Genomic DNA, 115,343 nt, shown 5'->3' on the forward strand with positions numbered 1-115,343 from the left:
ATAGAGTCAGAGGCGGCTCAACAAAAAAAGACCACGAGAATCTAATCTCATGATCTTTTCTTACTGCCCATTTTTTTACGGACTTTTGGTCTGTTTTAATTCGGACGTCAACATTTATTATGAGATTTGAGTAAGACGATAAGCCGGGTTATGTCGTTGAATGGCCATCTATCTAGGCCTGCCGTCGCCAGCAGGCTCAAGCGACCTACCCGGAAGCAGACGGGCCGCCTTATGCTTCCTGTTCGGTCTTGCTTCGAATGGGGTTTACATGGACCCCTCCTGTTACCAGGAGAGCGGTGGTCTCTTACACCACCTTTCCACCCTTACCGCAGATGCGGCGGTTTATTTCTGTTGCACTATCCCTGGAGTCGCCTCCGCCAGACGTTATCTGGCATCCTGCCCTGTGAAGCCCGGACTTTCCTCACCTGCAGCCTTTCGGCTTTGCAGCTGCGGCCATTTGTCTTACTCAAAACCATATAATCATATCATAATTCCAGACATTTGTAAAGCTGCCTTTTCTTTTACCTGTTTTTATACCTTAAAACAACTTCCCCCGATAAATTCTCTTACAATGGAGTTGCGGGGAATATTTTCACTGTTAAGTCCCAGAAAATAATCCAGGAATTTCAAAAGACGTTTTGCTTCCATATATTCAGGTGATTCTCTTGGTATTCCAAATAAAAGCGGTTCCGCATACTGCTTTAAGACAGCTAATTCATATACAGTAGCCGAGTTAAACATCATATCTGCAGACTCCTGAAATGGGAAAATATAAGCTTCCTCACCCGCTCTTACAGTCGGCCACATGCGGATGGTATCCTGGGCTGATGCCCCTCTCGTTCTGGCATCCCGCACCATACGCCTGATCAGACGGCAGTCTGTAGTGGGAATCCGGTTGTGTTCATCAATATTCAACTGAGTCAGCGCACTGACATAAACCCGGAATTTGCTTTCTATTGGAAGAGAATAGGACAGCTTATCATTTAAACAGTGAATCCCTTCAATCACCAGAATATCATCTTTCCCAAGTTTTAAATAATCTCCCCGATACTCCCGTTCTCCTGTTTTAAACTGATACCTGGGCATCTCTACCGTCTCACCAGCAAGAAGAGCTGTCATGTCCTTGTTAAACTGTTCAATATCCAGACACTCCAGGACCTCATAATTATAGCTCCCATCGGGATTCTTCGGGCTGTTTACCCGGTTAACAAAATAATCATCCACTGCGATCGGATGAGGTATCATACCCTGTGCTTTCAGCTGTACGGATAATCTGTGGGAAAATGTTGTTTTACCAGATGAGGAAGGACCTGCAATCATAACGAATTTTTTGCTTCGGTCAGCGCCGATCCTTGCTGCCATTTCCGCAATCTTTTTCTCCTGCAGTGCTTCCTGTATCAGAATCAATTCGTTAATATCGCCGGCTGATATGACTTCATTTAATGCCCCTACATTTGATACATTGAGACGTTCTCCCCATTTTACGCTTTCTTTTAAGACCTGGTACAGCTTCTGCTTTTTTTCTGCTTCAAAAGGAGGCACCTCCTGGGGATTATCCTTCTGGGGCAGCATAAGCATAAATCCATCATCATATGGAATGATATCAAAATATCTGATATATCCGGTATTCTGAACCATATAACCATAGAAGTAATCTTCAAAACCGCCGATGCTGTATAAGTTTACACGTGAAACCCTGCGATAACGGAAAAGCCTCTCTTTGTCATACATCCGGTGCTTATGGAATAATTCAATGGCATCGTCCGTATTCACACTTCGCTTCATAATGGGAATTTTCTGTTCCACATATTCCTTCATTCGGATCTTTACCCTGTTAAGGAGCTCCTCTGTCAGTTCAACGGTTCCGTGGGGATGAATGTAATAGCCTTTTCCCAGGGAAAAATCCACTGTTACTTTTTCTATATTTTCAATACCTGCCACATCATAAAACGCTTTCATCATAAGAAAAATCGCACTTCTGTGATAAGTCTGAATCCCAGGCTGATCCTTTCCTGTAAAAAACTGAAGGCTGCAGTCAAACTGAACCGTCTTATGAAGTTCTCTTAATTTACCGTTGATGCCAACCAGCAAAATCTCATCCTGATACTGGGGCTGGTATTCCTTTGCAATCTCCTGGTACGTGGTGCCTATGGGGTATTCTTTCTTTGTTCCATCTATCGTTACAATCGCCATTCTTTTCCTCCTTATAAAAATGTCTCAGGAAATCTCACGTCTGTCTTGTAAACCACCAGTTCCTCTCCTGTTTTTTTCTTCAGAAAATCTTCCATAAATTCAAGGAACAGATACTCCAGACCATAATGACCTGCGTCAATGACAGCCATATGGTTTGCTGCTGCATCCGTGCCGCTGTGATATCCGATATCTCCGGTTATCAGTACCTGGACACCCGCTTTCAATGCTGGTTTTATCATTCCAGAGCCTGCTCCGGGACTGATTCCCACAAAAGATACCGGTTCTTTTATATCCTGCTCTCCATATATGGTAACAAAAGGCAGCCCGAACTGTTCCTTTACCAGTCCGGCCAGTTCCCTCACAGTCATGGGCTGCTTTAAATAACCGGTCTTGCCAATTCCAAAGGCAACCTCTGTAATGCCTTCGGATCTTTCTATCGTAACAGACCCTTCTTTTTCCAATATATCTGTATTCAGCAATTTTAGTTTCCCTGCTGCCGCATCTGCCATACAGCCGGGAGCCGCATCAAAATTCGTATGCATGGCATAACAGCAGATATCATTTCTGATCAGTTTCATCAGCCTCTCTGCAATAAAATCACTGTCATTAATCCTCTTTAACGGTTTAAAAATCAGGGGATGATGAGTCAGAAGAAGATCTGCCCCAAGCCGCACCGCTTCATCTATGGCTCTTTCATCCCCGTCAAGGGCAATCAATACCTTTCTTATCTCTTTTTTGCTGCTTCCTGCAAGAAGCCCTACATTATCCCAGTCACAGGCACAGGCTGCAGGTGCCAGCTTTTCCAGTAATTCAATCAATTTACTGCATTGCATCTTGCGCCTCCTTATTCCACTTCAGTTCCAGTTCCAGTTCTAAAGTTCTGCTTTCTGCATTATCAGTGCCACTTGCCTTCAGCCCCTTTAGAATCTGACCAAGCTGCATCTGCTCTTTCTTTAAGTATTCCTTTAACACCGGATCTTTTGAATCCAATAAGTGTCTGCCGTATCTGAAACCGGATTCACTATCCCATTCCTCCAGATCCCCATTCTCTCTGTTAATGCCCATAACGGTATAATACTTACCGTCCTCTTTTATCATAGTCTCTTTTTGAATAGAAAATTCATGCTCTTTCAGGAATTTACGTACTCTATATAGTTCTGAATGAGGAGACAGGACCCAGTATGCGATACTATCCCATAAATGACGTGCCTCTTCCAATATATGTATAATCAGTTCTCCGCCCATACCGGCAATCACAACACAGTCTGCCTGATTTTTCTCTAACTTTAAAAGTCCGTCGCTTAAACGGACTTCAATCAGATCTTCTAAGCCTGCCTCTTTTATGTGAGTCCGGGCCCTTAAAAGAGGCCCTTCTCTCACATCCATGGCAATGGCAGATTTTGCAATTCCTTCCTGTACTAAGTGTATCGGGATATAGCCATGATCGGTTCCCACATCAGCCACCAGGCTGCCTTCCGGCACAAATGAGGCGATCACGCCCAAACGTTTTGATAATTTCATCGTCAGCTCCGTCTTATTACTTAATCGTCCAGATAGTCCTTCAGCTTTTTGCTTCTGCTGGGATGGCGCAGTTTTCGCAATGCTTTCGCTTCAATCTGTCTGATCCGTTCTCTTGTAACATTAAATTCTTTTCCTACTTCCTCCAGGGTCCTGGGGCGGCCGTCACTCAGACCAAACCGCAGCTTCAGCACTTTCTGTTCCCGTTCCGTTAAGGTATCAAGTACTTCCATCAGCTGTTCATGAAGCATGGTAAATGTCGCAGCATCTGCAGGCACCGCCACCTGGTCATCCTGAATAAAGTCCCCTAAATGGCTGTCCTCTTCCTCACCGATTGGCGTTTCCAGAGAAACCGGTTCCTGGGAGACCTTCATGATTTCCCGAACCCGTTCTACCTGCATATCAGCCCTTGCCGCAATCTCTTCCGGCACCGGTTCTCTTCCCAGCTCCTGTAAAAGCTGTCTGGATACCCGGACCAGGCGGTTAATGGTTTCCACCATATGGACAGGAATCCGGATTGTCCGCGCCTGATCTGCAATTGCACGGGTAATCGCCTGTCTGATCCACCAGGTTGCATAGGTGCTGAATTTATAACCTTTGCGGTAATCAAACTTTTCTACCGCTTTAATCAGTCCTAAATTTCCTTCCTGGATCAAATCCAGGAACTGCATTCCCCGTCCCACATAACGTTTGGCTATGCTGACTACAAGCCGGAGATTTGCTTCTGTTAACCTCTGCTTAGAGTCATCATCCCCAAGCTCTATCTTTTTCGCAAGCTCAATTTCATCTTCACTGGACAACAGAGGAACTTTCCCAATCTCTTTTAAATACATGCGGACCGGATCTTCAACGCTGACACCTTCCGGAACGGACAAATCGATACTTTCCATATCGATTTCTTCCTCTTCCTCAATATCCTCTTCCAGAAAAAGATCTTCATCCAGATCCAGTTCTTCTCCGTTAATGGAAAGCACATCTACCTTATTGTTTTCCAGGAAATCATAAATATGATCCAGGCGGTCGGAATCCAAATTCTCTCCGATAAAGAAATCCAGTATTTCCTGATTTTCCAAAACATTTTTTTTCTTTTTTGCCAATAATAAAAGCTGGTTTAATTTCTCTCCAAATACCGGTGATGTCTCTTCCTGCCTGCTGCCAATAACCTGCTCCTCTTCTGTCTTTCCTGAACCCACCGTCTTATCTGCTGTCTTCTTAACATTCTCGTCCATGTTCTTCCATCCTTCCACAGCCTGCCTATAGTGTACACCCTAATCCAGCGAAATATTCAGATCTCTCAACGCAGCCTGTTCCTTTATAATTCTTTGCAGTTCTTCTATTCCTGCAGCATTGCGGCTGGAATAGTCCAGACTGTTTTTTTTCACTTTTAATATTGTCTCCGAAAATGCTTTTTTCTGTTCTTCATTATCAAGAGACTCTTTTAAGCTCGCATGGAAAAGACCTGCGACAGTCCGATATTGATCCTCATCATCGATGAAATGATTTAAAATCTCAGCCGGATTCAGTGTTCCGGCAGTGTGTCCGTCAAAAACCATCTGTGCCACCTTATGATACAGTTCTTCTATAAAATCATCAGGAGTAATGACCCCCTCAATCTTATCAAATAGTACAGGATTTTCAATCAGCCAGGTAAGGAGCAGTCTTTGAGACTGCATAACGCCGTCCTCCTTCTCTTTTTTCCGCTGATTTTTTCCGCCTTCTTCCACTGCTTCTCTTGAGCCCGGACGAACTGGTCCCAGTGCAGCTCCCAGCCGGTTAACCAGATTCTTTAAATCCTGGTAAGGAATAAAAAATTCTCTTGATACTGCCTCTAAATAGTTCTCCCGTTCCAGAGCCTCAGGAAACTCCAGAAGCTTTCTGGCAGTCTGGTTATAAAATGCCGTTTTCTGCTCCGGATCATCCATTTTAAAATTCTTTCTTAAAACATCAATTTCAAACAGAAAGCTGTTACGGGCCTGTTCTATTCTCAGTTTGAATTCATCTGGTCCAAGATTCTTTATAAATTCATCCGGGTCCTTATAAGGTTCCATATTAAGAACACGAATGGAAATTCCAACTTCCCTTAAAATAGGGATTGCCCTTAATGCTGCTTTCTGTCCGGCACCGTCACTGTCATAGGTAAGAATCACTTTTTCCGTATACCGTTTTAAAAGCTGGGCATGCTGGGTGGTAAAAGCCGTTCCTAATGAGGCTACCGCATTGGTAAAACCCGCCTGGTGCATGGCAATCACATCCATATACCCTTCACAAATCAATATGTATTTTTCCCTTGAAAGTCTGGCATAATTAAGTCCGTATAAATTTCTGCTTTTATCAAAAAGCTTTGTCTCGGGCGAATTTAAATACTTCGGCTCTCCGGACCCCATAACTCTTCCGCCAAAACCAATCACCCGGTTATTCACATCCATAATGGGGAACATCACTCGGTTCCAAAACTTATCATGACTTCCCTTTTCCTCAACAGTCACAAGACCTGACTGTTTTAATATTGAATCGTCATAGCCTTTACCTCTTAGGTAGCGGTATAAATCATCACTGGTTTTATTGGAATACCCCAGCCCGAAGTGTACTATGGTTTCATCACTCAGCTGCCTGTCCCTTAAATAACGGTAACCGCTTTCCCCCTGTGGTTTCTTAAGCTGATAGTAAAAATAACTGGCCGCCTGCTTATTGATTTCCAGCAGAGCCGCCTTTAAATCTTCCTGCTCCCTTGCCTCTTTGCTGTATTCCTCAACCGGAAGTTTTACTCCTGCCCGGTCTGCCAGCATCTTAAAAGCTTCAGAAAAGGAATAATTTTCATATTCCATAACAAAAGTAATGACATTGCCGCCTGCACCACACCCAAAACAGTAATACATCTGTTTGGCCGGTGAGACGGAGAAGGAAGGAGACTTTTCATTATGAAACGGACATAATCCAAAATAATTACTGCCCTTTTTCTGCAGCTTCACGTATCCCGATACGATATCCACAATGTCATTCCTCACCCGGACTTCTTCAATAATATCCTCCGAATACCGCATAAAGCCTTCTACCTCCTTTCATAAAGATTCATCTCACAAAACTTATTTGTCAAATTGCTTTCCATGCTTTCGGTACAAACAGTTGTTCAAACCGTACAATCGCATAGCTGTCACTCATTCCTGCAATATAATCACAGACTGCACGTTCCTGGCTTGCCTCCCCTTTTTCCATGAGAAGACGGTACTCCTGCGGCAGCTTGTCCGGCTGCTCCATATAATACGTAAAAAGCATGGCTATCATATTCTGTGCTTTTCCTTCTTCCGCCTTTGGAATCTCATTCTTATAAACATGCCGGAACATCCAGGTGCGCAGCCCCTGCATGGCTGCCTCCATATCCGGGGACATGATAATTTCATTCTTCCCATAGCTATTGTTAATGATATCGTGAATCAGATTATTCAGTCTTTCCCTGACACTATGTCCCAATATACCGGTATAGCACTCAGGAAGATCCTCCTCTACAAACATCTTTGCACGAATCGCATCATCAATGTCATGGTTTATATAGGCAATTTTATCTGACAGCCTGACAATTGCCCCCTCCAAAGTAGCAGGGTGTCCGCTGGTCCGGTGATTTAAAATTCCATCTCTCACTTCCCATGTAAGATTTAAACCCTGCCCGCCTTTTTCCAGAATTTCAACAACCCGCACACTCTGTCTGTAATGGGCAAACCCCTGGGAACAGATCTTATTAAGAACGGCTTCTCCGGAGTGGCCAAAAGGTGTGTGTCCCAGATCATGTCCCAAAGCAATGGCCTCCGTTAAATCTTCATTCATACGTAGTGATTTGGCAATGGTTCTTGCAATCTGGGATACTTCCAGCGTGTGAGTAAGTCTTGTCCGGTAATGATCCCCTTCCGGAGCGAGAAATACCTGCGTTTTATGCTTCAGCCTTCGAAATGCTTTACAGTGAATGATTCTGTCACGGTCCCGCTGATAAGCAGTACGGATATCACAGGGTTCTTCGTCCCGTTCTCTGCCTTTGCTATTCTTGCTCAGGGCAGCATAGGGATTTAAATAAGCTTCCTCCCACTGTTCTGTAGATTCTCTGATATTCATTCGATCACATCCTTCGCAAAGTTATGGTACATTATATCATATTTTCAGTAATTTTAACACCCTATAATAAATTATTTGCTATCCCCCTTACCTTGTGCTGTTATATGCTTCCTGTATTCACTGGGCAGGCATCCAAACCTTTTTCTGAATGCCTTTGCAAACGCTCTGCTGTCAGGGAACCCGTGATTCATGGCGATCTCTCCAATCTCATGATCGGTTCCCATCAGTTCACGGACTGCATACTTGACACGCAGGTCAATTAAAAATGTCCGGTAATTGACCTGCGCATATTTTAAAAAGATCCTGGATAAGTAGGTAGGACTAAATCCAAATTTTAAAGCGACTAAATCCAGCTTTAAATCCTGGTCATAGTTCTCTCTCATATAATTGGTTACATCTGAAAGCTTATCAAGCTGCTTCTTCTGACGGATCACCTCTTTATCCATATTTTCGGATTTAAACTCCGTAACCAGCAGATATAAAAGCTGGTAAAACTGGCTTTTCACCTGAAAGGTATACCCATATTCCTGTTTTTCATATACGTAAAAAAGGGAAGTCACAAGATCCTTCAGCTTTCGATTTGATTCTTCCCCCTTTTTTTCAAAATTAACATAAGAATCCTCTCCCATATAATCTTCAAAGGTTTCTCCGGGAATCTGTAAAACAATGGTAATATTGGGGTTTGGGCAATCTATGGAATGCACCTCATTGGAATTTACCAGTACAAATTCATCTCTGGTAAGCGTTTGGTGTGCGTTATTGATAAAAAAGTCGATTTCACCTTCCAGTACCAGAAAAATCTCTACCGAATGATGCCAGTGCTTTGTCACTTTATAGTTACCGTCTCTGCCTTCAAAGATAAACAGCCGGAAAGGAAGATCATTATTGGGAATGACCAGTTCATGTCTGATTTTCATTTCATACCTCCGAAAAGTACTGTACCCATTATAAAACATTTCAGCCTGTTTTCCAATGGATTTTCTTTTGTTTTAAACCGGAAGACTGGCACTTACACATAAAACACCATATCCCAGTTCAGGGTTTGGATACTGGGAAATTCCCGGAAGCTTTCTTGTTCCCCGAATTAAGTAGGCTTTTATTTTTTCCCCGAAGAGAAATGGATCTCTTCCGTCTACAATACCCCATTGCATGAGAAGAGCCGCACTACCTGTTACAAACGGAGTCGCAAAGGAGGTTCCCGTTACTGTATCATAACCGCCTCCCGCATGAGCCGCGATAATCCCCACTCCCGGTGCAGCCAGATCCGGTTTCACCTGATTCGTCCTTCTTGTGTATCCTCTCCCCGAAAAATCGGCATAGGACTGATACGTATCATCATACGCACCCACAGAAATCACCTTAGTGGCTGTGGAAGGAATGGTCAGCGTTGTTTCCGGAGTCGCCCGTAAAAAGCGGGTGGACTCGTTTAGCACGCCGGAAGACGGAAGCCACAAATCATAGTTTCCCTCTACAATTTCTCTGGGCGTCAGTCGGAATTTCCAGATCCCGCCGTCAACATACGTATCAGTTGGGAGGAAATCCAAATAAATCTCCTGGGCTACACTGTATGGCCCCGGTTTTCCATAATACAATAGAATCTGGGTGTTTGCGAATTTTATCGTCTGAGGCCCCAGTCTGCTGCTGATCGGACCGATTACTTCACCGGAAGGTGTTATAATGCTGATATCAAACAAATCCGCAAAAGATTTCCAGAGCTGAACACTGAAGCTCTGCTGAAAATCTCCCACACTGAGTTCGATATCCTGCGGATTTGATATGGTTAATTTTCCGGATATGTGACCGCCGCCAACTCCTTCGTTTCCTGTGCCAACTACAATTGCAGTTTTTCCATAATTGGAGATGTCATCAAGAAATGTTTCCAGCAGGCTGGTGCCGTCATGGGAGCCATAGGTATTACCAAAGCTTAAGTTGATGGCCACCGGCATTTTTAAATCCACAGCTTCCTTCACTGCAAAATTAACAGCCCGCATAAGTTCAGTCGTTCTTGGAAATCCACCTTCCTGGGGCACTCCCAGCTTCACCACTAAAAGAGGACTCTCATAGGCAACTCCCCGGTACTGTCCCCTGTTTTCACTTCCGTTTCCTGCCGCAATCGAGGCTACTGCAGTACCGTGACCGCTGATATCAACAGAAGGGACCAGCTTTAATGCTTCTTCTCTGCTTCCTGTTGCCAGAGCTGCATCAATTTCTTCTTTTGTAAAGACACGGTCAAGCGTCTGGTCCCAAAGCTTCAAAATCCGGGTCGTTCCATCTGCATTACGAAAGTCATCATGATAATAATCAATTCCCGAATCAATAACAGCTACAAGGACTCCTCTCCCTGACAGATTGTTGGTCCCCTGCTGGACCAAATTGACACAAGAGGCCGCCTTTGCCTGATTTATGGCAAAAAACAGCCTCTTTGGTTTCTCCACATACTCGATCTGCGGGAGTTCACTTAACTGATCAATGAGTGATTCCGGCACATTTAGTATCGCATACTCATTTACCATCTGTTCTACCTTGATTCCCAACTGGGTCAGACCGCTGATATCTCCGGAATGCTTTACAATCACATCCCACGATTTTTCTTCTGGATTATATCCTACATTTAAATTACCTGACTTCGCCCTCTCTTCCGGTGTGGAACTGAGTGCGAGATTCAGCAGATTCTCCAACTTCTGATCCTGCATAATGCATCCTGCGTTTTTTTATATTCTACGCAGGATCAGCCGTTCTCATTCCTTTACCTGTTTCGCTTCACATACCTGGACACCATGGTAAAAGAATTTCAGAATATCCTCATAGGATTTCCCTTCTTTGGCCATCGCCTGGGCACCATTCTGGCTCATTCCTACGCCATGTCCGAAGCCGCCGCCATAAATATGAAATGTGGTGATATTTTTATCGTCAACCCCCTGATTGTCTATGGCAAGATACGCGCTGGGAAGAGAATCAAAATTTTTCATCACTGATCCGTCTTTCTTGGTTATTGTCATATATTTATTGCCAAGTTTAGCCCGCACCTGTCCCTCACCGTTAATGGTCATTACGCCATCTGAGCCTTCGACCCTCAATTTTTTTACAATACCTCCTACGCCCCGTTCCACCACTGTAACATTTAGAATGGAGCCAACCTCAGTTATCTCTTCCTCCAGCTGTCTGTTTGTCACAGTCGTCTCCCACCGATACATTGGATATGAAGAATCATAAGCCGGATAATCTTTATTCTTTATAAATTCCTCAAAATCAGAATTGGTGGACAGATTTAATACTGCGCCTCCATCCTGAAGCAGGCTTCCCTCCAGGTAAGGGAACTGGACCGGATCTCCCCCCCATACACTTCCATCGGTGGTATGTCCGCAGGATGTGGAAAAATAAAAAGCTGCAATCGGTGTATCCCCATAAAACAGCAGTTTTCCGTAAGTTTCCCTGACCGCATCCTCAGTTTTAGCTGCAGTTGGAAGATTATTATATACCTGAAAGCGGGTACTGTCATCCACATGAGCTCCATATTTGCTGTAGGTATTACTCTGAATCTGACGGTAAGCATAGGTTCTTGCACACACCGCCTGTGCTTTCAGCGCTTCCTTTTCATAACTGTCCGGCATCTCACTGGGCACCACCTTTGTCAGATAATCCTCCAGATACAGCTCGTTAATTAAAAGTAATCCTTCCGGATTCTTTCTGATTTCAATTGTTCCGTCATAGGAAGGTGTTCCATAGGAACGGCTGATGGAATTCACCTCTATGGAGCCGCCTTTTTCCAGGGGAGACGCTACAATTCTGCCGTTTTTTAAACGTTCATCAGAAGGCTCAATAATCACTTCAGCTTTCGGCGGTACCTGAACCGTTGCTCCGTCATAGGTTAAAATCAAACCGGTCTGGGAGGACAGTGTCACGGCAGGGTGGAAAATCGACTGAAAATTCGTATTCATCAGCAGAACCCGAATGGTCTTGGCATCAAATTCCCGTACAAGCAGTGCTGCACAGATCTTTCCATGGGCCACCACAAAATCCTGTATATCGTATCCTACAAGTATATCTGAAACCGACCGTTCTTCAAATTGTCCATAAAGACGGTAAACCTTAAAATCCTTATCAAATTTCAATGTTCCGTAATTCTCTATTTCTATGGTTGAATCCGTAATTGCAAGCACTTTTCCTGATATTTTCTTTTTCTTCATGGTAACCTTCGAAAGCTTCCCGCGTTTCAGACTGATATCTGCTACCTGATTGGTAAAGTCCTCCGTCTGGCCTAAGGATGCTTCCATAGGAAACGTTCTGACCACAGAACCTAAATGCACCTCAAATGTCTGACTGCCGTCAGAAGTCAGCCAGGCATTCCTATATGTAACAGAATCACTTACAGCTTCTTTTAATGCAATGATTTCGCTTCCTTTTACCAGAACTTTTACTTCCCAGTCTATGTAAGAATCCAGACTGATTCCTTCAAAACCAAATGCTCCTTCACTGGTATAGGCAGTCCATGAGGAAGAAGGTCTTATATTAGAAGGTGTACCATAAAGAAGCACATCCAAGGATTTAATCTGATTCTCCTTATCCAGCACCTTTTTTAAATCTTCAAATAAAAACCACCATTCATCAGCGGTGATACGTTTATTTCTGTTTTTTCTTCCTACATGAATATTCGTTCCAGAACCAGGTGCCAATGCTTCTGCCAGGCGTTCTGCTTCCTGATAGGTCAAAAAACCTTGCGCAGTCTCCTGATCTGCAGGCATAAGTGCCGGATCAAGGTAGCCATTGGCATATAAATAATCCATATATTTCGTATACCAGACGCTCTGATCCTGTTTGGAGAAATAACTCTGATTCTCCGGCATTTTTTCTAAGCTTTCTCTGTCTGTAAGAAGGAGAGCTGCCGACTTACATGCCAGCCCCCTTGAGATCCCCTCCGGCTCCGGCTCATTCAATACTATAATAAGAATAAGAACGATAACCAGAAGAGGAATACCGACGACAAACCCGATCAATGACTTTTTGTTCATGCGCTCCTCTTATCTCATATATGTTTTTTTCTCTTCTTCAATCCGCTCTAAATTCAGATAATCTTTCGTTTCTAAAGAAAGGCTCTTCTTTGACAGCGACCGGTTTACCAGTCTTGTAATAACACTGTAAATTACTGCAAATGTGGGCACTGCTATTATCATTCCCACGAATCCGAACAGGCCCCCAAATAAAAGGATGGAAAACAGAACCCAGAAGCTTGGCAGCCCCGTAGATTCACCTAGTATTTTAGGTCCCAGAATATTCCCGTCAAACTGCTGGAGCAGCAAAATGAAGATCAGGAAGTAAAGACACTTTACAGGACTGATGAGCAGTATTAAAAATGCACTTGGAATCGCCCCGATGAAAGGTCCGAAGAATGGCACCACATTGGTAACACCAATGATAACGCTTATCAGCAGCACATACGGCATCTTCATTGCATTAAGCAGCACAAAGCACATAATACCGATAATCAGGGAATCCAGAAGTTTACCTGTAATGAATCCGCCAAAAACCCGGTGTACAAACCTCACCTCATCAATGATCTGATTCGCTGTTTTCAAGGAAAAAATACTGTAGATAATCTTTTTCCCCTGGGCAGAAAATGTCTCCTTGATATTAAGAAGATATACCATAACAATCACGCCGATTAATATATTTTTAAGAACCAGAACAACACTTAACAGACCGCTGGATAAGCTGCCGATCAATGTAGACATATTAGGGACAAGATCCGTTGTCATCCAGTCCTGAAGCTGATTGGCCACTTTATCATAGATGGGGATCACTGCTTTTTCAATCGAGGGATTATCGTGAAACAGTTTTTGAAGCCACAGGGCAACATTGTTAATATTCTCTCCTAAATTTTCCTGTATTCCCATAATGCTTGTATAAATTTGAGGTATAATCATTGAGCAAAGTCCTACGACAATTACAAATAAAAAAATCAGGCTGACCAACGTAGCCAGTACCCGCGAAAAGGAACGAACCGTTTTTGGGCTGCGGGTCATCTTACTTAGTATACGGGCTGAAAAATCCCTGGACCTGTTATAAACCGGCAATAAAAGATATGCCAGCACTGCGCCATAAATGACAGGCATTAAAATTTCTACAATCAAATGGATTGTACCTTTTACCGATTCGAATCTGGAAAGGAAAAAGGCAAATGCAATACTGAGCGCGATTACCGCAAGAGCGGTTACTCCCCAACAAACGTAGGTGCGGAATTTAAAATCCTTCATGTTTATCTCCTATGTGGCTGCTTAATATATCACTAACCATACTTTAACATATTTTTCCATAAAGTTAAAGCAGCGATTTCTCGCTGCTTTTTTCTTTTGTAACCCCAAAATGCCGGTTCTTACTTATTGACGCCTAGCTGTGCTAGGTGGGCGACCTCACTCAGGCATCTGCCTTCCACTGCAATGGAGGCCTGACATCCGCCTGAAAATATTGGAATCCCTTATGTCATAATGTAGGTTCAAAAAAGGTAAGATTATCGCACATTTCAGGAATTACATACTCTATTTTCTATGGTTTCAGTATACAACACTTAATAGAAATTTTCAAGTTCCTTTTCCTGTCAGTTTTAAATCAGCAAATCAGAAAACAATATTCTTACCACCAAGAAGCCTTCCATGCTCCACGTACAAATCCAGCCGGTCTAAAACAGAATCGCAGGATTCGTCCTGAATAATCAGTTCAACCGCTTCAGCAGTTACAAGGGATAGAACCGATAGAAGTGATTTAGCATTTACAATGCAGTCTCCATTCACTAACTCCATCTGTTCCTTATATTTACCGGCTATAGTCACAAATTCCAATACGGAGTCCATGCCCCAAAAACCGATCCTGACCTTTTTCATCTGCTGTAATCCTCCTGATTCTTCTGTGTCTAATACAGTCCGTTCTCTAAATTCCCCAGTCTGTATACCTGATATTCTTTTTCAAAAATATAACCAAGTTTTTCCGCCAGACCTGCGGCAGGAATGTTGTCCGCATCCCAGGTTGGGAAAATGTCCTGTTGCAGGCAGGATAAAATCAACCCGGCGCTGCATGCCAGAGCCAGGCCCCGGCGCTTGTACTCCTTGTGTGTTGCAACCTTTACCACAATTTTTTCTTCATTAATTTCATATGCAGAACAGCCGGAAACCAGTCTGTCCCCATCGAGTGCAGCAAATCCAAATCCATATTGGCAAAACTCTTCCTTTGTTTCAAAATTAGAACAAATCTCTCTGCTCCATTCTGAATTCATCGCTTTTTCATAAAGACCTGCATCAATTTTTTTAATCTGGATCCCATCAGGAATGGAATTTAAATAATCTGCCAGTATCTCTTCGGAAAAATAAGTTTCATCTGATCTCATGGCATATCGGGACATAATCCGGCAGCTGCCGCCAAAAGTCTCCTCCAGCCACTCAGCCCAGCGTTCATCCGATGGTGTAATAAAATCCTGGCTGAAATTTTTAATCAGCAGCTCCCGAAGTTCCAGAGCCAGTTCTCCCTTAGGACAAATACCCACCAGATATACAAAATTACCCGAATGAATCAAACAAAAGGAGGGATTATCCCGTTGGGGGACCCAGACTTTTTCCATTCGCCCTTCCGCAGTGACAGAAGGTATGGTATCTTCATTCATACTGCAAAGTTCTCTGACAATCTGTCTCTCATCTTTTTCCAATTCAATCACAATAATTCTCCTTCCGCTCGTGCTTCGTCTGCCAAATTCCGATATCAAAAGGACTGTTTCCTGTTAAAGCCCTAGTATAGCACACTAGAAAAGATTCTGCAAATCAAAAATTGATTCTGCCAGAAAATCTGCTCCTGCCTCTAAAAGTTCCTGTCTGCTGCCATAACCATACAATACCCCCACTGAATCTATTCCGCACTCTTTCGCCCCCAGAATATCGTGTTTTCTGTCACCGATCATTACAGTCCCCGCCAAATCACAGATACCGCAGGTATCCAGCACATAGCGGATTACATCAGCCTTTTTGACACGAACCTCCTCAAAGTCAGCTCCACCCATAAATTCAAAATATGAATCCAGTTCAAAATGCTTTAGTATCTTTCTTACAAAAACTTCCGGCTTAGAAGATGCAACATAAAGCTTTTTCCCCGATTCACAGAGATCTTTTAAAACTTCTGCCGTCCCCTCGTATACTTTGTTCTCAAAAATTCCCTTTACGGAAAAATATTCCCGGAATATCCCAACCGCTTTTTGTGCATCAGCTTCTGAAAAACCATAGAATTCCATGAAGCTGTCCTTTAACGGAGGGCCAATAAAACAACATAGTTGGTCAAGGCTTTCTACTTCTATTCCAAAGGCTTTCAGTGCATGACGGACCGACTTTGTAATTCCCTCTTTGGGGTCAGTCAGCGTCCCATCTAAATCAAACAATACATTTTCTTTTTTCATAACATCTCCTCTGCGACTTTAAAAACAGAGACGAAAAGGTTTCCCTCCCCGTCTCTGTAATGATTACTTCAATTGATCAACAACTTTCTGAATAGCTGCCAAAGCATCATCAGGAAGCTTGTCGTATCCTTCTTTTAAAACTGCCGTATTGGCAACATATTTCACACGATCTTCCATACGTGCCTTTAACTGCGTCCTATATTCCGCATCGTTAAGATCCGGAACAAATCCTTCCCATTCAAAGATATCAATATCTGTAAATGGTCCCCATGGTTTGAATTCCGCTCTCTTTTCCACAATTGCTTCCAGAATCCCCAGGGTGTCCTTCGGCTGAACCTTCTTACCCATGAAATCGCCTGTATTAATAATATAACAGTCTACATTCTTTTCTTCCACTAATTTTTTGAATTTTTTATAATCATTAGCAAGAGGATATGTTCTGAATGGGTTTGCATAAGGAACCACTACCAGCGCGTTGGGATCTGCACCTGGAGCAAGTCTTTCTGCTGAGGATCTCTTTGTTGCAAGCGTTGCACCCATAACAGAAGCGAGGGAAGCTCCTTTTAATTTTACTACCGGTGGAATGGTAGGATCCTTCATAATCCAGAAAATTGCATTTACCGGAGAATCAATCTTATCCACCCGGTTCGGTGACCATAATTTTGATTTAATTGCCCGTCCGTTGCCGTTCCTGATATCTTCTGTTACCAGCTGAAGTTTTCCGTCTTCATCTAAGGTACAGGAGCAGTTCTGAGCGGTCAGTAAGTATTTGTTATCGTCACAGCCGGTAGGATAATCCTGTGTCTTATCAAAGTATGTAGGTTCAATTGCTATAGATGAGCAGGTATCTGTATTGATAATAAAGGCATCATCATGAAGTACGGTAACACCGTATTTGCCTCCGTGCTTTGCATGTGTAATGGTGGATTTGCCTGATCCGGATAAACCGAATACGGATGCAACATATTTTGAGCCGTCCTGCAGTGTATATTCTTTCTGTCCGCCGTGGCAGGGTGCATAGCCGTTGCGGTTGGCAAGTGCCCAAACCATGGTAAGTGTACCTTTCTTATGCTCTCCAAAATATCTCATGCCGAGAATTGCAGCGCAGTTTTGTTCTGTATTAAAATAGCATAAACATTTAGGATCGCTTAAACAGGACAGATCTACACCTGGACGGTCAGAGCCGTTCCACTGTGGATCAGAGAAAATATAGATATCAGGCTCTTTTCCATCCCCAACCGGTTTGGAAGCCTTATACATTTTGATATACTGATCAGACATATACTGGAAGTTCAGCATCCAGTTATATAAGATGTTTTCTTCCCCTTCCGGTATGAGAAGATGCGCCTTTACCATATATTCCGGATCAAGACCTGCAAATACTTCTGCATGATACATGGTCTTCCACCGTGTTTCATAAACTGCATCCATTACAACTTTATCAAGAGCCGCGCAGTTTACTCCAGGTTCACCAGCAATTCTTCTGGCTGTGGCATACCGTCCGGTAATCGCACCATCATTAAACAGCAATACTTTGGCGTCCTTATCAAGACCAAATTCTTCTCCTCTATAAACGGGCATATCCGTAACTATGGTACCTGGTGAGTTTTTTGCTAATTCATATGCCTCACGAAGCGTATTAACTTTAATAACGTTATTCCCATAGAATGGTGCCTCAATAATTGAACGTGTCGTTGCAAAGCCGGGTTTGCCTTTTCCAATTTCATTAATCGGGTAATAAGCTTTTGTTGACATATAAAATCCTCCTTATAAAATTCAAATTTGAACCTATTATCTCATTCTGTTAAGAAAAAGTCAATATTTTCTATTGCATTTTTCACAAAAATTGTTTATATTTAATATGCATTATGCATCATGTATACAATAACTAGAAAGAAGGTCAAATATGATACACATTTCCAAAGATGGTTCCGGAGATTTCGAAAGCATACAAAAAGCGCTGGATTCACTGCCAAAGGATAACAAAACAGAACAGATTCTTTACATACACAAAGGAATCTATCAGGAGCAGATTACAATTACAATTCCGCACGTTACCTTTCTCGGAGAGGATAAAGATAATACCATACTTACTTACAATTTATATGCCCGTATGGCAATGGACGACGGCATGAAACGCGGAACCTTCCGCACGTATTCCTGTTTCATCGATGCAAACGATTTTACTGCAAGAAATATTACGTTTGAAAACAGTGCAGGAAAAGGCATTGATGTGGGTCAGGCTCTGGCCGTTTATGCAGACGGAGACCGCCTCTTATTTGATAACTGCCGTTTTCTGGGCAACCAGGATACCCTCTTTACAGGACCTCTGCCTCCCAAGGAAGTGGAGCCCAACGGATTCATCGGACCGAAACAGAACGCTCCCCGGATCAACGGAAGACATTATTATAAAGACTGCTATCTGGAAGGGGATGTAGATTTTATATTCGGCAGCGCAACTGCTTATTTTGAAACCTGCACGTTCTTTTCCAAATATACAGGAAAGGAAATCAGCAGCTATGTAACAGCAGCCTCTACTCCCGAAGGCCAGGAATACGGCTACGTAATGAATCATTGCCGTTTTGAAGGCAACTGCCCTGCTGATAATGCGTATCTGGGAAGACCCTGGAGAGAATACGCCAAAACAGTTCTGATCAATTGCTTCATCGGTGACCACATCTGCAAAGAAGGCTGGCATGACTGGAATAAAGAAGCCGCTCATACCAATGCCTTTTATGCAGAGTACGGCAGCTTTGGACCTAAGGGAGATATGAAACACCGGCCTGAATGGATATTCAGACTAACGGAAACTGATCTGTCTAAATACACAAAAAAAGCTGTGCTATCCGGCACGGACGGATGGATGGCATAAAATATGGGATTCTGTTCTTTGTAAGGAACAGAATCCCGTTTTTTAATTCTCTTTGATTTTAACAATTACTTTCTTGATGGGAGCAGATTCTCCGGCAGCAGCCTTCGGTTTATGACCATCCCAAGGATTAAATATCATATATTCTCCAGCCTTTACTACTGCTTTTAAGCCTGGATTTTCATTGTCGTAAAATACAACATCTTTTTCATCGTTATATGGTACTTTTTCATTCAGTTCATCGATTCTTGCATAGGTCATGATCTCAGAACCTGAAATTACATACTGAATATCTGTATAATTATGGTGAGCTTCAAATTTCGCTTCTTCCCATGGAATTGTTGTATATTCTACTACATTGGCAAATACATTCTTGCCATCAATCTCATATTTACCTGGTTTTAGTTTCTCCAGATCTGTATTCTTAAGAAAATCCACTGCCTTGGCATATCGTCCTTCCACACCAAGGTTTCTGTAAAAATCAAGGTTTTTTGCTGTGTCAAAAATCATATGAATACTCTCCTTTTATGTATCAATATAGTCTTAACAGAATAAAAATCCTCCTGTCCACACCCTATAGTATACACCTAAAGCAGAATATTAAACAATGTTTTTATTTAAAAAATTCATGGTTTCCGTGCTGGAACAAATAAGTCAAATGGGAATCGAACCAGCTTACCGCTCCACTCCTGGAGCCTCTTCGGTACATAAAATATAAAGCTCCGTCTGAATAGTCTTCACCTGCCAGTGCCCGGTTCACACATTCTATGGTATTGCTTGTTACCTTTACAGAATTTATGCTGCCATTGGATACCGGTGAAAACTGGGAAGGCGAATAAACAACTCCTTTCACTGTACTTGGAAACTGACCGCTTTTTACACGGTTTAAAATCACATTTGCTACAAGAATCTTTCCTTCATCATCACAGATTCCAGCTTCTGCCTGCACAATCTTTAACAGGACATTATAGTCATCATCAGATAGTGATGTGGCATGAACTGCTTTTTCCTCTTCTGCTTTTCTGGCTGCCTCTTCTTCCGCTTTTTTTGCTTCCTCTGCGGCTATCTGAGCCTGCCTTTTTGCTTCCTCCTCCAGTGCAATCTGCTCATTCATGCGCTGAACTCTGGTAAAAGATTCTTTTTCCAGTTCCTGCTTTTGTATGATTTCTTTTTCCAACAGATTTCCAGCCAGCTGCTGTGCCTGCATCTTGGGATCGGTAAGGTTAATTTGTACTTTTGCTTGTAAGGCTGTTTCCTCTTCTTCAACGTTCTCATCATCTGTAGCGTCTTCCAATGCTCTGGTTTCTGCAAAAGCCGTCAGCGCATTCTTTCCACTGCTTCCAAAACCTGTGGAAGTAAAAGCGATAACGGTAATAACTGCAGCACCTGCCATAAAAACTGCCGAGGAACGATACATTCTCTTTGTAACCTTTACGGTTATTCCTCTTAAGAACTGACTAATCTGCTGAAGGATAGAGCGTAGTGTAAGCATAAATACTCCTCTTTCTCTAATCTCATTTGCCTGGGCTGCGGATGAATCCGTACCCCGTTACTTTGTGTCGTCCGTAATTATAGAAGAATCCCGTTAAAAAAGTCAATGGCAGTTTAACATTTTTGTGATAATTTAACTTCTTAATTTTTTTACTTTTTTATTTATTTGTTAGTTATACACTATTTTCCCCCTTACTTATACGCTTTTTTTGTATTAAACATGTGTTAACATTTTACAATAGTATTACATTTCTGTTAATAATTTACCTGACAGCGTCGGGCCCGTCCTAAAGTTTTATTGTTTTATGTAAACTAAATAGCCATAAATGAAGCAAATTGGCCATCTATAAAGGCAGCCAGCTTCTCCGCCGGCAGAACAATCTGCTGTCCTCTTACACCGGCACTGACAACAATTTCAGAATACTGTTTTGCTGATTCCTCAATCCACGTGGGATAATGCTTTTTCATCCCAACAGGAGAACACCCTCCCCTGATGTATCCGGTGACAGACTGTAATTCTTTTACAGAAATCATTTCTACTTTTTTATCTCCTGTAAGTTTCGCTGTTTTTTTTAGATCCAGCTCCCCATCTACTGGAATGCAACAGACAAAATACCCGGTTTTATCCCCTTTTAATACAAGAGTCTTAAAAACACTCCCATGATCGACTCCCATCATATCCGCGGCATGGCTGCCCGACAAATCCTGCTCATCTACAGTATATTCCCTTGTTTCATAGGCAATCCCTGCTTTATCAAGCATTCTCATAACATTTGTTTTTACCATATTAAGTCACTCCCGTCTTTTTTTGGCAATATACAATATTTCTTCCATCTCAGACAAAAAACATCAGGGGCAGATTTTATTCTACCCCTTTTGTCTTCATATATATATTTATTTCTATAATAATAAGAAAAATACCTTTTGTCCAGCGTTAGTTTTAATACAATTATTATTAAACAGTTTTCACAAATAATATTATCTGAAATTGATGGAGGCCATATGGTGATTTTAATTCTTTACAATACAATATGATTACTGATATAATATAAATATATAATATTTTATTATATCATAACAAAAAGTTATAAAATGAAAGGATTTTTAACATGGATCAGAATCTTTCCCAATATAAGATTTTTTATGAGGTGGCAAAAGCAGGTAATATTTCCAAAGCGGCAAAAGAGCTCTTTATCAGCCAGCCGGCAATCAGTAAATCCATCAGTAAGCTGGAAGACAATTTAGATGTGGCATTATTTACCCGTAATTCCAGAGGTGTCCAGCTTACGGAAGAGGGAAAGCTCTTGTTTCATCATACGAAAACTGCCTTTGATGCGTTAAACAGAGGGGAACTGGAACTGAAAAGGGTGAAGGACTTTAATATCGGACATATAAGAATCGGTGTCAGCAATACACTGTGCAAATACATCCTCCTTCCTTATTTAAAGGGATTTATTGAAAAATATCCTCATATTAAGATCACCATTGAAAGCCAGTCAACTTCCCATACGGTTGAGATGCTGGAACAGCAGCAGATCGACCTGGGATTGATTGCCGAACCTTCCAACCGCCGCCCTCTTTTATTTAATCCAATCATGGAGATCCAGGACATTTTTGTAACTACATCTTCCTACCTGGACAATTTATATCTGAGAGAAGGTAAGAATGCGGATTTATTTCAGACAGGCAACATCCTTTTGTTGGATAAGAATAATATGACAAGGAAGTATATTGACGAATATTTAAATGAAAATCAAATCATCCCTAATCAGCTTCTGGAAGTTACCACCATGGATTTACTGATAGAATTTGCTAAAATCGGACTCGGCATTGGCTGTGTGATTAAAGAATTTGTTCAGGAAGAGCTGGATAAAAAAGAGCTGATAGAAATTCCAATGATCTCCGGCATAAAGAAACGCACCGTAGGATTTGCCTATAATCCAAATATGGTATCCACAGCAATGGAAATCTTCTTTGAGGCAATGCAAAAGGCCGGTATACAGGGGGAATAATACTACAAAAAGGCTGATGAATAAGAGAAACAGTTTTCTCTTATTCATCAGCCCATTCTATTCATATCTGGAAAAATCCGATTTAGTTATCGATCAGTTTTCCGCCGTTATTCCAGCTGTATAACTTACGAAGATCTGATCCCACTTTCTCTAATTCATGAGAAGCTTCTGAATTTCTCATAGCTCTGAAATGTGCACCGCCAACCTGATTCTCAAGCAGCCAGTCCTTTGCAAAGGTGCCATCCTGAATATCAGACAGTACTTTCTTCATCGCTTTCTTTGTTTCATCGGTAATGATCTTTGGTCCTGTGATATAATCTCCATACTCAGCTGTATTGGAGATAGAATATCTCATTCCTGCAAAACCGCTTTCAAAGATCAGGTCGACAATCAGCTTCATCTCATGTACACACTCAAAGTAAGCGTTCTCCGGTGCATAGCCTGCTTCAACCAATGTTTCAAAACCAGCTTTCATCAGTGCACATACACCGCCGCAAAGTACAGCCTGCTCACCGAAAAGATCAGTTTCTGTCTCAACCTTAAAGGTTGTCTCCAAAACGCCTGCCCTTGCGCCGCCTAAAGCAAGTGCATAGGCCAGAGCCTTGTCCTTCGCCTTACCGGTATAATCCTGATGAACTGCCACCAGACAGGGCGTTCCTCTTCCAACCAGATACTCATTACGAACTGTATGTCCAGGTGCTTTAGGAGCAATCATAGTAACGTCAACATTCTTTGGAGGAACAATCTGTCCGAAGTGAATCGCAAAACCATGAGCGAACATCAGCATATCGCCTTCCTTTAAGTTAGGCTCTACTGATTCCTTATACATAGCAGCCTGTTTCTCATCATTGATCAGAATCATGATGATATCTGCTTTTTTTGCTGCTTCAGCTGCAGTATAAACGGATAAACCCTGAGCCTCTGCTTTTGCCCAGGAACTGCTTCCTTCATAAAGTCCAACGATGACATCACATCCGGACTCCTTTAAATTAAGCGCGTGGGCATGACCCTGGCTTCCGTATCCAATCACTGCAATGGTCTTACCTTCTAATAAAGATAAGTTGCAGTCTTCCTGGTAGTAAATCTTTGCCATCTTTCTTTCCTCCTCATATACTGACTCATAATATATTTTGTTAAAGGAACTCTGCCGACGACTCACTGTCCGCCTTTGGCAACACCTCTAGCTAACAAACTCAGACTGCTTATGGCAGGTAGCGGATATCATCCGATCCTCTGGAAAGTCCGGTGAGACCGGTCCTTGCCAACTCTAAAATCTCGTAATCTCCAAGGAGATTAATCAGCGCATCCAGTTTAGACTGGTCGCCTGTCAGCATAACAGTCAGTGAATCTCTTCCAACATCGACAATGGTAGCTCTGAAAATTTCAGCAATGGCACTGATTGCCTGACGCTCACTGGCATTGGCACTTACCTTGACCAGAATAAGCTCGCGGTAAACAGAATGCCCTGGTTTTAATTCCTTAATATCCCTGACATCTTCCAGCTTTCTCAGCTGCTTTTCTATCTGATCCAGAATCTCCTGTTCGCCGACAGAAACCACTGTCATCCTCGAATATCTCTCATCCGCAGTTACTCCTACCGTAAGGCTCTCAATGTTATAGCCACGGCGGCTGAACAGTCCGGCTATACGGCTTAAAACGCCGGCAGTGTTATCAACCAACAATGATAATACGATTCTTTCCATTCCCATCCCTGCCTTTTTGTATAATATTTAAATGATAACAATGGAACTGTTATTTGTCAACTAAATAATAGGAATGTGTATTATAATCTTAGGTTATACCTATAAGCTGATTTGTTCATTTTCTTCCATATCAATCACAGGATTCACGTGAACCATACAATGCTTTACATCAGGAAAGTGTTCCTCTATGCACAGATGTACCTTTTCTGCGATTTCATGAGATCTCACCAGTTCCAAACTTCCTTCCGCCGCAATTTCTATGTCCACATAAACCTTTGCCCCAAACATCCTGGTTCTGATTTCATCAATCCGTTTCACTCCCATAACAGTCATAGTAGATTCCCTCATTTTCTGTATCGTCTCATCGTCGCAGGATTTATCCACCATTTTATCCATAGCATCCCAGAATATATCAATAGCCGCCTTTCCGATAAAAAAGCAGATTACCATACTGGCAACAGGATCCAGAACCGGTGCACCCATCCTGGCTCCTGCAATCCCCACCAAAGCTCCCACGGATGACAGTGCGTCAGAACGGTGGTGCCATGCATCCGCCATAACTGCCCCTGAATTTATCTTTTTTGCTGCTGCTCTCGTATACCAGAACATCCATTCTTTAACACCAATGGATAAAACTGCGGCAAAGAGAGCCAGAACACCAGGTATTGCCATTGGCTCCCCATTTCTTCCAAAAATATTCTTAACTCCCGTCATGCCGATTGCAACGCCGGTTGCCATAAGCAGAGCCGAAAGTATAATGGAGGCCACACATTCCATTCGATCGTGTCCGTAAGGATGCTCCTTATCCGATTTCTGATCTGCCAGATGTACTCCAACCATAACAACCAATGTGCTGAAAACATCAGAAGCGGAATGAACGGCATCAGAAATCATTGCGCTTGAATGGGCAAAAATCCCAGCTGCCAGCTTAAAAACAGACAGCAGCAAATTCATCATAATACTGACTGCTGATACATGCATGGCAAGACTTTTTCCTTCTTTTTCTTTCTTTTTTGTGATCATACATCTCATAACAGTTACCTCCAATTAATTAAGATAGCCCTATATCATCTGCAATCACTCCCTTACGTCCACACCGGTCTAATAATAGAAAAAGCACCTGTGGAACAATTAGAGTAAACTACTGTCCCACAGATGCTTGTTAGTCATCCGTTGTCGCTCTAGGCAACCCGGCTTCCAGCGATAAGCTGATGCCTGCTCAGTTTGTACTGTAGATTCATGTGCAGTGCAAAGAGTGTATTTATAAATCCGGTTTAAAGGCTTCTGCAATATAATATGAAGGATCTGCTTTGAAAGTGACTGGTTACGTATAATCAATAATGCAATATTCATAAGCATTAATTACGATTGTACTGCCATAATGATCTTCCCGCTTAAATGCATTGCCATAGTTGGCATGGATATGACCATGAAAAAAATATCTGGGAGCATATTTGTCCATCAGTGCCTTAAAGCAGGAAAAACCACGATGAGGAAGATCCGGCTGGTCATTGAGTTCAAATGCCGGCGCATGGGTTACCAGTATATCAAACCCCTTATTTTTCTTTAACTTCCACCACATGCGCCTGATTCTCTGCTCCATTTTCTTTTCTGTAAACTGATCGGGTGAACCCGGAATATATTCCATGGAACCACCCAGTCCCAAAATTCTGACTCCATTGAAGGTAACAATCTCATCTTCAATGCAGATACACCCCTCCGGAGGACAGGTGTGATACTGACAATCATGGTTTCCCCTGACATAAAAGACCGGTGCATGGGAACAGGTAGCAAAAAATGTCAGATAATTAGCCCTTAAATCCCCGCAGGAAATAATCAGATCAATATCCTTTAGCTTCTCAGGTGTATAGTATTCATAGAGTGACTTGGACTCATGATCCGACAGTACCAGAATCTTCACGCAGCAGTTCCTCCATATCCATGTTCTCGTATATTGTCTGACCCTGAAGGCGGACCAATGACCGGGCCTCCTCTGTTAATTCCTCAAAATCAGGAATCTGCCCCACCACATTTTCCGTCAGCCAGTTCATTGTGGTAATCTCTTCCGGCGTAAGACTTAAGCCTTCTTCACACTCGATCTTCCCAGACTGAGAATAGATGGTTCCTACAAAAGGCTGGAAACTGCCTGCCCGAATAGAATTTTTCAAAAATGTAATCAGACGGTTGGTACCGTGTGGCAGGTTCTGGGAACAAATCACATCAATCACATCTGCTGACATTCCCCACCAGTAATTAATTGCCTGCTTTCCCTTCAGTTCCTTGCGTTCAACCGAACCGTGACAAGTGAGATTTACGATTCTCTCATAGAACTTTCCCCAGTGCCAGATGGGGGTGGCCAGATTTTTCAGGCTTCCATTTGGCGTTATCTGATATAGTCCATATGCTCTTGTAGGCGCCTGAGGAGTGATCATATCGTCTCCGGAAATAAAACGGATGCCTTCCTTCTTCAGTTGTGCCTGGGCATCCCGCCCATTGATCTTTGACCACTCCAGATGAACTTTTGCATAAGGATTAATCATCTTGGCTCCCAATGCAAAGGCATTGATATTGGCAATGGTTCCGTATATGGGGTAATCTGCAATGTAGCCCAGCTTATCATCCCGCGACATGGAAGCCGCCAGTGCACCCATTAAAAATTTGGACTCGTACATTCTCCCGTAATAAGTGCAGACAGAAGAATACGACATATTGACCGAGCAGTTAAATACCTTGATTTCCGGGTGGTCGATTGCAGCCTTCACGCTTAAGTTAATCATCTGGGAGGCTGTGGTAAATATCATATTACACCCTTTAGCAATCGCCGTATCTATGGCTTTTCCTGTCTCTTCCTCCGTATCGGCGTGGAAAAAGACAATCGTCTCCGTCTTTCCCTCAAAAGCCTGTTCCAGATACATCCTGCCCAGCTCATGGCCGTAGGTCCAGCTGGAGGTTTCTGCTGTCTTTGCATGTATAAATGCTATTTTTAACATGGAAGGATCAATCATTGAATTGGGAAGCAGCCAGTTAATCAGCTTCATGGGAGTGTTTTCAGCCCCTTCACTTGCCTCCTCCGGCTGCTCTACCAACGCAATCTTATTGCCTCTGGAAGCAAGAAGAAGCTCATCCTTTATCTTAACCAGATCCTTCCTGATCTGCTTTTCTATCCGGTCTTTCACCAATTTGTAGCCAAATAGTTCTATATAAACTAAAAAGGCATCGGAACAGGTCATGTCATAATCATCACCGCCGAATGCATGAAACGCTTTGGAAAAACGGTCATAAGCAGACTTAAAAACCAGCCGGTCATCTTCGCTCCACTGTTCATCCGGATTTTTATTCATGGCTTTTAAAAGCTTATCATAGCTGCCTTCCTTGCTGAACCAGATATCACAGTTAAAGGAAACCTGATAGAAATCAAGGAATTCATAGTATAGTCTGTTGTTTAAATCATCCGTACGTCTGGGAATCATACGGATCACTGAGGCAGCGATACTGAAAGCTCCTACATATTTTAATACACTGACCCTTTTATTCCCTTCCTGTACATAATACTGATTCATGAATTCATAGACAACAATCGGGTCATGAATCCCTTCCTGTATCTGATGATCGTAAAGATATGCCCATTTCGCTCCAAATTCAGACTTTTCCGACAAAAGCGGCATAAAATTGTTGGCAAAGGCATTCGTCCGCCCTTCTGTCTTGGTACCAACCACCTTTTCAAGAGGAATGTCCATAATCCCCAGATTAACTTCTGATACGATATCTGAATACGATAAGATATCATCAAGCACCGGCAGATACGGATATTCTCCTCTTGATACGGATGCCTGGTACTGCCTTCGCCCCTTTCTTAACGCCCCTACATAATCATATAGTGCCATCCGCAGTTTCCTCCCATTATTTGATACCCTTATTTTACCATCCAATCAGCTGTCTGTACAGACAACGATTTCTTCTTACACTTTTAGGTTACGCACTTTGAAATCCCGTTCCAATTCTCGTTTCTGGTCTTTCTTAGCAATATCATCCCTTTTGTCATAAAGCTTTTTACCTCTTGCCAGACCGATCTCAACCTTAACCAGACTTCCTTTAAAATATACCGAAAGGGGGACCAGAGTATACCCTTTCTGGGCAATCTTATCATCCAGTTTCAGAATTTCCGACTTATGAAGGAGGAGCTTTCTCACACGAAGGGGATCTTTGTTAAATATATTTCCTTTTTCATACGGGCTGATGTTCATGCCAAAAACATAAACCTCACCCTTGTCAATTTTTACAAAAGACTCCTTCACACTGCACTTGCCCATACGCATGGACTTTACTTCTGTACCAAAAAGCTCGATACCGGCTTCATATTTTTCATCTATAAAATAATCATGATACGCTTTTTTGTTATTGGCGATCATTTTAAAATTTTCTCCCAAATTTGTAATCCTCCCTTAATTAAACTTTACACAATCATACTACATTATTATTATCTCGTAAAGGTGTTAGAAAATGCTTTTTAATTTTCTGCTAAGAATTATCAAAAAGCAGAAATAGAGGTAGGTCATGCATTCATAATAAAGGTATTAAAAAAGAGGTTGGAACTTTAACACCAGGTCAATTGTAAGCCAAAATTGACGTCTGGTTTTTGTGCGCCAAAATCATACACGCTTATGCTAATTTTGGCACTCAACATGTATAATTTTTGCATTTTAATCAATTTTTATTTTTTATATGTTATAATTTTACCAATCACATAACGGAGTTGGTTCCCATGATAATTTAATGGGTTATTAATTTAGCATTGTTTTAATTTTATTTTTTAATGAACATCTATTAAATTATAACAGGGAGATTCTGTTTATATAATTAAGATAATATATTTCTACATAAAAACTTGGTTGGAGTTAATATAGAGAGGGCTATGATGAATAAAACAGATAAATTGATAAGCATCACATTTTCAATCTTGAGTATCTTGTATATTGTTTCTTATAAAAGTCAGGGATATATTAACGGAGTTTCCATATGGAATTTACAGAGTTTCATATTAGCTCCAGTATTAATTATTTTAGGTTATAGTGATATAAAGAAAAAAAATATGTGGGGACTTATTAATATTATAATGGGCATAATTCAAATCATTCTAATCATAAAAAATTTTATGCTATAATGCAAATCTCTTAAAATTATCGTTTTTCACGAGCTTTACTTATTGCATAATAAGTAAAGCTCGTTTTAAATTTACGGTTTAAGCAAAGAGGTATCCAAACTTTAAAAATTGAGTATAATGTTATACCTCTTCAAAATCTCTTGCCAGTATAAAGTCGATGGTACGAAGCAGTTTATCCGTACCCGATACGATTACCTTAATGGGCTGACCAAGTTTAAAGGTTCTTCTTGTCATCTCTCCCACCAGTTCATAATGTTCCTCATCAAAATGATAATAATCATCCTGAAGATCGTTGACGTGTATCAGACCTTCCACGGTATTGGGAAGTTCCACATAAAGTCCCCAGTTAGTCACACCTGAGATGACTCCGTCAAATTCCTGACCGATATAGCGGGACATATATTCACACTTTTTAAGCTTAATGGTCTCCCGCTCCGCTTCATCCGCCCTTCTCTCAAGTGAGGAAGACTGAACCGCTACCTGCATCAGAAGCTTGTCATAATGACTAACCCGTTTCTCGCTGAGCCCGGATCTTAAATTCTCTTTTATGATACGATGGATCTGTAAATCCGGATATCTTCTGATCGGGGAAGTAAAGTGCGTATAATATTTCGCAGCCAGACCAAAATGTCCGGTATTTCCTACTGTATACTTTGCCTGTTTCATAGAGCGGAGGGCAAGGCGGCTGATTAACGCTTCTTCCGGAGTGTCCTCGGCATTGGCAAGCAGCTTCTGGACCTCCTTCGGGTATACCTCTCCGTTGTGGAAGCGGATGGAATATCCGAAATTGTTGATCAGTGTTGCAAGGCTTTTCATCTTCTCCGGATCCGGATTATCATGGGTCCGGTAAAGGAATGGGATCTCCTGCCAGAAATAATCCTCTGCAACGGTTTCATTTGCCATAAGCATAAAATCTTCAATGATTTTAGTAGCAGAGTTCCGGTCATAAGGCTTTATTTCCAAAGGCTTGCCCCGTTCATCCAGAATCACCTTCGTTTCCGGGAAATCAAAGTCGATGGAACCTCTTTTTTTCCTTTTTTCTCGTAAAATATCAGCCAGTTCCTTCATCTGTTCAAACATGGGAATAAAAGCTTCATACTCTTTCATCACTGCTTCATCATGGTTGGTGATAATTGCATTGACTGCCGTATAGGTCATTCTGCGATCCACATTGATTACCGTTTCCGCAATCCTGTGACCGGTTACTGTACCATTTTCATCAATCTCCATGATACAGCTCAGCGCCAGTCGGTCCTCTCCCTGGTTTAAAGAGCAGATACCGTTTGACAGCTTATGAGGAAGCATGGGAATCACCCGGTCCACCAGATAGACACTGGTTCCTCTTTTTAACGCTTCTTCATCAAGAGGGCTGTGTTCCGTCACATAATTGGTTACGTCTGCAATGTGCACACCCAGCGTATAGATACCGTCTTTCTTAGATAAGGTAATGGCATCATCAAGATCCTTTGCGTCTTCTCCATCTATTGTGACAGTCTGCAACTGCCTTAAATCCAGACGCCCCTGCATATCTTTTCCAGTGATGGAATCCTGCACAGACTCCACCTGTTTCATCACGTTGTCCGGGAATTCCTCCGGAAGTCCGTATGCACGGACGATGGAAAGTATATCGGTTCCAGGATCATTGACATGTCCAAGAATCTCTTTAATAACGCCCTCCGGTTTTTTCCCTTCTCCCCCGAAATCAGTGATCTTAACAACAACTTTGTGTCCGTTTACAGCCCCCATATCCTTGCCCTGGGGAATAAATACATCCTTTGATATCTTTTGATTATCCGGTATTACAAACCCAAAATTTTTATTTTTCTGATAAAAACCAATAATTTCTTCATTGGCATGCTGAAGTACTTTGATAACCCGGCCTTCTGCTCTCTTTGTGCCGGTTCCTTCCGTCTCCGCAGATATCAGAACGGTATCTCCATGAAGTGCACCGCCCGTCTTATCCTCTGGTATAAAGATATCCTTCTCAAAACCTTCTACAGATACGAAACCAAAGCCCTTCTGGTGACCAAAAAATACTCCTGCAATGGATCCCACATCTGGCTTTCCATATTTGCCTTTCTGTGATACTCCGATTTTTCCTTCTGCCAGCAGCGCATCAAGTACCTGTTTTAATTCATCTCTCTGATGTTTGGGAACCCCGAATAGTATGGCAAGTTCCTTTAATTTCATCGGTTTATATGTGGGATCCGAAAACAGTTCCATAAACATGGCTTTCCGCTGCATTAACTGTTCTTCTGTCATTATTTTCCTCTCTTTTCACGTTTTTACGATTTTATTTATGTTCCTATTATCTGCACTTCCACCTGTGGTATAACAGATATTTTCCTTAATTCGAAAAAAACACCCTTGCTGCTATACCACAAGAGTGTTTAATCGCTACAGTATATTCAGATTCAGTACCAATGACAGAATAAAAAACAAGATTGCTCCATACTTTGTAAACTTCTCCAGTTTTCCTTCCATAGAACGACCTTTGTTCCTGCCCCAGTAAGTATCCGCCATACCACCGATAGAACCAAGACCCTGACTCTTTCCTTCCTGTAACAGGATGATCGCTGATAAAGCAATGCATATAATAACAAACACGATTGATAATATAATCCGGATCATTTTTCCACCTCCTTAAGTCAAACACCGATTATCATACCATATTTTTTCAGTAAATTCAATGATTTTTTCTATTTTAGTGGGACTGTCCATAGAATTCCTCAATCCTGAGAAGCTCATTATACTTGGCTGTATACTCTCCTCTGCAGGGCCCTCCGCATTTTATATAGTCCGCTCCTAATGCCACAGCCATATCTCCCAGAAATACTTCTTCCGTTTCCTTATCGCTGTTTGAGAATATCACTTTACTTCCCATTTTCTTTGCCTCACTTACCATATTAAGAGCTCCAGTCACTGTACCAGCCTTTTTTAATTGTATCTCAACACCATTTGATGCAAAGAAATCATCAGAAACCATCAGCAGGCGGTGTTTTAACATTTGATACATCCGGTTTCTGTCAGCCGGATCATTTTTATAAAGTCCGTTCATCACAATGCCCAGCGGAAATCCATCTGCCAGCCTCAGATAGTAGGATATCATATCTTTTTGATCTCTGTGAACCGGGATACCATTTTTCAGACTCTCTTTGTCAAAACGGTAAATTCCATCCTCTTTTATATAAAGATTGTCCGCATTGCCATAGATTGCTGCAGAAACATCGCAATTTGGATCATATCCAGATAGCCTGACGGCATCCATTATATAATGAAGAGATTCCTCAGAACTTTTCATGTCAGCTGCAAAGCCCCCGCTCTCCCCAACAGACGTATCAAATCCATTTATGGATAAAAGCCGTTTTAATGTCTGGTATATTTCTGCTCCCATCCGGAGTCCTTCTGCGAAAGAACTTCGTTTCATCGGGACAATCATAATCTCCTTAAAATCGATTCCTTTTACACAGTCTCCCCCATCAATCATGCTCATAACAGGAATAGGCATTGCCGGAGCCGATGTTCCGCCTAAATAGCGGTAGAGCGGAAGTCCAAGTCCTGCACCTGCTGCCCTCGCTGCGGCCATGGAAAGAGCCAGGACTCCCGCCCTGCCTCTGCCATTTTTTTCAAGCTGCTGTATTAAAAGGCGGTCAATGTTCTCCTGGTCAGAAGCATCCTCAAATAAAATGGCTTCTGATAACCATTCATTTATGACATCTGCCTCTTCCTCTCCGTCTATTTCACCAAAAACAGAGACCGCTGCTTTTCCATGCGCACCATTTTCAAGGATCACTTCTGCTTCCACTGCCGGGTTACCGCCGGAATCATAAAGCATTCTCCCTCTTATCTGTTTTATATCAAGATCTTCAAGCATCTGTTTTGCCTCCCTTTGTTCCATCATTCCTCTACCGTAAGGATTGACGGGATTTTTCAGTTCCATGCAAGCAAATAAAAAAAGATGCCAGAAGCGGACCACGCTTTTTTTCTGACATCTTCATTCTATATTTATGCTCTCAGTTCAATACCAAGGGCCTGTAAACCATTGAGTATCTTTTTCATAACGCCTGAAACTTCCTGCTCCTCCAGAGTATGATCGGCAGCCCGGAATGTGATGGAATAGGCCACTGATTTAAAACCAGCCAGAATCTGTGCACCCTCATAGATGTCAAACAGCTCATAGCTTTCCAGAATTTTTCCTCCGCGCTGTGCAATCACTTCCTCGATCTGACCAACAAGGACATTTTTAGGCACAACCATGCTGATATCTCTTGTTACTGCCGGATACTTGGCAATTCCGGTATATTTACGGTCAAAACTTGTAAATGGTATCATGGATGGCATATCAATGACTGCCACATAAGCCCGGTCACCGATCTTATAGTTATCTGCAACCTCCGGATGAACCTCTCCCAGATAACCGATATTTACTCCATCGTAAATAATATCTGCCTGTCTCCCCGGATGAAGGAATGTTTTGCCTGCATTCGGATCATAATGGGGTTTTAATTTCATGCCGGTTTTCTCAAAGAATTCCTCGATAACCCCCTTCATATCAAAGAAATCACCATCTCCATAAAAGCCCAGGGTAAACTGCATTCTTTCATCAGGAAGCTCGGTTAACGGCAGGCTCTTAGGCAGATAGATGTTAGCCAGTTCATATAAACGTACATTTTTATTACGTCTGTTAAAGTTAGTAGACAGTGAATTTAACATTCCATGGAGAGGAGTTGTTCTCATAACACTGTAATCTTCACCCAGAGGATTTAAGATGTTAACAGTTGCGCGAAGCGTACTGTCCTCTGGAAGAAGCAGACGGTCAAAAACTTTGGGACTCTCAAAAGAATACGTCATGCCCTGTGAAAATCCGCTGAATTCCGCAACCTCTCTTGCAACTTCCTCCACTCTTAATTTGTAGGAAAGTTTACCAGTCGTCGCTTCTCCGGTTGGCAGGGATACCGGAATCTTGTCATAACCATAGAATCTGGCTGTTTCCTCTGCCATGTCTGCCATGCATTCCAGATCCTGACGGAACGTGGGAATTATGATCTCCCCTGTTTTTTCGTCATATTCAAGCTCCAGACGTTTATAATATTCAAGCATTGTCTCCGGCGCAATATCTGTGCCAAGAAGTCGGTTCATCCGCTCTGGTTCAAAAGCAATCAGCTTGCATTCTCTCTTTTCCGGATAGACATCGATCATGCCGCCCACTACTTCTCCTGCACCCAGTTCTTCAATCAGCTGGCATGCTCGGTCAATTGCAGCCTGTGCATTATTAGGATCAAGACCCTTTTCAAATTTACCGGAGGCATCCGTTCTTAATCCTACCTTTTTAGAGGAAAGACGGATATTGGTTCCGTCAAAGCAGGCACTTTCAAATACCATGGTATGAATCTCGTCGGTAATTTTAGAATTCTCTCCTCCCATAATACCGGCGATACCAACAGCCTTCTCTCCGTCACGAATCATGAGTACGGTACTGTCCAGTTTTCTCTCCTGACCATCTAAGGTCTGGAACAGTTCTCCATCTTCTGCACATCTGACAACGATTTCATGACCTGCAAGCTGCTCATAATCAAAGGCATGCATTGGCTGACCGAATTCTTCCATTACATAATTGGTAATATCAACAATATTATTAATTGGTCTGATTCCGCAGGCAGCAAGTCTTCTCTGCATCCAGACCGGTGAAGGAGCCAGCTTAATATTTTTTACCATTCTTGCACAATAGCGGGAGCAAAGACGGCTGTCTTCAACAGTCACTTTTAAATAATCGTGAACATCCTCACTGTTGCCTGTAGCGGTTACTGCCGGAGGAATAAATGGTTTGTTAAATGTAGCTGCTGCCTCTCTGGCAATTCCTATTACACTGTAACAGTCCACCCGGTTTGAGGTTACTTCATATTCAAATACGGAGTCATGAAGACCCAGAAGCTCTACTGCATCAGACCCTGGCACAGAATCTTCCGGAAGAATATAGATTCCGCTTTCAGGGGCATCCGGATACAGCTCATTTGTAAATCCCAGTTCTTCAATGGAGCACATCATTCCGCAGGACTCAATTCCTCTTAATTTGCCCTTTTTGATTTTTATTCCATTTTCCGGAAGCGGACCGCCGTCATGTCCTCCGGCAACCTTCCCTCCGTCTAAAACAACCGGTACCTTATCGCCTGTTTTCACGTTTGAAGCGCCTGTTACGATCTGTACGGTTTCATTGCCTACGTTAACCTGGCAGACAATCAGTTTATCCGCATCGGGATGGCGTTCAATCGATTGGATGTGGCCTACTACAATCTTCTCTAAATTTTTATCCAGGCATTCATAGCCCTCAACCTTCGTTCCTGTCAGTGTCATGGCATCCGTGTATTCCTGTGGAGTCACATCCAAATCCGGTACATATGCTTTAACCCATGATAATGGTGTATTCATCAATCTATCTCCCTTCCTGTTTTTAGAACTGCTTTAAGAATCTGATATCATTTTCATATAATAATCTCATGTCATCGATTTCGTATTTCAACAAAGCAATTCTCTCCAAACCTACTCCGAAAGCAAAGCCGGAATATTCGTTGGAATCAATTCCGCTCATAGCAAGTACATTGGGGTGTACCATTCCGCAGCCTAAGATCTCGATCCAGCCAGACCCCTTGCAGAAACGGCAGCCCTTTCCTCCACACTTAAAGCAGGTAACATCCATTTCCGCACTTGGTTCAGTGAACGGGAAATGATGGGGGCGGAACTTTACCTTTGTCTCAGGACCGAATAACTCTCTGGCAAACTCAGCCAGTGTCCCTTTTAAGTCTGCAAATGTTATATTCTTATCGATTACCAGTCCTTCAATCTGATGGAAGGAAGGGGAATGAGTTGCATCCACTTCATCGGAACGGAATACTCTGCCTGGTGCCAGCATACGAATGGGAAGTTTTCCCTTCTCCATGGTCCGGACCTGGACAGGAGAGGTCTGGCTTCTCAAAACGATATTGTCACTGATATAAAATGTATCCTGCTCATCTCTTGCCGGGTGATTCTTCGGAATGTTCAGTTTTTCAAAGTTATAGTGATCATACTCCACTTCCGGTCCCTCAATTACCTCATATCCCATGCCAACAAAGATTCTCTCCACCTCTTCCAAAGCGATGGTATTGGGATGGGTATGGCCTACTCTGCTTCTTTTTGCAGGCAGAGTAACATCAATCACTTCTTTTTTTAACTGCTCTTCCCTTGCCTTTTTCGACAGCGCTGCCATGGCAGCCTCTAATTTCCCCTCAATTGCTTCACGGGCTTCATTGACCATCTGCCCGATCTTAGGTCTGTCTTCCGGAGCAACGTCCTTCATGCTCTTTAATACACTGGTCAGTTCTCCCTTTTTTCCAAGATAAGCGACTTTAATGTCACCCAGTTTTTCCAGCGCATCCGAAGCTTCGATCTGCTTTAATGCTTCTTGTTTGATTTTCTCTAATTGATCTTTCATCATGCTCTCCTTCTTTGATTCATTCCCTGATACATCAAAAAAGCTCCATCCCTGAAAAGGGACGAAGCTGTGTTCGCGGTACCACCCTGATTCCTGCTTCTTAAGCAGGCACTCGGCATACGTAACGTGTACAGACGTCATGACCTACACGCCTGGCAGACAAATAAAACCGCCGGTTTCAGCCATGCTGCTTCAGTGGGAAATTCGATTTCTTAATTGAACTTAAAAGGGCTTTCAGCCGGTGACCCCTTCTCTCTGATAGAAACTAAGAATCTACTAGCACTTTCATCGCATTTGATTTTAATGTAATATTGCAATAATTATAATAAAGCAATATTAAAATGTCAAGTGATTTATTTTAATTTAAAGCCGGACACTACAGTCTTTAATTCCTCCGCGATTCGTTCCTGCTTCTCTGACATCTTAGACATATCCTGTACAACTACATATGCTTTTTCGATTGTGCCAAGGACCATACTGCTGTTTCCTGCAGTCGTCTGAACGGATTCGGAGACATTCTGGATTGCATCACGTACTTCCTGCATCACCTGGCTGATGTTAGCAGCCATCTCCTCCACCTCATTGGAGATTTCTTCTATGGTAACTGCATCCTTGCCGTATTGCTGTCCTACATTAACAAAACTGTCATAATCCGGAGTCACCGTATCTCTTAAAAAAACAAGCATGGACTGAGATCCGTCTAACATCATGGTGAATGCATTCTGAACATCTGCAATGGTTCCCTCAATTTCCTTCACAATCTCAGAAGTGTCTTTTGCAAGCTTTCCGATCTCTCTTGCAACAACAGCAAAGCCTCTGCCCTGTTCTCCGGCTCTCACCGCTTCAATTGAGGCATTGAGTGACAGTAAATTGATCTGGGAAGCCGTATTGGAAATAAGACGTGCCATATCGCCGATCCGCTCCACTACCTTTGCGTGCTGGACGGCCATCTGGAGGTCCTGCTCTCTTTCCTGGGATATCACAATGGCATTATCATAAGCTTCCCTGCTTTTTTTCTCAATATCTTTTGCCCGTTCCATGATCTCTCCGGCCATCCTGCTGCTTTTTTCCGTCTCGTCTGCAAGTATTCCTACTGATGAGTTAACCTCTGCAAGAGACGCATTCAGCTCCTCCGTCGCTGCACTGGAAGACATCATTGCCTTATCCACATCTCCCATATAGGTTTTCACTTCGCTGAATTGAAGAAGCAGATCGTTTGATACTCTATTTAAGTGGATGCTGGCATCTGTAATATCCCCTGCCTGACCGGAAATCTGTTCAATCACCCCTTTGTTGCTCTGGAACATATTATTCAACGAGCTGCTCATCTGTCCCAGTTCATCTTTTCGTCTGGATTTAAGAGGCGAAACTGTAAAGTCACCGGCAGCAAGAGAACCCGCAAACTTACGAACCTTCTTAAGAGCCGATGTAATGCTTCCCACCTGCAGTAAAACAGCTAACATACATAGAATCAATGCAGCAGCACTCAGTTTCATCAGTTTCTCGTTTAATACAACAATCGGTTCTTCAAGCTCAGACTGCGGCATCTTAATCATAATAATCCAGCCGACTCCCGGGACCGTATCATAATAGAGGTTATAAGTCTCTGTTCCCTCTGTGTAAAACGTCTTTCCACTGTCATTTGCAACCATCTTAGCTGCTGCTGCGGATAGAGAGGCATTCTCGTCCTGCTTCATATTCACCGCTTTGCTGATCTTTTCCATATCTGCACCGCTAAGATAAACGCCTTCTGCAGAAATCAGCATGGCAGTTCCGTTCTTCCCCACTTTTATGGACTTAATCAGTTCATCAATATCACTAAGCTGCATATCAACCGTCACAACTCCGATAAAACGGCTGTTACTGTCATAAATAGGAGCTGCACAGGTGGCCATCATCTTATCGAGAGTCGGGTCATAATAGGGATCTGTAATAACTGGAGTTTTCACTCCTCCTGATACCGATTGATAGTATGCCTGATTGAAATAATCGTAAGTGGCATTGCTGTAATCATTGGTCAGGGTAACCTTATCACCATCTTTGTACCAGTAAGGACCTACATACTTCTGGCTGGCGTCATATACATTCGGCTCAAACCAGATACCACTGCCAAGTATTAAGTCGTTGGTGGATATTATATCTGAAATTGCTCTGCCGTATGTATCAAGATCTGTAGTCTGATAGGACGCACTCACTATATGTGAAATATTCATGGCCGTGGTTTGGACTGCATTTAAATCATTATTAATGCCGTTAACGTTGGCTTTCAATTCCGACTCCATCGTGGAATTGCTCTGCTGCTCAATTAACTGACTGCTTGTAGTTTCACTTAATTTGGCCAGAAAGGCCAGGGCAAGCACCAGAACAGGTAAAATTCCCAACAGCATCTTAACCCCTATGCTTTTGATTCCGATTCTTCTATTCATACTTTACTCTCCTGTAATTCAACTTCGACCTTATAATACATATATCGACATTTTAGTTAAAAACATCATATCATACCAAGGTAAATTTTACTAATAAGTTTTGCTAATATTCTGTAAGCTTGATTCCGTTTTCCTATTGCAATTCCACTTCTGTACATATAAACTGGATATCAGAACTTTTATACCTGTTAAGCTCCCTTCCTCCCCGCATCTTTTACTAATATCAGCAGTTTCTAATTATACTATTGATACTCTGATTATGCAATATATGTATTTTACATATTTTAATCGTGTATTAAGGTAATTTTATTATCATAAAATAAGTACGAGAGGTGACAACAATGGATCAAGACTATATCAACAAAAGAATTACAGAATTACGTTTAAAAAAGGGAGTGGCAGAACATAAGATGAGCCTGGAGCTGGGACACAGCAGAAGTTACGTGCAAAGTATTTCCAGCGGCAGAAGCCTGCCCTCAATGGCGGAGTTTCTGGCAATCTGTGAATACTTAAATGTAACACCGAAAGACTTTTTTGATAATGATAATCCCAACCCGCCCTTAGTCAGAGACACCATAGACAAGCTTAAAGCATTACCGGAAAGTGATCTGCTGCTGATATTGACTATGATCAACCGGCTTCAGTCTAAATAGATGGGATTCAGGAAAAAAGCAGAATAAATCATTGTCCCCGTGCATATGTACGGGGATTTTGAGGTATAACCGAAAACTTATGGATTCGCACTTCCGACAGAAGCGGTTGTCTTTAATTTATTGATATCCTCAAGAGAAACAATGGCAGGAATTGCTTCCAGTGCCCTTGCATATAATTCGTCAAGATCCCCCCGATTAATCATACCAAAAAAATAACCATATAAATCCTGAAAAGACTGTTCGTTTATCATGAAATCACATTCCTTCCCCTGGCCGAATCAGAGCCAATACTTTTAATGATCTACTTCATTCACGTTATTGTAGACTGTGATGCTTTTGCGTATTTTACACAGGCAGCTGCCCCAGTCCAGCCTTTTTTCAAATGGGCAGTTAAACATCACCATCAGCAGTTTTTTACCTATTGGATAAATAATCAGCATGTTATAAAGGTTATCATCAAGAGCAGTGCTGATAAATTCCATCCAGGCAAAGGGAACTTTATTATCCAGCTCTGTTCCATCATCCAGACATACGCTCATCGGCTGAAAACGCTTTAAAACAAGATAAAACTCCTTTATTACAGTCCTGAGCTGTTCTGGCTTAATCTCCCTTTCCACCATACTGAAAGAAAAATTAACAGTTCCATCTTCATTGGTTTTTATAATTTCAGGGCGCTGTTCAGAAAAATATTTTCTTTTTGCATCTTCCGCTTTCATATCCTTAAATACCGTAGGAAGAAATAGCCCCACCTTATTATCAAACATCCTCACTTCACAGAATTGCAGCAGTTCCCCTTCCACATAGATCCCCGTTTCTATGCTGGTAAACCGGTTAATCCGCTCAAGGTGTCTGTCATCAATCAGTTTTTCATCCTCACACATGATACATCCTCTCTATTTTGTTCAGTCTTTATCCGCGATACAATGGCTGAAATTATCCACTCCAATTTCAACAATATCAGTCATCTTCTGATCATTTGCGTATATTTCCACCTTTTTTTCTTCCACAACAGTTGCCCACATCATATTTAAAAGCAAAAGTACAATTACTTCTATGACAAGCAGCAGTCTTTTAAACAGTGATCCTTTTTTACCGGCTGTTTTATGGGATTTATAGGTAAAACGTGGTATCAGGACCAGTCTCTCCTGTAAAATTCTGCATTTTACAATTCCTGGTTCACGGGATGCAAAGTCAAATAACATATTCTGACTTTTTTTGAGATAGTATAACCGATTCCAAAAATGAAGATCTCCGTATAATATATCTGTTTCCAGTTCATAATTTTTTATCTCTTCTGTCCCGTCTTCTTTACGAATGGAACAGCTTGCCCTGTATTGATAATAACTTTCATTGTTTCTTTTATTCTGCACCACCAGCCCTCCTTTCGTTCTAAGAACTACATTACTTATATTTTCCATTCTACATGGAACAGAAATAAATTCAACCGAAGTGCCAAAATTGTACACTTTGAGTTCCAAAATTTGCACACCTGACCAATTGATCCAGTACAACTCACCCACTGATTATCAAAACAGGAAAACGAGACTGGCGTAAACGCACAGTCTCGTCTTCAAATAGATTGTTATAGCTCTTTCATACCCCTCTTACTATTTTTCAGCACTCCATATACAAGCATCATGGATAGCAGAAGGTGGCTTATGGCTAGTACAACACAAATGCGGATGTTGGCAAACCAGAAGATTCCGCCTGCAATAACTTCTGCAAGCCATAGCTGTCTGCTCTTTAATCGGTAACGTCTTGTCTCCTCTTCGTCCAGAAGTTTATTCTTATCAGGAACTGGCGCAAAGATAAAGATTAAAATTCCTGATATAAGAAACCCCGCTATCGGTAAATAAAGAGCAGCCGTTCCAACTATGTACATTTCAAGCAAACAGGTGATTATAATAAGGATTGCTGATACTACGGTACAGACTCCGTTGGTTTTCGCATGATACCCTCCGCAATAGGACCGCAAGGGTATATAGCTGACAAGGAATACCAACACAGGCATAGGTGCGCGTAAAATTACTGCTATGACAACAGCCACGACTATGTTAATAATCTGGTTGAGTAAAACTTCATAAGCGTAAAGATACAATGAGCGCTGATTATCTTTTAAAAGATTCTTTTTAATCTGCCAGCTGACTATGCCATTGGAAATCCGTTGTAACATTAAAACTTCCTGAGACTCTTCGCCTCTTCAGGTACCTCTGGCTGATGATGAGCCCAGAAACAGGTTACATTCATTGTATAAGCTGCAACCAGTAATGCACATGTGTTCATTGCGTTCACCATTGACATTTTTCCCTTTAAAACATTTAACATTTTTTTCATTTTAAATCTCTCCTTTTTTTCTTTAATTTTATATCAGTAATTCCCATTTTTCAAGTCAAGTGCCAAAATTATACACGTTGAGTGCCAAAATTTGCACATCTCTCTTCTGTAAAAGCAGAAATCGTTAAAGTCGTGATAAACAAAGTCTCTTTCTGAACAAGATTTAATGATCCTCCATACTTCTCAGCAAGGGAGGTAACTATCCCTACACCCAGGCCATGATGTTTTGAATCTTCTTTTGTAGACAGGAGTTTATCTCCTTCTTTTATTGCTTTGACTTTAAAACTATTTTCAATACGGAATATAAGGAAATAGTTAGTTCCCATAAATAGTTTGATACGTACTATACGCTTTTGGGGCTCACATTTAGAAGCAGCTTCCAATGCATTGTCGAGCAGGTTGCCAAACATAGAAATCAGGTCTGAGTCAGATATAAAATCCAGATTAATATTCTTTTCTATAAAAATAGAAAACTCAACTCCAAGTTCCTTAGCTTTTGAAACACGTTCCGACAATATGGCATTAAATACAGGATTACCACTATAAATAACATTATTGATCTCATCTTGTATTTTCCCTTTCAGTTCATCTATTATTTCAACAATTTTCTGATTTTCCCCGTTTAAAGCCAGCAGTCGAAAACTATTAAAGTACGAATGAACATCATGCATAAAGCAACGGTAATGGTCATTTATTTTTAATATGTTTTGAAAGTGATCATTTTCCATCTCTCTTTTCACTGAATAAAGCTCTGCATATTTTATTTTGTTCATCATGTCAGTATATTTCTCAAGTATAATAAATATTGCAGCATTGGAAAGATATAATAAAACAGCTCCACCGCACATAAAAATTTGTAAAACTATAGATTTTGGAAAATCCATATATAAAAAGCTGCTGGAAATAGCCAGGGATAACACAGGAACAATCAGTAAATACCATGAAAACACATTATTATTCCTGATATTTATCTTTTTAATATATTTCTCAATATAAAGCAAAAATAAAAAGCCTACAATATATTCTAATATTAAAAAATATATTCCACCTGACGTAAACCACGGAGGTATGTAAATGGGAAGATTATAAGAAAGGAAGCGATATAATAGTTCAAAAAGAACTTCCTTACCTCCCACAAAAGCAAAATAAATAATTGTATAAGCAATACCATTTGAAAAAGAAATCTTAAATAAAAGCAGAGCATATACATAACAAAATAGTGGAACAGTTATAAAATTTAAGCTGACACTGCCAATTGCATTTTCAAAAAAGATCAGTAAAGTTATTACAATACTAATTATTTGACGCTTTCTTCCAAATGTTTTAAATGGATAAATGGCAGCAAAAAAACGAAACATCATATATACATCTGCGCCGCAAAACAAAAGCCTGCTTACTGAAAACAAATCATTTCCCATCTTAATTGCCATCCTTGTATTTTGATAACATAAATTCTTCCTTCAGCATATGAAATTCCTGCGCCTTGCTCCGGGTTATCTGAAACATGGTATCAACATCTTTCAGGCGCAGAATCTTACTGGTACAGTAGATCAAATATTTAAAATTAATAATATAGCTGTCATGAGGATACCCGAAACCATACTTTTTAAGGCGTTCGTAAATCGTCTCCAGTTTATCCGGAACCCGGATATCTGGGATTTCACTGCTGTCAATTTCTTTAATTCCGTAAATTCTAATGGAGCTTTCAGAAATATGAACTCTTGTATTCTTTTTATATTTTTCTATGTAAACAATATCATCTGCCCTTAGAAACAGCCGTTCCCGGTTCACGTTCGCCGTCAGAAGCGGTGCCTGTCCCAGCTCAATCATTTTATCCAGAGAATCTCTTATGTAACGGTCCATTAATTCATCGGTCATATTCTTCATAATATACCGGTAAGGCTGGACTTCAAAGCTGCGGGGTGACGGTTCTGCAAAGCCCGTATAGAAAACCAGAATCACATTATTATCCAGTTCCCTGACCCGCACTGCTGTTTCTTCTCCAGTCATCTCGTTCATCTGAACATCAAGAAAAATAATAGAAAATCTAATATTTTTAATCGCTGATAAAAGGCTGATTCCAGAATCATATTCATGTACACGGAATTTATCGCTTTCGGGCATATTCTTACTAATTCTCTCTATCAAACGCTCTCTGTCGCCCATACTATCATCGCAAATAGCAATTTCAAACATCCTTTTTTCCCCTTTATAAATTTCTTTTTTATTGAATATCGTATATTCCCTCCTATTTTATAAGAAATATGCGAAGAATACAAGAAAAGGTACCAGAAAAATACAAAATCCATACTTTTTCGGTACCTTATTCCTGATTATTCAACTTAATTATATGGCAAACTGACTGTTATAGAGCTGAGCATAAAATCCATTTTCTGAAAGAAGGTTCTCATGCGTTCCCTGTTCAATGATATGGCCATCCCTCATAACAAGTATGACATCCGCTTCCTTGATTGTAGAAAGACGGTGAGCGACAATAAAACTGGTGCGTCCCTCCATCATTTTAGCAAATGCCTTTTGTATCTTTAATTCAGTTCTGGTATCGATAGATGATGTCGCCTCATCAAGAATGAGAATCGGCGGAAGGCACAGCATGACTCTGGCTATGCACAAAAGCTGCTTCTGACCCTGGGATAAGTTTCCTCCGTCTTCTGAAATGATTGTATCATATCCCTGCGGCATGCGGGAAATAAAGCTATGCGCATGTGCTTCTTTTGCTGCTGTGACTATTTGCTCCTCAGATGCATCCGGTTTTCCGTACGCGATATTTTCTCTTATCGTTCCAGTCTTCAGCCATGTTTCCTGCAAAACCATTCCATAGGAGGATCTCAGGCTTTCTCTGGTTATGTGGCGGATATCATTTCCATCCACCTTTATGGCGCCGGCATTTACATCGTAAAAACGCATGAGAAGATTAATTACCGTACTTTTTCCGCAACCGGTAGGGCCAACAATGGCAATTCGCTTTCCCTGTGCTGCGCATAGATTCATATCCTCAATCAGTGGTACCTCCTGATTATAGGAAAAGTCAACATGCTCCAGTACCACCTCGCCTCTGGCATGCTTAAGTACCACCGCCTGGCTGTCATCCGGTATCTCTGACTCTTCATCAATCAGTTCAAATACACGTGCAGCTGACGCAAGAGCGTTCTGAAGCTCTGTTACTACGCCTGATATCTCATTAAACGGTTTCGTGTACTGATTGGCATAACTTAAAAAACTTGATAACTGACCCACTGTCAAAAGTCCATTTACTGCCGCAATTGCACCGGCGATTCCTACACAGGCATAAACGAGGCTGTTTACAAACCGCGTAGACGGATTGGTAATGGAAGAGAAAAAGGTTGCCTTAAGCCCCCATACGCGAAGCTCTTCATTAATGGTTTCAAATTTTTTCTGAGCCTCATCTTCATAAGCAAAGGCCTTTACCACCTTCTGGTTTCCCAGCAGCTCCTCCACCAGAGATGTCATTACTCCTCTTGTCTGAGACTGCATCCGGAACATACTGTACGTTCTTTTCGCAATAAAACTGGCCACAAACAGGGACAGCGGGGTAACAAGCACAACCAGAGCGGCAATTAACGGATTAATATAAAACATAAAAGCCAATGTTCCTAAAATGGTTAAAACTCCGGTAAACAGCTGAGTGAATCCCATCAGCAGGCCGTCGGAGAACTGATCAATATCAGCAATAATTCTGCTGATTATATCACCATGTGCATGAGAATCTATATACTTTAATGGAAGGCTTTCCAGCTTATTAAAAGCCTGAGTTCTGATATCCTTCACCACCCGGTAAGTAATCTGATTATTGATATGGCTCATGACCCACTGCGCCGCTGCTGTAACCAGAATCACGATCCCCATCTGTGTCAGGATCACACCCATGGTTTTAAAATCAACTTTTCCGGCACCCACAATACAGTCAATGGCACGTCCGATTAATATGGGAATATACAAGGTAAATACAACTGTAAGAAAAGCGCAAAACAGCGAAGCCATTACACTCCATTTATACTTTCCAATCTTATTTAAGATACGTTTGACTGTAGACTTATGCTTTTTTATGTTCATATTACTGCACCTCCTTTTCAGACAGCTGGGATAGACAGATCTCACGGTAAACCTCACAGGATTCCATTAATTCTCCATGCTTTCCGCAGCCGGCCATTCGTCCGTCTTCCAATACAACAATGCGGTCTGCATTCTTTATTGTGGAAGCTCTCTGGGATACTAAAAATACGGTCATATCCCTGGTTTCTTCCTTAATCGCCTTGCGAAGTCTTGCGTCGGTGGCAAAATCCAAAGCAGATGCGCTGTCATCCAAAATAAGAATCTGGGGATTTTTTACAATGGCTCTGGCAATGGTAAGACGCTGGCGCTGTCCGCCGGACAAGTTTTTTCCTCCTGCCTGTATCAGAAAGTCAAGCCCTTCCCCTTTCTCATCCACAAACTCCTTTGCCTGGGCAATGGTAAGTGCCCGGTAAATCTCTTCATCAGAGGCATCCTTTTTCCCCCACTGCATATTTTCCCGGATACTCCCTTTAAAAAGGACCGCCTTTTGGGGAACAATACCTACCATCTCTCTCAGCTGGCCCTGTGGATACTCCCTGACATCGATTCCATCTACTCTGACGCTTCCCTGAGATACATCATAAAATCTTGGAATTACGTTCACCAGTGTGGATTTTCCTGATCCGGTCCCTCCTATAATTCCTATGGTCTCACCTTTTCTCGCGCAAAATCCAATTCCCCTCAGAGATTCAGCCTTTGCACCCTGATAAAAAAGGCTTACCTGATTAAATTCCACCTTGGGTGAATCCGTTTTACCTTTTACATGGTTATGGTTGGTGTCTTTAATGCCTGGTTCCATGGTAAATACGAAACTGATCCGGTTGGCACAGGCCAGCGCTTTGGAAATGGTGATAATTAAGTTGGCAAGCTTCACCAGCTCAACCAGTATCTGAGACATATAGTTTACAAGTGCCACTACCTGACCCTGAGTGATATTCCCCGTCTGAACCCGATTTGCACCGGTGTTAATGAGTACAATGATTGCAAGGTTGATAATGACATAAGTAAGAGGATTCATTAATGCGGATATCTTACCTACAAATACCTGGAATTTCACCAGCATGCCATTTTCTTCATCAAACCTGCGAACTTCATCATTCTGCCGGTTAAATGCACGGATCACACGGACGCCGCCCAGATTTTCTCTTGCTGCCAGCAAAACCCGGTCCAGCTGCATTTGTACTTTTTTATATAGAGGCATACTGTAAAGCATAATGCCGAATACTACAGCTGATAGTACCGGTATGGAAACCACAAATATCAGGGCTGCCTTTATATCAATGGTAAATGCCATGATCATTGCGCCCAAAACAACAAATGGAGAGCGGAGAAACAGACGCAGAAACAAATTCACACCGGACTGGACCTGATTCACATCACTGGTCATTCTGGTGATGAGGGTAGCCGTTCCTATGGTATCTATTTCCTGATACGACAGAGTGTTAATATGAGCAAACAGATCATTTCTTAATGAAGTACCAAAACCTGCCGCTGCCTTTGCCGCGAAGTACTGAGCTGTTATGGAACAGGTAAGGCCGATAATGCCTAACACAACCAGCAATCCGCCCATGGACAGAATATAAGTCACATCATGGTTCTTGATTCCAATGTCAATGACCGTGGCCATCACCAGAGGCACAAGAAGCTCAAAACTGGCTTCCAGAAGCTTGAACAATGGTCCCAGAATACTTTCCCGCTTATAGTTACTCAAATACTTAAGGAGCTTTTTCATTTTCTTAATCCTCCCAAAAATAATACCTTTTTAGAATAATGCATTGTATTATTATACCATTTTGATATAATAATACAAGTATAAAATGAAATCAGATAGAATAGAGGATGTACCAGATGAATCCAATTAATTCAAAACAGTTATATTATTTCACCGTCGTTTCAGAGACCGGGAGCTTTACTGCAGCTGCAAAAAAACTGGGAATATCCCAGCCTCCTTTAAGCAAGCAGATTATGCTTCTGGAGGAGGAGATGGGAGTGAAGCTTCTTGAGCGCAGATCGAAAAAGGCAGAGCTTACAGAAGCAGGCACATATTTATATTTCAAGGCAAAAGATATTCTATCCATGATGGGCGCTGTATCAGATGATTTAAAGCATTTTCCATCTTCTGCCAGAGGTGTGCTGAAACTGGGGACCATTTCTTCATCCGGAACGGTACTTCTGGATTTTTTAAAGGACTTCACATCAGCTCACCCAGGTGTGCGGTTTGAAGTGACAGAAGGCAATACCTATGAACTCCTGGAAAAAATGAAAAATGGACTTGTAGAGTGTTCCATTATACGGACACCTTTTAATCCGGAGGGTCTGGAATGTGTCTACGGTAAGAAGGAACCCATTATGGCGGTGGGAAATCCCGTATTTTTCCCGGAGTTTACAGGAAACAAGGTAAGTCTTACAGAGTTAAAGGGGAAGCCATTAATTTATTACCGCAGATTTGATTCCATTATTTCCCTTGCATTTCAAAACAGCGGAATCAAACCAGATATCTTCTGCAGGAATGACGATGCAAGAACCTGTCTTCAATGGGCAAAAGCAGGAATGGGAATTGCTCTGGTACCGCAATCCATCAGTCTCACCCTGGGGCAGGAAAATCTCTTGTTCCGGGAAATAGATTCTTCCGACACCGTTACCCAGATAGCCGCTGTGTACAAAAAAAATGGCTATGTCTCAAACATAGCCAGGGAATTTGTAACCAGTTTTGGCAATCAGTCCCGTTGACTAATCAAAAAGGCTCAACTGGGTAATCTGGTATTTTTTCTTGTACGCGTGGATAATATCCGGCATTTTATAAAGGATCCGGTTTCGGCTGCACTCCTCAGAAAACACCTGCCATAATTTACGTGCACCTGGACTGGTGCACTGGTAATTATTACCATAACGTTTCATATACTGCTCTGCCAGGTTTTCTCCCGGGAACAGCTCTCTTAACCGGTCATAATACCATTCTCTCTGATTGCTGCGCAGCGTGACACCAAAAGCCGGATAGATAAAATCAGCGCCGGCTTCTTTGGCTGCAGTTATGATAGAACGGATATTGTCCTCATGGTCCTCCAGAAATGGGAGGACAGGCATAAGAAGGATGCCTGCAAACAGCCCCTGATCCTTAAGGGCCGCAATCAGCGACAGCCGGTCGGAAGGTCTGGATACCCTTGGTTCAATTTTAGACGCCAGATTATCATCACTTGTAGTAACCGTAACCTTTAGAATAACAGGAGAATGATCTGCTATACTTTTCAATATATCAATATCCCTTTGAAGCAAAGTACTCTTTGTAGCAATAGCTGCCCCAAAACCAAAGGCATCAATCAATTCCAGGGCATGTCTGGTAAGCTTAAGTTCATTTTCCAGTGGATTGTATGGATCACTCATTGCTCCGGTTCCCACCACTCCTGTTTTGACTTTTCTCCTCAGATCATCCCGTATGATCCGAAGTGCATCCTCCTTGACACGCACGGTATCAAAATGATCAATTCTGTAACAGTCTGAACGGCTGTCACAGTAAATACAGCCATGGCTGCAGCCTCTGTATATATTCATATTATAATCAATCCCAAACCAATCGGATGTTTTTGTTTTTGTTACAATCGTTTTTGCCGGGATGTATTCCATGATAATTCTCCCTTTTTTTATACTTTTTTTCACTGAACAGGGAATCCCTTGATATTTTCTAAGTGCCATGATAATATGCTTATACGAGATAAGAAGGGAAGCGTTCATTATGATTCGTTTTTTATTGCGCTGCAAACAGATACATGACAAATATACGAAAGATGAAATGACTGTCTATGCAGCACAGGCTTCATACTTTACCATAATTGCAGCTTTTCCATTTATGATGCTGTTACTTGCTATGATTCAGTTTATTCCTTCTATTACAAAGGCAAATTTACTGCAGCTTCTGGTCACGGTAATCCCCAGCAGGCTGGAGATTGACAGCGTTATCGTTACTGTTATTGAAGATCTCTATACCCAGTCACCTGCAGCAATATTATCTGTAACCGCCATTGCCGCGATCTGGTCCGCTTCAAAGGGGATGCTGAGCATTGAACGGGGATTAAACCGGGTTTTCGGACAGGAGAAAAAGCGGGGGTATTTCATGACCCGGGTGGTATGTGCCGGTTATACGGTTGTGTTTATAATAATCTGTACCCTGACACTTGTACTTCTTGTACTGGGCAGCTCCATACAGGCTTTTATGAATCACCATTTTCCCATTCTGGCTGAGATTACCCAGCATGTCATCAGTTTCCGTACTCTGCTCTTATTTATTCTTACCTTATGTTTTGCCATGCTTTATACCTATGTACCCGAAAAAAAGCAGCATTTTACCAGACAGCTGCCAGGAGCCGTCTTTTCCACACTGGGGTGGATCGCCTTCTCCTTTGCCTTTTCTATTTACTTTAGCAATTTCAGCAATTATTCCGTGATGTACGGCAGCCTGACTGCCATTGTTCTCATCATGCTGTGGCTGTATTCCTGCATCTGCATTCTGTTTTTCGGAGCTGAGATCAATTACTATTATTCCGAAAACAGGAACGAATAACCAAGCGGAAGACCAGAGATCCTTAAACGATCCCTGGTCTTCTTTGTCCGCCATCTGATTTTAAGAAAACAGCGGCGTAGATAAATATCTGTCTCCTGTATCCGGAAGCAGCACGATGATTCTTTTCCCTTCGAATTCCGGCCGTTTTGCAGCTTGTCTGGCCGCCCATACAGCTGCGGCAGAGGATATCCCCACAAGGATCCCTTCCGTCTGTGCGATCTCTTTGCCCGTCTCATAAGCTTCCTGATTCTCTACAGGAATGATTTCATCATATATCTCTGTGTTTAGTATATCAGGAACGAAACCAGCTCCAATTCCCTGGAGTCCATGAGGTCCCGGCTTTCCTCCGGAAAGAATGGGAGATCCTGCTGGTTCCACTCCGATAATCCGGATTTCAGGATTCTTACTTTTTAAATATTCCCCGACTCCGGTTATGGTGCCACCCGTTCCAATTCCTGCCACAAATACATCAACCTTTCCATCGGTATCTGCCCAGATTTCAGGTCCTGTGGTTTCCCGATGTATTGCTGGATTGGCCGGATTCTCAAACTGCCCTAAAATTACGGAACCTTCGATCTCTTTTTGCAGCTCTTCAGCTTTATCAATTGCGCCTTTCATCCCTTTTGTTCCTTCGGTAAGTACAATCTCTGCTCCATATGCTTTTAAAAGATTCCTTCGTTCCACGCTCATGGTTTCAGGCATGGTGAGAATAGCACGATACCCTTTCATGGCAGCGATACTGGCGATTCCAATACCGGTATTCCCGGATGTAGGTTCAATGATGGTGGCTCCAGGCTTTATTCTGCCGCTTTTTTCTCCATCCTCAATCATGGACAGTGCTGCTCTGTCTTTTACGCTGCCAGCCGGGTTAAAATATTCCAGTTTTGCAATGACAGATGCCTTAAGTCCGTGTTTCTTCTCATAATTGGTAAGTTCCAGCAAAGGAGTTTTGCCAATCAGTTCCCCGGCACTTTTTTTAATATTTTCCATAATGAACCTCTTTTCTTACTCGTTTCCTGATTTCATTTTATCTGCAGGCAATTAATATTATGATAAATCATAAAGCTTACGGTACTTCTCTTTCAGGTAATCGATGAAGTATTCCGGTGTAAATTCCTCTCCAGTTGCTGCTTTTATTAACTCACGGCTTGTCTTCATCTTACCATATTGATGAATATGGCTTCTTAAATATTCTTTGATCACGTCCAGCTTGCCATCTCTTAAAAGGCCATCAAAATCCATCTCCTTTTTCATATGGAAATACAGCTGTGCTCCAAATGCATTCCCCAGGGCATAGGATGGGAAATATCCGAACAATCCCTGGGACCAGTGGATATCCTGAAGAATTCCTTCTGAAACATTCTTCGGCCGGATTCCTAAATATTCCTCATATTTATCAGCCCAGATTTCCGGTAATTTTTTAAGATCCACGTCTTCTTCTATTATCATCTTCTCAAGTTCATACCGGATCATAATATGAAGGCTGTAAGTCAGTTCATCTGCTTCTGTACGAATAAATCCAGGATCCACTTTATTAATTGCTTCCATAAATTGTTCTATAGAAACAGGTTTCAGCCTGTCGGGATAAAGCTCCGTTAATCTGTTATAAATAGGATTCCAGAAATTTGGATTCCGCCCGATTAAATTCTCATAAAATCTGGACTGTGACTCATGCATACCCATAGAGGTTCCCTGTCCAACCGGTGTCTGGGTTATCTCATCTGATATGCCTAACTCGTAAATTCCGTGACCGCTCTCGTGGATCACAGAAAACATAGAACTATCCATCTTATCGTGGTAGCTGGTAGTTATACGAACATCATGGTTATGAAGATTGGTAGTAAAAGGGTGAGCACTCTCTGACAATACACCCTTCTCAAAATTAAATCCTACGTATTCTGCAAGGAACCGTGCCATCTCTTCCTGCTTTTCTTTTGGATAGCCACCGATAAGAAAGGAATCATCGATTTCTTTTCCATGTTCTCTGATCTCCTGGAGCAGCGGTACAAGTTCTTCCTTCAGTCTGCCGAAAAACTCATCCAAAAGTTCTGTCTCAAATCCCTTTTCGTATTCGGCGAGGAGAACATCGTACAGCTTCTGACCATCCTTTTTCCGATAGGATGCAAATTTCTTCTTGAAATGAATAACCTTCTCCAATGTAGGCAGGAAATACTCATAATCCTCATTCTTCTTCGCCTTTGACCAGACTCTTGCTGCTTCGGCAATCAGCTGGGCATTTTCTCTGTATTCTGCCTTTGGTATACAGATCAGTTCTTCTCTGGCTTCCTTTGCCCCCTGAAGTACTGCCTTCTGGATATCAGACAATTCCGATTCCTGTTCGCATGCTGCAATTGCTTCTCCCATCTCATCGCCTGTCATAAATCCATAGTACTCTTCTGTCAGTGCACCAATCACTCTGGCTGTATAGGATCCGGATTCTTCGGGAGCCAGTGTTTCATTATCCCACTCAAAAAGTATAAGAGCCGTCTGCAGTGCCATTGTTTTTTCTAATATTGAAGACAAGTTTTCATATATTTTATTCATATTTATTCTTTCTCCTTCATAAAAAATCGGAATTCTGTATCATTGTCTCCAAAGCCACCCAAATAATACCGCTAAGAATTTACTTTGCGCTGCCAAAAATTGAGGTTTCTTTTATATCAAGGCGAATCAGCCATTCCCTGACCGCTTCCTCATTATAAGAGGAGGCGTTAAAATCCTCCAATTGAAAATCAAGAGCAATATCTGTTTTCATGGCAGCAAGAGTTTTAGACAATCGTGCAGCCTTCTCACCGCATAGTTCTTCCTCACTTGTCTTAGTCATGGCTTTATATGGAGATCTGGTAATACCCAGATCATTTTTCCAGAAGTCCTGAAGATCCTTTAACCTCTTTTTATCTGCTTCCGCTTCATGTATGACATCATAGATGCGCTCTACGGTTTTATACTCCCTCAGCAATATAGGGGCAGCACTGCTGACACCCTTAACACCAGGAATATTGTCGGAAGCGTCGCCTTGTATCCCTTTTAAATCCGGGATCTGCTCCGGCAGCACGCCCTCCTCACGAAGGACCGTATCAGAGGTGTATTCAAATACTTTTTCCGGCAGATTGATCTCTTCTTTCCTCATACCGTAAAAAGAATAATATTTCTGATACAGCTCGTCCGCCTTCTCCTGGCGGGACTGAACCATCCATGCGCGGACATTGTATTCATCATTTACCAGCTGAAGATAATCGTGGTCCTTTGTCAAAACCACCATAGGGATCTGCTCTCTGAATTTCATGACAAGACTTCCTGCATAGTCATCCGCCTCATACTGATTACAGCAGAGGACTTTAAATCCAACTTCTTCCAGAATACGCTCCATGAGTGCAAACTGTTCCTTTAAAGGTTCCGGTGTGGCTCCTCTTGTACCCTTATACTGGGAATACAGTTCTCTTCGAAAGGTGTCTCTTGTTTTATCAAAAACAAAGGCGATGTGGTCCGGCTGCTGCTTCTTCATAAGTGAAACCACCATCTTAAGCATGCCGAAAATAGCATTGGTATATGTTCCATCCTTGGCATGAAGAATTTTGTCATAATGCTTCATCTTTTCCTCATCTGTCCTGGCAAACACGATTTCTCTCGGCAAAACCGCATAATAGCAGGTTGACAGCATGGAAGAACCATCTATAACTACAAATCTTTTTTCTGACATCTATAACTCCAATCTTTTTCGTTCCTTTCAAAATTACGTAAAATAATTTTGTAATTCTGTTTCATTTTTTGTGCCCAGCCGCTTCATAATTTCTCTACGCTCCTGAGTGGATAATCCCTTCCACAGTTTTTGAACACGGGGGTCTGAAAATCCAATATAGGGCAGACCATTTCTATCACATTCATAAGACGATAAGTAGTGGTTGAGTGCACTCCATTCCACATAAAAAGCAGTGATACTGCGGCTTAAAGAGCTGACTTTTGCCATATTCGTTCCTCCCAATAATTGTTGCTGACTAAATAACTGTTCCGGTTTTTATTGACCAGAGTCATTCTTCCAGATCTGAACTTCGCCCTGGTAATCCAAAAAGCAGTTATTTATAATTTCTTCCACTTTATTCCAGTCACCGCCTGCATTCTTGCAGCCCATTCCATACGGAAATGCCACCTTCTCCAGTTTGCCTCTGACATCCACAAAATCACGGATCTCTGTGACGGCCTGTGTAAGTGCTTTATAATCTGTATAAATTCCGTCTTTCCCGTATTTATCCTGTCCATACAGATTAGCAATCAGAAACCATCTGCCATTTAATTCAACCGGCTGCGCAGATACTCTCCCTAATAAACCGGAGGTAATACCGCCCGCCTGTTCCTGCCACTGTTTCGTAATAATTCTGTATGTCTTTTCTACTTCCGGAAATATTTTTTTAATTTGACCTTCCAAACCGCGTTCAAATACTCCCTGACAATTTACCTGATGGCAGACAATATCTGCATCAGACATAAAGATATCTCCGTCGTAATACTTTAGCATAATTTTCTCCTCCAAGCTTATCTAATCAGATATCCTAACTCATTATACCCTGATTTTCCAGTTATTCATAGTACATTCCTTAAGTTTTGACATATATTTTCCAAAAACCCGTTGAAGTATAGGGAAATAAGATTTATAATAAACATTAACAGCAAATAAAAAAGGTAAGGACCGAAAGAGAATGGAAAAAGAAATCAAATGTCCCTATATTATTTTTAAAATTGCAGGCTCCTTATACTGCATAAACAGCAAGTACATATCCACAATTTTACAGCTGCCGGAATACAGCACCATTCCCGCCGCACCTGCCAACATCACCGGAATGTTTAAGTACCGGGACAAAGTCATTAATATGATGGATTTACGCATTACATTTGGTTTAAAGCCCATATCTGAAGAATGCAGAGACTTTGAACTGATGATTGATGCGAGAAAGCAGGATCATATTAACTGGGTCAGCGAATTGGAGCGTTTTATCAAAGATGGCGGTTCCTTCAACCTCGCCCGGGATCCCCACCAGTGTGCCCTGGGAAAATGGTACGATCATTTTACCACAGATAATACGGCAGTAACCAACCATTTAAAAAAAATCGAAGAGCCTCATGAAAAGCTTCACAAAGCAGCCGAGGAGGCTGATAACTGTAAAAGAGACTGCCAGAACTGCCAGGAGTCCGAATGCCTTCGTAAAGTTTTAGCGTGTGCTAAAGATGAATGTATGCCTGTCATATTAAAACTCCTGGACCAGACAAAGGACCTGTTCCGTTCTACGATATACAAGGAAATGGTTCTTATCTTAGATGAAATCCAGTGGGGAATCGTAGTTGATGAAATCGTAGCCGTAGAAGATCTTGAAGTGATTTCTAAGCGGCACGAGGACCCCATGATAAACCATTGTTCCTATTTGGGACGGGTTATGGAAAGTGAAAAACAGAAAGGACTCATCTTTGAGCTTAACCCGGAAACACTCCTTGCTAAATTTAAGGATCTGGAATCTATGTTTTAACAATTTTAATGTCTGTAATAGTAAAAAGCCGGAAAAGTTTTGGCAGAAGCTTTTCCGGCTTTTTAACGGTCAGGAAACTGGCTCTGACTTTCTTCAGAAATACTTTTTATTTCCCCAAAGGTTGCTCTTCTTCAGATCCAGATATTCATTGTATGCTTTTTCCAAAATCTGCTTTTCATTGGAAAACTTCAGAAGATGATACGCTTCATGGAACTTATAGTATCCTGAATCAATAAAATATTCTTCCCGCTGTGGTTTACTGTAATAGCTGTCGGCCATCATGAGATACCAGTATACATCCTTTTCCACCATATCCTGAGGCGTATTAAAAGAATACTGACTCTTACCAATGTACTTGATAATGGACGCACTTACTCCGGTCTCTTCTTTCACTTCCCGAAGTGCCGTCTCTTTATACTCTTCACCCGCTTCTACTGTTCCCTTTGGCAAAACCCAACCTTCATACTTGTTTTTGTAATTCTTATATAAAACCAGAATTTTACCTCGAAAAATAACCACACCGCCACAACTCGTTGCTTCTATCATTGCAATTCCTCCAGAGTGAAACCGCGGACCCAGCCGGATCCCGATTTTGGTGTGTCTCACAGACTGGCTCTAGTATACCTCTTTTTATAATGATATGCAAGTGTGTAATCGCCGAAAGAATGGGCTGAAATCTTCCCTTATCTGGAAAAATATAAATCAAATAGCGACCTGGCGATAGGGGCAGCAGCCTTTCCTCCAGACCCGCCCTCTTCTACAATCACGCTGACTGCGATCTTCGGATGCTCTGCCGGAGCAAATCCGACAAACCATGCATGCGTCTCTTTATTTTTATCAAATTCTGCTGATCCGGTCTTCCCCGCTGCCGTATAGGCATCCGTGCGAATGGCAGAACCAGTCCCTTCCGTAACTACCGCTCTCATCAGTTCTGTCAGACTGGCTGATTCTTGTGCAGTCATGATGGTTTCATAAGTCTGTGGAACAAACTTTTTAATAACATCTCCGCCTGCATTCTCCACATGATCAATCAGATACGGCTTCATCAAAGTTCCCCCATTGGCAATGGCACAGGTTATCATGGCATTATGAAGAGGCGTGATCTGAGTCTGCCCCTGACCAATGGCAGTCTGAAGGATCTGCCAGATATCTGCTCCCGGTTCCATAATATAAGAACTTCTGTTAGCGGGAAAAGGAAGGGATAGATCTGTACCAAACAGCATCTGACGGGTTGTATTTTTTAATCTGTTCAAATCCATCACAAGCCCAAGCCCTGCAAAGGCTCCGTTACAGGAATTTGCAAATGCCTGGGTAAAATTCTGATGCCCATGGGCAGTTTCGTGATAGCATTTGATGGCATAATCACCATTTTCATAAATACCGTCACAATCAAAGGTGTAATCCTTATAAGTCTCGGGATTCTCCCTGATGTATTCCAGCGCCGTAATAATCTTAAACGTGGATCCCGGCGGATAAAGCCCCTGGGTTGCACGGTTTAAAAGCTGACCTGATGTATTCTCGTCTGCAACCAGATTGTTCCAGTCATTTAACAGGGTGTTTGGATTATAATCAGGTTTTGAAACCATGGCAAGAATCTTCCCTGTATCAGGCTCCATGACAACAACTGCCCCATTTCTTTTACCAAGAGCTTCATATGCTTTTTTCTGAAGCTCCACATCCAGAGTGGTCACCACGTTATCTCCCTGGCTTTTTCTGGCATATAACTCATTAATAATCTGTTCCAGAATATTGACATGGCTGGTTAACAGATAGAAATTAGCCTGGGCCTCAAGACCGGTCTTTCCATTTACCGAATATCCCACTGCATGGGCAAACAGGGAGTCATAAGGATAGACTCTTGTCTCATGTCCTTCCCCATCCACGTCCGTCCGGGCAAGGATCTGTCCGTCACTGCTGATAATCTCACCGCGTACTACCCGGTCAGCAAAGCTGTCCAGTCTGGCATTATAGGAATTGTTGATTACGCTTTCGCTCTTCACCTGAAGAAAATATCCATAGTAAGCCGCCAGACCTATAAATAACAGGACAACCCCATAGGTCAGTATTAAGATCTGATGATTTGCTTTGGGATTTGCATTAGCTTTCATACCTGCCCTCTTCCTCTTCATTGCGTTTGAGAATATAAAGTCCCTGAATGATACCAAAAATAATAAAAGTGCTGGCTGCCGAACTTCCTCCATAACTGACAAAGGGAAGGGTGACTCCGGTAGATGGGATAAATTTCGTGACTCCTCCTATTGTTAAAAACACCTGAATTGCGTAGATCATCCCCAGACCAAAGGCGATGAGCTTATAAAACAAGGCCTGCATACTTCCTGCCACCATCATAAACTGAAGAAAGCAGCCAAGGCAGATTAACAGGACACAGAGGGCGAATATCCCTCCCAGTTCTTCTGAAATCGCCGAGAAAATAAAGTCTTTTTCTACTACCGGTATTTTTCTAGGCATCCCTCTGTATAGCCCCATGCCCAGCCAGCCGCCTGTACCAATGGCAAACAGGGACTGACTGATCTGATATCCTTTTCCTGCAATATCGGACCACGGGTTTAACCAGGCTGCAACTCTTGTCTTTACATGATCAAACAGGTGAAATGCCAGCACAGACGCCAGCACACCTCCCGCTGCACCTCCAAGCAGATATCTCCATTTGCCGGTTGCTATAAAAAGCATAAACACATAGGTAATAAAGAAAATAAGTGCACTTCCTAAATCCCTGGAAAGCACAAGTATCAGAACATGAAGTGCCGAAACACCGCTGACTGCAAGAATCGTTGGAAAGCTGACAGACCTGTAAAACATGGCTGCTATAAAAAATACGTAGCTGATCTTTACGAATTCAGAAGGCTGAAAAGAAAATCCAGCCATTCCGATGGAAAGCTGCGCTCCGTAGCTGTTGGTTCCTGCAACACATACAATACCAAGAAGGATTACTCCTGCAAACCCATAAACCCATGGTATTCTGCTAAGCTGCCATGCTCTGTCGATAACAAAAGGAATGATGAAGGTAACTGCTGCCGCTGCCGCAACAATGGTAAACTGTTTTACAGCCCGGTCAAAAGAAAGTCTGGTAAGCATAATAAAACCGATTGCCAAGAGCAGACACATATTGTTAACCAGCAGCTTTGACAAGCTCCTGTAAAACAGGCGGTATAAAAACAGGTACCCCAAAAAGAACAGTACCTGTGCCGCATAAAAGACCAGCATACGCTCATCTTTCATCTCCAGCCAGATAATACCATAGGCCAGGAGATGAATCAGAAACATAAAAATGTTCTGCCTTCTGCAGATACTGTTTTTCTTCTTTTCGTCCTGAAAAGAAAAATAACGAAAATTTAAATATGTGTATATAGCAATCAGCAGTATCATGAAATATCTTGATACATCTACTATCAGATTAATCATAAATCACCTACTCTATACCGCGCTTAAAATGTCCCCTTGTAAAGTCCGTCAGAATCGCTCCTGCTTTTTTACCGTTTAAGAATTCATCTGCAAAAACTTGTATGATTTTATCAGTCTCTGCAGCACTTTCGGTTGTAAACTGAAGCCTTAATGAGGCGGGGGATAAGGCACCCACGGCATCACTGTAACCCAAAAGGGAAAGAGGCGCTGAGTTATAAATGGAATTGTAACAGAATGTACAATGGTTTTTCACGGGGAATTCTTTTCCCATACGGTCTTTTAAGTTTAATAATACCGGCGTGTGATCACATTGTTTCATTCCCTGATGAAGGCACTGGGCCGTTACCATCATAGGAAGACGTCCGTAAACTAAAAGTTCACCCGGAATTACTAGTTTTTCCAGTTCCCGGCTGTTTAATTCAACAGGCCAGGTAATCTCGTCCGCACCAAGATCCAGAAGCATCTTTTGCGCCCTTCGGTTCATGCCATACATTCCGAAATCAAAAACCAGCTTTCCTGGTATGCCGGCTTTTTTTAAATATCCAGGTTCTTCCATGGAGCGGATTAAGAATCCGTCAAATCCTGCTTTTTGAAGGTATGACAGATTGCGGTCAAAAAAGCGCTGTGCCTCCATGCGGAAAATATGAGGCATTGTAAGAAGACATTCCTTGTCTCTGTCATGGCAGGCTTTAACATAATGGTTCCACCGTTGGGGTTCAAAATGTGCTGCATCAACATAGACCCGGTCCACATCGGGGTTATGAACGGCTGCGTCAAAGCACTCCGGTTTCTCTAAGGAAACAGTCAGATGTGAAGCACCAGATGACCGCGTATTGGTGATACTTTTCTGCATTTCAGGATGATCCGATTTTCTGTATTCCCTTGTGTATTCATGAAGTATCTCTGCTTCCAGCGCTTGCAGACCTCTGCGCCTTAAATCATTAAGAGCCTGGACCGGAAGAAAGACATTCCCTTGTATCTCTGCCGTGAGTCGTTCAAAAAGAAATGGCGTATTTCCTGTTTTATTCAGCTGCTTTAATACCTTTTCTTCTGACATGGGCTGATTCTGGGCCGCCAGCACCATATCTCCTTCAATTAAAACACGGTATTTCTGAGACTGAAGGCTGAGTGAGGCATTCTTGCCTTCTGTAAGAAAAACATTTCCTGTAACCGGTACTTTTAACTGTTTTTCCACATATTCCCGGTCAAGCAGGTCAAACAGCTGACTGTTGCCCTCTCTGAACGAAGGTTTTTCCTTCCAGACTATCATATCCCTGCCATTATGGTTCTTATAATATCCGTCAGTCTGTCCACCTCTGTCAAATAAATCGAGAAGTATCCTCCGGTCCTCTTCCTCTACCCGATATCCTTCTCTGCCTTTTTTCAAATAAAGATCTGTATATTTTCTGTAAATATGAACCACGCCCGCCGTATAACGGGGACTCTTCATTCTGCCCTCGATCTTCATGGAATATACACCTGCTTCCATAATATCAGGGATCAGATCCAGTGTGCATAGATCCTTTAAGCTTAAGCAGTACCGTTCATCTTTTTTGCCGAGGGGCTTACCGCCATCTCTCACATCAAAAGGCAGTCGGCAGGTCTGTGCACATCTTCCCCGGTTTCCGCTACGTCCTCCGATTAGACTGCTGAAAAGGCACTGGCCCGAATAGCAGTAACAAAGAGCCCCATGGACAAAGCTTTCGATTTCCACATCAACCTGGTCTTTGATCTGCCGGATCTCATCTAAAGATAATTCCCTTGCGGTAACCACCCGCTCTGCACCAAGGTCTTTTAACAGCCGGGCACCATGAACTCCCGTAATCGTCATCTGCGTACTGGCATGAATGGGAAGGTCCGGAAACTGTTCCCTGATTAATGCCAAAGCTCCCAGATCCTGTACGATAACCGCGTCCAGTCCCCGTTTATAATAAGGAAGCAAATAGTAAAAAAGCTCCTTCATCTCCTGTTCTTTCATAAGAGTATTGACCGTTAAATAGAGTTTTCTGCCGTGAAGGTGAACATAATCAATGGCCTCCAAAAGCTTGTCCTCTCCGGGATTCTCTGCAAATGCCCTGGCACCGAACCTGCTTCCTCCTATATAAACTGCATCCGCACCTGCGGCGACTGCTGCCTTCATACTTTCAAACGAGCCTGCCGGAGCAAGGATCTCAACTGTATTTTTCACTTCTGCCTCCAAAATTTTCCCTATGGATATTCTGATTGATAAAAAGGAGGAGGTCATGGAACATCCATGAAATACCCCCTCCTGCCTTATTCATTCCTGTCGGAACCGGACGAATTCCTGATTCCTGCCAGTTCAGTCTTCACTGCCTCCAGCTTCATCTGAGTTGCAACCAGCTCATGCTTTAAACTGTAGGTTTCCTTTTCCATCTCCGCTTTCTGCTGTTCCAGTCTGGCAATCTGCTCTCTTGCTTTGAAGTAATCATCTGCCATATTTAACTCTATCATAACGTTCTGGTATTCAGCACTCTGCTTCGTGAATCCTTCCCGACGTTTTAAAGTTATGATCATCTCATTGATGTAACTGGCAAGACGCTGAATATAGCCTTCTTCTTCACTGCCGCCAAGGGCATAGATCTTGCCATCTATCAAAACTTCTGTATAGTGTTTGGAATTCATGTTGTTCTCTCCCTGCTATCATTTGCTCTTTCTTTACTATATCATACTTTACACAGTTAGGAAAGTTCTAAAATTCAGGCAGCTAAGGCTCCAAAGAGATTCCAAGATGCCCATAGGCTCTTTCGGTTGCAACGCGCCCCCGGGAGGTACGGTTTAAAAATCCGTTCATTAAAAGATATGGTTCATACACATCTTCCAACGTGCCCGCATCCTCCCCCAGGGCCGCAGCAAGGGTATCAAGCCCCACGGGCCCGCCGGCAAATTTCTCAATAACCGTGGACAGTATTGCGCGGTCATTGTAATCCAGTCCGAATTTATCCACATCCAGGATATCCAGAGCAAAATCAGCCACTTCCTTGGTTATAATGCCATGGTACTTGACCTGCGCAAAATCCCGGACTCTTTTTAACAGGCGGTTTGCCAGCCTGGGGGTTCCTCTGGAACGCTTGGCAATCTCTTGTGCACCCTCTTCCTCAATTTCAACCCCCAGGACCTCTGCCGAACGGGATACTATAATCTTCAGTTCTTCCGGTGTGTAAAATTCCAGCTTCTGCACGACACCGAACCGGTCCCTGAGAGGGGCTGTTAAAAGCCCGGCTCTTGTGGTTGCTCCCACAAGGGTAAACTTTGGAAGGTCCAGACGAATCGATCTGGCTGCGGATTCCTTACCCAGCATAATATCAATGGCAAAGTCCTCCATAGCCGGATAGAGCACTTCTTCTACCTGCCGGTTCAATCGGTGAATCTCATCAACAAAAAGGACATCGCCTTCCTGTAAGTTATTTAAAATAGCAGCCATCTCACCAGGCTTTTCTATGGCGGGACCGGAAGTTACTTTCATGTTCACACCCATCTCATTGGCAATAATGCCGGAAAGAGTAGTCTTTCCCAGTCCTGGAGGACCGTAAAAAAGCACATGGTCCAGTGATTCACCTCTGGCCTTCGCCGCTTCAATATAAACTTTCAGATTCAACCGGATCTTTTCCTGTCCGATATATTCATTCAGGCTTCTGGGCCTTAGATTCGGTTCAATCTTCTTATCCTCTTCTGTTAATTCTGTGGTTATTATTCTACGCTCCATCTTTGCCATACCCTGTTATATTCTATATAAATGCCAGGTGTTTTAAGGAAGCCTTTAAAACATCCTCCACTGACATCGTGTCTGTTATCTCTACCTGGCGTACCGCGCGTCCGGCTTCTGCAGGTGAATATCCAAGTGCCGTAAGCGCATCGACTGCTTCGCCCGTTACCCCGTCCTCTTTCGGAAGATCATTTCCTGCCTCTTTAAATGAAGAAGGAATAAGATCTGCCATATCAATCTTATCTTTTAAGTCCAGAATGATTCTCTGTGCAGTCTTGGCACCAACACCGGGCGCTCTGGATATGGCCTTGGCATCTCCTGAAATAACTGCTCTCTTTAAATCATCCGGTTCCATGGCAGAAAGAATTCCAAGTGCTCCTTTGGGACCGATTCCATTCACACTGATTAACTGCTTAAACATCGTTAAATCCTGCCGGCTCAAAAAGCCGTACAGACACATGGCATCCTCTCTTACCTGAAAGTAGGTATACAGCTTAACTTCCCTGCCAATACCCGGAAGCTTCCCAATTACAGATACAGGAACAAAAATCTCATATCCAACGTTTCCGCACTCAATCACAACGGAATCTTCTGTCATCTCGGCCACGGGGCCTTTTACGAAAGAAATCACTTCTTCAGTTCTCCTTTTTAAACCTTACGATTACATCTGTTAAGCATTACTTTGACATTAATCATAGCATACTGCCAGTTGATATGCAAGCAATTGATCGAACAAATATTCTGTAGTGCGTTGACGAACCGGAAAGCTTTGGATATAATATTCAGTGAAAAGAAAGGATGAAACCGCAGATGATAACGCTTCAAAAACATATACCATTCGAAGAAACCTATCCGCTTGACCGTCTGGGCAGCCGGGAAGAGATTCTGTTTTTTGATATTGAAACAACCGGCTTTTCCGGAGAATATTCCACGCTGTATTTAATCGGCTGTGTCTGTTACAAAGACGGAATCTGGAATCTGATCCAGTGGTTTGCCGACACTTTGGATTCGGAAAGGGAGCTTCTTATAACATTCTTTGAATTTCTTAAAGACTATAAAAAGGTTATTCATTTTAACGGAGATGGGTTTGATATTCCCTATCTTTTAAAACGCTGCCATGCCTACGGGCTTAAGTATGATTTTTCTGGTGTTGAAAGCCTGGACATATACAAAAAAATCCGCCCGTACCGGAACCTCCTCAGTCTTTTAAGCATGAAGCAGAAAGCCATCGAAGCATTCTTAGGTGTGGAACGGAAGGATCTTTATTCCGGCGGACAGCTGATTGAGGTTTATAAGGATTACTTGATTTCCAGGGAGAAGTTTCTCTTTGATTTACTAATACTACATAATGAGGATGATTTAAAAGGCATGCCCCTGATTCTGCCAATACTCAGCTATCCGGATTTCCTGGGGAGCCGCTTTACCCTGACCGGTCAGTCACTGATTAGCAGTCCGGACTTGTTCGGACGAAAGCAGCATCTTCTCCAGCTTAATCTTGAGAATGATTTTACGATACCCGCAGGCTTTTCAAAATCCAATTCCTTGATCACGGCAAAGGCTGCAGGAAGAGAACTGACTCTTATCATCGACTTATACGAAGGTGAACTGAAATACTTTTATCCGGATTATAAAAATTACTATTACCTAATCTATGAAGACAGGGCCATTCATAAAAGCGTAGCCGAATATGTTGATAAAGAAGCAAGAGTGAAAGCCACCGCAAAAAACTGTTATATCCGGCAAACCGGCTGTTATGTACCTCAGTTCTCGCCCTTATGGACACCGGCTCTTCAAAATCAGAAGAAAGATAAAATCACTTATTTTTCTTATGATCCGGAGTTCTTTCAGAATCCGGATACGCTCCAGAGCTATATCCGGCATCTGCTGGATCAACTGTCCTCTTCCTGAATCCGATTATAAAATACCCCTCATTTTCCGGAAATCCCTTGGAGATACACCTTTAATCTTTTTAAAGGCATCTCCAAAATAATTTCCGTCTCCGAACCCGCATTCCACTGCAATATCTGTAACGGATTTATCCGTATTAAGCAGCAGAAATGCCGCTTCCCGAATGCGGATATTGGTCAGATATTCTTTAAAACCGAATCCTGTGACAGCTTTGAATTTCCTTGAAAAATAGGCAGGACTCATATGAATCCGCTCTGCCACCTCATTAAGAGTCACCGGTGCTTCAAAATTATGGTAGATGTATTCCGCAGCATCCTCGATTGCCTTCTCCGCCACCTCCATCTTCACAGCGTCTGTCTTAGCTCCCTGACACCTGTTGAGAAAAACTAACAGCTCGTAGAGATAATTTTTCTTCATCATAGGAGAATATCCGTCCTGACCGGCACCTTCATATGCCATCTTCTGAATCAGTTCTTCTGCATACGGTCTGCTCCCTGCCGGCACACAAATCCTGGAATTTTCAAAGAGAGCGTCCGTCAGCTGACCGCCGCAGCTTTCTGTCATATCCGTTAAGTATTCCTTATCAAAACTCAGAGTGATCCTTTCATGGACCGGGCTGGAGTGATAGGTTGTCCTGTGAATCTCACCCGGAGAGAGGAATATCATATCACCAGGCTCTACATAATATAAGGTATGATTGATGAATATCTTACAATGCCCTGACACCAGGTAAAACAGTTCATAGTAAGGATGCCAGTGACTTTTCACCATATTAAATTCATAAGAACGCTTTGTCCTGCTGATTAGAAATTCCATAATTCTTTTAATAATCCCCTTTTTTTAACAGTTCTCTGATATAGGAAAAGGTATTTCTCTCGCCCTCATCCTTTAACATCAAAAGGAGCTCTTCCAGAAGCGCTTCAGTCTCAGGCGCAATAATCATATATGCTTTTCCCTGCACATAATATTCCCATGGTGATGCATCCGTATATTCCCTGCCTTTATAGGTTTTTGATGCCGCAATCCGGTCCATGACCATCTCCACCACATAGTTGAGAGGCATTTTATAACCAATCATTCCCTTTGAAGGATCCATGGAAAAATCAATCCAGTATTCGCTGTGATGCTTATTCCTCCCCTTGTGATGCAGCCAAGCCTTTGAGAAGCCCTTTTCCTCTATCTCCGCCGCATTGGGGCTTCTGTTTCCCTGATAATATAAGACACCAGCAAAAAATTCCTCCGGACTGTATTTGGATAAATCATGGAGCAGCCCCTGTTTAATCAGTCCTACCCGAAAGCAGTTTTTCATGACCCGGTATTTGTGTATGTGAATGGTGCAAAAATGCCCCCAAAAATTTCTAAATTTCATATTTATCCCTTCTTGTCCCAATGTAAAATCTTCACCCATTTTATCATAATTACCAGTGATTTTACCACATATTTTTCGGTTTCATTTTTTTTAGAGAATTCTTGTTTTTTATGGTGGAAAATGTTTGACACCTTACCCATTTTATGCTATTCTTAGGGAAGTTACAGATATCCTGTAACAGTACAATTTTTAGTCGTTTTGGAGGTATCATAATGAAAGGTACAGTTAAGTGGTTTAACAACCAAAAGGGTTACGGATTTATTTCCGACGAACAGGGTAACGATGTATTTGTTCACTACTCAGGTCTCAACATGGATGGTTTCAAATCTTTAGATGAAGGCGCTGCTGTAGAGTTCGATGTAGTAGACGGAGCAAAGGGTCCTCAGGCTACAAACGTTATCAAAATATAATCATTGACTTATCAGTGTACCTTTTTTCAATATAGGAAGAAGTTATATTGTTTCACATGATTACGATTAGAGCCATCCGAAGATGGCTCTTTTTGATGTTCTTCACATGTTTATTTATTTCGCTTTCTCATATAAATCTTTTAAATCTTCAACTGTGAATTCGTAATTTTTGTTACAGAAATGGCAGTTTACTTCAATGCTCTTTCCTTCCTCAATCATATCTTCCAGTTCTGTTCTGCCGATACTGATCAGGGCTTTTTCCACTCTGGTTTTATCGCAGTTACAGGTGAATTTAACAGGAGTCTGCTCCAATATCTCCAGGCCAAGTCCTCCTAATATATGAGTCAGTATCATCTCCGGAGTTTTCCCCTCTTCCAGAAGGGATGTAACTGAATGAATCTCACCCAGTCTTTTCTCCAAAAGATCAATCATCTCTTCAGATGCGCCCGGAAGAAGCTGTATGATAAAGCCCCCTGCCTGTTTGACCGTATTATCTTTGTTCATCAGAACCCCAAGAGCCACAGAAGACGGGGTTTGCTCCGAGTTGGCATAATAATAAGTAAGATCTTCAGCAATCTCTCCGCCTACTAAAATCGTCTGTCCTACATAAGGCTCTTTCAGTCCGATATCCTGTATCACACTTAAAACACCCTCTCCAACCGCTCCGCCTACATCCAGCTTTCCAAACTCATTGGGGGGCAGCATAACACCTGGATTATACGCATATCCCTTTACATTTCCTTTGGAATCGGCAGTTACCGTCAACCCTTCTATAGGACCGCTTCCCTGGATCTTAATTGTCAGTAAATCCTCTTCTCCCTTCATCATAATCCCCATCATACCGCCTGCCGTTAACAGTCTTCCTAACGCAGCCGTTGCCACAGGACTTGTATTATGGGCCTGCCTTGCATATTCCACCAGATCTCTGGTAGTCGCCGCAAATGCCCGGATCTGATGATCTCCCGCTGTTGCTCTCACAATATAATCAGCCATGATTGTACTCCTTTCCATGCTCTCTTGCAATCAGATAAATCCGTTCACTGGTATCCTTCACCGGTTCCCTGGTAAAAGCATCATATGCTTCTAAAAATTCCATACCGGCCTCTTCTAACGCTTTTTTAATCTCATCGATGGTATAAGCTCTCTGGTAATGGGTTTCCGTATATTTCCGATAGAGATCCTCTTCCTCCCGGATAAACAGGGAAAGATCATATTCGTTAAGTTTCGTATCCCCATCGTAATAGTTATCCCAGATAAAGCTGCATTCCTCCCTGTCCTCTGCAATGGTAGTATCCCCCATCACCCTCTCATATTTATAGACAGTATTTAGATCAAATATAAACACACCGCCAGGATCAAGATAATTATTTACCAGACCAAAAACCTTCACCAGATCTTTGTAATCCAGAAGATAATTGATACAGTCGCAGATACTTATAACCGCTTTCACAGTTCCGTAAAGCTCAAACTCTCTCATATCCTGCATGAGATAAAGAATATCCTTACCAGATTCTGTTCTCTTATCCATGGCGATCTGAAGCATATCTTCGGAATTATCCACTCCTATCATGTCGTAACCTGCATCTGCCAGAAGTTCTGTCAGACTTCCCGTTCCGCAGCCCAGATCCAGAAGCAGACCCTCTCTGGCCCCATATTCCTTTAAAAGACCGGTCACATAGCTGCACCAGTCTTCGTATGGGATATTGTCCATAAACAAATCGTAGACCTCTGCAAAATTTGTATACGCTTCCACTCAGTTTTCCTTTCTTTTTAACAACTTTTTTCCATAGGGAAAACAAAGCAGGTAGCCTCAAAGAGGTACCTGCTTTCCTGTCTCATTGTCTTACTGCAAAAGCAGCATCCGGTTACGATTACAGGCTGCGTCCGCAGCATTTTTTATATTTCTTGCCGCTGCCGCAAGGACATGGGTCGTTTCTTCCGATTTTAGCACCTTTTACAATAGTACCGGAAGCCTTCTGAGTCTTGTAAAGCTCTTTTTTCTTCTCCTCTGTCAGGATCTGATCCCACTGGGGAAGGCTGTAGAGCCATTCAGCCTTTGCTTCTACCATATTGTAATAAAGCTTTTCCGGATCGATCTCGATCTTGACTACGGTATTCTCGTCCATCGTCTCAATGGGATTTTCGTAGCCCTTCAAGCTTTCATTAATTCCATCTAAGAATCCTGTCATTGTCTGCACATCTGTGCCGTATCTCTTAGCCAGTTCTTCTACAGTTCCTTCCACTGCTTCATCCGGCTTTGACAGAATATGTTCATAAATACCTTTTTCAACTTTAAAATATTCGGTCCATAATTCTTCTTTGCCTTTATCATCCAGACCTTCACCGTATGCTAAATTTCTCCAATTTTCTAAAATAGTCATGATTAAAACCATCCTTTTGTCTGTTCTTTCTTGTAATACTCCATCAAACAGTATATAACATATTGATAAATTTTGCAAAATGTTTTTTCTCTTTTTGACATTCTCTGCAGGTTTTAAGAAAACAGGAACTGGCCCCGTCCCCCGTCAGGAAGGAATAGAAGGCAGTTCCTGTTACCATTTATTTATACATATCCAAGCAATCCCGGCAGCCATAAGGACAATTGGGGGATATACGATACCATGAGAAGCACCGCAAAAATAGCAGCAAAATAAATAAGCAGTGTTTTAATGACATTTTCAATCTTAGTCTGACCCACTTTCACTCCCACAAACAGGGTTGTTCCTACAGGAGGAGTGATGGTTCCGATACATAAGTTAAAAATCATCATAATTCCAAAATGTATGGTATTCATTCCCAGCGCCTGGCAGACAGGCAGGAAAATAGGTGTAAAGATCAGACAGGCCGGTGTCATATCCATAAATGTTCCCACTAAAAGCAGCAGAATATTAATAATAAATAAAATTACGTAACGGTTGCTGCTGATTCCAAGCATGGCATCTGATACTGCTCCGGGAATCCCGGTAAATGCCATAACCCAGCTCATGATACTGGAAACACCAATTAAAAAGATAATAATTCCTGTCATCTGTGCACTTTCCAAAAACAGCTTCGGCAGCTCGGAAAGCTTTAATGATTTATAAAAGAACAGAGACAAAATCAGGCTGTAAACAACTGATACCACACTGCCCTCAGTAGCCGTAAAAATACCGCCGATAATTCCTCCAATTACGATAATAATCATTAAAAGGCATGGGATTGCCTGTAGGAGAACACGGATCTTTTCTTTTGCAGTAAAACGTTTTGTACTCTGATATCCCTTTTTCTTTGCCAGAAAATAGATTACAATCATACAGGCCAGGCCCCATAAAATACCGGGAATATAACCTGCCATAAAAAGTGCAGCAACAGAAGTTCCACCGCTTACAAGGGAATACGTGATCATAACGTTGCTGGGAGGTATTAAAAGTCCGGTTGGTGCGGTTGCAATATTGGCAGCCGCAGAAAAGTCCCTGTCGTAGCCTTCCTCTTCTTCAATGGGGCCTATGATTGCTCCCATGGCGGAGGCTGCGGCTGTTCCTGATCCTGAGATGGATCCAAACAGCATGTTGGCTACAGCATTGGTGTGGGCAAGGGAACCAGGAATTCTTCCTGTAAACAGTTTTGCAAAATTAATGAGCCGGATTGCAATGCCGCCCTTGTTCATGATATTTCCTGCCAGAATAAAAAACGGAATGGCAAGAAGACTGAACACAGAAATTCCCGAAAAGATTCTTTGTGCACCTGTTAACACCGCTGCGCCTGTATTTAAGATAGGCAGAATGGCACATATGGAGGAAACGGCAAGTGCAACAGCTACCGGTACTCCTAACAAAAGCAGGATTACCAGAACAACCAGTATGATCAGTCCGCAAAATATGGAAATATTCATTTATGCTTCCTCCTCCTTTACGCTGAAATCCGTATGCAATATATCCACCGCATTCACCAGACAAAACACCATGATAAGCACTCCTGTAACAGGTACTGCTGCATAAATATACCCCATGGGAATCTGCAGGGATGCGGTAGTCTGCATCATCGTAAGCTTTGTTATGGCGCTTCCGCCATAAACCATTACCACACCGGCAAATACAAATGCCAGTATTTCTATGGAAAATTCCAGATATTTTTTTCCTGTACCAGTAAATTTATCGGCCAGAAACCCGATCCGCATATGGTCCTTTTTTCCGAATACATAAGCAGAAGCAAACAATGACATCCAGGTGAAGGAATACGTCAGCAACTCTTCTGAAATCGTACTGGGTCTGTTAAAAAAGTATCTTGTTACAATCTGGTAGGTTCCGATTACCGTCATGGCTGCAAACAAAACAGTAATGACCACTCCAAGAATCTTCATGATCTGGTCTTTTACCTGATGAATTGCCGACATCTTATTGTCCTCCCTTTAATTTTTGATTTTCTTCCTGAATGTGTTGATATAAATCTCTGATTTTTGGATTGTCACTGAGCATTTTTTCATGAAGCGGCAGAACCATTTTCTTAAAGGCATCTACGTCAACATCAATGAATTCCACACCCATCTCATTCTTGGCCTTTTCTTTGGCAGCCTCAATACTCTTGTCCCATTCAGCAAGCTCTACTTCTGTAGAACGTCTGGCCGCCTCTTTAAAAACTTCATACTCCTCTGGGCTTAAGCTGTTTAAGAATTTCAAATTACCAACCAGCATATCCGGTACCATCTGATGTTTATTATATGAGTAATATTTCGCCACTTCGCCATGCTTGTTATTGGTAAGAGCCAGCTCATTATTTTCCGCTCCATCTATGACTCCCTGCTGAATAGCAGTATACACTTCTCCAAATCCCATGGGAGCTGCTGCCGCGCCAAAGGACTGCACCATTGCTACACTGGCAGGACTTTGCTGCACACGGATTTTCTTTCCCTTTAAATCTTCAGGTGTACGAATGGGTGTCTTGGCATAAAAATTTCTGGTCCCTGCATTGTACCAGGTGACAACACGAAATCCCGCGTCGTCGGTAGACTGATAAATATTCTGCATATAGTCCGTATCTTCCATAACTGAGCGGTAAACCTCTTCGGAGTCAAATAAATAAGGCATACTGAATATTTCATATACATCCGCAAAGGTTTCTAAATTAGCTGTACCTGCAACTACAAAATCAATGGCTCCTGTCTGTGTAAGTTCAATTGCTTTCTGGGCTGAGCCAAGTATCTCGTTGGGAAATATCTGTACCTCATACTTATCTCCCAGCTGTTCCTCTACATACTGCTTAAATGCAAGAAGACCTAAATGCTCCGGGTGCGTCTCTGCCTGAGCGTGTGAGATCCGGATGATCCTTTTCCCTGAAGTTGCCATACTGCAGCCATTTAGTCCTGCTGCCAAGGCAGCCGCCAGAATGCCCGCTGCCAGTCTCTTTAAGAATTTCTTCATACAATTCCTTTCCTTCCATCTGTTTTTAAGATGTAATACGACAAAAAAAATAAGCCCTAAGTTATCTGATTGAGCGAATCAGCAAGGGCCATTGCCTGCCTGAATACTTTCTCAATTATATAACCTGAAGCTTTTTTTTGTACCGTAGAGGATTGTCTTCCAGGAAGAATATTTTAACATCCTCCCTGGAGCTTTCGACAATTTGCATAATTTTATATATTTATTTTTGTGCATTCTGACCATCGCGAAATTCAGAAGGAAGCATTCCGGTGATTCGTCTAAATACCTTGGCAAAATAATTGGAATCCAAATATCCCACCTGTATACTCACATCCTTTACACTGGCGTTTTTATTCATAAGCAGCTTTTTCGCCTCGCCGATTCTGACCTTTGTCAGATAAGTAGTGAAATTCTGATCAAAACACTGCTTGAACAGTTTACAGAAATACGCATCGGAATAGTGAAGCATCCGGGCCGCATCCTGCATGGAAATTTCTTTCATGTAATTATTCTTTATATATTCCAGGATCCTCGCTGCTACTTCACTTTTAGCATCTCCATCTTCTGATTCATGGAGTTCTGAATCGGGTTCATGAGGATCCTGACCAGCATTTGAACCAATATCTGCGAGGCGCATGGCTTCTTCCATGACAGAAAGCAGTTCCTCTTCTTCACAGGGTTTTAAAAGATAATCCAGAGCCCGTATGACAATTGCTCTCTTCGCATAGGAAAATTCATCATATGCAGTTAAAAAGATAATGACACAATCCCTGCTTAAACTCCTGATTCGTTCTGCAGCCTCCACACCGTTTAGTTCCGGCATGGCTATATCCAGAATGGCGATCTGGCACTTTTCCCTCTCAAAAACAGCAATTGCATCTGCTCCGTCAGCAGCCTCACTGATTGTGATACTGTCACCAAAATGTCTGTTAAGTCTTCTTGCCAGCGCCATTCGTTCGATCTGCTCATCATCTGCCAGTAATATACGATACATGTATCTGCCTCCTTACGAATTCTTTCGGTAGTCCGGGGTAAAGGAAAGCTGTACAGCAGTTCCTTTACAGGGACTGCTGAATATGGATACCTCCCCATCCTCATACATCCCATGGACTCTCCGGTAAATGTTTCCCACACCGATCCCTGTTTTCGTTTCATTTCCCTCTCTTAATGAGCTGCGGATTTCTTCCAGAGTTTCTTTACTGATTCCGTCTCCCGTATCAGCCACGGATATTACCAGCTTTCCTTCCTTCAGCCAGGATCGGATAAGAATCCTTCCTCCCCTGCTTCGTTTGGAAAGTCCATGTATAACTGCATTTTCCACAAGTGGCTGCAAGGAAAAGGAGGGAATCAGTATGTCAAGAGTCTGGGGACTGCAGTCTGTCATATACTGGAAGCGCTGTCCAAAACGCATCTGCTGCAGATACATATAATCCTGGACAACTTTTAATTCCCGCTCCAGAGGCATTACGGAATCCGTTGACTTCAGGTTATAACGGAAAAGACTGCTGAGCGCAGAGATCATTTTCTCTGTTACTCTGGCTTCCTCAATCTGTGCCATGCTGGATATCATGTTTAGGGTATTAAAAAGAAAATGGGGATTAATCTGGTTTTTAAGCATCTGCAGACGAACCTCATCCAACTGCTTTTCCATCTCATGCTTTTCCGTTAATGCACGAATGTAACCACGAGTTGAAGATTTCATGGAAGAAAAAGCCCGTACCAGTCCGGCTATTTCATCGTCTCCTTCTTTCTTCACATCTTCACCGGAAAAATCATTTTTCCCGATCCGTGCAGAATCCTCAGCCAGTTCCACCACAGGACGTATAATGCTGCGGTTAATCGACCGGTTTAGAAGCTTAACCAAAAGCAGGGAAACAGCTCCCCAGATTATACTGACCAGCGGGATAATCACCAACAGATAGCGGTTGCTTTCATAGCTTTCATTCCCCTGTTTTACTGTCATCTGCTCCAACTGTCCTGCATGAGTAGTTAAATACCCCTGTACTCTGTATATCGTATATAATTTTTCCGTATAATCCGGATCCTGCTTAGTCAGTTTATGAAATGCTTCCCGGTATCTGGAATAGCTTTCGTACATATTCCGGATCGACCATACCTTTGCATACTGATACCGCCCTGTTTTCTTATAATCATAAGGAAGCTGGTCAACAGCCCGCTTTGTGTCCCGGCAGGCCTTACGGTATGCATCACGGCTGTCTTCCGTTTCATCTCTAATATAAGAAGCAAACGAATTCTTTTCATTCTCCATCGCTGACCAGAATGCCAGACTCTGGGAATTGTTTCTTAATACGGAGCTGAATCCTCTCATACCAAACCCAGCCACCATAAAGTTAGCTAATATCGATAATATTACAACAGCAGCTCCGCTGGCTGTAATATAATTCACTTTTTTCTGAAGGGAAAGTGTACCCCAGAACCGATGCAGCCCGCTGTTTTTCTTTTCTTCCATTCCATTTTACCTTTCAAACGTGTGATTCACGGTAATTGGCGTTTTAAATCAGAGTATATCAGTTCTCATCTTGTTTTTCAAGCGTCTTTCCTGATCCTGCTGTTTCTTTTAACTTTTTCATAACCAGGAATCCGGTTTTCTGTTTTAGTAAAAAGGATTACTAAGAACCACCATACATTTCATCACACGTTAGCTGCAAAATATGTTGAACTGGGTATGCCTCCACAAAAAAACACCCCACATGCGACGCCTTTGCCGCACATGGGGTATTAAAAAGGGGAGGATAAGTATTCACTTATCTTTGGTATAATTTTATTATCACCCATTCAATTGTTTTTATTCACATAAAAAATATTTATTTATGAATTTCGGACAATTTCTTCTTTAATCCCTCCAGATAAACCATATCCAGTCTGCGTTTTGCTCTCAGCGGCTTGGCATCTTCCTCTTTCAGCCGCTCATCCATCGCTGCAATCCGCTTTTCACATTCTTTGATCTGCTCGGTCAGCATAGATCTGCTGGGTTTTTTCATAATCACCGGCAAGTCAAGTGTTCTGGTAAGAAAACGGGAAACAGCTTCCTCTGTCTTCGTCTCATTATCATAAAGCCGTTTATAAAAATCGCAGACTGCCAGATAAAGATTCTCATAAGACTTTAAATCTTCACCGCCAGCTCCGGAAACCACAATTGTTCCATCCTGAATAAAAAAACTGATTCTGTCCTTATCTTCTTTCTCCAGGCTGTATTTGCTTTCATCTATTTTATCCAGCTTTAATCCTTCCGTGATCAGATCAAATACATACCACTTCAGTTCACTCGTTACCAGACCGTTTAACGATTCCAGCCCGATCTCTTCCTCATGCTCCATCTCGTATCTCCCTTTCCATTTACTGTTCACTTTCGTACCGTTATTATACAGGAACCTTTCCCACAGCTCAACCACTATTTCTAAAAATACAGTCTGAATCTTCCTGAATCATAGGATGTCCCAATTAAATATTGGTAAGACGTTCAAAAAGAGTATTAATATTAATTTGCCCATATCCCCATACATTATTTGGATATGTATTGGTCGGATTACGTGTTGCTCCTCTTATCAACAGCCGGTTCACATCAATGCCTGCTATGGTTGTATAGTTTCCTCTTGGAACTGCCCATTCAAAAACCATAGCTTCAATCCCGGTTGCCTGTGCAGCTGCACATCCGCTTCCGGTTATGGTGCCATACTGATTTCCCGGGACAGCGCAGACCAGTTGATATCCCGGTGCTGCAATATCCGGTTTTATAAATCCGGTTCTTGTATACCCTCTGCCGGACTCCGGCAATATGCTGTCGTTTTCCGCATTGTATGCAGTCACCGCCAGCGGGTGGGTGGAGGTACCAGGAGCTGTAATGGTTGTATCCGGATTGGAATTTAAGAAAAAGGTGTCTTTACTAATCAAATCACCAGACGGAAGCCAGGAATGAAAAGCGAAGGCCTCATTTTCCAGATTCTGCACTTTAATAGTCCAGATACCCGGGATCGGATTCTGAAAGCGGATCAGAATCAGCTGATCACCTGTTTCTTCTTCAAAAATATAATTATTGATATATACAACGCTATCGTTTAACACGAAAGAAAATCTTCTGCATTCACCAAGGGAAGGATATACCTGTCCGGTTGTTTCTCTGTTTGGTACCGTAATTTCAATAGAGAATCTTGCAGGCGCAAATGGCCATATTTCCATGGAAAACAGCTTATCGTTTTCTCCCACTCTCATCTCAAATTCGTTCACAAAAGGTTCTGTTGAAGTATTATTATAATAGTGCCTTCGCTTATTCGCTTCATTTCCCGCTGAAATCACGACCCCGGTCAGGGGCTGTTCTGCGAAAAAATTGGTAATATAGCTGGTCGCACCCCTGCCATCATGGCTGGACTGATTCGTTCCCATGGCGATACAGATGACGATCGGACGATTCAGCTTGCGGGCAAGCGCTATAACATAACTGATACCTATAATTAAATCTGATTCCTGATAGCATTCAGCATCTTCCGGAACAAAGAAGATCCGTTTCAGCGAATTTTTTGCGGGTTTCAGTTTTACAACCACCAGATCTGATTCTGGTACAACACCACTGAATGACTGAGCCGGATTGGACTTTCCTGCTATGATACTGGCAATTGCAGTACCATGTCCATTGGTATCTACAGAAGGAACGATGGATAAAGGATCTTCCGAGCGCAGTGCCACATTAATGTGCTCTCTTGTATATTCAGTCCCATAGGTAAATCCTGCTGGCGGGTTACCGCTTTGAATGGTTTGATCCCATAAGGAGAGAATCCTGGTTGTTCCATCGTTGTATAAAAAAGCCTGATGCTGATAATCAATACCGGTATCAATAACAGCTACCAATACCCCCCGTCCAAACAAAGCAAGATAGGGAGTTCTCTGAACTGTTCCTATTCCTGATTTTTCAAGGCTGATTACAGAGCTTAGCGTCAGCACAGAGGGAAATGCATTATAAGGATAGGTGCCTAGAATACAGGGATCCGGTGGCATACTTGGGATCGGGATATGAGCCAGCGAATGTCTTAAATTCATGTACGTAATATTATCTCCTGTGTCATAAGCAGATCTCATCACATTGCTGATAATGAGATCATAATAATTTTCATCCAGTATTTTTTGCATAAGCAGGCCTCCCTGTCTATCACTTATGGTACATATGATATATCTTATGCAAAATGGCACTTAATATGAGATCATTCATAATAGAAAAAATGATGCATAAAATATAGCATATGCCTGGAGTGATGAAATAAAGGAGATCAGATAATGTTAAAAATACTGGACAACGATTATTATGATATGATAATTAATAATTTCATGGTTCCCAACTTCGGCTCCGGTGACAATCTCACTCTGCTAAACGGCAATTTCTCTCTGCTTCATGTCTCGCAAAAAAACAAAGATCTCTGTGACCTGGGGCGAAATCCCTACCATTATTTTCCTTCCCTTTATACGCTCACCTCTGTTATCGGGAAACATCTCTCCCCCCCTTTTTATACTGTCCAGCAAAATCCCGATTTCATCTTATCCGGACAGGGAATTATCGTAGGAATTGTGGATACAGGAATTGACTATCAGCATCCGGCTTTCTTTAACAGGGATAAAACAACTAAGATTTTATCAATCTGGGACCAGACCATTCAAAATGGTCCCCCACCCCAGGGATTTACATTTGGTACGGAATATACAAAAGCAGCCATCAATGGTGCTTTAAACTCAACAGAAGCCTTATTGTATGTACCAACGACGGATACCATTGGACACGGAACTGCCGTGGCAAGCATTATAGCCGGAAGTCAGAATGATGATCCGCCATTTCGGGGAATTATCCCAAATGCCGATATAGCAGTGGTCAAACTGAAAGAAGCCAAAGAAAACTTAAAAATGCTTTTTTCCGTACCAAATGACAGGCTGTGTTACCAGGAAAGTGACATTGTTCTTGGAATTCGTTATCTGACAATTCTTGCACAAAGACTGAAGAGGCCCCTTGTTATATGTCTGGCAATCGGGAGCAGTCAGGGAGGTCATGACGGCAAAGGTGTTTTAGCCAGATATATTGATGACTTGGTACAACTGCCAAAAATCGGAATCGTCACCTCTGCCGGGAATGAAGGAAATAACGGCAGACACCATTTTGGATCTGTGGTTTCGTTTCCATATACAAGTAATTTTCAGCTAAATGTGGGCCAAGGAGAAAATAAATTCGCCATGGAACTGTGGACGGCCGCCCCAGGACTGCTTTCTATTGAAGTCACTGCTCCAAACATGGAAAAGATTCCCAGAACAGATCCAACCTTTATTAATTGCACAAAATATCAGCTCAACTCCGGTCAAAGCACCGTCTGGATCAACAATATAGGATTTGAACAGCAAAGCGGGGAACAGCTGATACTTCTGCGTTTTGAAAATCCACTTCCGGGATCCTGGTATTTTTATGTCAAAAGCACAGAAAACGAACGCTTCACTTATAATGTCTGGCTTCCTTCCGGAGACTTGATTTCTGATAACACATTTTTTCTAGATCCTGATCCTGATACTACTATCACAGCACCTGGCAACACCCAAAATGTGTTCACAGTTACTGCCTATGACCAGCAGACCGGAAATATCCTGAATGAGTCTGGCAGGGGATTTACAAAAAGCGGACTGATAAAGCCTGACGTAGCTGCTCCTGGTTATAACATCACGTGTGCAATCCCAGGAGGACAGTACGGAACTTTAACTGGAACCAGTGCTTCTGCCGCGCAGGCTGCCGGTGCAATGGCTATGCTGTTTGAATGGACTCAGGGTAAAGGAAATCTCACTTCAGTTACCGGAGAACAGGCAAACAGGATGCTGATCCGCAATGCACAGCGCAGCCCGTCTTACCATTATCCCAATCAAATCTGGGGTTATGGAATTCTGGATATTTACAGGCTTTTAGAACGGCTCTATACTAATTTATAAGTCTGGTACATATACAGTATAGAATTAAAAAGAGAAAGGTGATTTTCCTTCAGGGAATCACCTTTCTCTTTTTAAGATGTCTGATTTTTCGAATCCAGCTGGCTGGTACAATGGGGACATCGTTTTGCCTTTGGATGGATGGGCTGGTAACAATATGGACACTTTTTGTCCTCTGTTATGGAAGTCGTCTGTGATTGTTTCTTCCCGTTCACAACATTGATTGCTTTTATTATAATAAATATTACAACGGCCATGATCAGAAAATTAATCACGGCGGTAATAAAGGAACCATAGGCAAATACAGGTCCCAGTGCCCGGGCATCCGAAAGAGTCTGAACCAAAGAACCTTGGGGAGCCTTATAAAGGAGCAAAAACTGGTTGGAAAAATCCACCCCTCCTGTGATCACCCCAATCAGGGGAGAGATGACATCCTTAACCAGGGAACTCACTATTCCCTGAAATGACGCGCCTATAATAACGCCGACTGCCAGATCGACTACATTTCCCCGGAGTACAAATTCCTTAAATTCTGTAACAATCCCCTTTTTCTTACTCATCGTATCATTCCTCTTTCCTTTCAGCCTCACATTCCATGGTTTCTGTATCATAGGATTGGTGAAACCCTGCAAGAATATACCCAAATATCAGTTTCCCATCACGTTTTCTGCATTTTCTTTTACCCAATCCCTGACAAAGGCAGAAAATACTCTGACTGTTGGGCGGAGCGTTTTACCGGAAGGCACACAAAAATAGATGATGCGGGATACTTCCGGATCCAGAGCTCTTCTTACATACCCTCCGGATCCGTAAGAATCCAGAACAAGCTTAGGCAGAATACTGATACCGCAGCCTCCGCATACCATGGCTATGACTGCCTGATCGCTTAAAAATCCGCTATGCTCCATCAGTTTTCCCTTTGCCTGCCGAAGCATCTTTCCCACGGAATAGCTGGTTCCTTCGCTGGGAATCACAAATGTTTCTCCTCTTAAATGGGTAAGAGTAATTGTTTCACAGGCACAAAGAGGATGCTCCGGAGACAGTATCACATAATAGGGATCTTTTACCAGCGGGGTCTCATTTTCCTTTCTGCTTGATTCAGCCGTAATCGCGCAGTCAATGACATCTTTGGAAAACCAGTCTTTCATGATTTCATAATTGATCGCATCATTCATGAATAAGTCCACCATCGGATATTTTTTTTTGAATGCGGTTATGATCTGAGGCATCCACTTGACAGCAACACTTGTGATTACGCCGATCCGGATCTTTCCATGCTGTATATTATCCTCTCCTGCCATCTGTCTGATAAGTTCTTCCTTTTCTGTCAGCTCCTTTGCAGCCGGATAGATTCTTTCTCCCTCTTCTGTCAGGGATACACCGTTTCTTCCTCTGTAAAGCAGCTTGATACCCAGTTCCTCCTCCATGGAAGAAATCATGTGGCTGGCTGCAGTCTGGGAATAATTCAGCTGGGCCGCAGCTTTTGAAAGATTTCCTGTTTCCGCCGCTCTCACAAACAGAATATATTTATTCACGTCCATATGATTTATCCTTTCGTTTTTATCTCTAATTGGATTATACATGAATATCTTTCATGATACCATTGAAATTTAATCATTATATTAAGAAAAAAATTCATGATAAAATCAAGAAAATCATACCAATAACGGAGGATATAATGAATATAGCAATTCTCGGCGCCGGAGCCATGGGCAGTCTGTATGCCAGTTATCTGGTGACCTTTCATTCTGTCACATTGATTGACAGTTTCGCCCCATTAATCGAACATATTAATACTAAGGGACTGGTAAAAGTCGGTCACGACAATACAGAAACATTAATAAAAGCAAAGGCAGTTTTAAGCGGAACCAGGCTTGGGTATCAGGATCTGGTGATCGTTTTTGTAAAAGGAATTCATACCTATGAAGCCATGAAAAACAACCAGTCCCTGTTTGGACCGGACACCATTGTCATGACCCTCCAAAATGGGGCCGGCAATAACCGGGACATCGCACAGTTTGTTCCCAGAGAACGGATTATTGTTGGCACCAGCAGTCACAATAGTGTCTCCCTTGAATTAGGGAAATTTTACCATTCCGGCTGCGGTCCCACCAACATCGGTCCTGATCTTCCCTGTGAAGAATCTCTGCAGGATGTAAATAAGGTGGCACAGGCACTTAAGGAAAGCGGACTTACGGTAAATATCATAGAAAATATCCAATACGTCCTCTGGCAGAAGCTGGTCATAAACTGCGGCATCAATGCCTTAAGCACTCTGATGCAGTGCCGGATCGGTGAAATCTATACCAATCCCTGGCTTTGGGATCTATGCAGAAAAATAGTTTACGAATGCGTATTGATTGCAGAAGCAGACGGTACTTATCTGGACAGAAAGGAAGCTCTCCTGGCAGTTCAAAAGGTATGTGAAAATGACGCCGACGGATTTGCCAGCATGTATCAGGACAGACAAAAACAGAGGCTGACGGAAATTGACAGAATTAATGGTGTGGTTGCCAGCCTGGGCGGCAGTTACAGCATCTCCGCCCCCTGCAACAGTATGCTGGTCACTCAGATACATGCCATGGAGCAGATGTATTCCAATTCTTAAACCTTCCATTATAGCACCAGACTTTCCCTCTGTGTTATACTATTTGCAGAATGGAGGCTCTGGTGGTTATGAATACATATAGAACAACAGAAATTGCAAATAAGACAGGAATTCACCCCAACACAGTACGGCTTTATGAGAAGTTGAATCTGATTACAAAACCAGAGCGCCTGCCCAATGGATACCGCGTTTATACAGACCTGCATCTGGAACAGATCCGATTTGTAAGAATGGCATTAAAAGCGGAAATACTGCAGAATGGTCTTAGAAAACAGGTAATTGCCATTATAAAGGAAGCGGCATCTCTGGAATTTGACAGCGCACTGCTTATGACCAGGAATTATTTACAGCAGATTCATAATGAACAGAAACGTTCAGAAGAAGCTATAGAGATAACGAAAAAACTGTTATCCGGGAAACAGGAGAAACAGGAAAATAAAGTTTATACAAGAAAAGAGACAGCGGATTATTTAAATATCTCCATGGACTCCCTAAGAAACTGGGAAATGAATGGACTTCTCAAAGTTAAACGGCGGCGTAACGGCTACCGAATTTATACCGGAGAAGATATTGTCCGTTTAAAGATCATACGATCACTGCGTTGTGCAAACTACTCGCTTTCAGCGATTCTCCGAATGCTTGATGCGCTGTCTAAAAGTCCTAAGACCGATATACGGCAGGTTATTAATACTCCGGCAGAGACCGAAGATATTATTTCTGTGTGCGATCATCTGCTTACCGCACTTTCAGAAGCAGAGACACTTGCAAAAGCTATGGAAGTCCAGCTGAAAAAAACGAAAAAACTTCTTTCTTCCAACCCTACATTTTAACACCAGACTTTGTTCTGGTGTTATTCTCTTTTTATCAGAAAAAGGAGGAAAAAAAATGGAATTCGTAATTAAAGCCGAAAAACTGACAAAATCATATGGCAGTTTAATTGCACTCGACCAGTTTGACTTGTCTGTTGGAAGGGGGGAGATCTGGGGTCTGCTGGGAGCCAATGGCGCAGGAAAAAGTACAGCAGTAGAGTGCATTATCGGAACCAGAAAAGCAGACTATGGAACTACAGCAATTCTTGGAATGGATCCGCAAAAAGACCGTAAAAAAGTATTTGAACGGGTGGGTGTCCAGTTTCAGGAAAACAGTTACCAGGATAAAATCCGGGTATCAGAACTATGTGAGACAACCGTCTCCCTATACAAAAATCCCAAGGACCCAAAGCTTTTGCTGCACCAGTTCGGACTTTCTGACAAGCTTAACGCAATGGTAAGCGAATTGTCCGGCGGACAGAAACAGCGCCTGTTTCTGGTACTTGCTTTGATCCCAGGACCGGAAGTTATCTTTTTAGATGAGCTGACCACAGGGCTGGATGTCCGGGCGCGGCGTGATGTATGGAACCGGATTCTGGACCTGAAAGAAAACGGACTGACGGTGGTTCTTACTTCACATTTCATGGACGAGGTTGAAATGCTGTGTGATAAAATTATGATTTTAAAAAATGGAATAACAGTATTTCGCGGTACAGTACCAGAAGCGATTTCAGACAGTCCCTGCACCAAACTGGAGGATGCATATTTCTATTTTACAGAGGGGAGGTCCCATAATGAAAACGTTTAGAACAATATTGAAAACAGAGTGTAAATTGTCACTACGGGGAATGGATATGTTTATTTTCGCAATATTTATGCCTGTTACAATTTTTATTCTTTTGGGAATTATATATAAAGATAATCCAGCTTTTGACGGTGCCGGCTACACATTTATGGACCAGTCTTTCGGTGCAGTATCAACCATTGCAATCTGCGCAGGGGGCGTTATGGGCCTTCCTCTTGTGGTATCTGATTACCGGAAAAAGCATATATTAAAACGTTTTCAGGTTACACCTGCAAGCCCGATACTGATACTCGCGGTACAACTCACCATTTATGCCTTGTATTCCTTTGCTTCCCTCATTCTGGTCTACAGTGTGGGAGTAATTTTTTTCGGTCTTCATTTAAAGGGTTCCCTTCTGATTTACTTAGCCACATATTTGCTGGTGATGATATCCATGTTTAGTATCGGACTTTTGGTGGGAGGGATTGCTCCAGACATAAAAGCAGCCGGCGCTGCCGCCAGCATTCTCTATTTCCCCATGATTATTTTTTCAGGTGCTCCCCTTCCCTATGAAATTATGCCAGTTGTACTTCAAAAATTCTCTGATTTCATGCCACTTACCCAGGGGATAAAACTACTGAAAGCTGCAGCATTGGGATCTCCTGCCAAAGAATTATTCCTTCCTGTTTTATTCATGGGCGCAACAGCATTTTTATGCATTGCCCTCACCCTCCGTTTTTTTCGGTGGGAATAGGCGGCTGTTTTAATTGACAACTGAACCGTTCTATGCCATAGTTAAACCATCAGAATTATTCTGCTATGGAGAACGCTCATGAAAAACATTCCCAACTATATTACCGTAACCCGCCTTGCTCTGTCTGTACTTTTGTATTTTATTACGGACAACTGGACACTTTTTCTTATCATCTATTTCATCTGCGGCGCAAGCGATATTCTTGACGGCTTCCTTGCAAGAATGTTTCATCTACAGACAAAAACAGGAGCCAGGCTGGACAGCCTGGCCGACTTTATATTTTTCTTTTCCGCTTTTTTCAGAATGCTGCTCTCTTACGGACTGACCATATCATCTCCGGTTATCTGGGGAACCATTCTGGTTGCACTGATCCGCTTTTTCAATCTGTATATTACAAGGAGAAAATTCGGGCTGCCCGGTATCCTTCACACGATAGGTAATAAGCTTTCCGGAATCATCTTCTTTCTTGCATGTCCGGCAGCTGTGATGATGGGTGATCTGTCTCTTTGGGTCGTTTTCATTCCTTTCATTTCCTCTTTAGAAGAAACCTTCATTCTGCTTCGGTCAGACTTTTATGATCCTGATATTAAGAGCTTCTATCATATATTGAAAAAATAAATGTTTAATCCTACCTGATCTTTCCTTCATTATAATGTTTCCGGCAAAGGGATACATATTTTTCATTTGCTCCCATTAGAATCTGTTCTCCGTTTCTTACAATCGTTCCGTTTTCATCTAGCCTTGCATTCATTCCTGCACGGCTGCCGCACCAGCAGACTGTTTTTAATTCCGTGATTTCATCTGCCAGTTCCATCAGGCGTTTGGAACCCGGAAAAAGATGAGAAGTAAAGTCCGTCCGCAAGCCGTAACAAAAAACCGGAATCTCGTACTGGTCCACAATATAAGCCAGTTTATCTATATCTGATTCAGCAAGAAACTGTGCTTCATCTACAATTATAACATCGGATTTCTTCAGTTCTTCCGGATCATAGTTCTGTAATTCAGACCATACAATGCAATCAGCCTCCAGGCCAATCCTTGATCTTATTTTGTTAATCCCATCTCTGGTTTCAATATCCGGCTTTACCAGCAAAACCTGTTTTCCCTTTTCTATAAAGTTATATCTGGTCATCAGTGCATTTGCTGTCTTAGAACTGCCCATGGCCCCATATCTAAAATATAATTTAGCCATTCCTGTCTCCTTTGTCTTCTATCGTTCGCGTTGAATCCGCCAGTTGAATTTTACCACAGACATGGTTGGAAGTCCATATAGAAAGAGTCTTTATTCGGCTTCCTGATAGCAGATAACCGGAACACCGGCTTCTATATTTTTATAAATTATTTCTGCAAGATAATACGGCGCATTCACGCAGCCGTGGGTACCGTTTTTCTTATAAATTTCACCCCCGAATGCATGCCTCCACCTCGCATCATGGATTCCAATATTCCCATAAAACGGCATCCAGTAACGGACACCTGCTTCGTAACCCGGTCCGGTTAAAACTGCTCCTTCCTGCTTGTAGTTAAGCATATATGCTCCGGTTACTGTAGCGTTGCCTGTGTTTGGATTGCCGGTGACCACCGGCCCCTGTACAACCAGCCTGCTATCTTTGTAAAACCACAGATGCTGTCTGGTTATATTTATCTCCACATAGGTCTTCCCAATCTCATTTCCCGCTCTTGATACTGCTTTTTGTATATAAACAGGTTCTCTCATAAGGATCCGCCCTGTAATAATATTGTCAGTCAGCGCTTCTGTTTCGCCTTCCTGATCAATCTTCCAGCCATAGATTCCACCCTCAATCTGTACCTGAGTGCCAGAAGAGGTTATAAAATCCCTTTTTATTCCTACTGTATTATATTTTCCCCCTAATTCCTTCACATAGGTCCGGACGCCACCTTTGTCTATAACCGCATCCAGATTTTTGTCCACTGTAATCCAGTTCTGTATCACATTCCCATCCACCACCTCTCTCTTACTGCCAAACAGATAGATGATATGGCTTGAAACGTACTTGTTCAAATGTCTGAGCGTTTGGAACGTTTTAGGAGAATTCATGGTATAGACCGGATTTTCGTAGCAGTCATAAACTTCCAGATCAACTCTTGTTTTCCCTCTTAACAGACAGTCTGCAACTGCTGTTTCCAGCTTTTCTTTCTTTATATGATTACCATATACCTCCTTCACCAGCTGATAGTGACCGTTCAAATAGATATATGATACATTTTCAGGCTCTATTCGCGTTTGTTTAAAACAGTCCAGGCTGTTTATGGCTTCTTTCAGTCTGTTCTCATCATAGGAGAACAGGTCCGCTGCATACAATTCCTGCTTTTTAAACAGGGATGATAACCAATGAAGGGCGTTCTGCTCATACAACGCTTTCTTTATATACGTTCTGTTTTTATATGTAAGCCCAGCCTGCTGACCGGTAATTTTCTCAGACTTATCACTCCGTTCTACCAGGAGAAGCTTATAATGATCCACATAGGTGCTTATGTCCTGGTCCGCTTCTTTTGCACTTTTCAGCGAAAGATCTGCTCCATTAATAGTTGTATGGAAAAAGAAATGACTGGTAAAATAAAAAGAGATCAGTAAATAAACCAGCAGCACAGCTGCTGCTGCAATACCAAAGAGCTCTACTGCTTCTCTCTTTGCGCAGGCACTCATTTTTTCATACCTCATGACAACTCAGCCTCACTTTTCCTATGCACCCGGTTCATATAATTTTATGTTTTAAAAGTTATATTTAATACTGGGCGTATGGAAACAGGCAGCAATGATGATTTTAAAATACGGACTCAGAAGAGTCCGCATACTATCCGAAATGCCCTGTAATATATTGTTCCGTTTCATGGTTAACCGGAGAAGAAAACAATTGGCTGGTTTCATTGTATTCGATCAAATTCCCTAAGAGAAAAAATGCCGTCTTGTCTGAAATGCGGCTAGCCTACTGCATGTTATGAGTCACAATTACGATGGTATATCTCTCTTTTAAATTGACAATCAATTCCTCTAACTTCATTGTGGATATGGGATCCAGCGCGGAGGTTGGTTCATCCATAAGTATCACCTCCGGCTCTACTGCCAGAACACGGGCAATGCATAAACGCTGCTGCTGCCCTCCCGAAAGTCCCAGTGCACTTTTATGAAGCCGGTCTTTCACTTCATCCCAGACAGCCGCCTGTTTCAGGCTGTTTTCAACAATCTCATCCAGTTTGCATTTCTGATTGATTCCATTGATACGAGGTCCGTAAGCCACGTTTTCATAAACGCTTTTTCGAAATGGATTGGGCTGCTGGAATACCATTCCCACTTTTTTACGAAGTGCAATGGCATCCATGTCACGATAAATATTGACTCCGGATAAAACAACCTCCCCCTCTACATGTACATCAGGCTCCAGCTCATTCATACGGTTTAACGTTTTTAGAAAGGTTGACTTTCCGCAGCCGGACGGTCCGATCAGTACAGTAATTTCGTGTTCCTCAATTTCCATACTGATCTGTTTGAGCGCCTGGAAATTTCCATAAAATAAATTCAGCTGCTTTATGGAAAATTTGGGCTTACGATCTAAATTCATTCTTTTGATCCTCCGGATTTTCTTTTGATTCGTTCCGACATAATTCTGGCGGTCAAGCTGAATCTAAGAACCAGTATCACCAGGATCGCAGATGAAAAATTCGCGATTTCAGTGGCGTGAGGATTTAAACTTCCTTCCGTACGCATGACCCAGATATGAAGCGCAAGTGTCTCTCCAGGGCGAAACGGGTTAAGTGCACAGGTTGGTGACGTAAGATTCCAGTTTGACCAATTAATATTCGTACTTTGTCCTGCTGTATACAAAAGTGCTGCTGCTTCCCCGAACCCGCGGCCTGCAGCCAGTATGACTCCCGTAATAATACGGGGAAGACAGGCGGGAAGAAGCACCTTAAAAATCGTCTGCCACTGGGTTGCCCCCAGAACATAGCTTCCATTTTTATATCCGATTGGAAGATTGCGTATGGCATCTTCTGTAGTTGTTGTTATTAACGGCAGACTTAAAATAGAAACAGCCAGAGCACCGGCCATAAGATTCCATTTCGCTCCAGTCATCAGAATAAATACGAGATATCCAAACAATCCGACTACAATGGATGGCAAAGAGGAAAGAGATTCAATACTTACCCTGAGGAAAGAAAGCATTTTTCCTTCTTTCGCATATTCTGCCATATAGATTCCTGCTGCCACTCCAATGGGAACACTGATAAGAAGAGATAAAAAAACAAGGTAGATGGTATTAAACAACTGATTTCCCACACCTTCTCATCCAAATGACAGAAGTTTGGGATAGAATCCAATGAGACCACTAAAGATTATGGCACCTGCCAAAAACAGAAGAAATAATAATATAAAGCCACCAACGACATAGAATAAGATGGTCATTCCTTTGTCTATAGTTTTTGATTTTTTGATGCGTAGTTCTATGGTATCAGACTTCACCGGATCCACTCCCCTTTCGAAACATAACATGAATTAAAAATATAAAAAACATAGAAATCAGGAATAAGAGAAGTGCCATTGTCCAAAGAGCCAGGTTATGCTCCCCACCATCTGCAGAATTGCCCATATCTGCCGCAATTGCAGCCGTTAAGTTATTGGTTGGTGACAATAGGGAGGAAGGAAAGGCCCTGGTCTTACCGATCACCATGGCTACTGCCAAGGCTTCTCCAAATGCTCTGGATAGTCCGAGAATAATACCGGTAAAGATTCCTGGAAATGCAACTGGCAAAACAACACGGCTGATTACCTGCCACCTGGTTGATCCCATTCCATAAGCCGCCTGATAATATTCCTTTGGTACATTACGTATGGCATCGGCTGAAAGTGCCGTAATGGTGGGAAATATCATAACTGCCAATACAATACTGGCTGCAAGAACAGAAAATCCACCCATTCTTGCTCCAAATGTATTCTTGATAAAAGGAACCAGAACGGTTAGTCCAATCCATCCATAAACGACAGAAGGAATTCCCATAAAAATCTCAACTGCAGGCTGGAAAAGTTTCTCTCCAGCATTCGGCGAAATTTCCACCATAAATATAGCAGCTGCCAGGCTGAATGGGGTTGCGATCAAAAGACTCAGACCGCAGGTTAACAACGAACCAAATATGTATATGGCAGAACCTACCTTTCCTCCCCCTTCGTTGGCGCTATCCATAGGTGACCATTCCGACGAAAAAAGAAATTCGCTTAATGTGTGATGGTACTTGGTAAATGTTCCCGTTCCTTTTACAATGAGAAAGAGTCCAATGGAGAGAGTCAGAAGTATGATTAAGATTCCGCAAACCGTAACCAATCCCCGCCAGAAATATTCATTGCGAAACTTGTGCAGCGTATTCTTTTGCGATGTCCCGCCTTTAATACTTTCTAAATTCGACAATTTTAACACCTCTTCTGAATAAAATGAAATGCCGGACAGGCGCAAAAGCACCTGCACGGCAAAGGAATGGTTTCAATCCCAGTTCTTTACTGATGACTTTTTACTGCTTGATCTGAAAGTTTGGAAGAAGCACCATACCCCATAGCTTCAATATTAGAGGCAAATGCATCACTCATCATATATTTGATATATGCCTGAGCCGCTTCACTGCCTTCGCCTTTGGTATACATATGTTCATATCCCCATACTTTATAAGTTCCATTGTAAGTATTTTCAAGTGTTGGAGCAACTCCATCAATTGCAACTGCCTTCACTTTATCATTACTAACCAGATAGGAAAGTGCTACATAACCGATTGCAGCATCATTGTCTTCTACAGTCTGAAGAAGCGTACCGGAATCATCCGTCTCAAGCGCAGACTCCGAAGATTCTTCCACTCCGCCTAATGCCCAGGTCTTAAAAAGTGCACGTGTTCCGGAGGAGGTTGGTCTGGTTACCAGCATAATCTCTTTGTCCGGTCCTCCCACTTCTTTCCAGTTCTTTATCTTTCCTGTAAATATATCTGTTATTTGTTTTGTGGTAAGATTATCAACTCCCAGACTCTTATTTACTACCGCTGCCATGGTTACGGTACAAACTTTGTGGTCCGTCAATTCAGAAGCTGCAGATGAATCTAATTTCTCTTCTGCAAATACATCGGAGTTTCCAATGTCTACCGCACCTTGAGATACCTGCTTTAAACCGGTTCCTGAACCGCCCCCATTGGTAACGATAGAACAATCAGGATTTTGTTTCATAAACGCCTCAGCTGCCGCCTGAGCCAAAGGAAGCAGTGCGGAAGAACCGGAAGTTGTAACAGAACCCTTTACCTGCTTAGCGGCCGGAGCTGCTGCCTGACTGCTATCCTCATGACTATCAATTGCTTTTTTAGATAGTTTGGAGGAGGCGCCATATCCCATTTCTTCTATATTAACTGCAAACTCATCACCCATCATATATTGAATGAAGGCCTGAGCCAGATCACTTCCTTCGCCTTTGGTATACATGTGCTCATATAGGTCTTAAATAATGCACGGGTTCCAGAGGATGTTGGTCTGGTCACCAGCATGATTTCCATATCCGGTCCGCCGACTTCGTTCCAGTTCTTTACTTTTCCTGTAAAAACATCTGTCATCTGCTGGCTTGTAAGATCTTTTACTCCCAGACTTTTATTAACAACTGCAGTCATCGTTACTGTACATACTTTATGGTCTACCAGATCCTTTGCTGCTTTTTCATCCAGCTTTTCTTTTGCAAATACATCTGAGTTACCAATATCAACAGCACCTTCCGAAACCTGCTTTAAACCGGTTCCTGATCCACCTCCATTAGCAACAATGGAGCTGTCCGGATTCTTCTCCATAAATTTTTCCGCAGCAGCTTGTACAAGCGGAAGCAAAGCGGAGGATCCGGAAGTTGTGACTGTACCGGAAACAGTTTCAGGTTTTGTACTGCTTTCTTTCGTTGTCTCTGTTTTTGCAGTTGTTGTGGCATCTGTCTGGCTGGTTGATGTTTTCTTGTCTGATGTGCCTGCACAGGCAGCCAGACTTGCACATACTGCGGCAGTCAGAATCATAGCAATGGCTTTTTTCATCATCTTTATATCCTTTCTAAACTTTATTTACTTTATCTAGTATGCTACTGAGAAAATTTTCTTACTATCGAATTTATGAAATCTATTTGTCAAATCTTAGTAAATTTCTCAAAATTTCAGTTTTTACTCTTCTATTGGCTGAAACTGGGCACCAAATTTCGAATCATAATTTTATATATCAGGCATACTAAAAACACTTTATAAATAAAAGGAGGCATATAATGAGCAGAGATAATTCAAAAAAAAGCACAAACAACCATAAAAAGGAAGATGGCACCTTTCATTCAAAGCATATTAATCATAATCCCCAGGCAGAAAGCGCAAGAGCTGTATTCGGATTAAAGGAAGATAATTCAAAAAGATAAGAAGGAGGCGTTATCCATGTCAAATTATACCGGAGTTGTAAAATGGTTTGATAACGAGAGAGGCTATGGCTTCATCTCTGCCAACGATGGACAGGATGTCTTCGTACATCATTCACAGGTGAAAGAAAAAACGCATAACAAAGATCTGCACGAAGGCGAATCTGTCAATTTTGATGTTAGAAAAGGGGATAAAGGGTTAAGCGCCTTTAATGTCCAAAAAAACGATTAAAAGAAAAAGGAGTTGTCCAATGAAAAGAATCCATTACGAAATATCAGGTATTCAGAATAAAGATGTTAAAACACAGTTAAAAAATGCTTTGGATAAAATAGACGGAATTTCTATGATTAATATCGATGCAGCGAGAGGTTCTATTGAAGTGGGATATAATCAATCAACGGATGAAAATAGCATTAAATCTTGTATTGAAACAGTAGGATGTGAAATAACGGGGGAGTCCTGCGAAACCTCTTAGGCAAAATCTACTAAGTATAATTTATTACGGTCCCCCTTAGTCATATGTCTGGTGACGCAGGGGGATCATATTATGTATCCTTACAAGGTAATTAACTCCCGTTCTGGTATCTATAATGATTTTTAAAATACCGCCGCTAATATGTTGTGTGAGAAGAAAGTAACGACTGTGAGATCACATAATATCGGTATCCCTCATTATCAACCTCGCATATTTTTGACAATTCCTTATTGCCTTCTATTTTAACTTTTACAATTACGCAGGGTGTATATGAATTACCTACATCTGATTTTTCCTGATATAGTTCACTAAATAATACCCGCCGAAATCCTTCATGTTCTTATTGGACATAAAATAACTACCAGCTTATGATTGGTAGCTTAGTAAAATTCCATAGCATTTCAGTGTATACTCTGTAAATGCATTAATATTCTTTAATAATCCATTTCTAAGCTCATCACTTGTATTAATTGCCAGTTCAAATTGTTCTTGAGTAATATCTTTTTTAATTAATGCTTCCTCAAGTTCATCCATATCATCTACTATAATTCTACCATCAGGATAAACAATCAAATCTAAATACAAATCTTTAAAATAAGGCACACCATCTAAGTCTATTCCTTGTTCTGCTATCATATCTATGTACCAAACCAATATATCATTTTTTTCATTCATCATAGCAGTGATGCAATAAAAATCATCCTGTGACAGAATAGAGAGCCATTTCATTCCTTTATCGCAAACTGTAATTTCTACACCGTTAAATTTCCATATCTGCTTTTCGCTTACCTCTTTTATCTCCATAAGTCCAACATATCCCTTAAGAAATTCGGCATCTGCTTTTTTCCCGTACATTTCTTTTGAAACTATACATTTCCATTCATCATATGACAATCTGCTTTTTTTCAAATATAGTACCTCCTGGTTATTAGTTGTACTTACAGAATAAATATTAAATTATATTGTACAGCCTGCATTAACAAAAAAGAACCCTTGTAAACGCAAGACTTTCTCGCTTTTACAAGAGTTCTGAAAGAGTGGAGCAGACGGGATTTGAACCCGTGTCCAAAAACCAATTCCCTGTTCTTCTACTATCATAGTCAGTTTATTGACATTCCCTCCACAGCCCGGGAACTAACACCCTGACTGCTTCAGTAGCTTCATCATACACCCGTATGCTCAAAGCTTTGCACACGTCGTTTCTCACATAGTCGATGCCGGGATCTTAAAGTGTGAGTGCTCTAAGGCCGACAAGCTGCATTAAGCAGCTAAAGCTAATTTATTATTGTTAGCGTTTATATTTAGGTTTGCCATTTAACGCATCGCATGCGGATAGCTTCACCAGCTGCATAGCCCCTGTCGAAACCAGTACTGCCCCTGACTGGTACTCTTCAAGAGAGCATTATCATAGTATCACGAAAAAAAATAAATGTCAAGTTCCACTGCTTTCCATCTACAGATCGTCGATCAATGCACTGCTCTTTGCATAAGCCGTACTCTTTGCTTCAAAAAAATCAGTTTTTATTAAATTTGCATTGCTGTACTGACTGACCCAGGACATACTCTCCGGTTCTCTCTCATGGCCTTCGTAAATCCGCTCCCAGCCAAGACTTTCACAGCGGAAATTTCCCAGATATTTGATATAATCCGTAATCATCTCCTTCGTCAGACCGGGAACCTCATCTCCAATTGCATAGATTCCCCATGCAATCTCCTGTTCACAGCCTTCTTTGATCATGCTCCGGTATTCTTCAACGTATTCCGGAGTAAACAGCTGCGGTTCTTCCTTTTTCAGTTCCAGAATGATATTACGGAACAACCATAAATGGGTATTCTCATCCCGGTTAATATAGCGGATCTCCTGGGAAGACCCTGTCATTTTGTGGTTCCGCCCCAGATTATAGAAAAACATAAATCCGCTGTAAAAATAGATTCCTTCTAAAATAAAGTTGGCAACTACCGCCTTCATAAATGCCAGACTGCTTTTGTCCTTCTGGAATTCGTTATACAGATCTCCGATAAACGTATTGCGGGCCAGTAAATGAGGATCATTCTTCCATTGGTACAGTACTTCGTTTCTCGTCTGGGGCTCACAGATTGTATCCAGCATATAGCTGTAGCTCTGGCTGTGGACAGCTTCCTGAAAGGTCTGGATCGACAGGCAGAGATTGATCTCGTTGGCAGTTACATATTCACTGATAGCCGGCAGATTGGCAGTCTGAATGCTGTCAAGGAATACCAGGAACGACAAAATCTTATCATACGCTCTCCGCTCTCCCTGACTTAAAAGAGGATAATCCTTGCTGTCTCTTAAAAGATTAATCTCCTCCGGTATCCAGAAATTGTTCATGGCCTGACGGTACCAGTCACTTACCCAGGCATACTTCATATTGTTAAAATCATTTAAATTAGTGGTATTGCCGTTGATCATCCGCCGCTCTCTTACTTCTACGGATCCTTCCGGATTAAAAAGAGGACGTTTCTTTAACTGTTCCATGGGATGAATTCCACTCTCCTTCTTCATTATCTGATTTTCCCCACTTTCTAGCTGGAGCATGCATCACATTCATCCACCTCCAGGCTTTTGGAACGGATGTAATAGATGGTTTTTACTCCCGATTCCCATGCCAGAATATAGAGTCCAAGCACCTGCCGTAGCGTATAGTCATTGGTAATATACAGGTTCATGCTCTGGGCCTGGTCTATATGGCGCTGCCTGACCCCTGCTGCCTTCACAGACCACTTCTGGTCAATGTAATGGGCATTTTTATAAAGCCAGAATGTATCTGGTGAAAGTCCTGGTGCAACTCTGGGAACAAGTCCATTCTTTTTTTCTTCCAGATAATACCGGTTCATAATGGGATCAAGTCCTGCCGTTGTTCCTGCAATCATGCTGGTGCTGCTGGTAGGAGCAACAGCGATCAGCCAGGCATTTCTCATGCCGTATTCACTTACTTTTTGACTTAAAGCTTTCCATTCCTGTGTTTCATAGCCTCGTTTCTTAAAATAAGCTCCTGTCTGCCAGTCACTTCCTTCAAAGAAAGAATAAGTCCCTTTTTCCCTTGCTAGATCACAGCTGGCTTCAATGGCCGCATAGTTTATAGTCTCAAACACCTTGTCTGCAAATGTAAGATGCTCGTCTGATTCCCAGGCAATCCTGTTGTTTGCAAGCATGTGGTGGTAGCCGCTTACCCCCAGACCAATGGGGCGGTAACGTCCGTTGCTGATCTTTGCATAGGGAACAGGAAAATAGTTTAGATCAATGACATTGTCAAGAGCCCTTACTGCGCTGCACACCAGCTGTGTGATCTCTTCTTTCCGGTTCACATCAATATTACCAAGAGATAGGCTGGCCAGGTTACAGACAACGAAGTCACCAGGCTTTGTTACTGATACCACCACAGTCTCTCCGTCCACAGTCGCTGTATTCTGCTCCACCTGTTCCACCGCGCTCATATTCTGGGCTATCTCCGTACAGAGATTGCTGCAGTAGATGATCCCTTTATGGCTGTTTGGATTGGCTTCATTCACCGCATCCCGATTAAAGGTAAAGGGAGTTCCTGTTTCCACAGCACTTTTTAAAATTAGGCGGATCATATCCTTAATCGGAACCACCCTTTTATGAATTCTGCTGTCCTCCACACACTGGAAGTAGCGTTCCTCCCATAAATCACCCCAGCAGTCCTCAAGTGCCCAGCCCTTTACAGAAAGAATCTCATGGGGGCACATTAAGTACCAGTCACTTTCTATGTCATCCTTTGCCAGCCTCCAGAAAAGATCAGGATAGCATACAGCCGGAAAAACATCATGTGCTTTCATACGGTCATCTCCGTTGTTGGTCCTGAGCATTAAAAATTCCGGCAGATCTTTGTGCCATGCATCTAAATATACCGCTACTGCTCCCTGACGCATCCCCAGCTGGTCTACTGCAACCGCCGTATCATTGGCCAGCTTGATCCACCTGATAACACCTCCGGCTGCGCCCTTAAAACCACGTATGGCGCTTCCTGCTGCCCGGACCTTGCCGAAATAAAGTCCCATGCCGCCGCCAAATTTACTGATTTTTGCAAAGCTGTCAATGCTTCGGTAAATCCCGTCCAGGCTGTCCGGCACTGTATCAATAAAACAGGATGAAAGCTGATGATACGGCTTCCTTGCATTGGACAGAGTGGGAGTTGCCATAGTCACTTTTAAAGTGCTGAGCATATCGTAAAACCTTTTTACCCAGCCGGACCGGTCCTCTGTTTCCAGCATAGCCAGATGCATGGCAATTCCAAGAAACATCTCCTGCGGTGTTTCAATGGGAATATTCTCCCTGCTGCGGATCACGTAACGGTTCAATACCAGTTCCAGACCGGAATAAGTAAACAGACGGTCCCTGGCTTCATCAATATAGGATTCGTACAGATCGATTTCTTCCCTGCTGTAATGCTCAAGAATATAACTTCCGTAAAGCTGTTCTTTCGTTAAGTAAAGAACCTTATCATAAAAGCTTTTAATATCATTCCTGTTAAGTTCCTTTTTTCGGATGAGTTCAAACTGGACCAGATAAATTCTGGCGCAGATATACTCCCATCCGGAGGCTTCCTGGGTCGTCAGCTCCAATGCGGCCTGAATCAAAGCAGAAAGCTTCTCTTTGAGTGCCATACCCTCTTTATAAAACGTCATGAATTTTATAAAAAGTTTATCCAGGCTGTATTCGGAGGGTTGCCACTCCTGTTCTATCTCATCAAATACCCGTCTTAATCCGGGGATCTCCTTAAAATATGCCAATATCTCATTTTTACCGTATAATTCATCCATACTGATTCCTGCCATTCTATCCCGTTATAATAATATCAATAACTGTTATCAAAAGCTATATTCAAGAATATACCACAAGATATTGTTAATTTCAACCATCCAAGTACAAAATATTCGGTTTTTATTAATATCCGCTTCCACTTATATCCAAAGTGCTTTCTAACTCCAGATTCCGGAATAACTCCTCCACTGCCGACATATAATCCATAATATTCTGGGATTTTTGTATCTTTTTTCCCAGCTTTTCTCCGTTTTCAAAGGATATAATCAGATAGGCCCACAGCTCTTTCATTTTAAATAGAACATTGCGGTCTCCGGAAATAGTTTCCTGGTACCCGGAAAGAATCTGGTCGTGAAACTCTTTTAACGGTTCTTTTTTCAGACAACCGTTCCCCTGTATTTCACCAGACAGCATGGGATTGGTCACTAATCCTCTTCCAAGCATGACCCGCTCCACCGTCGGGAACGTCTGCATCAGCCGTTCATAATCCTTAGGAGTGAAAATATCCCCATTATAGCAGACCGGATTTTTGCTGACAGAGACTGCCATTTTAAAACTGTCCCAGTTTGGAGTATTCCGGTAAAAATCTTTTTGAATTCTGGGGTGAATAATCAGCTCTTCTAACGGGTACTTGTTATAAATTTCCATAAGCCGGTAAAATTCGTCCGGACTGTCAATTCCAATCCGGGTTTTAATGGATATCTTCATATCAAGTGAGAAAATCCGGTCCAAAAACTGGTCTAACTGGTCCGGGACGGCCAAAAAACCAGAACCTCTCTGTTTGGAAACCACCGTCCGGGAGGGACAGCCTAAATTTAAGTTCACTTCCTGATAACCATATTTTTTCAGCTCCTGGGCCGTCCATAAAAAGCCTTCCCATTGATTGGTCATGATCTGGGGAATCGTCCTTAATCCTTCGTTATGCTCCGGAAGAATATCATTTTTTTCTCTTGACGTAAATTTACGATTCTGAGTCGGCACAAGAAACGGTGTATAATAAGCATCCACATTGTTAAAAAATTTATGGTGAGCATTCCTGTATATATATCCTGTAATTCCCTCCATAGGTGCAAAGTAATATTTCATAAGCAGATCTCCTGTTCTTTTTTACAATCCCCATTCTATCACAGGAGATGAAAAATTCATAGAACACCATTTACACAATATGACAATCAGTGCTATAATATTTGACAAATTGCCATTTCTCAGGAGGATTCATTATGATTCATTTTAATAAGGTTTTGAAGCGTTTTTTTGGTACTCTGTTGATAGCTGTTCTGTTTTCCGGTTCCATCTTCTCCACATCAAAAGCGGAGGAAGAAACAGGACCCGCCTTTGCTCCTCCGGTAACCAAAAGCACCGTACCAGAGATAGGACCCGGAATGAATCTAAGATCCAACTGTGTGGTTGTTCTGGATCCCGGACATGGTAAAACAGACGGCCATTACTCCGGCTGCCATTTTGAATACAATGGTGTTACTTATTACGAAGACATCATTACAATGAAAATAGCCAATTATACAAAAGAGTATCTTGAAAAAAACTCCAACTATACCGTTTATCTGACAAAAGACAGCTCAGAAATCACTGTCCCCCTGGATCAGCGTGCCGCTTTTGCCGCTTCCGTTCATGCAGACTTATTTGTCAGTCTCCATGTGGATTCCATTGCTGGTAACGGTACTACAAGGAATGCTTACGGCGCAAGCTCTATGTCCCCCCGAACCGGGCGATTTAACGACGGCATTGCCCTTCAGTCCCAGGAAGCGGCAAATACGATCTTAAACCAGTTAACTGCTCTCGGACTTCATAACCGGGGACTCATTTTGCAGGATTCCAAAAACGGAACCTTATATCCCGATGGAAGTACCGCCGATTATTACGCTATACCTAGATATTCTCAGATGTACGGTATCAGGGGTTTTATTATTGAACACGGTTATATCAACTATATCAGCGACTTAACCCTCTTTCTCTCCACAGATGATCAGTTAAAGGCTCTTGGCGAGGCTGATGCAAAAGGAATCATCGAATATTTAAACAAAGCCGGAAAATCAACTTATGTCCCTGCCGGACAGGGACCTGGAACACCCGCCTCCAACTAAGCTCATAATCCCTGTCAGCCAGCATAAAATGTATCATACATTACGGCTGGCAGGGAGGAATAATTTTGTTAAAAATTCTGGATAACAGTTATTACGATTTGATGATTAACACTGCTCTGGCTCCAACCTACGATACCGGTGATAATATCACTTATTTAAACAGGCAAAACTCTCTGCTTCATATCCCTGCCGGCAATGGAGAACCCTGTGACTTAGGAAAGCACTCCTACAGCAGCTTTCCTACCCTTTACACCCTTGCCTCAACCATAAGTCTTGAAAAATCGGGTATCTCTACAGTACAGGCGAATCCCTATCTGGCATTATTCGGGCAGGGGGTATTGGTGGCAGTCATTGATACGGGGATTGATTACCGGCATCCGGCTTTTCTATATAACGACGGCACTTCCCGGATACTTACCATGTGGGATCAGACTGTACAGACAGGAACTATCCCCAACGAATTTACATTTGGTTCTGAATACAGCAGGGAACAGATTAATGAAGCTCTGAAGTCACCAGACCCATTATCCGTTGTTCCTACAACAGATGAGAATGGGCATGGAACTGCCATATCCAGCATTCTGGCGGGTTCACCCAATGAGCAGCAGGGATTTTCCGGTGTCGTTCCCCAGGCTGATCTGGTAATTGTCAAACTGAAGGAGGCAAAGCAGATTTTAAAACAGGTATCTTTCGTTCCTGATAATGCACTCTGCTATCAGGAATCGGATCTGATCCTGGGTGTCCGCTATGCAGTGACAGCTGCAGCCCGTTTTAATCGTCCTGTCGTGATCTGTATAGCACTTGGAAGCAGTCAGGGCGGACACGATGGAAGAGGTGCTGCCAGCGCCTATATGGATCATCTTTCACTGCTTCCCGGCAATGGAATCTCCGTTGCTGCAGGCAATGAAGGTAATAATCAGCGTCATTATTATAATTCTACCTCCGCTCCCCCCTATTATAATGATATTGAACTCAGAGTGGGAAGCAGCGACACTTTATTTGCAATGGAGTTCTGGACTTATGCACCCGCCAGACTATCCATAGATATCTCCTCTCCTAACCGGGAATCCACCCAGCCGGTTTATCCCGGTTTGAACCAATGCAGAAAATTCAATTTTATCTTTAATCAAACCATTATTTATGTGAATAATATCATTTTTGAAGAGGAAACAGGAGAACAGTTAATTCTCCTGCGTTTCAGCAATCCCCTGCCTGGGATCTGGTATCTGCGGGCACAGAGTGCTGAGAATGAAGCATTTTCCTTTCATTCCTGGCTTCCCTCCGGCGATCTTTTGTCAAACGATACCTTTTTCCTGGATTCAAGCCCTGATACCACGATTACATCGCCTGGAAATGCAAGACATGTACTGACTGCAGCTGCCTACAACCAGCTTAATGACAGTATTCTTGCGGAGTCAGGCAGAGGCTATACAAGAAACGGTCAGTTAAAACCGGATATTGCTGCTCCAGGCTTTGAGCTTACCTGTGCAGTTCCAGGCGGCCTTTATGGAACTGCAACAGGAACAGGAGCTGCTGCTGCCCATGCAGCCGGAATTATTGCCATGGTTTTTGAATGGGGGATTGTAAAGGGAAATTACCCAAGAATGACCGGCAATAACGTCAACCGGCTGATGATTAGCGGAGCGTTCCGAAATCCGGCAAACACATATCCCAACAACATATGGGGGTATGGCCAGGTTGACATCAACCGTCTTTTCGAACGTTTCAGCAACACTTAAACAAAAAAGCCTTCAAGCTACAGGCGATTTTCGCCTGTAGCTTGAAGGCAGGTTGACAGCCAAAGATGGCGTCAGCTTTATTCTTCAACGAACATATCTTTTCCAACTCCGCATACCGGGCAAACCCAATCCTCCGGTAAATCCTCAAATGCAGTACCTGGCGCAATACCGGAATCAGGATCTCCAATTTCCGGGTCATATACATAACCGCATGGTTCACAAACATACTTTGCCATCGCTGTCACCTCCTTTAATATCTCTGTCTTCTTTTATAGCATATAATATAGGTTTTATCAATACATTTATTTACAATTTGTCCTTAAACTTACAGACTGGATTATTTATGATATAAAGTCTTCTCTCATTGGTGTAAATATATCTACCAGAATTCCCTTTTCCCTGCATACACAACCGTGCATCACTCCGTCCTGTTTCAACAGGGTATCTCCGGCTTTCACCGTTTTTGTTTCCTCACCAATCGTAAATTCAAATTCACCGCTCGCCACATATGTAATCTGTGTATGAGGATGGTTGTGCATCTTTCCGATGGCTCCCTTCTCAAAATGATTCTCCACACACATCATACCGTCGCAGTATGCCAGAACTTTTCTGACAACCCCCTCTCCTGCTGTCTCACCTTCTATTTCCTGATTCATTACCCATCTTTGATTTTTTTCAGGTCTTTTCATATTGTGCAGCTCCTTTATAATGTTTTTCTTTATTCTAAGTAATTTTATTTGTCATGTCAAGGTGAATGACAGGCCTTACATCCAATCTTTCCAAATATCAGGCTGATAACCAATTGTTGCCTGCTTCCCGTTTCTGACAATCGGAGTTTTAAGTACCTCCTGGTTTTCCAGAATCTTATCCGCCTGGTCCTCCGGAGCAATGTACCGGATAAGAGCCAGAGCATCCTGATTCCGGCAATTTGGGTTAACCATAGCATCAGCCCCTCCTACTGCCTGTCTGACACTGTTATATTCCCCTTTACTCAGCCCCTTTTCCTTCATATCAATAAACTGATACGGAATTTTCCGTTCTTTAAAATAACGTTCCGCTTTTTTCGTATCAAAGCATTTTTTCGTTCCGAATATCTGTACATTCATAATCTGACCTCCACTGCATGAAAAAATGGTATTGTTGTGTTCTGTTCCAAACAACAATACCATTTTAACGACGGTTTTACCAGACCTCTTCTGAAATTTCTTTCACCAGTTTTATTTTTTTCCACTGATCTTCCTCTGTCAGCTTATTCCCTTCTTCCGTTGATGCAAACCCGCATTGCGGGCTTAATGAAAGGCGGTCCAGAGGAATATAGCGGGAAGCCTTGCGGATGCGCTCAATGATTCGTGATTTTTCTTCCAGCTCTGGTGATTTGGTCGTAATCAGCCCCAGTACCACCTGCTTATTCCCATCTACATAATGAAGCGGCTCGAAGTCTCCGGAGCGCTCATCGTCAAATTCCAGATAGTAGGCAGAGACATGCTCTTTGCCGAATAAATGGGGGGCAATCGGGGCATAGCCGCCGGCGGAAGCCCAGGTGGAATGGTAGTTTCCTCTGCATACATGGGTATTGATCACCAGATCTTCCGGCAGATTTTCCATGGCAAGATTATTCAGTCTTACATATTTTTCTGCCTCGGAATCAATTGATTTTGCTTCTTTCTGTCTTGCCTCCCAATACTTTGTATCGCAGAACATTCCCCAGGTACAGTCATCAAACTGAACATTTCTGCAGCCTGCTTCATACAGATCCAGAATTACGGTGCGGTAGGCAGCTGCAATATCCTGGATCAGCTGTTCTTCATCCGGATAGCAGGATCTTGTCTGTTCCAGATTGTCTTTGCGTTCCAGTTCTGCAAGAAACTGGGCAGGAGCAGGAATCGTCTGTCTTGCAGTAACCGTATCATCCTCAAACAGCTTTACAAATTTAAAATGTTCTACAAATGGATGATTTTCTCCCGATATCTTTCCGCACAGACCAGCCGACTCTCCTCTGGTGATTTCGTCATGAAAGGCATACCCTTGTTCCACCTCCAGCTTTTTAACTCCTTGTAATCCCCACATAAAATCAAGATGCCACCAGCTTCTGCGGAATTCTCCATCTGTAATAACCGGAAGTCCTGCTTCTTTTTGCTTTTCGATCAGTTCAGTGATGGCTCTGTCTTCTGTTTTTCTCAATTCTTCGTCAGTGACCGTTCCATTTCTCCAGCCCTCTCTTGCCTCCTTTAAATATTCGGGACGCAAAAAGCTTCCTACTATATCAAATTTAAATGGTGCTCTTTTTTTCGCCTGTGCCATTCTTAAGTCTCCTCTCTTTTTTACCTGTATGTATTTTATTCTAGCGGAAACAAATATATCTGTAAAATTCTATATTTTTATGCATTCGTATAGTTTTAAACTATATCATTATGTGTTAGAATAATAAAAGATCGAGAAAGAGAGGAATCCATTGCAATGACACTTCAGCAGCTTCGTTATGTTATTACAATCGTTAACTGCGGCTCCATATCAGAGGCTGCAAAACAGCTTTATATCACCCAGCCCAGCCTTTCCAACGCAGTAAAAGAGCTGGAACTTGAATATGGCATTACCATATTTAACAGAAATCCCAAGGGAATCTCTCTTTCCCTGGACGGAAGCGAATTTCTTTCCTATGCCAGGCAGGTGTTAGAACAGGCTGATCTGTTGGAACAGCATTATCTGAAGAAAACACCTGCAAAACGGATCTGCTCTATTTCAACCCAGCATTATGCTTTTGCTGTCAATGCCTTTGTCAATCTGGTGGAACGGCAGGATCATGACGAATATGAGTTTACCTTGCGGGAAACAAGAACATATGAAATCATTGAGGATGTAAAGAATTTCAGAAGTGAACTTGGAATTGTGTATCTGAATGATTTTAATAAAAAGGTGCTGGAGAAGCTTTTTAAAGACAGTGGACTGATCTTTCACCCATTGCTTGAAGCTTCTCCTCATGTATTTATCAGCTCATCCCATCCTCTTTCTAAACATGCCGCAGTCACAATGGAGGAGTTAAAATCCTATCCCTTTCTGGCATTTGAGCAGGGCGAAAATAACTCATTCTATTTTTCTGAGGAAATACTGAGCACGGTTCCAAGGAAGAAAATCATCTACGTCAGTGACCGGGCTACTCTTTTTAACTTATTGATCGGATTAAACGGCTATACCATCTGCAGCGGTATCTTAAACAGCAACTTAAACGGAGATAATATTATTGCAGTTCCTCTTATAACCTCAGAATATATGAGAATAGGCTGGATCGAGAATCCCAGGATCCATTTAAGTACATTTGCTCTCAATTACCTGGAAGAACTAAAAAACTTAATCCGCTCTGAAAATCCGTAGCACCCGTTGGTCAATTTTCTCTAATTTCCCCTCTTTCTACTCCCCGCTCCAGAATCTTTCCTGAAACCTTTCTTCGGGGTAAATAACATCGGGACTGGTAAGCCTCTGCTACATCAGAATCAAACTGGCCTTCTGCTATCAGTTCCCTTATGATCCGTCCTTCATCTGATGCCAGGAATGTATAAAGGTTGCTGATCTGGATAACCAGATCTTCTCACTGACAATAGATATAATCATAAATATAAAAAGGAGATTATCAATGAACAAATTATTTAACCCAATGAAAATTAGAAATCTGGAGGTAAAAAACAGAATTGCCGTACCTCCCATGGTGATTTACAACCGTACCGATGACACGGGGTATGTAACTGATATTCAGATAGAACATTACCGTAAGATTGCACAGGGCGGACCGGGGTTAATTATTCAGGAAGCTACCTGTGTGGAAAAGGCTGGAAGACTCTGCGATTCCCAGATTGGAATCTGGGAGGACGGACAAATTGAGGGACTTTCAAGAATTACAAAAGCAGTTCATGAAACAGGAACTCCCATCTTTGTGCAGATTCATCATGGCGGCATCTATGGTTTTATGGAAGAAACCGTCTGTCCCAGTGAGATCGAGTGCATGGTGAGGGGTAAAAGTAAGAAATCCAGGGCACTTTCACTGGATGAACTGCACAGGATTCAAAATTCATTTGCGGAAGCTGCAGAACGGGCATATAAGGCCGGGTATGATGGAATAGAGCTTCATGGCTGCCACAACTACTTAATCAGCCAGTTCCTTAACAGCCGTGTGAATGTAAGAAATGATGAATATGGTAAAAATCCGGCACTGTTTGCAAAGGAAATAATTAGAGAGATCCGAAAACGGACACCGGCATCTTTCATTGTAGGAATGCGGCTGGGTGCATACGAACCCACACTCTCCGACGGCATTGATCACGCCTTGGAATTTCAGGCATGCGGTATTGATTTTCTCAATATTTCTTCTGGCTTTGCACAGCTTTCAGACCCATTTAAACCGGATGATTACCCGTTCACAGATTTAATTTACGGAGCCCAGGAAATCAGGAAAAGGATCTCAGTTCCGGTTTTCACCGTAGGAGAAATCACCTCTCCAAAGCAGGCTGATGAGATATTAAATACAGCTCGCGTGGATATGGTTAATATCGGACGGGGCACTTTAGTTAACCCCAACTGGGCCAGTGATGCCATTAATGGAAAAGATACAGGAGCCTGCATTCACTGTAAAACCTGTATGTGGCGGATCGAGCCCCAAAAATGTCCAGGCAGAATAAAATACGAAAGAAAAAACAGCTGACAAAAAGGAAGCGAGGCTTTTCGATGATAATCATCTTTAAGCCGCGCTTCCTTACACATACAGACTTCTTATGGTCTGATTTTAATATCTCATAGGCATAATTTCAAGGTAATCCTGAACAGTTGCACCTTTCATGAACATCTCGATAATCTGCTTTCCTAATGGATTTAACTCATCTGTATTATATTTCACCAGCTCCTGCTTAAAGAACTCAGTTAAGATTGCAGCACCGGCATCATAGCCTTCAATGCCCACTTCCTGCTGTGTCTCCGGTCTTAAGAATGCTCTTCTGATATATTGTCCGTCAATCTTTAATGATTCCAGACCAAAACCTAACAGGGGACAGCGTGCTTCCACCAGATGCTCAGGCTTAAATTTTGCGCTTCCGCGTCGGGCAATGTATTCTCTGGAAATCCACTCAGGCATAAAACTCACTTCATACGCTCCGATATGCTGATTTGGAATCAGTACATAGCGGGTATTAGAAGACTGCAAAATCTGATCCAGAAGCAGATTAGCCTGAGTTACCATCTTACCTGTTGCAAATGGCCAGTAGGATCCCACTCCTTCGCTGGTCATTCCCTGGGAATCGATAATACTTGGGTTGTTATATCCCCTTGGTGCAACCAGACGCCACAGCCATGCAAGAGCAGGAGGAAGGATATGCATGATACCCATAATTCCATATGACGGATTGGCTTTTGTACATGCAGGTGTTCTTACACCAAAGCTTCTGACATCAACCTCAACCGGCTCATCGATAGAATTAGGAACCAGTTTTCTTGGGAGAATTACACGTGGGTTTGGGCAGGGCTTTCCAGTACTGTCCATCGTATGCTCCCATGGCAGACAAGTTGCTTCCGGCACACCCTGAAGGTTTAAAAAGATTAATGGTTCTTCCGGCTGAATAAAAATCCTCTCATACTGTGGGGAAGCTCCGTAGCGCTTAATATTATCCACTCTTAAAAACCAGGACGATTCTGCATCCTTTACAACCAGTTTCTTACTGCCCTGCTGCATCTTTGGATGGCACAAAGCCATATCATCCGTAACAGGAATCAGATCACAGGTCTCAGAAAGATTTAAATAGTTCTTCTCTCCTGTTACCGTATTCTTTCCTAAAATAACTCTTCCATCCATCTCTTTATGGATATCTTCCAGCATCTCGCTTTTTCCTCCGCCAGATGCACCTTCATGCATAATCACAATTTCATTATCGTAGGGCGTGATAACCTTAACCGCTGATGCATGAGCAGTTACCCAGCCTTCCTCTTCCCCGATATCCAGCAGTACACCATAAATACCTTTCTTTGCACTTGGTCCTGGATAAAGATTATAGGCATATACTTCATGCAGTCCTTTTAAGCGGTTGTGTATCACTGCCTGCTTACCATTAAAATGTGTATGACGGAATGGCGGTGCCAGAAAAACAACCGCTCTCGGATTAAAATCATGCGAGATATCGTCTATGTTTAAAAATCCCTGGAGATCTGCAAGGCCTGCTGCAAAAAATCCTGCATTGGCCGGAGCTACTAATACAGAATCATATCCATACTCCAAACCGCCGGATTTAAATGGGAAAAATATCAGTTCCTGATTTTTCAGCCAGTCAAATGTTTCCATTCTGAGTGTTTCAAAATCGTTCTGATATACATCCTCATATCTGGGCTTATCAGTCGGATTATTGTCTGCGATCAGCATGGAGTTCGGATCACGTCTGCGCATATAATCTTCCATATAATTGATTACAATACCATTTTTACATTTGGTTGCGGTGGCTTCTAATATCTTCCCCTTGCCTTCCACTTCGTAATCTATATCGAAAGAAATATTTTCATCCCCACCCATAGCAAGAGTTAATAAATCATTTCTTGTTTTCGGGATGATGACACCCTTTGACTGATTTAAAATATCCTGTACATACTCCGGTAAATTTAATTTACGTAAACAATCTAGCATATTTTCCTCCATTCCCGTGCATAATTATGCACCTGAAGTTTGTACCGAAGACTGCACTGGTACAAACTATGTAGTTTTATAAGTCCCAAACATTAGCATTACATAGTTTATTTTTGACAATTTTCGTCATAATACTCACCCAGCTTTTACTACTAAATACTGCCTTACCCTCTTATTGACAATATTTTTAAATCTTGCTCTTATGGATCAACCTCCCTTTATCAGGCATTATGGAAAAAGCCGATACCCTCAACCTGGATATCGGCTCAGCTACACTTTTTTATGTAACCCGTTTTAAATGTCTTCCGGTACTATGAAACTGTGTAAATCCAGTCTTATCCTATGCCGTCTTCAAATAGTAATGTAGAAAAACACTTTAAAAGATTAGAGTCCTACTGTAGAGATACAATATCATGAAAATACTGCTGTGTCAACGTTTTTTATGCATGGATTCCAGTGAAATGGTAAGATTTTAAGCTTCATCAATCGCTTTTCCAATATCATGTCTCATATATTTGTTTGCAAAATCCACCCAGTTTGTGGCTTCATAAGCATTTGATCTGGCCTCTTTTAAATCCCTTCCCAGGGCTGTCACACCCAGAACTCTTCCCCCGTTAGTAACAGGAATACCATCTTCCCCCGACCGGCTTCCTGCGTGAAATACGTAGTAACCAGTCTGGTCTTTAAAACGTTCCAGTCCTTTGATTGGAAATCCTTTCTCATAATGCTGCGGATACCCATCGGAAGCCAGAACGACGCAGACAGCAGCATTGTCCTCAAATTGCAGGTCAATCTTATCTAAGGTCCCGTCTATGCAGGCTTCAAATACTTCTATAATATCATTCTTCATTCTCGGAAGCACTACCTGGGTTTCGGGATCTCCAAATCTTGCATTATATTCCAAAACCTTCGGGCCTTCTTTCGTCAGCATCAGGCCGAAAAAGATAATTCCCTTAAATTCCCTGTTTTCAGACTGCATTGCATCCACCGTTGCCTGATAGATGTATTTTCTGCAGAATGCATCAATTTCTTCTGTATAAAAAGGGCTGGGGGAAAATGTGCCCATTCCGCCTGTGTTAAGACCTTTATCTCCATCCTGAGCTCTTTTATGGTCCTGGGCAGAGGTCATAATCTTTATGTTTTTCCCATCCACAAATGCCAGAACAGACACTTCCCGCCCGACCATAAATTCTTCGACTACAATCCGGTCACCGGCAGAACCGAACTGCTTATCCAGCATCAGAGTCCTGACACCGTCTTTTGCCTCTTTCAGTGTATTGCAGATTAAGACTCCCTTGCCAAGAGCAAGGCCGTCAGCCTTTAAAACAACCGGCATTTTAGCAGTTTCCAGATAGGAAAGCGCATCTGATGCTAAATCAAATGTCTCATACGCAGCTGTGGGTATGTTATATTTTTTCATCAGATCTTTGGAAAATGATTTGGAACCTTCCAGACATGCCGCCTTTTTTTCCGGACCGAATACCCGGATTCCTGCTTTTAAAAATTCATCTGCAGCTCCTGCCACAAGAGGATCATCAGGACCAACAATTACCAGATCAATTCCCTTACTTCTGGCAAACTCCACCTGTCTGTCAAATTCCATTACACCAATGTCAACGCATTCTGCAATCTCAGCAATTCCGGCATTACCCGGAGCACAGTACAGCTTATGGACCTTCGGACTCTGAGCTGCCTTCCATGCAATCGCATGTTCCCTGCCGCCGCCGCCTATGATCAGAACCTTCATGCTTTTTCCTCCTGTTTCTTTGCAATCATGGCAATCGCCTGGGGAAGAATCTTCCATTCCGCTTCTTCCATCACTCGTTTCTGAAGCATCTCCGGCGTATCGCCTTCCTTTACCTCCACTGCTTTCTGCAGAATAATCGGACCAGTATCCGTTCCTTCATCAACGTAGTGGACCGTAGCTCCTGTGATTTTCACACCTCTGGCTAATGCTGCTTCGTGAACCTTAAGTCCATAATAGCCTGTCCCGCAAAAAGCCGGGATGAGAGACGGGTGAATATTTATAATACGGTTTCTGTACTTCTTAATCATTCGTTCAGGAATGGTAACAAGAAAACCGGCAAGTACAATTAAATCAAGTTGATATGCATCAATCCGGGCTAAAAGTTCATCGTGAAATAATTCCCTGTTACTGTAATCCTTTGGCGAAATGCAGACAGCATCAATTCCATAAATCTCTGCCCGTTTAAGCGCATAGGCATTCTGGTTATTACTGATAACTACGGCTACCTCTGCGTTTGTTATCTGTCCGCTTTCAATAGCATCTAAGACTGCCTGTAAATTGGTTCCTCCTCCGGATACCAGCACGCCGATTCTCAGCATAAGACCACGCCCTTATCACCTTCTTTTGTACATCCGATTACACAGGCTTTCTCACCTGCAGCCCTGATTGCCTCCAGGGTCTTATCCTGATCAGCCGGATCTACTGCCAGCACCATACCGATTCCCATATTGAAAGTATTGTACATAATTTCTTCCGCTATATCCCCCTTTTCTTCTATAAGCTGAAAGATGGGTGGAACCTGATAACTGTTTTTCTTCACTGAAGCACAGATACCTTCCGGAAGCATGCGTGGAATATTCTCATAAAATCCGCCGCCGGTAATATGGCTGCAGCCTTTTACAGCCACACCGCTTTCTTTTACAAGCTTTAATGCTTTTACATAGATTTTGGTAGGCACAATCAGGCATTCTCCCAGGGTACTGCCTAATTCTTCATAATAAACATTCAAAGTTTCTTTTGTTACGTCAAATACCTTTCTCACCAGAGAAAAACCATTGCTGTGAACACCGGATGAAGCTATTCCGATTAATACATCACCAGCTTTTATGTCTGCACCGGTAACAAGATTCTTCTCATCTACAACTCCTACTGCAAAACCTGCCAGATCATATTCGTCTTCCGGATAAAAACCAGGCATCTCCGCAGTCTCTCCTCCGATCAGTGCAGCACCTGCCTGTTTGCAGCCATTTGCCACACCACTGACGATTTCTGCAATCTTCTCCGGATAATTTTTTCCACAGGCAATATAATCAAGGAAAAGCAGCGGTTCACCGCCTGCACAGGCAATATCATTGACGCACATGGCTACACAGTCGATTCCTACCGTATTATGCTGATCCATAAGAAATGCAATCTTCAGTTTCGTTCCTACTCCATCTGTTCCTGATACCAGAGTCGGCTTCTCCATATCTTTAAAAGCAGACATTGAAAATGCTCCTGAAAACCCGCCAAGCCCGCCAAGTACTTCCGGTCTCATCGTTTCCTGTACATGCTTTTTCATCAATTCAACTGATTTGTATCCAGCTTCAATATCTACTCCGGCATTCTTATAATCCATCTTTATTTCCTCCGCTTTTAGAATCCTATTTTTTCATCTGTGACAGATATTCCCGATAGCCGATCTGCTCCAGCTTTTCTGCTTTTTTCACCACATCATTCTTTAGATTTTCTGAGTATTCCTTCAGTCTTTTTAATAGTTCATTGTCCCCCGCAGCCAATATCTTTGCTGCCAGAATTCCTGCATTGGTACCGCCGTTAATTGCCACGGTTGCAACCGGAATACCGGAAGGCATCTGTACGATGGAATAAAGGGAATCCACGCCTCCAAGATCAGAGGTTTTCATCGGAATTCCAATGACGGGCATTGGAAATAATGCAGCACACATTCCCGGAAGATGAGCCGCTTTTCCTGCTCCGGCGATTATGACTTTAATGCCTCTGGCTTCTGCTGTTTTCGCATATTCAAAAAATATATCGGGTTCCCTGTGTGCGGAAATGACAGTCATTTCAAATTCTACACCCAGTTTCTCCAGAACCTCTGCAGCTTGTGCCATAACAGGCATATCTGAATCACTTCCCATAACAATTGATACGTTTGCCATAGTAATTTCTCCTTTTCCTCTTCCAATCATGTGTTATTCATTATTTAGAGTAATGTAACTAATAAGTAATACTAATACTTTACTCTCACTAATTAATTGTTACTTATTAATTATAATACTAGCTTTTCTCTGCGCCGTCAATAATTTTCTTTATATTTTTAAGTATGCCCTGTAATTCAAAAAAACAGGCGCAAAAAGCCGGAGAGAATCCACATCCTCCGGCTTTTACACCTGTTATGTATTTTAATATTTGCTGTTATTATATGTGGAAGAATCTTCAAAATAAACCGGATCGATTGGTACCGGAATGGGATCTGATTCTTCGTTGTATACAGAAATCTCATTCTCATCCGATCCAACCACTGCAGTGTTTAATGGCAAACTGCTTTGCTGGGTATTTCCATTGTAAACCTTAAACTGCTCAACCAGACCTTTCATAATCTGTGCCTGACCTGACAATTCTTCACTGGCGGCTGCACTTTGCTCTGCTGTGGCAGAAGTCGTCTGGACAACACTTGATATCTGATCTATTCCTAACGTTACCTGATTAACAGCAGCAGCCTGTTTGTCAGAAGCTGTGGCGATCTCTTCTATAATATTGTTAATGCGGCGGGTGCCTTCCACAACATCCTGCATGGCTTTCGCTGTCTCTGCAGTAATCCTGCTTCCATTCTCCACTGCCTGCAAACTTTCTTCGATCAGAATTGTAGTATTCTTCGCCGCTTCTCCTGACTTGCTTGCCAGATTGCGCACTTCATCGGCTACCACTGCGAACCCTTTTCCTGCTTCGCCCGCCCGTGCAGCTTCCACTGCAGCATTTAATGCAAGAATATTCGTCTGGAATGCAATATCTTCAATGGTTCTGATGATCTTACCAATCTCACTGGATTTGGTATTAATCTCAGTCATTGCCTGATTCATCTCCATCATCTTCTGATTGCTCTTTGTTACATTGTGTGCGGCTTCTTCTGATCTCATCCGTGCTTCTTTTGCATTCTCTGCATTTTTATTGATCTGATTGGAGATATCGTTAATTGTTGCTGCCAGCTCCTGAATGGAGGAAGCCTGCTCCGTCGCACCCTGAGACAGTGCCTGGGCTCCGGAGGATACCTGCTCAGAACCATTGGCAACCAGATCTGCCGATTCATTAATACGGGAAAGGGCATTACTTAAGTTATCTCTGATATTCCTGATGGCCAGTAAAATAGGCTCATAGTCCAGAACATACTTTTCCCTGTCCTTTGAAACAACTGTAAAATCTCCAGCTGCCATGGAACCTAAAATATAAATGATATCGTCAATAATACTGCCGATATTAGATATAGTGGAACGCATACTGTCGCCAAGACCGCCCAGTTCATCCTTTGACTGATAACCCAGCTCCACATGGAGACTGCCTTTTGACATCTCCGCAGCAGCCTTTTCAATCTCTTTTACCGGCGCTACAATACTTCTTGTCATATATAAAGCAAGAACGATGGTTGCTGCTGCCCCGATAATCTGGAACAGTATGACAATTGCTTCCGTTACATGCATATCAGTTTGCGATCTGGAAAAATCATTGGCTGCATCCTGTTTCGCTGCATCACTGATCTTAATCAGATCTGACTGGATCTGATTAAAATTCGGTTCCAGTGAATCGAAGAAAATTTCAGTAGCCTGGCGGGTCTTATTTTCTTTTGCCAGAGTGAATACTTTATCTTTAAAGGGTTCCGTATCGCTTAAGGTCTTTTCTATGCTGTCGACTATGGTTTTGTCCCCTTTATAATGGTCCTTCAAAAATTGTACATTTTCCTTTAATTTATTAAAATCCGCTTCGGACTGATCAATGTATTTGGCCCTGGTATTCAAATCCAGACTCATGGTTGCATATCCCACATTCTTTGCGGCTGACTGAATATTCTGTCTCATCTCCACAGTGAGCATCGATACCTGATGTCCGTTATTATAAAATTCAACAAATCTGGAATTATTCCCTATTAAACTGTACAATGAAATACATGATACAACTAAAAATAAAATAAAAACAACTCCAAAAGAGACCGTAATTCTTTTTCCAATCTTTAAATTCTTCATCTGGTATCCTCCATTTTGCTCTTTTGTAAAATTCCCACTCCGTTATAAATTATCGTCTGTTTTCAATATTTCTTAATGGTTCTCTCTGAAATACTAAAGTTTTAAAGCCTAAAGTTGAGAAAAGGGCAGATTTAATTCCTCTGTACCTTTTAATATGAACTTCCCATCCTCTATGATTCTAATACGTTTCCCATCTGCACAAACAGCTTCTATCCTGTCAAGTTCTGCATAAGGTATGGTAATGTCTGTATGACAGTTGAAATATGCCTTTGATGCATCCTCTTTTCGAAGAGCCGATATCTCATTTTCCTTTGCAATAATCTCCTTGCCATTGGGATTGTAGAAACTGCTGTCTTCCGACCAGCTGTAACACGTATCTCCAACTGCAAAATGAGGTCCCATTTTTTCTACGATTAAAATAGGCAGCTTGTCAAGAATAGCAAATTTCCTGGCCATGGCGTAGGCAGTTGTGTTGGTTCCAATGGCAAACTCTCCCATGGGGAGTGTGTCATGATTCTTTAAAATCACCTGCCTGATCAGTTCTTTTCCTTCCTTTGGATCTTCGAAATTACTGCAGGAATAGTCTTTAATCATGCCGTTTTCAAAAGTCATAGACAGATCCTTAAACTGAAAATCTGTAATATAAACGGTGCTGACTTCAAGAACTCCATTGGTTCCGGAAAGTCTGGGAGAGGTAAATACTTCTCCAAGAGGTATGTTTACATCCGCTACACAGTTTTCAAAATTCGTTTCTTTTTCTTTATCTTTTAAGGAGTGAAGTGCAACCGATAAGTGTGTCTTATTCGTTCCTTTTCCCGTAATTTCCACATACTCGGCCTCATCCAGTGCATCGATAATCGTCTGCTGCAAACCCTTGTACTTTTCATAATCAAGGGTATTAATGGCAATCGTCTCGTTAAATATCTCCTCGAAATTAACGCCGATCTCCGGAACCGGGAATGCAATGATGGTGAAGCTTGTCTCATCGCCAGGAATATATTGATTGGATATTTCGGCATTTTCTCCTGCCATCTCAACAGCCAGCTTCTCCTGCCTGGAATCAAGGCGGTTTGCTTCCTGCTTATTCACCGGATGAAATCCTTCTTTTCCAAAGGTTTCTATGACAGCAGGCCCTGCGTAGCCGGCAGCCAGGTCTTTATATGTTTCATAGGCAACTTTCAGTACGGACGCTTTTCTGTCCTTAAATGCCTTATTCATGTAAATGGCATCATCATAACGGTGATCATAATCATACTGCCGGTTAGGGGATTTGCTGTAATAGCCAGATTTCCGTCCGGCATTGGTATTTACTGCCCAGACAGCTGCGCGGCACAAAATAACCTGTAGTCCCATCTTTTCAAAATTCTCCATGGCGTATTTGACCATACGCTCAAAACCAACCTCATAACGGATCTGGACTGCATTCTTCTTTGATAGATCCCTGCCCATCACCTCAAACCCTTTTTTATATCCTTCCGTATAAGTATCCGCCATCAGACGAACCG

General features: G+C 42.2%; 108 protein-coding genes, 3 other RNA genes, 1 pseudogene, 1 riboswitch and 1 other annotated feature (1 of these 114 running past the window's edge). Of the genes and pseudogenes, 21 read left to right on the forward strand and 91 right to left on the reverse strand.

Annotated features, from left to right (window positions below; all coding sequences use genetic code 11):
• Nucleotides 1–123: 123 nt before the first annotated feature.
• The 16 genes from rnpB to CRO04_RS18800 form a co-directional block, all read right to left on the reverse strand.
• Nucleotides 124–469: RNase P RNA component class A (gene rnpB, locus CRO04_RS18725), an RNA gene on the reverse strand.
• A 62-nt stretch (nt 470–531) separates the two neighbouring features.
• Nucleotides 532–2,193, reverse strand: a complete 1,662-nt coding sequence (locus CRO04_RS18730) for a nucleoside kinase (RefSeq protein WP_097005772.1) — start codon at nt 2,191–2,193, stop codon at nt 532–534.
• Nucleotides 2,194–2,204: 11 nt separating this feature from the next.
• Nucleotides 2,205–3,026 (reverse strand): Nif3-like dinuclear metal center hexameric protein, encoded by an 822-nt coding sequence (locus tag CRO04_RS18735; protein WP_097005773.1) that lies wholly within the window; start codon nt 3,024–3,026, stop codon nt 2,205–2,207.
• Nucleotides 3,013–3,714, reverse strand: coding sequence for a tRNA (adenine(22)-N(1))-methyltransferase (locus CRO04_RS18740; RefSeq protein ID WP_097005774.1), 702 nt, complete (start codon nt 3,712–3,714; stop codon nt 3,013–3,015). Before CRO04_RS18740 ends, CRO04_RS18735 begins: the two co-directional genes overlap by 14 nt.
• Nucleotides 3,715–3,734: 20 nt before the next feature.
• A complete protein-coding gene (rpoD, locus tag CRO04_RS18745; RefSeq protein WP_242974552.1) occupies nt 3,735–4,940 on the reverse strand; it encodes an RNA polymerase sigma factor RpoD in 1,206 nt (401 codons plus the stop codon).
• Nucleotides 4,941–4,979: 39 nt separating this feature from the next.
• Entirely contained in the window at nt 4,980–6,752 is a 1,773-nt protein-coding gene (dnaG, locus tag CRO04_RS18750; RefSeq protein WP_097005775.1) for a DNA primase, read from the reverse strand.
• A gap of 49 nt (nt 6,753–6,801) precedes the next feature.
• Entirely contained in the window at nt 6,802–7,812 is a 1,011-nt protein-coding gene (locus CRO04_RS18755; protein WP_097005776.1) for a deoxyguanosinetriphosphate triphosphohydrolase, read from the reverse strand.
• Nucleotides 7,813–7,883: 71 nt separating this feature from the next.
• Nucleotides 7,884–8,729 (reverse strand): AraC family transcriptional regulator, encoded by an 846-nt coding sequence (locus CRO04_RS18760; RefSeq protein ID WP_097005777.1) that lies wholly within the window; start codon nt 8,727–8,729, stop codon nt 7,884–7,886.
• Between the two features lie 72 nt (nt 8,730–8,801).
• Nucleotides 8,802–10,505: a S8 family peptidase gene (locus CRO04_RS18765; RefSeq protein WP_097005778.1), complete on the reverse strand. Its 1,704-nt coding sequence runs from the start codon at nt 10,503–10,505 to the stop codon at nt 8,802–8,804.
• 45 nt (nt 10,506–10,550) lie between these two features.
• Entirely contained in the window at nt 10,551–12,821 is a 2,271-nt protein-coding gene (locus tag CRO04_RS18770; RefSeq protein ID WP_097005779.1) for a SpoIID/LytB domain-containing protein, read from the reverse strand.
• Nucleotides 12,822–12,830: 9 nt separating this feature from the next.
• Nucleotides 12,831–14,063 (reverse strand): AI-2E family transporter, encoded by a 1,233-nt coding sequence (locus CRO04_RS18775; RefSeq protein ID WP_097005780.1) that lies wholly within the window; start codon nt 14,061–14,063, stop codon nt 12,831–12,833.
• A 97-nt stretch (nt 14,064–14,160) separates the two neighbouring features.
• Nucleotides 14,161–14,339: non-coding RNA, 6S RNA (gene ssrS / locus CRO04_RS18780), on the reverse strand.
• 84 nt (nt 14,340–14,423) lie between these two features.
• Nucleotides 14,424–14,687 (reverse strand): HPr family phosphocarrier protein, encoded by a 264-nt coding sequence (locus CRO04_RS18785; RefSeq protein ID WP_097005781.1) that lies wholly within the window; start codon nt 14,685–14,687, stop codon nt 14,424–14,426.
• Between the two features lie 29 nt (nt 14,688–14,716).
• Nucleotides 14,717–15,511 (reverse strand): GNAT family N-acetyltransferase, encoded by a 795-nt coding sequence (locus CRO04_RS18790; RefSeq protein ID WP_097005782.1) that lies wholly within the window; start codon nt 15,509–15,511, stop codon nt 14,717–14,719.
• A gap of 84 nt (nt 15,512–15,595) precedes the next feature.
• Nucleotides 15,596–16,240, reverse strand: a complete 645-nt coding sequence (locus CRO04_RS18795; RefSeq protein WP_097005783.1) for an HAD family hydrolase — start codon at nt 16,238–16,240, stop codon at nt 15,596–15,598.
• 63 nt (nt 16,241–16,303) lie between these two features.
• Nucleotides 16,304–17,995: a phosphoenolpyruvate carboxykinase (ATP) gene (locus CRO04_RS18800; RefSeq protein WP_097005784.1), complete on the reverse strand. Its 1,692-nt coding sequence runs from the start codon at nt 17,993–17,995 to the stop codon at nt 16,304–16,306.
• A gap of 151 nt (nt 17,996–18,146) precedes the next feature.
• On the opposite strand from CRO04_RS18800, the gene CRO04_RS18805 reads away from it, so the two are divergent.
• On the forward strand, nt 18,147–19,112 hold the full coding sequence (locus CRO04_RS18805; protein WP_097005785.1) for a pectinesterase family protein: 966 nt from the start codon (nt 18,147–18,149) through the stop codon (nt 19,110–19,112).
• Between the two features lie 42 nt (nt 19,113–19,154).
• Here CRO04_RS18805 and CRO04_RS18810 read toward each other — a convergent pair whose 3' ends face one another.
• The 3 genes from CRO04_RS18810 to ybaK all read right to left on the reverse strand — a co-directional run bounded on the left by CRO04_RS18810 (nt 19,155) and on the right by ybaK (nt 21,386).
• Entirely contained in the window at nt 19,155–19,619 is a 465-nt protein-coding gene (locus CRO04_RS18810) for a YhcH/YjgK/YiaL family protein (RefSeq protein ID WP_097005786.1), read from the reverse strand.
• Nucleotides 19,620–19,722: 103 nt separating this feature from the next.
• A complete protein-coding gene (locus CRO04_RS18815) occupies nt 19,723–20,601 on the reverse strand; it encodes a cell wall hydrolase (protein ID WP_097005787.1) in 879 nt (292 codons plus the stop codon).
• A gap of 311 nt (nt 20,602–20,912) precedes the next feature.
• Entirely contained in the window at nt 20,913–21,386 is a 474-nt protein-coding gene (gene ybaK / locus CRO04_RS18820) for a Cys-tRNA(Pro) deacylase (protein WP_097005788.1), read from the reverse strand.
• 323 nt (nt 21,387–21,709) lie between these two features.
• On the opposite strand from ybaK, the gene CRO04_RS18825 reads away from it, so the two are divergent.
• The gene (locus CRO04_RS18825; RefSeq protein WP_097005789.1) at nt 21,710–22,612 is read left to right on the forward strand and encodes a LysR family transcriptional regulator; all 903 of its coding nucleotides are present in this window, start codon (nt 21,710–21,712) and stop codon (nt 22,610–22,612) included.
• Nucleotides 22,613–22,694: 82 nt separating this feature from the next.
• Here CRO04_RS18825 and ilvC read toward each other — a convergent pair whose 3' ends face one another.
• The 12 genes from ilvC to CRO04_RS18890 form a co-directional block, all read right to left on the reverse strand.
• Entirely contained in the window at nt 22,695–23,705 is a 1,011-nt protein-coding gene (ilvC, locus tag CRO04_RS18830) for a ketol-acid reductoisomerase (protein WP_097005790.1), read from the reverse strand.
• Nucleotides 23,706–23,814: 109 nt separating this feature from the next.
• A complete protein-coding gene (gene ilvN / locus CRO04_RS18835; protein ID WP_097005791.1) occupies nt 23,815–24,315 on the reverse strand; it encodes an acetolactate synthase small subunit in 501 nt (166 codons plus the stop codon).
• A gap of 99 nt (nt 24,316–24,414) precedes the next feature.
• Nucleotides 24,415–25,347: a cation diffusion facilitator family transporter gene (locus CRO04_RS18840; protein WP_097005792.1), complete on the reverse strand. Its 933-nt coding sequence runs from the start codon at nt 25,345–25,347 to the stop codon at nt 24,415–24,417.
• A gap of 110 nt (nt 25,348–25,457) precedes the next feature.
• A riboswitch (NiCo riboswitch) is annotated at nt 25,458–25,548 on the reverse strand.
• A 91-nt stretch (nt 25,549–25,639) separates the two neighbouring features.
• Nucleotides 25,640–26,236 (reverse strand): metallophosphoesterase family protein, encoded by a 597-nt coding sequence (locus tag CRO04_RS18845; RefSeq protein ID WP_097005793.1) that lies wholly within the window; start codon nt 26,234–26,236, stop codon nt 25,640–25,642.
• On the reverse strand, nt 26,208–28,199 hold the full coding sequence (locus CRO04_RS18850) for a BMP family ABC transporter substrate-binding protein (RefSeq protein ID WP_097005794.1): 1,992 nt from the start codon (nt 28,197–28,199) through the stop codon (nt 26,208–26,210). Before CRO04_RS18850 ends, CRO04_RS18845 begins: the two co-directional genes overlap by 29 nt.
• Nucleotides 28,200–28,274: 75 nt before the next feature.
• On the reverse strand, nt 28,275–28,724 hold the full coding sequence (smpB, locus tag CRO04_RS18855) for an SsrA-binding protein SmpB (protein WP_207654478.1): 450 nt from the start codon (nt 28,722–28,724) through the stop codon (nt 28,275–28,277).
• 872 nt (nt 28,725–29,596) lie between these two features.
• Complete coding sequence (gene rnr / locus CRO04_RS18865; protein WP_242974553.1) at nt 29,597–31,738, reverse strand: ribonuclease R; 2,142 nt, start codon at nt 31,736–31,738, stop codon at nt 29,597–29,599.
• Nucleotides 31,739–31,873: 135 nt separating this feature from the next.
• The gene (gene secG / locus CRO04_RS18870; protein ID WP_097005797.1) at nt 31,874–32,107 is read right to left on the reverse strand and encodes a preprotein translocase subunit SecG; all 234 of its coding nucleotides are present in this window, start codon (nt 32,105–32,107) and stop codon (nt 31,874–31,876) included.
• A 73-nt stretch (nt 32,108–32,180) separates the two neighbouring features.
• A complete protein-coding gene (gene eno / locus CRO04_RS18875) occupies nt 32,181–33,350 on the reverse strand; it encodes a phosphopyruvate hydratase (RefSeq protein WP_166432613.1) in 1,170 nt (389 codons plus the stop codon).
• Nucleotides 33,351–33,481: 131 nt separating this feature from the next.
• Nucleotides 33,482–35,902: a phenylalanine--tRNA ligase subunit beta gene (pheT, locus tag CRO04_RS18880; protein ID WP_097005799.1), complete on the reverse strand. Its 2,421-nt coding sequence runs from the start codon at nt 35,900–35,902 to the stop codon at nt 33,482–33,484.
• A 22-nt stretch (nt 35,903–35,924) separates the two neighbouring features.
• Nucleotides 35,925–36,944, reverse strand: a complete 1,020-nt coding sequence (gene pheS / locus CRO04_RS18885; RefSeq protein WP_097005800.1) for a phenylalanine--tRNA ligase subunit alpha — start codon at nt 36,942–36,944, stop codon at nt 35,925–35,927.
• A gap of 54 nt (nt 36,945–36,998) precedes the next feature.
• Nucleotides 36,999–37,242: a binding site (T-box leader), on the reverse strand.
• Between the two features lie 55 nt (nt 37,243–37,297).
• Complete coding sequence (locus tag CRO04_RS18890; protein WP_097005801.1) at nt 37,298–39,370, reverse strand: methyl-accepting chemotaxis protein; 2,073 nt, start codon at nt 39,368–39,370, stop codon at nt 37,298–37,300.
• A 341-nt stretch (nt 39,371–39,711) separates the two neighbouring features.
• Between CRO04_RS18890 and CRO04_RS18895 the strand changes: the two genes are divergently transcribed.
• Nucleotides 39,712–40,023: a helix-turn-helix domain-containing protein gene (locus CRO04_RS18895; RefSeq protein WP_097005802.1), complete on the forward strand. Its 312-nt coding sequence runs from the start codon at nt 39,712–39,714 to the stop codon at nt 40,021–40,023.
• Nucleotides 40,024–40,100: 77 nt separating this feature from the next.
• Here CRO04_RS18895 and CRO04_RS26365 read toward each other — a convergent pair whose 3' ends face one another.
• The 9 genes from CRO04_RS26365 to CRO04_RS18935 form a co-directional block, all read right to left on the reverse strand.
• On the reverse strand, nt 40,101–40,274 hold the full coding sequence (locus CRO04_RS26365) for a hypothetical protein (RefSeq protein ID WP_166432614.1): 174 nt from the start codon (nt 40,272–40,274) through the stop codon (nt 40,101–40,103).
• Between the two features lie 42 nt (nt 40,275–40,316).
• Nucleotides 40,317–40,904: a hypothetical protein gene (locus CRO04_RS18900; protein ID WP_097005803.1), complete on the reverse strand. Its 588-nt coding sequence runs from the start codon at nt 40,902–40,904 to the stop codon at nt 40,317–40,319.
• A gap of 21 nt (nt 40,905–40,925) precedes the next feature.
• Entirely contained in the window at nt 40,926–41,393 is a 468-nt protein-coding gene (locus CRO04_RS18905) for a hypothetical protein (RefSeq protein WP_097005804.1), read from the reverse strand.
• Between the two features lie 212 nt (nt 41,394–41,605).
• A complete protein-coding gene (locus CRO04_RS18910; RefSeq protein ID WP_097005805.1) occupies nt 41,606–42,196 on the reverse strand; it encodes an accessory gene regulator ArgB-like protein in 591 nt (196 codons plus the stop codon).
• A complete protein-coding gene (locus CRO04_RS18915) occupies nt 42,196–42,357 on the reverse strand; it encodes a cyclic lactone autoinducer peptide (RefSeq protein ID WP_097005806.1) in 162 nt (53 codons plus the stop codon). Before CRO04_RS18915 ends, CRO04_RS18910 begins: the two co-directional genes overlap by 1 nt.
• A gap of 68 nt (nt 42,358–42,425) precedes the next feature.
• The gene (locus CRO04_RS18920; protein WP_166432615.1) at nt 42,426–43,775 is read right to left on the reverse strand and encodes a sensor histidine kinase; all 1,350 of its coding nucleotides are present in this window, start codon (nt 43,773–43,775) and stop codon (nt 42,426–42,428) included.
• Between the two features lies 1 nt (nt 43,776).
• Complete coding sequence (locus CRO04_RS18925) at nt 43,777–44,553, reverse strand: LytR/AlgR family response regulator transcription factor (protein ID WP_097005808.1); 777 nt, start codon at nt 44,551–44,553, stop codon at nt 43,777–43,779.
• Between the two features lie 150 nt (nt 44,554–44,703).
• On the reverse strand, nt 44,704–46,449 hold the full coding sequence (locus CRO04_RS18930) for an ABC transporter ATP-binding protein (RefSeq protein ID WP_097005809.1): 1,746 nt from the start codon (nt 46,447–46,449) through the stop codon (nt 44,704–44,706).
• 1 nt (nt 46,450) lies between these two features.
• Complete coding sequence (locus tag CRO04_RS18935) at nt 46,451–48,181, reverse strand: ABC transporter ATP-binding protein (RefSeq protein ID WP_097005810.1); 1,731 nt, start codon at nt 48,179–48,181, stop codon at nt 46,451–46,453.
• Between the two features lie 116 nt (nt 48,182–48,297).
• On the opposite strand from CRO04_RS18935, the gene CRO04_RS18940 reads away from it, so the two are divergent.
• A complete protein-coding gene (locus CRO04_RS18940) occupies nt 48,298–49,179 on the forward strand; it encodes a LysR family transcriptional regulator (protein ID WP_097005811.1) in 882 nt (293 codons plus the stop codon).
• Here CRO04_RS18940 and CRO04_RS18945 read toward each other — a convergent pair whose 3' ends face one another.
• Nucleotides 49,180–50,070 carry an SPL family radical SAM protein gene (locus CRO04_RS18945; RefSeq protein WP_207654475.1) on the reverse strand — a complete coding sequence of 297 codons (891 nt, stop codon included), beginning with the start codon at nt 50,068–50,070 and terminating at the stop codon, nt 49,180–49,182. It lies immediately after the preceding gene.
• 109 nt (nt 50,071–50,179) lie between these two features.
• Here CRO04_RS18945 and CRO04_RS18950 point away from each other — a divergent pair, with 109 nt between their 5' ends.
• Complete coding sequence (locus CRO04_RS18950; RefSeq protein WP_097005812.1) at nt 50,180–51,004, forward strand: YihY/virulence factor BrkB family protein; 825 nt, start codon at nt 50,180–50,182, stop codon at nt 51,002–51,004.
• Between the two features lie 60 nt (nt 51,005–51,064).
• Here CRO04_RS18950 and cysK read toward each other — a convergent pair whose 3' ends face one another.
• The 5 genes from cysK to CRO04_RS18975 form a co-directional block, all read right to left on the reverse strand.
• Nucleotides 51,065–51,994 (reverse strand): cysteine synthase A, encoded by a 930-nt coding sequence (gene cysK / locus CRO04_RS18955; protein ID WP_097005813.1) that lies wholly within the window; start codon nt 51,992–51,994, stop codon nt 51,065–51,067.
• Between the two features lie 57 nt (nt 51,995–52,051).
• Complete coding sequence (locus tag CRO04_RS18960) at nt 52,052–53,548, reverse strand: carboxypeptidase M32 (RefSeq protein ID WP_097005814.1); 1,497 nt, start codon at nt 53,546–53,548, stop codon at nt 52,052–52,054.
• A gap of 79 nt (nt 53,549–53,627) precedes the next feature.
• Nucleotides 53,628–54,704 (reverse strand): 5'-3' exonuclease, encoded by a 1,077-nt coding sequence (locus CRO04_RS18965; protein WP_097005815.1) that lies wholly within the window; start codon nt 54,702–54,704, stop codon nt 53,628–53,630.
• Between the two features lie 33 nt (nt 54,705–54,737).
• A complete protein-coding gene (locus tag CRO04_RS18970) occupies nt 54,738–54,971 on the reverse strand; it encodes a hypothetical protein (protein WP_097005816.1) in 234 nt (77 codons plus the stop codon).
• 48 nt (nt 54,972–55,019) lie between these two features.
• The gene (locus tag CRO04_RS18975) at nt 55,020–55,517 is read right to left on the reverse strand and encodes an appr-1-p processing (protein WP_097005817.1); all 498 of its coding nucleotides are present in this window, start codon (nt 55,515–55,517) and stop codon (nt 55,020–55,022) included.
• Between the two features lie 181 nt (nt 55,518–55,698).
• Here CRO04_RS18975 and CRO04_RS18980 point away from each other — a divergent pair, with 181 nt between their 5' ends.
• Nucleotides 55,699–56,520, forward strand: a complete 822-nt coding sequence (locus tag CRO04_RS18980; RefSeq protein WP_097005818.1) for a CZB domain-containing protein — start codon at nt 55,699–55,701, stop codon at nt 56,518–56,520.
• Between the two features lie 93 nt (nt 56,521–56,613).
• On the opposite strand, the gene CRO04_RS18985 is transcribed toward CRO04_RS18980, so the two are convergent.
• The 7 genes from CRO04_RS18985 to ruvA all read right to left on the reverse strand — a co-directional run bounded on the left by CRO04_RS18985 (nt 56,614) and on the right by ruvA (nt 64,298).
• Nucleotides 56,614–57,066, reverse strand: a complete 453-nt coding sequence (locus CRO04_RS18985; protein ID WP_097005819.1) for an NUDIX hydrolase — start codon at nt 57,064–57,066, stop codon at nt 56,614–56,616.
• A gap of 137 nt (nt 57,067–57,203) precedes the next feature.
• The gene (locus tag CRO04_RS18990; RefSeq protein WP_097005820.1) at nt 57,204–58,649 is read right to left on the reverse strand and encodes a penicillin-binding transpeptidase domain-containing protein; all 1,446 of its coding nucleotides are present in this window, start codon (nt 58,647–58,649) and stop codon (nt 57,204–57,206) included.
• The gene (locus CRO04_RS18995; RefSeq protein WP_097005821.1) at nt 58,618–59,943 is read right to left on the reverse strand and encodes an FtsW/RodA/SpoVE family cell cycle protein; all 1,326 of its coding nucleotides are present in this window, start codon (nt 59,941–59,943) and stop codon (nt 58,618–58,620) included. Before CRO04_RS18995 ends, CRO04_RS18990 begins: the two co-directional genes overlap by 32 nt.
• Nucleotides 59,944–59,950: 7 nt before the next feature.
• Entirely contained in the window at nt 59,951–62,188 is a 2,238-nt protein-coding gene (locus CRO04_RS19000) for a U32 family peptidase (protein ID WP_097005822.1), read from the reverse strand.
• Between the two features lie 29 nt (nt 62,189–62,217).
• Entirely contained in the window at nt 62,218–62,586 is a 369-nt protein-coding gene (locus CRO04_RS19005; RefSeq protein WP_097005823.1) for a cell division protein ZapA, read from the reverse strand.
• Nucleotides 62,587–62,668: 82 nt separating this feature from the next.
• Nucleotides 62,669–63,667 carry a Holliday junction branch migration DNA helicase RuvB gene (gene ruvB / locus CRO04_RS19010; protein WP_097005893.1) on the reverse strand — a complete coding sequence of 333 codons (999 nt, stop codon included), beginning with the start codon at nt 63,665–63,667 and terminating at the stop codon, nt 62,669–62,671.
• A gap of 22 nt (nt 63,668–63,689) precedes the next feature.
• Nucleotides 63,690–64,298: a Holliday junction branch migration protein RuvA gene (gene ruvA / locus CRO04_RS19015; protein ID WP_097005824.1), complete on the reverse strand. Its 609-nt coding sequence runs from the start codon at nt 64,296–64,298 to the stop codon at nt 63,690–63,692.
• 179 nt (nt 64,299–64,477) lie between these two features.
• Here ruvA and CRO04_RS19020 point away from each other — a divergent pair, with 179 nt between their 5' ends.
• Nucleotides 64,478–65,575 (forward strand): ribonuclease H-like domain-containing protein, encoded by a 1,098-nt coding sequence (locus tag CRO04_RS19020; protein ID WP_097005825.1) that lies wholly within the window; start codon nt 64,478–64,480, stop codon nt 65,573–65,575.
• A gap of 6 nt (nt 65,576–65,581) precedes the next feature.
• On the opposite strand, the gene CRO04_RS19025 is transcribed toward CRO04_RS19020, so the two are convergent.
• Nucleotides 65,582–66,391 carry an AraC family transcriptional regulator gene (locus tag CRO04_RS19025; RefSeq protein ID WP_097005826.1) on the reverse strand — a complete coding sequence of 270 codons (810 nt, stop codon included), beginning with the start codon at nt 66,389–66,391 and terminating at the stop codon, nt 65,582–65,584.
• 7 nt (nt 66,392–66,398) lie between these two features.
• Nucleotides 66,399–66,944 (reverse strand): DUF5662 family protein, encoded by a 546-nt coding sequence (locus tag CRO04_RS19030; protein ID WP_097005827.1) that lies wholly within the window; start codon nt 66,942–66,944, stop codon nt 66,399–66,401.
• Between the two features lie 212 nt (nt 66,945–67,156).
• On the opposite strand from CRO04_RS19030, the gene CRO04_RS19035 reads away from it, so the two are divergent.
• Nucleotides 67,157–67,354 carry a cold shock domain-containing protein gene (locus tag CRO04_RS19035; protein ID WP_024295188.1) on the forward strand — a complete coding sequence of 66 codons (198 nt, stop codon included), beginning with the start codon at nt 67,157–67,159 and terminating at the stop codon, nt 67,352–67,354.
• 114 nt (nt 67,355–67,468) lie between these two features.
• Here CRO04_RS19035 and hslO read toward each other — a convergent pair whose 3' ends face one another.
• The 10 genes from hslO to CRO04_RS19085 all read right to left on the reverse strand — a co-directional run bounded on the left by hslO (nt 67,469) and on the right by CRO04_RS19085 (nt 77,892).
• Nucleotides 67,469–68,347, reverse strand: a complete 879-nt coding sequence (gene hslO / locus CRO04_RS19040) for an Hsp33 family molecular chaperone HslO (RefSeq protein ID WP_097005828.1) — start codon at nt 68,345–68,347, stop codon at nt 67,469–67,471.
• Nucleotides 68,340–69,107, reverse strand: coding sequence for a class I SAM-dependent DNA methyltransferase (locus tag CRO04_RS19045; RefSeq protein WP_207654476.1), 768 nt, complete (start codon nt 69,105–69,107; stop codon nt 68,340–68,342). The genes hslO and CRO04_RS19045 overlap by 8 nt, the downstream gene beginning before the upstream one ends.
• A gap of 118 nt (nt 69,108–69,225) precedes the next feature.
• A complete protein-coding gene (locus tag CRO04_RS19050; protein ID WP_097005829.1) occupies nt 69,226–69,735 on the reverse strand; it encodes an SEC-C metal-binding domain-containing protein in 510 nt (169 codons plus the stop codon).
• Between the two features lie 182 nt (nt 69,736–69,917).
• The gene (locus tag CRO04_RS19055) at nt 69,918–71,225 is read right to left on the reverse strand and encodes a TRAP transporter large permease (protein ID WP_097005830.1); all 1,308 of its coding nucleotides are present in this window, start codon (nt 71,223–71,225) and stop codon (nt 69,918–69,920) included.
• Nucleotides 71,226–71,726, reverse strand: coding sequence for a TRAP transporter small permease (locus tag CRO04_RS19060; protein WP_097005831.1), 501 nt, complete (start codon nt 71,724–71,726; stop codon nt 71,226–71,228). It abuts the gene before it with no gap.
• 1 nt (nt 71,727) lies between these two features.
• A complete protein-coding gene (locus CRO04_RS19065; RefSeq protein ID WP_097005832.1) occupies nt 71,728–72,750 on the reverse strand; it encodes a TRAP transporter substrate-binding protein in 1,023 nt (340 codons plus the stop codon).
• Nucleotides 72,751–72,970: 220 nt separating this feature from the next.
• Nucleotides 72,971–73,744, reverse strand: a complete 774-nt coding sequence (locus CRO04_RS19070; protein WP_097005833.1) for a response regulator transcription factor — start codon at nt 73,742–73,744, stop codon at nt 72,971–72,973.
• A gap of 12 nt (nt 73,745–73,756) precedes the next feature.
• On the reverse strand, nt 73,757–75,220 hold the full coding sequence (locus CRO04_RS19075) for a sensor histidine kinase (protein ID WP_097005834.1): 1,464 nt from the start codon (nt 75,218–75,220) through the stop codon (nt 73,757–73,759).
• 355 nt (nt 75,221–75,575) lie between these two features.
• Complete coding sequence (locus CRO04_RS19080; protein WP_097005835.1) at nt 75,576–76,088, reverse strand: hypothetical protein; 513 nt, start codon at nt 76,086–76,088, stop codon at nt 75,576–75,578.
• Between the two features lie 124 nt (nt 76,089–76,212).
• Entirely contained in the window at nt 76,213–77,892 is a 1,680-nt protein-coding gene (locus CRO04_RS19085; RefSeq protein WP_097005836.1) for a S8 family peptidase, read from the reverse strand.
• Between the two features lie 144 nt (nt 77,893–78,036).
• On the opposite strand from CRO04_RS19085, the gene CRO04_RS19090 reads away from it, so the two are divergent.
• Nucleotides 78,037–79,716 (forward strand): S8 family peptidase, encoded by a 1,680-nt coding sequence (locus tag CRO04_RS19090; protein ID WP_097005837.1) that lies wholly within the window; start codon nt 78,037–78,039, stop codon nt 79,714–79,716.
• 71 nt (nt 79,717–79,787) lie between these two features.
• On the opposite strand, the gene mscL is transcribed toward CRO04_RS19090, so the two are convergent.
• On the reverse strand, nt 79,788–80,273 hold the full coding sequence (gene mscL / locus CRO04_RS19095; RefSeq protein WP_097005838.1) for a large conductance mechanosensitive channel protein MscL: 486 nt from the start codon (nt 80,271–80,273) through the stop codon (nt 79,788–79,790).
• A gap of 87 nt (nt 80,274–80,360) precedes the next feature.
• The gene (locus CRO04_RS19100) at nt 80,361–81,254 is read right to left on the reverse strand and encodes a LysR family transcriptional regulator (RefSeq protein ID WP_166432616.1); all 894 of its coding nucleotides are present in this window, start codon (nt 81,252–81,254) and stop codon (nt 80,361–80,363) included.
• Between the two features lie 137 nt (nt 81,255–81,391).
• Here CRO04_RS19100 and CRO04_RS19105 point away from each other — a divergent pair, with 137 nt between their 5' ends.
• The 5 genes from CRO04_RS19105 to CRO04_RS19125 all read left to right on the forward strand — a co-directional run bounded on the left by CRO04_RS19105 (nt 81,392) and on the right by CRO04_RS19125 (nt 85,286).
• On the forward strand, nt 81,392–82,321 hold the full coding sequence (locus tag CRO04_RS19105; RefSeq protein ID WP_166432617.1) for a ketopantoate reductase family protein: 930 nt from the start codon (nt 81,392–81,394) through the stop codon (nt 82,319–82,321).
• Nucleotides 82,322–82,389: 68 nt separating this feature from the next.
• The gene (locus CRO04_RS19110) at nt 82,390–83,151 is read left to right on the forward strand and encodes a MerR family transcriptional regulator (protein WP_097005841.1); all 762 of its coding nucleotides are present in this window, start codon (nt 82,390–82,392) and stop codon (nt 83,149–83,151) included.
• Nucleotides 83,152–83,206: 55 nt separating this feature from the next.
• Nucleotides 83,207–83,938: an ABC transporter ATP-binding protein gene (locus tag CRO04_RS19115; protein ID WP_097005842.1), complete on the forward strand. Its 732-nt coding sequence runs from the start codon at nt 83,207–83,209 to the stop codon at nt 83,936–83,938.
• Nucleotides 83,925–84,668, forward strand: coding sequence for an ABC transporter permease (locus CRO04_RS19120; protein WP_097005843.1), 744 nt, complete (start codon nt 83,925–83,927; stop codon nt 84,666–84,668). Before CRO04_RS19115 ends, CRO04_RS19120 begins: the two co-directional genes overlap by 14 nt.
• A 78-nt stretch (nt 84,669–84,746) precedes the next feature.
• Nucleotides 84,747–85,286, forward strand: coding sequence for a CDP-alcohol phosphatidyltransferase family protein (locus tag CRO04_RS19125; RefSeq protein ID WP_097005844.1), 540 nt, complete (start codon nt 84,747–84,749; stop codon nt 85,284–85,286).
• 10 nt (nt 85,287–85,296) lie between these two features.
• Here the strand turns inward: CRO04_RS19125 and CRO04_RS19130 are convergent, their stop codons facing one another.
• The 7 genes and pseudogenes from CRO04_RS19130 to CRO04_RS19160 all read right to left on the reverse strand — a co-directional run bounded on the left by CRO04_RS19130 (nt 85,297) and on the right by CRO04_RS19160 (nt 91,724).
• Nucleotides 85,297–85,860, reverse strand: a complete 564-nt coding sequence (locus CRO04_RS19130) for a thymidine kinase (RefSeq protein ID WP_097005845.1) — start codon at nt 85,858–85,860, stop codon at nt 85,297–85,299.
• Nucleotides 85,861–85,950: 90 nt separating this feature from the next.
• The gene (locus tag CRO04_RS19135) at nt 85,951–87,351 is read right to left on the reverse strand and encodes a L,D-transpeptidase family protein (protein ID WP_097005846.1); all 1,401 of its coding nucleotides are present in this window, start codon (nt 87,349–87,351) and stop codon (nt 85,951–85,953) included.
• 133 nt (nt 87,352–87,484) lie between these two features.
• Nucleotides 87,485–88,249: pseudogene (gene pstB, locus CRO04_RS19140) on the reverse strand (phosphate ABC transporter ATP-binding protein PstB).
• Nucleotides 88,246–88,965, reverse strand: a complete 720-nt coding sequence (gene pstA / locus CRO04_RS19145) for a phosphate ABC transporter permease PstA (protein ID WP_330400888.1) — start codon at nt 88,963–88,965, stop codon at nt 88,246–88,248. The pseudogene pstB and the gene pstA overlap by 4 nt, the downstream one beginning before the upstream one ends.
• 172 nt (nt 88,966–89,137) lie before the next feature.
• Nucleotides 89,138–90,088, reverse strand: coding sequence for a phosphate ABC transporter permease subunit PstC (gene pstC, locus CRO04_RS19150; RefSeq protein WP_330400889.1), 951 nt, complete (start codon nt 90,086–90,088; stop codon nt 89,138–89,140).
• 86 nt (nt 90,089–90,174) lie between these two features.
• Entirely contained in the window at nt 90,175–91,134 is a 960-nt protein-coding gene (locus CRO04_RS19155) for a phosphate ABC transporter substrate-binding protein (protein WP_242974554.1), read from the reverse strand.
• Nucleotides 91,080–91,724, reverse strand: coding sequence for a substrate-binding domain-containing protein (locus tag CRO04_RS19160; RefSeq protein WP_141401009.1), 645 nt, complete (start codon nt 91,722–91,724; stop codon nt 91,080–91,082). The genes CRO04_RS19155 and CRO04_RS19160 overlap by 55 nt, the downstream gene beginning before the upstream one ends.
• A gap of 218 nt (nt 91,725–91,942) precedes the next feature.
• Here CRO04_RS19160 and CRO04_RS26370 point away from each other — a divergent pair, with 218 nt between their 5' ends.
• From CRO04_RS26370 to CRO04_RS19170, 3 genes are read left to right on the forward strand one after another with little or no spacing between them, the layout of a single operon-like run.
• Entirely contained in the window at nt 91,943–92,086 is a 144-nt protein-coding gene (locus CRO04_RS26370) for a CPC_1213 family protein (protein ID WP_166432618.1), read from the forward strand.
• 16 nt (nt 92,087–92,102) lie between these two features.
• On the forward strand, nt 92,103–92,315 hold the full coding sequence (locus tag CRO04_RS19165; protein ID WP_097005848.1) for a cold-shock protein: 213 nt from the start codon (nt 92,103–92,105) through the stop codon (nt 92,313–92,315).
• Between the two features lie 19 nt (nt 92,316–92,334).
• Complete coding sequence (locus tag CRO04_RS19170) at nt 92,335–92,559, forward strand: heavy metal transporter (protein WP_097005849.1); 225 nt, start codon at nt 92,335–92,337, stop codon at nt 92,557–92,559.
• A gap of 366 nt (nt 92,560–92,925) precedes the next feature.
• Here the strand turns inward: CRO04_RS19170 and CRO04_RS19175 are convergent, their stop codons facing one another.
• From CRO04_RS19175 to CRO04_RS19195, 5 genes are all read right to left on the reverse strand, one after another.
• A complete protein-coding gene (locus CRO04_RS19175; protein WP_097005850.1) occupies nt 92,926–93,468 on the reverse strand; it encodes a DUF402 domain-containing protein in 543 nt (180 codons plus the stop codon).
• A gap of 126 nt (nt 93,469–93,594) precedes the next feature.
• Nucleotides 93,595–93,937, reverse strand: a transfer-messenger RNA (tmRNA) gene (gene ssrA, locus CRO04_RS19180).
• 75 nt (nt 93,938–94,012) lie between these two features.
• Complete coding sequence (locus CRO04_RS19185; RefSeq protein WP_097005897.1) at nt 94,013–95,056, reverse strand: ribonucleotide-diphosphate reductase subunit beta; 1,044 nt, start codon at nt 95,054–95,056, stop codon at nt 94,013–94,015.
• A 47-nt stretch (nt 95,057–95,103) separates the two neighbouring features.
• A complete protein-coding gene (locus tag CRO04_RS19190; RefSeq protein ID WP_097005851.1) occupies nt 95,104–97,362 on the reverse strand; it encodes a ribonucleoside-diphosphate reductase subunit alpha in 2,259 nt (752 codons plus the stop codon).
• A gap of 124 nt (nt 97,363–97,486) precedes the next feature.
• Nucleotides 97,487–98,449, reverse strand: coding sequence for a tRNA dihydrouridine synthase (locus CRO04_RS19195; protein WP_097005852.1), 963 nt, complete (start codon nt 98,447–98,449; stop codon nt 97,487–97,489).
• A gap of 134 nt (nt 98,450–98,583) precedes the next feature.
• On the opposite strand from CRO04_RS19195, the gene CRO04_RS19200 reads away from it, so the two are divergent.
• Complete coding sequence (locus CRO04_RS19200) at nt 98,584–99,465, forward strand: N-acetylmuramoyl-L-alanine amidase family protein (RefSeq protein WP_097005853.1); 882 nt, start codon at nt 98,584–98,586, stop codon at nt 99,463–99,465.
• A 65-nt stretch (nt 99,466–99,530) separates the two neighbouring features.
• Entirely contained in the window at nt 99,531–101,204 is a 1,674-nt protein-coding gene (locus tag CRO04_RS19205; RefSeq protein WP_207654477.1) for a S8 family peptidase, read from the forward strand.
• A 77-nt stretch (nt 101,205–101,281) separates the two neighbouring features.
• Here the strand turns inward: CRO04_RS19205 and rd are convergent, their stop codons facing one another.
• From rd to CRO04_RS19225, 4 genes are all read right to left on the reverse strand, one after another.
• A complete protein-coding gene (gene rd / locus CRO04_RS19210) occupies nt 101,282–101,440 on the reverse strand; it encodes a rubredoxin (protein ID WP_097005854.1) in 159 nt (52 codons plus the stop codon).
• A 105-nt stretch (nt 101,441–101,545) separates the two neighbouring features.
• On the reverse strand, nt 101,546–101,893 hold the full coding sequence (locus CRO04_RS19215) for a cupin domain-containing protein (RefSeq protein WP_097005855.1): 348 nt from the start codon (nt 101,891–101,893) through the stop codon (nt 101,546–101,548).
• A gap of 75 nt (nt 101,894–101,968) precedes the next feature.
• Nucleotides 101,969–102,310: an arsenate reductase family protein gene (locus CRO04_RS19220; RefSeq protein WP_097005856.1), complete on the reverse strand. Its 342-nt coding sequence runs from the start codon at nt 102,308–102,310 to the stop codon at nt 101,969–101,971.
• Between the two features lie 76 nt (nt 102,311–102,386).
• Nucleotides 102,387–103,505: a 5-methyltetrahydropteroyltriglutamate--homocysteine S-methyltransferase gene (locus CRO04_RS19225; RefSeq protein WP_097005857.1), complete on the reverse strand. Its 1,119-nt coding sequence runs from the start codon at nt 103,503–103,505 to the stop codon at nt 102,387–102,389.
• A 156-nt stretch (nt 103,506–103,661) separates the two neighbouring features.
• Here CRO04_RS19225 and CRO04_RS19230 point away from each other — a divergent pair, with 156 nt between their 5' ends.
• The gene (locus tag CRO04_RS19230; RefSeq protein ID WP_097005858.1) at nt 103,662–104,573 is read left to right on the forward strand and encodes a LysR family transcriptional regulator; all 912 of its coding nucleotides are present in this window, start codon (nt 103,662–103,664) and stop codon (nt 104,571–104,573) included.
• Between the two features lie 10 nt (nt 104,574–104,583).
• Here the strand turns inward: CRO04_RS19230 and CRO04_RS27500 are convergent, their stop codons facing one another.
• The gene (locus CRO04_RS27500) at nt 104,584–104,781 is read right to left on the reverse strand and encodes a TetR-like C-terminal domain-containing protein (protein WP_097005899.1); all 198 of its coding nucleotides are present in this window, start codon (nt 104,779–104,781) and stop codon (nt 104,584–104,586) included.
• A 51-nt stretch (nt 104,782–104,832) separates the two neighbouring features.
• On the opposite strand from CRO04_RS27500, the gene CRO04_RS19240 reads away from it, so the two are divergent.
• Nucleotides 104,833–105,894, forward strand: a complete 1,062-nt coding sequence (locus CRO04_RS19240) for a tRNA-dihydrouridine synthase (protein ID WP_097005859.1) — start codon at nt 104,833–104,835, stop codon at nt 105,892–105,894.
• A gap of 81 nt (nt 105,895–105,975) precedes the next feature.
• Here CRO04_RS19240 and CRO04_RS19245 read toward each other — a convergent pair whose 3' ends face one another.
• The 7 genes from CRO04_RS19245 to CRO04_RS19275 form a co-directional block, all read right to left on the reverse strand.
• Nucleotides 105,976–107,853: a DUF4914 family protein gene (locus CRO04_RS19245; RefSeq protein ID WP_097005860.1), complete on the reverse strand. Its 1,878-nt coding sequence runs from the start codon at nt 107,851–107,853 to the stop codon at nt 105,976–105,978.
• Between the two features lie 472 nt (nt 107,854–108,325).
• The gene (gene purD, locus CRO04_RS19250; RefSeq protein WP_097005861.1) at nt 108,326–109,600 is read right to left on the reverse strand and encodes a phosphoribosylamine--glycine ligase; all 1,275 of its coding nucleotides are present in this window, start codon (nt 109,598–109,600) and stop codon (nt 108,326–108,328) included.
• Nucleotides 109,597–110,199: a phosphoribosylglycinamide formyltransferase gene (purN, locus tag CRO04_RS19255; protein WP_097005862.1), complete on the reverse strand. Its 603-nt coding sequence runs from the start codon at nt 110,197–110,199 to the stop codon at nt 109,597–109,599. Before purN ends, purD begins: the two co-directional genes overlap by 4 nt.
• Nucleotides 110,193–111,218, reverse strand: coding sequence for a phosphoribosylformylglycinamidine cyclo-ligase (purM, locus tag CRO04_RS19260; protein ID WP_097005863.1), 1,026 nt, complete (start codon nt 111,216–111,218; stop codon nt 110,193–110,195). Before purM ends, purN begins: the two co-directional genes overlap by 7 nt.
• 25 nt (nt 111,219–111,243) lie before the next feature.
• On the reverse strand, nt 111,244–111,762 hold the full coding sequence (gene purE, locus CRO04_RS19265) for a 5-(carboxyamino)imidazole ribonucleotide mutase (RefSeq protein WP_097005864.1): 519 nt from the start codon (nt 111,760–111,762) through the stop codon (nt 111,244–111,246).
• 243 nt (nt 111,763–112,005) lie between these two features.
• The gene (locus CRO04_RS19270) at nt 112,006–113,838 is read right to left on the reverse strand and encodes a methyl-accepting chemotaxis protein (RefSeq protein ID WP_097005865.1); all 1,833 of its coding nucleotides are present in this window, start codon (nt 113,836–113,838) and stop codon (nt 112,006–112,008) included.
• 108 nt (nt 113,839–113,946) lie between these two features.
• Nucleotides 113,947–115,343 carry the 3' portion of an aminopeptidase gene (locus CRO04_RS19275; RefSeq protein ID WP_097005866.1) on the reverse strand. Its footprint extends 679 nt past the window's final position, so only the last 1,397 of its 2,076 coding nucleotides appear in the window; its start codon lies off the right edge, out of view; the stop codon is at nt 113,947–113,949.

Origin of the sequence: Lacrimispora amygdalina, assembly GCF_900205965.1 — a bacterium.
In the GTDB taxonomy this organism is placed as follows: Bacteria; Bacillota; Clostridia; order Lachnospirales; family Lachnospiraceae; genus Lacrimispora; species Lacrimispora amygdalina_A.

Bases quoted from the DNA above. Each gene is read 5' to 3' on its own strand.
- CRO04_RS18730 (WP_097005772.1), bottom strand. From the start codon at position 2,193: ATGGCGATTGTAACGATAGATGGAACAAAGAAAGAATACCCCATAGGC.
- CRO04_RS18735 (WP_097005773.1), bottom strand. From the start codon at position 3,026: ATGCAATGCAGTAAATTGATTGAATTACTGGAAAAGCTGGCACCTGCA.
- CRO04_RS18740 (WP_097005774.1), bottom strand. From the start codon at position 3,714: ATGAAATTATCAAAACGTTTGGGCGTGATCGCCTCATTTGTGCCGGAA.
- rpoD (WP_242974552.1), bottom strand. From the start codon at position 4,940: ATGGACGAGAATGTTAAGAAGACAGCAGATAAGACGGTGGGTTCAGGA.
- dnaG (WP_097005775.1), bottom strand. From the start codon at position 6,752: ATGCGGTATTCGGAGGATATTATTGAAGAAGTCCGGGTGAGGAATGAC.
- CRO04_RS18755 (WP_097005776.1), bottom strand. From the start codon at position 7,812: ATGAATATCAGAGAATCTACAGAACAGTGGGAGGAAGCTTATTTAAAT.
- CRO04_RS18760 (WP_097005777.1), bottom strand. From the start codon at position 8,729: ATGAAAATCAGACATGAACTGGTCATTCCCAATAATGATCTTCCTTTC.
- CRO04_RS18765 (WP_097005778.1), bottom strand. From the start codon at position 10,505: ATGCAGGATCAGAAGTTGGAGAATCTGCTGAATCTCGCACTCAGTTCC.
- CRO04_RS18770 (WP_097005779.1), bottom strand. From the start codon at position 12,821: ATGAACAAAAAGTCATTGATCGGGTTTGTCGTCGGTATTCCTCTTCTG.
- CRO04_RS18775 (WP_097005780.1), bottom strand. From the start codon at position 14,063: ATGAAGGATTTTAAATTCCGCACCTACGTTTGTTGGGGAGTAACCGCT.
- CRO04_RS18785 (WP_097005781.1), bottom strand. From the start codon at position 14,687: ATGAAAAAGGTCAGGATCGGTTTTTGGGGCATGGACTCCGTATTGGAA.
- CRO04_RS18795 (WP_097005783.1), bottom strand. From the start codon at position 16,240: ATGAAAAAAGAAAATGTATTGTTTGATTTAGATGGGACGCTGACTGAC.
- CRO04_RS18800 (WP_097005784.1), bottom strand. From the start codon at position 17,995: ATGTCAACAAAAGCTTATTACCCGATTAATGAAATTGGAAAAGGCAAA.
- CRO04_RS18805 (WP_097005785.1), top strand. From the start codon at position 18,147: ATGATACACATTTCCAAAGATGGTTCCGGAGATTTCGAAAGCATACAA.
- CRO04_RS18810 (WP_097005786.1), bottom strand. From the start codon at position 19,619: ATGATTTTTGACACAGCAAAAAACCTTGATTTTTACAGAAACCTTGGT.
- CRO04_RS18815 (WP_097005787.1), bottom strand. From the start codon at position 20,601: ATGCTTACACTACGCTCTATCCTTCAGCAGATTAGTCAGTTCTTAAGA.
- ybaK (WP_097005788.1), bottom strand. From the start codon at position 21,386: ATGGTAAAAACAAATGTTATGAGAATGCTTGATAAAGCAGGGATTGCC.
- CRO04_RS18825 (WP_097005789.1), top strand. From the start codon at position 21,710: ATGGATCAGAATCTTTCCCAATATAAGATTTTTTATGAGGTGGCAAAA.
- ilvC (WP_097005790.1), bottom strand. From the start codon at position 23,705: ATGGCAAAGATTTACTACCAGGAAGACTGCAACTTATCTTTATTAGAA.
- ilvN (WP_097005791.1), bottom strand. From the start codon at position 24,315: ATGGAAAGAATCGTATTATCATTGTTGGTTGATAACACTGCCGGCGTT.
- CRO04_RS18840 (WP_097005792.1), bottom strand. From the start codon at position 25,347: ATGAGATGTATGATCACAAAAAAGAAAGAAAAAGAAGGAAAAAGTCTT.
- CRO04_RS18850 (WP_097005794.1), bottom strand. From the start codon at position 28,199: ATGGCACTATATGATTATGTAGGGGCGTTAAGAAAGGGGCGAAGGCAG.
- smpB (WP_207654478.1), bottom strand. From the start codon at position 28,724: ATGATCGCCAATAACAAAAAAGCGTATCATGATTATTTTATAGATGAA.
- rnr (WP_242974553.1), bottom strand. From the start codon at position 31,738: ATGACAGAAGAACAGTTAATGCAGCGGAAAGCCATGTTTATGGAACTG.
- secG (WP_097005797.1), bottom strand. From the start codon at position 32,107: ATGATCCGGATTATATTATCAATCGTGTTTGTTATTATATGCATTGCT.
- eno (WP_166432613.1), bottom strand. From the start codon at position 33,350: ATGCTTGAAGATCTTGATATAAAACAGATAAGAGGGAGAATGCTTTAT.
- pheT (WP_097005799.1), bottom strand. From the start codon at position 35,902: ATGAATACACCATTATCATGGGTTAAAGCATATGTACCGGATTTGGAT.
- pheS (WP_097005800.1), bottom strand. From the start codon at position 36,944: ATGAAAGATCAATTAGAGAAAATCAAACAAGAAGCATTAAAGCAGATC.
- CRO04_RS18890 (WP_097005801.1), bottom strand. From the start codon at position 39,370: ATGAATAGAAGAATCGGAATCAAAAGCATAGGGGTTAAGATGCTGTTG.
- CRO04_RS18895 (WP_097005802.1), top strand. From the start codon at position 39,712: ATGGATCAAGACTATATCAACAAAAGAATTACAGAATTACGTTTAAAA.
- CRO04_RS26365 (WP_166432614.1), bottom strand. From the start codon at position 40,274: ATGATAAACGAACAGTCTTTTCAGGATTTATATGGTTATTTTTTTGGT.
- CRO04_RS18900 (WP_097005803.1), bottom strand. From the start codon at position 40,904: ATGTGTGAGGATGAAAAACTGATTGATGACAGACACCTTGAGCGGATT.
- CRO04_RS18910 (WP_097005805.1), bottom strand. From the start codon at position 42,196: ATGTTACAACGGATTTCCAATGGCATAGTCAGCTGGCAGATTAAAAAG.
- CRO04_RS18915 (WP_097005806.1), bottom strand. From the start codon at position 42,357: ATGAAAAAAATGTTAAATGTTTTAAAGGGAAAAATGTCAATGGTGAAC.
- CRO04_RS18920 (WP_166432615.1), bottom strand. From the start codon at position 43,775: ATGGGAAATGATTTGTTTTCAGTAAGCAGGCTTTTGTTTTGCGGCGCA.
- CRO04_RS18925 (WP_097005808.1), bottom strand. From the start codon at position 44,553: ATGTTTGAAATTGCTATTTGCGATGATAGTATGGGCGACAGAGAGCGT.
- CRO04_RS18930 (WP_097005809.1), bottom strand. From the start codon at position 46,449: ATGAACATAAAAAAGCATAAGTCTACAGTCAAACGTATCTTAAATAAG.
- CRO04_RS18935 (WP_097005810.1), bottom strand. From the start codon at position 48,181: ATGAAAAAGCTCCTTAAGTATTTGAGTAACTATAAGCGGGAAAGTATT.
- CRO04_RS18940 (WP_097005811.1), top strand. From the start codon at position 48,298: ATGAATCCAATTAATTCAAAACAGTTATATTATTTCACCGTCGTTTCA.
- CRO04_RS18945 (WP_207654475.1), bottom strand. From the start codon at position 50,070: ATGGAATACATCCCGGCAAAAACGATTGTAACAAAAACAAAAACATCC.
- CRO04_RS18950 (WP_097005812.1), top strand. From the start codon at position 50,180: ATGATTCGTTTTTTATTGCGCTGCAAACAGATACATGACAAATATACG.
- cysK (WP_097005813.1), bottom strand. From the start codon at position 51,994: ATGGAAAATATTAAAAAAAGTGCCGGGGAACTGATTGGCAAAACTCCT.
- CRO04_RS18960 (WP_097005814.1), bottom strand. From the start codon at position 53,548: ATGAATAAAATATATGAAAACTTGTCTTCAATATTAGAAAAAACAATG.
- CRO04_RS18965 (WP_097005815.1), bottom strand. From the start codon at position 54,704: ATGTCAGAAAAAAGATTTGTAGTTATAGATGGTTCTTCCATGCTGTCA.
- CRO04_RS18970 (WP_097005816.1), bottom strand. From the start codon at position 54,971: ATGGCAAAAGTCAGCTCTTTAAGCCGCAGTATCACTGCTTTTTATGTG.
- CRO04_RS18975 (WP_097005817.1), bottom strand. From the start codon at position 55,517: ATGCTAAAGTATTACGACGGAGATATCTTTATGTCTGATGCAGATATT.
- CRO04_RS18980 (WP_097005818.1), top strand. From the start codon at position 55,699: ATGGAAAAAGAAATCAAATGTCCCTATATTATTTTTAAAATTGCAGGC.
- CRO04_RS18985 (WP_097005819.1), bottom strand. From the start codon at position 57,066: ATGATAGAAGCAACGAGTTGTGGCGGTGTGGTTATTTTTCGAGGTAAA.
- CRO04_RS18990 (WP_097005820.1), bottom strand. From the start codon at position 58,649: ATGAAGAGGAAGAGGGCAGGTATGAAAGCTAATGCAAATCCCAAAGCA.
- CRO04_RS18995 (WP_097005821.1), bottom strand. From the start codon at position 59,943: ATGATTAATCTGATAGTAGATGTATCAAGATATTTCATGATACTGCTG.
- CRO04_RS19000 (WP_097005822.1), bottom strand. From the start codon at position 62,188: ATGACCTCCTCCTTTTTATCAATCAGAATATCCATAGGGAAAATTTTG.
- CRO04_RS19005 (WP_097005823.1), bottom strand. From the start codon at position 62,586: ATGAATTCCAAACACTATACAGAAGTTTTGATAGATGGCAAGATCTAT.
- ruvB (WP_097005893.1), bottom strand. From the start codon at position 63,667: ATGGAGCGTAGAATAATAACCACAGAATTAACAGAAGAGGATAAGAAG.
- CRO04_RS19020 (WP_097005825.1), top strand. From the start codon at position 64,478: ATGATAACGCTTCAAAAACATATACCATTCGAAGAAACCTATCCGCTT.
- CRO04_RS19025 (WP_097005826.1), bottom strand. From the start codon at position 66,391: ATGGAATTTCTAATCAGCAGGACAAAGCGTTCTTATGAATTTAATATG.
- CRO04_RS19030 (WP_097005827.1), bottom strand. From the start codon at position 66,944: ATGAAATTTAGAAATTTTTGGGGGCATTTTTGCACCATTCACATACAC.
- CRO04_RS19035 (WP_024295188.1), top strand. From the start codon at position 67,157: ATGAAAGGTACAGTTAAGTGGTTTAACAACCAAAAGGGTTACGGATTT.
- hslO (WP_097005828.1), bottom strand. From the start codon at position 68,347: ATGGCTGATTATATTGTGAGAGCAACAGCGGGAGATCATCAGATCCGG.
- CRO04_RS19050 (WP_097005829.1), bottom strand. From the start codon at position 69,735: ATGACTATTTTAGAAAATTGGAGAAATTTAGCATACGGTGAAGGTCTG.
- CRO04_RS19055 (WP_097005830.1), bottom strand. From the start codon at position 71,225: ATGAATATTTCCATATTTTGCGGACTGATCATACTGGTTGTTCTGGTA.
- CRO04_RS19060 (WP_097005831.1), bottom strand. From the start codon at position 71,726: ATGTCGGCAATTCATCAGGTAAAAGACCAGATCATGAAGATTCTTGGA.
- CRO04_RS19065 (WP_097005832.1), bottom strand. From the start codon at position 72,750: ATGAAGAAATTCTTAAAGAGACTGGCAGCGGGCATTCTGGCGGCTGCC.
- CRO04_RS19070 (WP_097005833.1), bottom strand. From the start codon at position 73,744: ATGTATCGTATATTACTGGCAGATGATGAGCAGATCGAACGAATGGCG.
- CRO04_RS19075 (WP_097005834.1), bottom strand. From the start codon at position 75,220: ATGGAAGAAAAGAAAAACAGCGGGCTGCATCGGTTCTGGGGTACACTT.
- CRO04_RS19080 (WP_097005835.1), bottom strand. From the start codon at position 76,088: ATGGAGCATGAGGAAGAGATCGGGCTGGAATCGTTAAACGGTCTGGTA.
- CRO04_RS19085 (WP_097005836.1), bottom strand. From the start codon at position 77,892: ATGCAAAAAATACTGGATGAAAATTATTATGATCTCATTATCAGCAAT.
- CRO04_RS19090 (WP_097005837.1), top strand. From the start codon at position 78,037: ATGTTAAAAATACTGGACAACGATTATTATGATATGATAATTAATAAT.
- mscL (WP_097005838.1), bottom strand. From the start codon at position 80,273: ATGAGTAAGAAAAAGGGGATTGTTACAGAATTTAAGGAATTTGTACTC.
- CRO04_RS19100 (WP_166432616.1), bottom strand. From the start codon at position 81,254: ATGGACGTGAATAAATATATTCTGTTTGTGAGAGCGGCGGAAACAGGA.
- CRO04_RS19105 (WP_166432617.1), top strand. From the start codon at position 81,392: ATGAATATAGCAATTCTCGGCGCCGGAGCCATGGGCAGTCTGTATGCC.
- CRO04_RS19110 (WP_097005841.1), top strand. From the start codon at position 82,390: ATGAATACATATAGAACAACAGAAATTGCAAATAAGACAGGAATTCAC.
- CRO04_RS19115 (WP_097005842.1), top strand. From the start codon at position 83,207: ATGGAATTCGTAATTAAAGCCGAAAAACTGACAAAATCATATGGCAGT.
- CRO04_RS19120 (WP_097005843.1), top strand. From the start codon at position 83,925: ATGAAAACGTTTAGAACAATATTGAAAACAGAGTGTAAATTGTCACTA.
- CRO04_RS19125 (WP_097005844.1), top strand. From the start codon at position 84,747: ATGAAAAACATTCCCAACTATATTACCGTAACCCGCCTTGCTCTGTCT.
- CRO04_RS19130 (WP_097005845.1), bottom strand. From the start codon at position 85,860: ATGGCTAAATTATATTTTAGATATGGGGCCATGGGCAGTTCTAAGACA.
- CRO04_RS19135 (WP_097005846.1), bottom strand. From the start codon at position 87,351: ATGAGGTATGAAAAAATGAGTGCCTGCGCAAAGAGAGAAGCAGTAGAG.
- CRO04_RS19155 (WP_242974554.1), bottom strand. From the start codon at position 91,134: ATGTATACCAAAGGCGAAGGAAGTGATCTGGCTCAGGCCTTCATTCAA.
- CRO04_RS19160 (WP_141401009.1), bottom strand. From the start codon at position 91,724: ATGATGAAAAAAGCCATTGCTATGATTCTGACTGCCGCAGTATGTGCA.
- CRO04_RS26370 (WP_166432618.1), top strand. From the start codon at position 91,943: ATGAGCAGAGATAATTCAAAAAAAAGCACAAACAACCATAAAAAGGAA.
- CRO04_RS19165 (WP_097005848.1), top strand. From the start codon at position 92,103: ATGTCAAATTATACCGGAGTTGTAAAATGGTTTGATAACGAGAGAGGC.
- CRO04_RS19170 (WP_097005849.1), top strand. From the start codon at position 92,335: ATGAAAAGAATCCATTACGAAATATCAGGTATTCAGAATAAAGATGTT.
- CRO04_RS19185 (WP_097005897.1), bottom strand. From the start codon at position 95,056: ATGGAACAGTTAAAGAAACGTCCTCTTTTTAATCCGGAAGGATCCGTA.
- CRO04_RS19190 (WP_097005851.1), bottom strand. From the start codon at position 97,362: ATGGATGAATTATACGGTAAAAATGAGATATTGGCATATTTTAAGGAG.
- CRO04_RS19195 (WP_097005852.1), bottom strand. From the start codon at position 98,449: ATGAAATATTACTTTGCACCTATGGAGGGAATTACAGGATATATATAC.
- CRO04_RS19200 (WP_097005853.1), top strand. From the start codon at position 98,584: ATGATTCATTTTAATAAGGTTTTGAAGCGTTTTTTTGGTACTCTGTTG.
- rd (WP_097005854.1), bottom strand. From the start codon at position 101,440: ATGGCAAAGTATGTTTGTGAACCATGCGGTTATGTATATGACCCGGAA.
- CRO04_RS19215 (WP_097005855.1), bottom strand. From the start codon at position 101,893: ATGAAAAGACCTGAAAAAAATCAAAGATGGGTAATGAATCAGGAAATA.
- CRO04_RS19220 (WP_097005856.1), bottom strand. From the start codon at position 102,310: ATGAATGTACAGATATTCGGAACGAAAAAATGCTTTGATACGAAAAAA.
- CRO04_RS19225 (WP_097005857.1), bottom strand. From the start codon at position 103,505: ATGGCACAGGCGAAAAAAAGAGCACCATTTAAATTTGATATAGTAGGA.
- CRO04_RS19230 (WP_097005858.1), top strand. From the start codon at position 103,662: ATGACACTTCAGCAGCTTCGTTATGTTATTACAATCGTTAACTGCGGC.
- CRO04_RS19240 (WP_097005859.1), top strand. From the start codon at position 104,833: ATGAACAAATTATTTAACCCAATGAAAATTAGAAATCTGGAGGTAAAA.
- CRO04_RS19245 (WP_097005860.1), bottom strand. From the start codon at position 107,853: ATGCTAGATTGTTTACGTAAATTAAATTTACCGGAGTATGTACAGGAT.
- purD (WP_097005861.1), bottom strand. From the start codon at position 109,600: ATGAAGGTTCTGATCATAGGCGGCGGCGGCAGGGAACATGCGATTGCA.
- purN (WP_097005862.1), bottom strand. From the start codon at position 110,199: ATGCTGAGAATCGGCGTGCTGGTATCCGGAGGAGGAACCAATTTACAG.
- purM (WP_097005863.1), bottom strand. From the start codon at position 111,218: ATGGATTATAAGAATGCCGGAGTAGATATTGAAGCTGGATACAAATCA.
- purE (WP_097005864.1), bottom strand. From the start codon at position 111,762: ATGGCAAACGTATCAATTGTTATGGGAAGTGATTCAGATATGCCTGTT.
- CRO04_RS19270 (WP_097005865.1), bottom strand. From the start codon at position 113,838: ATGAAGAATTTAAAGATTGGAAAAAGAATTACGGTCTCTTTTGGAGTT.